Genomic DNA, 112,352 nt, shown 5'->3' with positions numbered 1-112,352 from the left:
CCAAGGGCAAGATGCCTGTCGGCGGGATCGGCGACCGGGTGCTCGCCAAGATCTTCCCCTCCAAGGAACCGACGGGACCAGCCTATACCGGTCGCATCGTCAAGGTTCTCGATCGCCGCCGCAGCGCGAACGCAGCGCTCGGCGTCTTCCGGGAAATGCCCGCCGGCACCGGCCGCATTCTGCCGATCGACAAGCGCGGCGAGGAGATGGATGTCGAGGCAAGCGGCGTCCACGATGCCAAGGACGGCGATCTGGTCGAGGTGGAAATTGTCCGCTCCGGCCGCTTCGGCCTCGCGAAGGCGGAGGTGAAATCGGTCATCGGCTCTGTCGCTTCGGAAAAGGCGATCTCGATGATCGCGATCCACGCGCACGGCATCCCCTATATCTTTCCCGACAGCGTGCTGCGCGAGGCCGATGCCGCGGGTCCGGCCACCATGTCGCATCGTGAGGACTGGCGATCCCTGCCGCTGATCACGATCGATCCTGCCGACGCCAAGGACCATGACGACGCCGTGCATGCGGAACCGGACACCGCGCCGGAGAACGAGGGCGGCGTGATCGTGACGGTCGCGATCGCCGATGTTTCCTGGTACGTGCGCCCGAAATCCGCGCTCGACAACGAAGCGCAGAAGCGCGGCAACTCCGTCTATTTCCCCGACCGTGTCGTGCCGATGCTGCCCGAGCGCATCTCCAACGAATTGTGTTCGCTGAAAGAAACGGTCGATCGGCCGGCGCTGGCCGTGCGCATGCGCTTCACCCGCGAGGGCCGCAAGATCGGGCACACGTTCCACCGCATCATGATGAAGAGCGCCGCCAAGCTCTCCTATCAGCAGGCACAGGCTGCGATCGACGGCGCGCCGGACGAGAGGACCGGCCCGCTGCTCGAGCCGATCCTGAGGCCGCTCTGGGATGCCTATCGCATCCTCACCGTCGGGCGGAATCGTCGCCAGCCGCTCGAACTCAACATGCCGGAGCGAAAGATCATTCTGAAGCCGGACGGGACGGTCGACCGCGTCTTCGTGCCGGACAGGCTCGACGCGCACAAGCTGGTCGAGGAGATGATGATCCAGGCGAACGTGGCCGCGGCCGAGACGCTGGAGATCAAGCGCCAGCCCCTGGTCTACCGCGTTCACGATGCGCCGTCGCTTGCCAAGCAGGAGACCCTGCGCGAGTTCCTGGCGACGCTCGACCTGACCCTGGTCAAGGGCGGCAACATGCGCGCCAACCATTTCAACGGCATCCTCGCGAAAGCCGAGGATCAGGCCTATGAGACGATCGTCAACCAGATGGTGCTCCGGTCGCAGAGCCAAGCGGTCTACAGCCCCGAGAACATCGGCCATTTCGGTCTGAACCTGATGAAGTACGCGCACTTCACCTCGCCGATCCGCCGTTATGCCGACCTCATCGTCCACCGGGCGCTGGTCGGTTCGCTCGGGCTTGGCGAGGGCGGCATCACGCCGGCGGAAGAGGGGGCGCTCGAAGACATCGCCGCAGAGATTTCGACATTCGAGCGCCGGGCGATGGCAGCGGAGCGCGATACGGTCGATCGCCTGATCGCGCACCATCTCAGCGGCCGTGTCAACGAAGAGTTCGATGGTCGCGTGTCCGGCGTCACCAAGTCCGGCCTGTTCATCTCGCTGCCCCAATATGGGGCCGACGGCTTCGTGCCGATCTCGACGCTCGGCCGTGACTATTTCATCTTCGACGAAGCCCACATGGCGCTGGTCGGCGACAAGACGGGTCTCGGCTATCGCCTCGGCGACGAGGTGCGGGTCAAGCTTGTCGACGCCGTGCCGCTCGCGGGCGCCCTGCGCTTCGAAATGCTGGACGAGGGCCGCAAGATGCCGACGGCAACGCGGTCGTTCCACAAGGCCGGACGCCGCGACAGGGCGGGCGCACGCAAGGCGCCCGGCACCCGACCGCCGCGCGGGCGGCGCTGACTCCCATGAAAGATGGTGACCGCATGAACGAGACATCCTCGGACGTTGCAACGCTGCATCTCGGCGATACGCCGATCCGCGATCGGCCGATCGGCCGATCCATTCGGCGGGGGCTCCTCAACCGTTGTCCGAACTGTGGTCAGGGACGCATGTTCGGGCGGTTCCTGAAGGTCAACGACACGTGCGCTACCTGTGGAGAGGCGCTTCATCATCACCGCGCGGACGACTTTCCGCCGTACATCGTCGTCACGATCGTCGGCCATCTGGTCCTCGGAGGCTTTATGATGACGGAAATGCTGGTGTCGCTGTCGAACTGGCAGCACCTGGCCATCTGGGTGCCGATCACGATCCTCGGTTCGCTTGCTCTCATGCAGCCGGTCAAGGGCGGCGTCGTGGGGCTGCAATGGGCGCTTCGCATGCATGGCTTCGGTGGCCACGAGGATCGACCGGAAGACGAACTGCCAGCGCAGGATCGCACCTGATGCGCAACGATGCCGCCGCAGCGGGCGGCGCGTTCAAGGCCGTCTCCAGGACGACAAGCGAGCCGACGAAGCCGACCGACGCCGCCGAGGCGCCAGCGCCGGCAAAGGCGTTGCGTCCCCGGCTGGCGGCCTCGATCCTGCTTCTGGATCGACGCGGCGGCGATGTCCGCGTGCTGGTCGGACGGCGCAGCCGGCAGCATGTGTTCATGCCGGACGTCCACGTGTTTCCCGGTGGCAGGCGCGATCCGGCCGATCACCGCATCGCCTATGCACGCGATCTTCCCGAAGCCCTGCTCGAGCGCCTGGTCGGCATCTATCGCGGGCGCCTTTCGGTTTCCGCAGTGCGTGCCCTGGCTCTGGCCGCGATGCGGGAACTGCACGAGGAGACCAACCTCGCCGTCGGGCCTGCCTGGCCGGGGTCCATCCGCCCTGAAGGAAGCCTGCCCTTCCAGCCGGATCTCGAGCGGCTGCGCTATGTCGCCCGAGCCGTGACGCCGACGGGACTCGTGCGACGATTCGATACGCATTTCTTCGCGCTGTTCACCGACGAGGTGGATCTCGATCTCGGCGCGCTGCAGGACAGCCGGGAGCTGGAGGACTTCCGCTGGATCTCCGTCGGCGATCCGTCCGGGGTTGCCATCCCCGATATCACCGCACGCATTCTTGCCGCGTTGCATGCAAGGCTTGACGCCGACCCGCTGCTCCGCTTTGACGGCACCGTGCCGTATTTCCATGTCCGGAATGGACGCCCCATCCGCGATCTTCTGTGAGGACACCGAATGTCTCTGACGACCCCTGGCTCGTCTCAGCCGGTTGAGGATATCCATTGGCTGTCGCTGATCGCGGCTCTTGCGGCCGTGACCACGGTCGGCATCGCCATTGGCCTCGGCGTCCCCCTGCTCAGCTTCATCATGGAACGCCGCGGCGTTTCCTCGACGCTGATCGGCCTCAATTCGACCGTGGCCGGGCTCGCCTCCATGGTCGCGGCGTCCTTCACGACGCGGCTGGCCCATCGATTCGGCGTCGCGCAGATCATGGTGGTCGCCGTCGTGCTCGCGGCGGCGCCTGCGCTGGGCTTCTATTTCGTGGAGAATTTCTGGCTGTGGTTCCCGCTGCGGATCGTCTTCCAGAGCGGCATCACCATCCTGTTCGTCCTGTCGGAGTTCTGGATCAACGCCACGGCGCCGCCCCATCGGCGCGGGCTCGTCTTCGGCATCTACGGGACGGTTCTCTCGCTTGGCTTTGCGGCGGGCCCCCTGCTCTTCTCGCTCCTCGGCAGCGAGGGTATTCTGCCCTTCGCGGTCGGCGCCGGCATTATCCTGCTGGGCGCCATCCCGATCATCATCGCCCGCAAGGAAAGCCCGGATATCGACGAGATGCCGGAGATGCACTTCCTGCGCTACGTGTTCATGGTGCCGATGGCGACGGCCGCCGTCTTCGTCTTCGGCGCGGTGGAATATGGCGGCCTGTCGCTGTTTCCGGTCTACGGCACACGCGTCGGCTTTTCCGAATCGCAGGCTGCGCTTCTCCTGACCATCATGGGCGTGGGCAATCTGATCTTCCAGATCCCGCTCGGTCTCCTGTCGGACCGCATGAAGGACCGCCGAAAGCTGCTGGTCGCGCTGACCGTGATCGGCCTTGTCGGTGCGCTCTGCCTGCCCGTCCTGTCGACCAACTGGTATGCGCTGGCGACCATTCTGCTTCTGTGGGGCGGCATCATCTCGGGCCTTTACACGATCGGCCTCAGCCATCTCGGGACGCGTCTCCACGGGCCCGAGCTTGCAGCCGCCAATGCGGCGTTCGTGTTCTGCTATGCCCTGGGAACGGTCGCCGGCCCGCAGGTCATCGGCGCCTCCATGGATGTGTTCGGCAATGACGGCTTTGCCTGGTCCATCGCCGCGTTCTTCGGGCTTTACATCGTGCTTTCCCTGGCTCGGCTGGTTTATAACCCGAAACGGGGTTGACTTTTCGGGCGCGATTTGTAGTTTCGCGCCAAGCTCGCCGGGACCTTTGAACGAAGTCCGGCTTTGTTATTTCAGAAGGCAGGACGACCATGGCGAAAGCTGCAAAAATCAAGATCAAGCTGCTGTCGACGGCCGACACAGGTTTCTTCTACGTGACCTCGAAGAACAGCCGTACGAAGACGGACAAGTTCAGCATGACGAAGTACGACCCGGTCGTGCGCAAGCATGTCGAATTCAAGGAAACCAAGATCAAGTAAGATCGGGTTCCCAGCACTGCCAGAAAGGCGCCGACGATATCGTCAGGCGCCTTTTTTGCGTCCGGGCTTGGGCGCAGGCGCGCCGGGCTGTGTTGATCTCTGCCTGTTTCTGGCACCCAAAATGAAAAAACGCCGCTCCTGAAACCAGAAGCGGCGTTTGATGGATGCCGGCCGGCACGCAAGCGGCACGAGGAACCACTGTTACGCACCGGCCGACGACCCCACGACCCAGGAGATGCGGCGGACCTGACATCATGGGGTAACTGATCGGCTTGGGAGCTTTACGTCTCCCTGCATAGAACATCGGCGAGATACCGAAGAAAATCAATGAAATCTTAAAGCTTGGCCCGCTTTGATACAGTCATGGTTAACGATAACCATGACCTGCAGGGCGATTCGGGAGAAATTGCGGCCAGATTTCGCCACAGATCATCGAACGTGTCTTCGCATTGCACAACTGCGTGATACGGCGCCATGGGAGGATGCCATGGTTCGATGTCAGGCGAAAGACAGCGTTCGACGCGCGGCCTCCCTGCGCGCACCTCTTCAGGCGGCCGCGCCCACGACCTGATTGCGACCGTTGCGCTTGGCCTGATACAGCGCCGTGTCGGCACGCTTCAGCAGGCTGTCGGGCGTTTCCCCCGCCGGGTCGAGGACGGCGATCCCTATGGACGCCGTGATGGTCAGCGCGATGCTGCGATCCTGCACGAAGAAGGGCGCCGTCTCGACGCTGACGCGCAGCCGCTCGGCAATCGCGCTTGCGGTCGCGGCATCCGTGTCCGGCATCACCAGCACGAATTCCTCCCCTCCGAATCGGCAGGCAAGGTCCGCGCCGCGGACGGTCGAGCGCAGGCGCCGGGCAAAGTCGCGCAGCACCTCGTCCCCCGCATCGTGCCCATAGGTGTCGTTGACGGCCTTGAAACGATCGATATCCGCGACGCAGATCGACAGGTTGCGGCCTCGCTTCGTGGCACGCTCGATCAGCAGCTTGAGATGGTTGTCCAGATAACGCCGATTGTGAAGCCCCGTCAGGCCGTCCGTGATGGCAAGCTCGATGGTCTGGTGGACGCTCAGCCGGAGGCGGTCGTTGCACTGCTTGCGCCGGATCTGCGTCAGTGACCGTGCGATCAGCTCGTTCGGATCAACCGGGCGCATGATGTAGTCGGTCACGCCGAGGTCGAGCGCGCGCACGACAAGGTCCTCGGCCCCCTGCTCTGCCACCAGGAGGATCGGGATATAGCGTGTGCGTTCCAGGGAGCGCAGCTGCGAGCAGAGCCTCAGCGGATCATAGTCGTCGAAGTTCGCGTTGACGATGACGAGATCGAAGGATTGCTCGGCCGCCTCGAAAAGGGCTGCCTGCGGATCGCTGATGACCGTCAGGCCCGCGACGGGCTTCAGCGCCCGGGCGATCCTGTCCTGCGAGCTGGCCCGCGCATCGACGAGCAGGATGTTTCCGGGCTCGTCGGGGCGTTCGGCCCGCGAGAGATCCTCGAAACCCACGCTCTTGGCTGTCTCGGCACGCAGGCGCAGCTCGTCGCTGACATTCTTCAGCCGCACGAGGCTCTTCACCCGCGACATCAGCTGCAGATCGTTCACCGGCTTGGTCAGGAAGTCGTCGGCACCGGCTTTCAGTCCGCGGACACGATCGGAGGGCTGGTCGAGCGCGGTGACCATGACCACGGGAATATGCGCGGTCTTCGGGTTGGCCTTCAACCGCTCGCAGACCTCGAATCCGTCGATGCCGGGCATCATGATGTCGAGAAGGATGATGTCGACGGGCCGGCTGTCGCAGATGGCCAGCGCCTGATAGCCGTCAGACGCCGTGAGGACGTCGAAATATTCCGCCACGAGCCTCGCTTCCAGCAATTTGACGTTTGCCGGTATGTCGTCGACGACAAGTATGCGTGCAGTCATGCGGTTCGTCCTGTCCTATCGCCCCCGGCCTTCAGAGCCCGTTCCGGCCGATGCGAGGAATACCATGATCACGTTGGCGCACCGTCATGGCCGCCTTGTTGCAGCCGTCACAGGCGTCGGTCAGCCGTCGCCGAGATAGGTCTTGATGGTTTCGATGAACTTCGGCACCGAGATCGGCTTGGAGACATAGGCCTCGCAGCCCCCCTGACGGATGCGCTCCTCGTCGCCCTTCATGGCAAAGGCCGTAACGGCGATGACAGGAATAACATGCAGTTCGTCGTCTTCCTTCAACCACTTGGTCACCTCCAGCCCCGACACCTCGGGAAGCTGGATGTCCATGAGAATGAGGTCCGGTCGGTGCTTGCGGGCCAGGTCCAGCGCCTCCAGGCCGTTGCGTGTCTGAATGGTCGTGTAGCCCGATGCTTCGATCAGGTCGCGGAAGAGCTTCATGTTCAGCTCGTTGTCCTCGACGATCATAACCTGTTTCGGCATATCAGAACCTTCCGCGTCTACGGCCATGGCCGGGGGTCATTCCATCGGCTGCAAGACCAGCAATCGCGCATGACGCATGAAGGATTAGGCCTATTTGGTTGAAAAAAAGGTAATCATGGGCCAGAAAAGCCGATGTGTTTGACGAGAGGGTGGAAAACCGTGACGACAGCCGATGAGACCGCCATTGCCGTGCTCGGCTGGCTCGCAGGCGAGCCGGAGCTTCTCGGCCGCTTCCTGGCCCTGACCGGCACCGATCCGACGAGCCTGCGCGGTGCTGTCGGCGACCCCGGGTTCATGGCCGGCCTGCTCGATTTCGTCATGGATCACGAACCGACGCTGCTGCAATTCTGTGAGGCGACGGAGACGAAGCCGGAAACCGTCGCACGTGCGCATGCCGCCCTTTCCGGCTTTCGCGGGGATACGGGCAGCGCATGACGATCGAGACCTTCGATCCACAGGCACCCCTGTCGTTCGACCATATCACGCTGACCGACCGGCCGCTGATCGTCTGCGATATCGACGAGGTCGTGCTGGAATTCGTGACACCCTTCCAGAACTTTCTGAGGGCGGGCGGGCGCGACCTCGTGCCGCGGTCGTTCCGGCTGCACGGCAATATCGTGCAGAAGGACAATGGCGAGCCCGTTGCCGACGCGACCGTGGCAACCCTTATCGAGGACTTCTTCCTCAAACAGGATGCGTGGCAGACGCCGGCGCATCAGGTGGCGGAGACGCTCGAGGATCTCTCGGGCGCGGCAGACATCGTCTTCTTGACCGCCATGCCGCCGCGGCACACCGAGATACGCCGCCGCCTGCTCGACCAGCACGGACTGTCGGCCTACCCGCTGCTGGCGACCGAAGCGCCGAAGGGACCGGTCGTGCGGCAGCTCCATGATGCACGCGACGTGCCGGTGGTGTTCATCGACGATATCCTGCGCAATCTGGAGTCCGTACGCGAGCACGCGCCCGACTGTCTGCTGATCCGCCTGATGGCCAATGCGACCTTCCTGGCGATGGCCCCTGCCCCGGACGACGGAATCGAGACGGCAGCGGACTGGCACGAGGCGGCCCGGATCATCCGCCAGCACCTCCTGCGGTGAAGGCTGATCCCGGCCACGGCTGGCCCCGTTCCGTCGCCATCCACGGCATCACGCCCGACGCCGGCGTTATCAACAGGCTTCACGTCTTCGTGCACGGAATACGACGATCTGCCCGCTCTCCAAACGCTTGCGCAAAGCTTCCTTAAACCTCTTCCCATAGGCTTCACCCTGTTCGAGTGATCCGGATGGTGTTGATGGTTTTGCGTTCTACTCTCGGTCTCGGGCTGCTGCTCCTTGCCGTCGCCAGCACGACGGTGCAGGCCGCCGATGGCAAGGCGCCGCTGCAGATCGTCGTTTCCAAGGACAAGCAATCGCTTGTGGTCTACGACGGCGACACCGTCGTCGCGACATCCAAGGTGTCGTCGGGGAAACGCGGCCACGAAACCCCGACCGGCATCTTCTCAATCCTTGAAAAGAGCCGCTATCACGAATCCAATATTTATTCGAACGCGCCCATGCCGTTCATGCAGCGCCTGACGTGGTCCGGCATTGCACTGCATGCCTCCAACAGCGTGCCCGCGCATCCGGCATCGCATGGCTGCGTGCGCCTGCCGAACGCGTTTGCCAAGACGCTCTTCAAACTGACCGAGCGGGGCCTGCATGTCGTGATCTCCGATCGGCAGATCGCGCCGCAGGCGGTGTCGCATCCTTTCCTGTTCCAGCCAGCCGCACCGGAGCAGCAGCTGCTGTCGGATGCCACGCTGCGCCCGGCCATGTCCCAGGTCGCGAGCGGCGCGGTGGAGGTCGCGATGAGCGAACCCGCTCCGCCCTCGCCGGCAGCGCCAGCGGTCCGCGCCGACGATACCCGCGCGCCGATCCGGATCCTCATCACCCGGCGCGGGCCCCGGGAGCTGGCGCTCGACGCGCAGGCGGCGCTCAACACCCTCGGCTATGACGCGGGCGTGCCGGATGGCGCGCTCGGCAGCCGGTCCATTGCCGCTATCCGTGCATTCGAACTGGCCGAGGGACGCGAGCCCAAGGGCCGGCTGACGCCTGATCTGGTGGACGTCCTGTTCAGGAAGGCGAACCTGCCGCCACCTGCCAACGGCCAGCTCCTGGTCCGCCGCGATTTCGCCCCTCTGTTCGAGGCGCCCGTGACGATCGCGGAGCCGGACGTGGCCTTGGGCGCACACTTCTACCAGTTTCAGGATATCGATGCCGCGACCGGCAAGGGCAGCTGGTTCTCGCTCTCGCTGGACAACACCATTCCCAAGGGCATGAAGGCGCGGCTCGGGATCACCGTGGACGACGATGCGCTCGCCTATAACGCGGCAACACGCGTTCTCGATCGCATCCAGATGACGGACGCGCTGCGCGAGAAGGTCGAGGATCTCCTTGCGCCCGGCTCCTCGCTCACGGTTTCCGACATGGGCCTCGGACCGGAGACCGGACGCGGTACGGATTTTGTGACCATAACGCACCCCGCCAAGGGCTGAACAGCGGCCGCTGTCGGGCAGCTTGTCATCTCGGACGCCAGACGGCCTGCTCGCGCACGCTGCCGCCTGCGGATGGCGCCCGTGAGCGCGGACGCGATCCGCCGCGGTCCGCCGCCTTTTACGACACCAGTTCCACGTCGATCACGCCCGGTGCCGTCTTCAGTGCGGCGGCGATTTCCGCGGAGATCCGGTACTTGTCGCCCAGTTCCACCTCGATCTCACGCTGCCCATTGTCCTTGACGATGATGAAGGACACCTGCCCGTCGCCCTTCGTGTTCAGATGCGTGGCGACGGAGCGCAAGGGCCCGCTGTCGCGGACATAGACGCGCAAGGCCTTCTGCATCTGGAACGAGCGCTCCTCCAGAGACTGCAGGGTCTGGATGCGCAGGCCGATTCCCTCCGGGCGCTCCTCTGCCTGCACGGTCAGCACCAGCGATTTTCCCGGCTCCAAGAGGTCGCGATACTGCTGCAGCATTTCGGAAAACAGGACGGCTTCGTACTGCCCGGACGAATCGGAGAAGGTGACGATGCCCATCTTGTTGCCCGTGCGCGTCTTCCGCTCCTGCTTGGAGGTCACGGTACCGGCCAGCCGACCGGCCGTGTTGCCCTTCTTCACCGACAGGGCAAAATCCGCAAATGTCTGGCACCGGATCTTCGCGAGAAGATCGTTATAGGTGTCGAGCGGATGGGCAGACAGATAGAAGCCGAGCACCTGGAACTCGCGCTGCAACTTTTCCGAGGCCAGCCAGGGCGTGAAATCCGGCAGGCTGATCTTTTCCGGCCCCGTGGCCGCACCGGCGCCGAACATGTCGCTCTGTCCGCTGACCTTGTCGGTCAGCGCCCGTTGCGCAAAGCCGAGGATCCGGTCCAGACCGCCGCTGAGCTGCGCCCGGTCATAGCCGAAGCCATCAAAGGCGCCGGCGAAGATCAGGCTTTCGAAGACGCGGCGGTTCAGCAGTTTCGGGTCGATCCGCAGGCAGAAGTCCTCGAGGCTCTTGAACGGGATCTCTCCCCGCACGGCCACGATATGATCCACGGCCGCCTCGCCCACGCCCTTGATGGCCGAGAGCGAATAGAAGATGCGGTTATCGCCCGTCTCGAACCGGCGGAACGAGGTCTGGACGGAGGGCGGAACGACGGTGATCCCCAGACGGCCGGCATCCTGGCGGAAATCGACGAGCTTTTCCGTGTTGCCCATGTCGAGCGTCATCGACGCTGCCAAAAACTCGACCGGATAATGCGCCTTCAAATAGGCCGTCTGGTAGGAGACGATCGCATAGGCCGCCGCATGGCTCTTGTTGAAGCCGTAGTTGGCGAACTTGGCGAGCAGGTCGAAGATCATGTCGGCCTGGGGTTTCGCCACGCCGTTCTTCACGGCGCCGTCGACGAAACGCGCGCGCTGCTTGTCCATCTCCTCCTTGATCTTCTTGCCCATGGCGCGGCGCAGAAGATCGGCCTCGCCGAGCGAGTAGCCGGAGAGAACCTGGGCGATCTGCATCACCTGTTCCTGATAGACGATGACGCCCTGCGTTTCCTTGAGCAGGTAATCGATGGTCGGGTGGATCGACTCGATCTCTTCCTCGCCATGCTTTCGCGCATTGTAGACCGGAATATTCTCCATCGGGCCCGGCCGATAGAGCGCGACGAGCGCGATGATGTCCTCGATGCAGTCCGGCCGCATGCCGATCAGCGCCTTGCGCATGCCGGCGCTTTCCACCTGGAACACGCCGACCGTGTCGCCCTTGGACAGCATCTCGTAGGTCTTGGCATCGTCGAGCGGCAAGGCTTCCAGCGCGACGTGGATGTCGCGCTTGGCGAGGAAATCCACGGCCGTCTTCAAAACCGTTAGCGTCTTCAGGCCGAGGAAGTCGAATTTCACGAGACCCGCCTGCTCGACCCACTTCATGTTGAACTGGGTTACCGGCATGTCGGAGCGCGGATCGCGGTACATCGGCACCAGCTTCGACAGCGGCCGGTCACCGATGACGATGCCGGCGGCGTGGGTCGATGCGTGGCGGTAGAGGCCCTCGATCTTCTGGGCGATATCGAGCAGACGGCCAATCACCGGCTCCTTGTCGACCTCTTCCTGGAAACGCGGCTCGTCCTCGATGGCCTTCGCCAGCGTGACCGGATTGGCCGGGTTGTTGGGCACCATCTTGCAGATCTTGTCGACCTGGCCATAGGGCATTTCCAGCACGCGGCCGACATCGCGCAGCGCGGCGCGGGCCTGGAGCGACCCGAAGGTGATGATCTGGGCCACCTGCTCGCGTCCATATTTCGCCTGGACGTAGCGGATGACCTCTTCCCGCCGGTCCTGGCAGAAGTCGATGTCGAAGTCGGGCATCGACACGCGTTCCGGATTGAGGAAGCGTTCGAACAGCAGCGAGAAGCGCAGGGGATCGACGTCGGTGATCGTCAGCGCATAGGCAACGAGGGAACCCGCACCCGAGCCGCGGCCGGGGCCGACCGGAATGTCCTGCTGCTTTGCCCATTTGATGAAGTCGGCAACGATCAGGAAATAGCCCGGAAACTTCATGCGTTCGATGACGCCGAGTTCGAAGTCCAGGCGCTCGCGATAGTCCGTCTCGCTGTAACCCGGCGACAGGCCGAGCTTCTGCATCCGCTCTTCGAGGCCCTCGATGGCCTGGCGGCGAAGCTCGCGCGTTTCCGCCCTTTCGGCTTCGGCCGGATCATCGGACGCGCCGGTAAAGCGGGGCAGAATCGGTGCCCGCGTCTTCAACACGAAGGTACAGCGACGCGCCACCTCGATCGTGTTGTCGAGCGCCTCCGGCAGATCGGCAAAGAGCTTCGCCATTTCCTGCCGGCTCTTCAGATAATGATCGGGCGTCAGCCGAAAACGCGTGTCGTCGGAGACCATGGCATTGTGCGCCACGGCCATCAGCGCATCATGCGCGTCGTAGTCGCCGGGGGTCGGGAAAAACGGCTCGTTGGTCGCCACCAGCGGCAGTTCCAGCCGGTAGGCAAGGTCGATCATCCGGTTCTCGTGCTGCCTGTCGTGGCGCCCATGCCGTTGCAGTTCGACATAGAGACGATCGCCGAAGAGGTCCATCAGGGCGTGCGCCCGGGCTTCCGCCAGCGCCGCGTGTCCGGACCGGATCGCCATGTCGATCGGCCCGCCGCTTGCGCCCGTCAGCGCGATCAGGCCATCGGTGCCGATCTCCCTCAGCCAGGAAACACAGACCCGAACACTCTGGTTGCCCTCCCCGCCGAGATAGGCGCGGCTGACGAGGTCGACGAGGTTGACATAGCCCTGATCGCTTGCCGCGATCAGCACGATGGCGGGAAGCTTGGCGAGATGCTGGGCATGCCCGCGCTTCTCCCCTTCGACCTCGTCTTCCATATCGATCGACAGCTGGCAGCCGATCAGCGGCTGGATCCCGTCGTCCATGCATTTCAATGAAAATTCGAGCGCCGCGAACAGGTTGTTCGTATCGGCAATACCGATCGCCGGCTGGGCATCGGCCACGGCCTTGCCGATGATCTTCTTGATCGGCAAGGCGCCTTCGAGCAGGGAGAACGCCGAATGGGTTCTCAAATGGACGAACTGGGGCACCGGCTTGTTGCCATTGCCTGTGTTGCCCGCCAAGCTCTCGCCTGCATCCGCCATAGGTCACTCCGACTCTTGCATGAGGTGGGAGCATACGCCCTTCGACGTCGCGAAGCGACAACGGTGTCGCCTTTCTCCCCCGGAACTTGCCCGGCGACGAAAGGACGAGAGGTCAGAGACCAAGCAGCAGGATGGAGAAGCTGGCAATGAACATGGCGACGGAGGTCAAGGCAGCGAGATCGCGAAGGAAGTCGGACATGGCGGGCTCCTTTTGGTTGTGTTCCCTTTATGTTCTAATTCCGTTCCCGTTTCAAGCTGCATCTGTGATGGACGGTTAACAAATTTCGATCGGAAACCGCGACCCTGATCCGCCGGATGGTGGCGGCCGACAGCGCAGACGCCCGCAGAGCGGCACGCACCAGGGGTGTGAGCCGCTCTGCGGCGCGGGGTTCGTGTTGTTGCGGGAGGGGTCCCCGAAGCGCTTCTGCGCGGGGAAGAGGCGTCAGGCGAGCTCGACGACCTTGCCGTCCTGCAGGGTGATGCGACGGTCCATCTTGGACGCGAGCTCGTAATTGTGAGTCGCGATCATCGCGGCAAGGCCGGATTGCTTGACCAGCGCCTTCAGAGCTTCAAAGACGTAGCCCGCGGTTTCCGGATCGAGATTGCCGGTCGGCTCGTCGGCCAGCAGGACGAAGGGGGCATTGGCCACGGCACGGGCGATCGCCACGCGCTGCTGCTCGCCGCCCGACAGTTCCGACGGGCGGTGGTCGGCGCGATGGCCGATGCGCATGTAGTCGAGCAAGGCCGACGCCCGTTCCCGCGCCTCCTTCTTGGAGAGCCCGGCGATCAGCTGCGGCATCATGATGTTCTCCACGGCCGTGAACTCCGGCAGCAGATGGTGGAACTGGTAGACGAAGCCGATCTCGTTGCGGCGGATGGCCGTGCGCTCGGGATCGCTGAGCGAGCCGCAGGCACGACCATTGATCGAGACTTCGCCGCCATCGGGCCGCTCCAGCAGGCCGGCAAGGTGCAAAAGCGTCGACTTGCCGGTGCCCGAGGGAGCGACCAGCGCGACGGTCTGCCCACCGAGCAGGCGGAAGTCCGCGCCCTTGAGGATCGAGAGCGCCTGTTCGCCCTGGCTGTAATGGCGCTCGACGCCGGATAGCTCTAGTGCCACGCGAGGGGCCATGATGTCGTTCCTGTCACTCGTAACGCAGCGCCTGGACCGGATCCAGTCGCGAGGCCCGCCAGGCGGGGAAGATGGTTGCCAGGAACGACAGTCCGATTGCCATGCCGACGACGGCGACGGTCTCGCCGAGATTCATGTCGGCCGGCAACTGGCTGAGGAAGTAGAGTTCCGGGTTGAAGATCGTCGTGCCCGAGATCCAGGAGAAGAACTGGCGGATCGATTCGATGTTGAGACAGACGACGACGCCGAGCGCGACGCCTGCCAGCGTTCCGACGATGCCGATCGCCGCGCCGGTCATGAAGAAAATGCGCATGACGGCGCCGGACGACGCCCCCATGGTGCGCAGGATGGCGATGTCGCTGCCCTTGTCCTTCACCAGCATGATGAGGCCCGAAACGATGTTGAGCGCCGCCACCAGCACGATGAGGGTCAGGATCATGAACATGACGTTGCGCTCGACCTGAAGTGCGGAGAAAAACGTCTTGTTGCGGTCGCGCCAGTCGCTGATCAGAACCTGTCTCTGGGCGGCATCCTCCACCGGTTGGCGCAGGCTGTCGACGAGGTCGGGGTTTTCGACGAAGAGTTCGATCGACTGCGCGATGCCCTCCGCATTGAAGTAGAGCTGCGCTTCTTCCAGCGGCATGAAGATGATCGAGGCATCATATTCCGACATGCCGATCTCGAAGATCGCGGAGACGGTGTAGGACTTCACGCGCGGGTTGACGCCCATCGGGGTCACGTCGCCTTCGGGGGCCACCAGCGTGATCGTGCTGCCGGCCTGAAGGCCCAACTGGTCGGCCATGCGCGAGCCGATCGCCACGCCGCCGCCGGCCGCATAGCCGGTCAGATCGCCCGATTTCAGATGCTCGGAGATCGACTTCATCTTCAAGAGATCGTCGGCACGCACGCCGCGCACCAGCGCACCGGTGCCGGCTCCGCCCGGACCGGAAGCCAGTGTCTGGCCCTCGATCATGGGAATCGCCATGGTGACGCCCTTGATGCCGGAAAAGCGCGTGGCGAGATCGGCATAATTGTCGAGCGGGCCGTCCAGCGGCTGCACGATCATGTGGCCGTTGATGCCGAGAATGCGGGAGATGAGTTCCGTGCGGAAGCCGTTCATCACCGCCATGACGATGATCAGGGTTGCCACGCCGAGCATGATGCCGATGAAGGAGAAGCCGGCGATGACCGAAATAAAGGCTTCCTTGCGCCGCGAGCGCAGGTAGCGCCAGGCCACCAGCCGCTCGAAGCTCGAGAAGGGACGGCTGGAGCCGCCCTTCGATGCCTGCCCGCCCGACGGCGTTTCCTTCGGCGCCGCGCCCTTCGAGGCTGTCTTCAGTCCGGTCTGGGACGGCGGTGCCGACGCCTTTGCCGGTTTCGGGTCCGTGGAAGCGGCGCTCATGCCTGGTCCTTATTTCGCAGCGGTCAGCTTGTTGATCGCAGCTTCGATGGTCATGGTCTCACGCGCACCGGTCTTGCGGTCCTTCAGCTCGACCTCGCCCGCGGCGACGGCGCGCGGCCCGGCGATGATCTGCGTGGGAACGCCGATCAGGTCGGCCGTCGCGAATTTCGTGCCCGCACGGTCGTCGGTGTCGTCGTAGAGCGTGTCGATGCCGGCCTTCGACAAGGCGGCATAGAGGGTTTCGCAGGCGGCATCGCACGCAGCGTCGCCGGCCTTCATATTGATGATGATGGCGTCGAAGGGCGCAACGGACGCCGGCCAGATGATGCCGTTCTCATCATGCGACGCCTCGATGATCGCCGGTACGAGCCGTGTCGGGCCGATGCCGTAGGACCCCATGTGGACCAGATGTTCCTTGCCGTCGGGACCCTGAACCTTGGCGCCCATCGGCTCGGAATACTTGGTGCCGAAATAGAAGATGTGACCGACCTCGATGCCGCGGGCCGACAGGCGCTCGCCCTCGGGGATCGCGTCGAACGCGGCTTCGTCGTGCATTTCCGAGGTCGCGGCGTAAACGGAGGTCCACTGGTCGAACACGCCCTGCAGGGCGGCGACGTCATCGAAATCCGTGTTCTCGGCCGGGATGTCGAAGTTCACGAAATCCCGATGGCTGAACACTTCGGACTCGCCGGTCTCCGCGAGAATGATGAACTCGTGGCTGAGATCGCCACCGATCGGGCCGGTGTCGGCCCGCATCGGAATGGCGCGCAGGCCGAGCCGCGAAAAGGTGCGCAGATAGGCCGTGAACATCTTGCGATAGGAGTGCTCGGCCCCTTCCTTGGTCAGGTCGAACGAATAGGCATCCTTCATCAGAAACTCGCGCGACCGCATCGTGCCGAAGCGCGGACGGATCTCGTCGCGGAATTTCAGCTGGATGTGATAGAGGTTCAGCGGCAGGTTCTTGTAGGACTTGACCGACGAGCGAAAGATGTCGGTGATCATTTCCTCGTTGGTCGGCCCATAGAGCATGGGGCGCTCCTGGCGATCCTTGATGCGCAGCATTTCCTTGCCGTAGTCGTCGTACCGACCGCTTTCCTGCCAGAGCTCGGCCGACTGCAACGTCGGCATGGAGAGCTCGATGGCGCCCGCGCGGTTCTGCTCCTGGCGGATGATGCCGTTGACCTTGTCGAGCACGCGCTTGCCGAGCGGAAGCCACGAATATATGCCCTGACTCTGCTGGCGGATCATGCCGGCACGCAGCATGAGGCGATGCGAGACGATCTCCGCTTCCTTGGGGTTTTCCTTCAGGATCGGCATGAAATAGCGGGACAGACGCATGAACGGGTTCCGGAGTGGCGCCTTCCGTCTAGTCACGGATTCGGGCGAAATGAGGTTTGCTTACGGCATCTGCCTTGTGCGGGGCCGTATCGACGGACGAAAGAGGATGGGATCCGGTCGTTCGAATCCGGCATCATCTTCGTGGCTCGTCTTAAACGCTTCGCGGCGGGAAGAAAACCCGTGCATGACCGATGGCGCGGAGAGCCTGCGCCATCGGGGGCGGAGACACTTTTCTCCTGCGGAAACAGCCGGAAAAAGGGGCGTCGAGTAACCTCAACAGACCTTTCAGTGTCAATGGATATTTTTTGCTGGACTATGGCATAAATGCAAAAAAACAGGATGACACCCCTTGGGAATTCGGCTATTTTCAGCCCACAAAACAGGCAGGAAGATTAAATTCTTGCCGACGTCGCGGAAAAAGTCTTGGGAGGATCAGATCTTAGGCGCGGTCATACGCAGCCACCGGCAACGGTTACGGGTCACGCGATTTCTTAGAAACAAGGCTTCTGGCCTTGTTTTTTTTTGGTTTTCTCACACCACATTCAGGTCGGTCGGAGGGGCGCATCAGGGATGCGACCCCTCCCTCTCAGCGAGCACAGAGCTGATCGAAGATATGCCCATCTGTTGGGCAATTGCCGAGACGCCAAGGGATCGCATCGTCCTAGGCACCGGCGTGCATGTCACCGCGTCTTGATGCCGCTCAGTAGAACTTCGGCGCGAACTGCGGGATGGAATCGATGCCGTAGCCGTATCGAACCGACAGCACGTACCATGCAACGTGGATCACGGCGGCGAGCACCGTGGTCAGGCCGAAAACGCGAAGCGCGCGAAATCGGGCCGGCGCGCTCTCGACACTTCCCGGCACCACATCCCTCTCGTCCGCCTGGGTCCGCAGGCCGATCGGCAGCACGATGAAAAGTGTCATCCACCAGATGACGAAATAGATGGCAAAGACGGAAAACAGCGGCATGGCGATATCCCGGTTGAACGGATGCCGCCCTTATACGCTGCACCCTGCCCGGCTGGAAGCAGGATCAGACGGAAAAGGCCCCCGACGCAAACGCATCGGAGGCCTTCTGAATGGCGATGTGGCCGTCTTTCGACCGGAAACGGCGCGCCGTCAGGACAGGCGGTTGATAAACACCGTCACGACCGGCTTCTTGCCCCAGACGTCATTGGCGGTGCCCCGAATGGCGCGGCGGACGGCCTCCTGCACCATGGCGAGATCCTTGCGGCGCGCGCGCGGAATGCTTTCCACCGCGCCGAGAACCGCGTCGTACAAGGTATCGTTCATGTCCTCGCCCTCGTCGTCGAACTCGGGAAGACCGATGGGCACGACGATCGGGTCGGACGCGAAATCATAGCGTGCATCCAGCACGACATTGACCGAGACATGACCCGCAAAGGACAGCTTGCGGCGGTCGCCGATGCCCATCTCCTGGAAATCGCCGATCAGGCCGCCATCCTTGAAGATGCGACCATGCGGCGCTTCGCCGATCACCTGCGCCATGCCGGGCGCAAGCCGGAGAATATCGCCGTTGCGGACCCGCGGGACGTTGGGAACACCGGACTGCAGCGCGAGCTCCATCTGTCCGACGAGATGCGCGGCTTCGCCATGAACGGGAACCAGAAGCTTCGGACGGATCCACTGATACATCTGCTTCAGCTCGTTGCGGCGGGGGTGGCCCGACACGTGCACCAGCGCATCGCTGTCGGTGACGATCAGGATGCCCTGCTCGATCAGGCCATTCTTGATGTCGTTGATCGCCTTCTCGTTCCCGGGGATGGCTCGGGAGGAGAACACGACCGTATCGCCGGCCGAAAAGGCCACGTTGCGCATCTCGTCGCGCGCAATCTTCGCCAGAGCGGCCCGGGGCTCGCCCTGGCTGCCGGTGAGGATCACGACGACGCGTTCGCGCGGGATGAAGCCGAACTCGTCTTCGCTGATGAACGGGGGAACGCCTTCCATGAGGCCGACGTCGCGCGCGACCTGCACGACACGCTTCATGGATGACCCCATCAGCAGAACCTCGCGGCCAGCGCCTGCGGCCGCCTTGGCGATCGAGCGGATGCGGCCGACATTCGACGAGAACGTCGTGATCGCGACGCGGCCCTCCGCCGCGCGGATGACCTTCTCGAGGCTCGCCGACACCTCCTCCTCGGACGGCGAGACGCCATCGCGCAGGGCATTGGTCGAATCGCACATCAGGGCGAGAACGCCCTCGTCGCCGACGGCGGTGAACCGGTCGCCATCGGTCAGCGGGCCGAGCGACGGCGCATGGTCGATCTTCCAGTCGCCAGTGTGTACGAGATTGCCGAGCGGCGTCCGGATGACAAGCGCCATCGGCTCGGGAATCGAGTGGTTGACGCCGACGGCCTCGACCTCGAACGGGCCGATCTGCACGCGGTCGCCCTGCTTGAAGATGGTGATCGGCACCTCGTTGCGGCTGCGCTCGTACTGGCGCTTTGCTTCCAGCATGCCGGCCGTGAAGGGCGAGGCATAGACAGGGACGTTCAGGCCCGGCCACAGATCGGACAGTGCGCCGTAGTGGTCCTCATGCGCATGCGTGATGACGATGCCCTTGAGGTTCTTGCGCTGGTCGGCAAGGAAACGGATATCGGGGAGCACCAGGTCCACCCCGGGCAGGTCCGGTCCGGGGAAGGTCACGCCGCAATCGACCATGATCCATTCGCGGTTCGCGGCCGGGCCGTAGCCATAGAGCGCGAGGTTCATGCCGATTTCGCCAACGCCGCCGAGGGGCAGGAAAACCAGTTCGTTTTTCTCAGTCATCAGAGAATATGCCTTGTTTCATCCGAAGAAGACATCGCCGGCCGCAATGTGCCGGCGCATGCCGTGTTCGTCCGTGAGAATAAGTTGGCCGGAGCCGTCGATGTCGTCAAAAATGCCTGTGATGGAGCGATCCGGAAGGTTGACCTTGATCGGGCGTCCGATGCCCACGGCGTAACGCCGCCAAAGGGCGATGATGTCACCGATCCCGCGTCCGGCGTCCCAGATGCCGAGCGTATCGGCCATGCTCATGAAAAGATGCGCGAACACGTCCTCCGCCGAGGCGGCCGAACCTTCGCTGCGCAGATCGGTCAGCGGGTAAAGCCCGTGATCGGGCGCCGTCGCCACATTGATACCGCAGCCGATGACCAGCGCATACCGTCCGTCCGGGAGACGCTCGCCTTCGAGCAGGATGCCGCAGGTCTTCTTGCCGCCGATGAGGATGTCGTTCGGCCACTTGATGTCAGCGGTCCGGGCGCCCGCCGGCAGCACCGCCTGCATCGCGTCGCGCACGGCAACGGCCACGGCAAGCGGCAGAGACGGGATCATCTCCAGGGGCGCCGGGTCGATCACCAGGAGCGAGGCATAGAGGTTGCCGCGCTCGGAACGCCAAGCACGACCGCGCCGGCCGCGACCATCGGTCTGCCGGCCGGCCGTGATCCAGAGATGCCCCGGATCGCCGGCGCGCGCGCGCGCCAGGCATTCGGTGTTGGTGGAGCCCACCTCGTCCAGAGCGACGTGGCGGAAGTCGTCTACGGACATGCGGGCGAGCGGGCTCGGGCCGCTCAAAAGAATGTCCGGGCTGCCGCTTCGGCCGCAGCACCGATCGGGCCGCCAACGAGGACATAGCCGACGATGAAGAGGCCGGAGAGACCATAGATCAGCTTCAGCGAGCCCGCCGGACGCGCGAATTCGCCGGCCGGCTCATCGAACCACATCAGCTTGATGACGCGCAGGTAGTAGTAGGCACCAACGACCGAGGCGAGCACGCCAATGACCGCGAGCGCGTACAGCTTCGCCTCGATGGCCGCCATGAACACGAAGTACTTGGCGAAGAAACCGGCGAGCGGCGGGATGCCGGCAAGCGAGAACATCAGGATCGTCAGGACGACGGCCATGAACGGATTGGTCTGCGACAGGCCGGCGAGGTCCTCGACCTGCTCGACATGATGCCCTTCCTTGCGGCGCATGGCGAGAATGCAGGCGAAGGTGCCGAGCGTCATGACCATGTAGATCAGCATGTAGAGCACGACGCCGCGGACGCCCGCCATTGAACCGGCCGAGAGGCCGACCAGCGCATAGCCCATGTGTCCGATGGACGAATAGGCCATCAGGCGCTTCAGGTTCTTCTGGCCGATGGCGGCGAAGGAGCCGAGCACCATGGAGGCAATCGAGATGAAGACGATGATCTGCTGCCAGTCGAGCTGGATCGGTTCGAAGGCGGTGATGACGACGCGCACCAGCATGGCGATCGCGGCAATCTTGGGCGCGCCGGCAAAGAAGGTCGTTACCGGGGTCGGCGCGCCTTCGTAGACATCCGGGGTCCACATGTGGAAGGGCACGGCCGAGATCTTGAACGCGACACCGGCAAGCACGAAGACGAGGCCGAAGACCAGTCCGAGCGAGCGCCCGTCAGCCGACAGGGCCGCCGCGATTTCCACGAAGCCCGTATGGCCGGTGAAACCGTAGACCAGCGACATGCCGTAAAGCAGCATGCCCGAGGACAGGGCGCCGAGAACGAAGTACTTCAGGCCGGCTTCGGTCGAACGCAGATCGTCGCGGTTCATGGCGGCGACGACATAGGCCGCGAGCGACTGCAGTTCCAGCGCCATGTAGAGCGACATCATGTCGTTGGCCGAGATCATCAGCAGCATGCCCAGCGTCGCGAGGACGACGAGAACCGGATATTCGAACCGGTCGAGCCCGAAAATCTTCGCCTGCCCTGCCGAGAGGAAGAGCGCGACGATGGACGCAAACAGCGTTAGCATCTTCATGAAGCGGGCGAAGGGGTCGGCAACGAAGGCCCCGTTATAGGCGAAGCCGTCGCCCGTGGTGGTCAGCAGAACGCCGGCAACCACCAGAACCGCAATCGCTAGCCAGGTGACGAGGCCGGACGAGCGCTCGCCCGAGAAGACGCCGATCATCAGGAGCGCGAGCGCGCCGATGGCAAGCGTCACTTCGGGAAGCGACAGATGAAGACTAGCGACCAGAATATCAGCGTTCATGTTTCTCTCGCCCCGTCGTCAGTTTGCCGAGAGCGCAAGGGACTGCGCTGCCTGAACGGCGGTCGTGTAGTTATTGACCAGCACATCGACGGAAGCCGCCGTGGCATCGAAGACCGGCGCCGGATAAACGCCGAAGAAGATGGTGAGCACTGCCAGCGGATAGAGGATCACCTTCTCCCGCGGCGACAGATCGAGCAACGCCTTGAGCTTCTCCTTCTCCAGCGCGCCGAACATGACGCGACGGTAGAGCCAGAGGGCATAGCAGGCCGAGAGGATGACGCCGGTTGTCGCGAAGAAGGCGACCCATGTGTTGGCGCGGAACGCTCCGAGCAGCGTCGTGACTTCGCCGACGAACCCCGACGTGCCGGGCAGCCCGACATTCGCCATGGTGAAGATCATGAACATCACGGCGTATTTCGGCATGTTGTTGACGAGACCACCATAGGCAGAGATCTCGCGGGTGTGCAGGCGATCATAGACCACGCCGACGCAGAGGAACAGCGCGGAGGACACGATGCCGTGCGACAGCATCTGGAAGAGTGCCCCCTGAACGCCCTGGACGTTGGCGGCGAAGATCCCCATCGTCACGTAGCCCATGTGGGCGACGGACGAATAGGCGATCAGCTTCTTGATGTCCTGCTGCATCATCGCAACCAGCGACGTGTAGATGATGGCAACGACGGACAGGGTAAAGACCAGCGGCGCGAACTGCTCGGATGCGAGCGGAAACATGCCGAGCGAAATGCGGACCATGCCGTAGCCACCGAGCTTCAGCATGACGCCGGCCAGGATGACGGAGCCGGCCGTTGGCGCCTGAACGTGGGCGTCCGGAAGCCAGGTGTGGACGGGCCACATCGGCATCTTCACGGCGAAGGCCGCAAAGCAGGCGAGCCAAAGCCAGGTCTGCATTCCCGCAGGGAAGCCGGCCTTGGTGAGCTCGATCATGTCCGTCGAGCCGGTCTGCCAGTACATCGCCATGATGGCGAGCATCATCAGCACCGAGCCGAACAGCGTGTAGAGAAAGAACTTGTAGCTCGCATAGACGCGCTCCTTGCCGCCCCAGACGCCGATGATGACGAACATCGGAATGAGGGTTGCTTCGAAGAACACGTAGAAGAGCACGATATCGAGCGAAACGAAGACGCCCGTCATCACCACCTGCAGCAGCAGGAAGGCGATCATGTAGGACTTGATGCGCTTCTCCACCGAGTGCCAGCTGGCCAGCACGCAGAACGGCATCAGGAAGGTGGTGAGGATGACGAACAGCATCGAAATGCCGTCGACGCCCAGATGGTATGAAATGCCGGTTCCAAGCCAGGCGTGGCGCTCGACCATCTGGAATCCCGGATTCGCATTGTCGAACCCGGTCCAGATGAACAGCGACAGCAGGAAGGTGACGACCGTCGTTGCCAGCGAAATGTTGAGCACGTTGCGGCGACCGGCGGCGCTGTCGTCGCGCATCAGAAGCAGGAGCACAACGCCGACCAGCGGCAGGAAGGTGACCGCCGAGAGAATGGGCCAATCGGTCATCAGAAGGAGCTCCCGAGCATCATCCAGGTAACGAGCGCGGCAATGCCGATCAGCATCACGAACGCATAGTGATAGAGGTAACCGGTCTGAAGGCGTACGACGCCGCGCGTGACGTCCATGACCCGGGCGGCAACGCCGTTCGGACCGAAGCCGTCGATGACGCGACCGTCACCCTCTTTCCAGAGGAAGGTGCCAAGGCGCTTGGCGGGCCGAACGAACAGGAAGTCGTAAAGCTCGTCGAAGTACCACTTATTCAGAAGGAACTGGTAGAGGCCGCGATGCTGGCGGGCCAGCGCCTTCGGCGTTTCCGGCGACTTGATGTAGAAGTACCAGGCCGTCACGAAGCCGAGCACCATCGCGATGAACGGGCTGAGGGCGACCAGAGCCGGGACATGGTGGAACTCTTCGAGCAGTTCGTTCTCCGCCGAGGTGAAGAGCGCGCCCTGCCAGAATTCGGCATATTCATGACCGTAGAAATAGCCTTCGCCGAGGAAGCCCGCCACGACGGCGCCGAAGCCGAGCACGAAGAGCGGCAGCAGCATGACCATCGGCGATTCATGCACGTGGTGCATGACCTCATGGCTCGCCCGCGGCTTGCCGAAGAAGGTGAGGAACATCAGGCGCCACGAGTAGAAGCTCGTGAAGAGCGCGGCGATGACCAGCAGCGTGAAGGCAAAGCCCGAGAGCGGCGAGTGCGAGGCATAGGCCGCCTCGATGATCACGTCCTTGGAGAAGAAGCCCGCAAAGCCGACCGGCGTGAACGGAATGCCGACGCCGGTGATGGCGAGCGTGCCGATCAGCATCATCGCGAAGGTGATCTTGATGTGCGGACGCAGGCCGCCCATGTGGCGCATGTCCTGCTCGCCGTCGACGGCATGGATGACCGAACCGGCGCAAAGGAACAGGAGCGCCTTGAAGAAGGCGTGCGTGAAGAGGTGGAAGACAGCCGCGCCATACGCACCGACGCCGAGCGCCACGAACATGTAGCCGAGCTGCGAACACGTCGAATAGGCGATGACGCGCTTGATGTCGTTCTGCACGAGACCGACGGTGGCCGCGAAGAAGGCGGTGATGGCACCGATGAGCGTCACCACCGTCAGGGCGGTCGGCGACAGCTCGAACACCGGCGACATGCGGGCGACGAGGAAGACGCCGGCAGTGACCATGGTCGCGGCATGGATCAGCGCGGAGACCGGGGTCGGGCCTTCCATCGCGTCCGGCAGCCAGGTGTGCAGCAGGAACTGGGCCGACTTGCCCATGGCGCCCATGAAGAGAAGCAGTGCGACGCCGGTCACGGCATCGGCGCGATCGAGATGCATGCCGAACAGCGTGATGACCGGATCGGCCGCGTTGGCGGCACCCTCGGCCGGGAGATAGGTCGCGGCGGCGGCGAAGATGGTTTCGAACGAGATCGAGCCGAACAGGACGAACACGCCGAAAATGCCGAGCGCGAAGCCGAAGTCGCCGACGCGGTTGACGATGAACGCCTTCATCGCCGCGGCGCTGGCCGACGGCTTCTTGTACCAGAAACCGATCAGCAGATAGGAGGCAAGACCGACGCCTTCCCAGCCGAAGAACATCTGCAGCAGGTTGTCGGAGGTCACCAACATCAGCATGGCGAAGGTGAACAGCGAGAGATAGGCGAAGAACCGCGGACGGTGCGGATCGTGGTGCATGTAGCCGATCGAGTACAGATGCACGAGGAACGACACCGTGTTGACGACCACGAACATGACGGCCGTCAGCGTATCGACACGGAAGGCCCATTCGGCATCGAAGTTGCCGGTCTGGATCCAGCGCATGACGGAGACGCGGATCATCTCCGTTTCGCCGAGGCCGACATGGACGAACACGACCCAGGACAGGACGGCAACGACGGCCATCAGGCCTGTCGTGACGTATTCCGAAGCCTTCGCGCCGATCTTGGTGCCAAACAGGCCCGCGATCAGGAAGCCGACGAGCGGCAGGAAGACGACCGCTTTGATGATGGTATCCATGGCCGATCAGCCCTTCATCATGTTGACGTCTTCGACCGCGATGGAGCCGCGGTTACGATAGAAGACGACGAGAATTGCAAGACCGATGGCAGCTTCCGCCGCGGCAACCGTCAGGATGAACAGGGCGAACACCTGGCCGGTGATGTCGTTGAGGAACGACGAGAACGCGACCATGTTGATGTTTACCGCGAGCAGGATGAGCTCCACCGACATCAGGATGACGATGATGTTCTTGCGGTTGAGGAAGATGCCGAAGACGCCCAGCGTGAACAGGATGGCGCTGACGGTCAGATAATGGGAAATGCCGATTTCCATGATGTCGTGTCCTTGACCTTCAGTACCGCCTCAGAGCCCCTGCCCCGGCTTCACCTTCACCACCTCGACGGCGGTGGCGGGAACACGGGCGACCTGCTCTGAAATATTCTGACGCTTGATGTTGGGGCGATGGCGCAGCGTCAGGACGATCGCGCCGATCATGGCGACGAACAGCACGAGGCCGGCAATCTGGAAGTAGTAGATGTAGTGGGTGTAGATGACGTCGCCGAGCGCGGCGGTGTTCGTCCGGTCCGCAACGGACGGGATCGGCATCGAGACGGTCTTGGCGAGTTCGGGAGAAAACGTGCTGCCGGCCACGACGATGATCAGTTCGGCGGCGAGGATCAGGCCGACCAGCGCACCGACGGGCGCATAGTCGAGCACACCCGCGCGGAGCTGGTTGAAGTCGATGTCGAGCATCATCACGACGAAGAGGAAGAGAACTGCGACGGCGCCGATATAGACCACCAGCAGGATCATCGCGAGGAACTCGGCTCCCGTCAGCAGGAAGAGACCCGCCGAGTTGAAGAAGCACAGGATGAGGAACAGGACCGAATAGACCGGGTTCCTGGCCGAAATCACCATGAACGCCGACGCCACGGCGATGAAGGCGAAGAGATAGAAGAATAGAGTCTGCAGACCCATGACCGGTGCCTTTTTCGTCTTCCCCGGAGCGGTGTGCCTTTGCGCAGACCGTTCCTGGCCGACCGGAGAGGTCCGGCCGACACCCAAATTTGCAGTGTATCGCCGCCCGGGCGGGCGGCGTTTGGCAGAGATGCCGCCGAAACCTTAGCGGTAGGGCGAGTCCATGCCGATGTTGCGGGCGATTTCACGCTCCCAACGGTCGCCGTTCGAGAGAAGGCGTTCCTTGTCGTAGTAGAGCTCTTCGCGCGTTTCCGTGGCGAACTCGAAGTTCGGCCCTTCGACGATGGCGTCGACCGGGCAGGCTTCCTGGCAGAAGCCGCAATAGATGCACTTCACCATGTCGATGTCATAGCGCACTGTCCGGCGGGTGCCGTCATTGCGGCGCGGACCGGCCTCGATGGTGATGGCCTGGGCGGGACAGATCGCTTCGCACAGCTTGCAGGCGATGCAGCGCTCTTCGCCGTTGGGATAGCGACGCAGCGCATGCTCGCCGCGAAAACGCGGGCTGATCGGGCCTTTTTCGAACGGATAGTTCAGCGTCGCCTTCGGCGCGAAGAAGTAGCGCATCGACAGGAAGAACGCGCCGACGAACTCCTTGAGGAACAGCGATCTGACGGCTTGCGAAATGGCGGCCATCATTTACCTCCGAATGAGCTGGCCTGGGAGATGCCAGCGACTGTCGCGAAACTGGGGACGGGCATCAGGCCCATCCGCCGAGCTTCAGCGTGATTGCAACGATAAAGACCATGACGAGCGAGAGCGGAAGGAAGACCTTCCAGCCGAGACGCATCAACTGGTCATAGCGGTAGCGCGGCACGAATGCCTTGACCATCGCGAACATGAAGAACACCAGCGACGCCTTGAGAACGAACCAGATGATCCCCGGAACCCAATTCAGGAACCAGATGTCCACCGGAGGCAGCCAGCCGCCGAGGAAGAGAATCGTGGTCAATGCGCACATCAGGCAGATCGCGGCATATTCGCCGAGCATGAACATCATGTACGGCGTCGAGCCGTATTCGACCATGAAGCCCGCGACGAGCTCCGACTCGGCCTCGACAAGGTCGAAGGGCGGGCGGTTCGTCTCGGCCAGCGCCGAGATGAAGAACACGATGAACATCGGGAACAGCGGCAGCCAGTACCAGTCGAGGAACGAGCCCGGCAGGCCCATCATCGTGCCGAGACCGTCACGCTGCGAGTTGACGATGTCCGTCAGGTTGAGCGAACCGACGCACAGCAGGACGGTGACGATGACGAAGCCGATCGAGACTTCGTAGGACACCATCTGAGCCGCCGAGCGCAGTGCCGACAGGAAAGGATACTTCGAGTTCGACGCCCAGCCGCCCATGATGACGCCGTAGACTTCAAGCGACGAGATTGCGAGAACGTAGAGAATGCCGACATTGATGTTCGCCATCACCCAGTTGTCGTTCAGCGGAACGACGGCCCAGGCGGCGAGCGCCAGCGTCACCGACACGAGCGGCGCCAGAAGGAAGAGAACCTTGTTCGCGCCGGCCGGGATGACCGGTTCCTTGACGACGAACTTCAAAAGATCGGCGAAGGACTGGAAAAGGCCGAAGGGGCCCACCACGTTTGGTCCACGGCGCAGCTGCACCGCTGCCCAGATCTTGCGGTCCGCCAGCAGAATGTAGGCGATGAAGATCAGGAGAGCGACCAGCAGCAGAAGCGACTGGCCGATCATGATGGCCGCCGGCCAGACGTAGGTCGAAAGAAAACCGTCCATGGTGCCTTATTCTCCCGCGCTCATTCCGCTGCCGCTTTGAAATTGTTGCGAGCCAGCGCCGAACATTCGGCCATGACCGCGGAAGCGCGCGCTATCGGGTTCGTCAAATAGAAGTCTTTCACCGGAGACGCAAACGCGGATTTGGTCATCTCACCCGCTTTTTGTCCCAGTGCGGCAATTTCGCCGTCGACCGCCGGGGCGATCATGTCGACATCGCCGAAATGCGGATATTCCGAGACCAGCTTGCGGCGCAGTTCGGCCAGCGAGTCGTAGGGCAGCTTCTTGCCGAGCACGTCGGACAGTGCCCGGAGAATCGCCCAGTCTTCGCGGGCCTCACCCGGTGCGAAGCCGGCGCGGTTGCCCATCTGGACGCGGCCCTCGGTATTGACCCATAGACCGGACTTTTCCGTGTAGGTCGCACCCGGCAGGATGACATCCGCGCCGTGGGCACCGTTGTCGCCGTGGGAACCGATATAGACCGTGAAGCCGCTCATGCGCGTCGCCAGGTCGATCTCATCGGCGCCGAGCAGGAAGAGCACGTCCGTGCCCGTCACCATCTCGTGCGCCGTCTTGCCGTTGGCGCCCGGCACGAAGCCGAGGTCGAGACCGCCGACGCGCGCCGCCGCCGTGTGAAGGACGGCAAAGCCGTTCCAGCCGTCGGACACCGCACCGATCGCCCCGGCAAGCTTGGCAGCTGACGCAAGGACCGATGCCCCACCTTCGCCGATCAGGGCGCCCTGCCCGATGATGATCATCGGACGCTCGGCCTTGTTCAGCACTTCGTAGAAACTGCCGCGGCCGGCGAGGAGTTCGCCCAGCGAGTCGGTCCCGGCGCCGAGGTAGTCATAGGCGTAGCGCAGCTCGGCTGCCTCGCCGATCACGCCGATCGGGAATGGGCCCATGCGGAAGCGCTTGCGGATGCGGGCGTTGAGCACCGAGGCCTCGAAGCGGGGATTGGCGCCGATGATCAGGAGAGCGTCAGCGTTTTCAATGCCCTGGATAGTGGGATTGAAGAGATAGCTCGAACGTCCGAACGACGGATCGAGCGCTGCGCCGTCCTGACGACAATCGATGTTCTCGGAGCCGAGCGCCATCATCAGGCCTTTCAGCGCATACATTTCCTCGACGGATGCAAGGTCCCCGGCGATTGCGCCGATGCGGTCGCCGCTGGTTGCCGACACGGCCGTCCGGATCGCGGCGAAAGCCTCGCCCCAGCTCGCGGGCTGCAACCGGCCGTCCTTCTTGACGTAAGGGCGATCCAGACGCTGCGTCTTCAGGCCGTCCCAGATGAACCGGGTCTTGTCGGAGATCCACTCTTCGTTGATCTCCTCGTTGATGCGCGGCATGACGCGCATGACTTCGCGGCCGCGCGTATCGACGCGGATGGCGGAGCCGACGGCGTCCATGACATCGACCGACTCGGTCTTGCCGAGTTCCCAGGGGCGCGCATTGAAGGCGTAGGGCTTGGAGGTGAGAGCACCGACCGGGCAGAGATCGACGACATTGCCCTGCAGCTCCGACGTCATCGCCTGCTCGAGATAGGTGGTGATCTCGGCGTCCTCGCCGCGACCGATCAGGCCGAGCTCGGCAATGCCGGCCACTTCGGTGGTGAAGCGGACGCAGCGTGTGCAGTGAATGCAGCGGTTCATCACCGTCTTCACCAGCGGACCGATATACTTGTCCTCGACCGCACGCTTGTTCTCGTTGTAGCGGGTCGAGTCGACGCCAAAGGCCATGGCCTGGTCCTGCAGATCGCACTCGCCGCCCTGGTCGCAGATCGGGCAATCCAGCGGATGGTTGATCAGCAGGAATTCCATCACGCCTTCACGGGCCTTCTTGACCATCGGCGTGGTCGTGAAGACTTCCGGCGTCTCGCCGTTCGGGCCGGGGCGAAGGTCGCGCACGCCCATGGCGCAGGAGGCCGCCGGCTTCGGCGGGCCACCCTTCACCTCGATCAGACACATGCGACAATTGCCGGCTACCGACAGCCGCTCGTGGAAACAGAAGCGCGGAACCTCGGCGCCGGCTTCCTCGCACGCCTGAAGCAGCGTGAAATGATCCGGGACCTCGATCTCTTTTCCGTCGACTTTCAGCTTTGCCATCTTCGCACTCAATCCTGTCCTCTTCCGCCGGTCTTCAAGCGACGGATCGATCGTCAAAGAGCCTCGTCGGCCCTGTCTGTCCCGAGGCCAGCGGCCTCGATCGTTTGTAGGGGCCCGCAGGCACCCGAAGCGTGGTCGGTCACCCAGGCGGCGCGCCGCCGTGACCGGCGGCCCCGCCAGGCGCTCAGCCTTTGGCGAGCACCTTTGCCTGTTCGACCCAGCGATCCCGCGCGATACGGCCGCTCACATTCAGTTCCCGGTCGAACCGGGCAATGTCGTCCTCGTTCCAGGCCGCAATCTGGCTGAACCGCGTGACCTCGAGATTTTTCAGCACCTGCTCCAGCTTCGGGCCGATGCCGGAGATCTTCTTCAGGTCATCCGCCGCCTTGCCGCGACGCGCACGGGCCGGCTTGTCGGCGACGCCTGTGACCTTGGCGTCTGCCGGTACCGGTGCGGCAGCCTTTGCAACCGCATCCGATGCGCGCGCCATTGCCGCCGCCGTCACCTCGGCTGCCTGTGCCGCCATGTCGGCGGAGGGTTCGGGCGCAAGCGCGTCGTCCGCCGTCGGCTCTGCGGGTTCAGCGGGCGCTGCCCCCTGCCCTGCCTGTCGTTCAGCCTCGGCGGTGGCTGCGGCCTTCTGTGCCGCCTCCATGAAGCCCTGCATCGCACCGAGCATGAAGCCGGCAATATGGCTTGCCATTCCAAAGCCCATCGCGGCGGCTGCCGCGACGGATGCCGTCGGGTTCTGCATCAGCGGCGGCAAGGGCGGCCCGCCCTCCTTCGTCCAGCCGGCAAAGCCCCTGGGGTCGCCGCTCGACGAGGAAGTATCATGCGCGTCTGCAAAACCTGCCTGCCCTTCCTCGATCGACGACTTTACCATCTTGTCACTCCGCGGCTTGCAGAACGGCCCCATGCGATGAGGCGTTGCGTGTGTATTCATCGATTCGCGCTTCCATCTCGGGACGGAAATTGCGGATCAGTCCCTGGATCGGCCATGCCGCTGCGTCGCCCAGCGCGCAGATCGTGTGGCCTTCGACCTGCTTCGTCACGTCGAACAGCATGTCGATCTCGCGTTTCTGCGCACGACCCTGAACCATGCGCTCCATGACGCGCATCATCCAGCCGGTGCCTTCGCGGCACGGCGTGCACTGGCCGCAGCTCTCATGCTTGTAGAAGGCGGCCAGACGCCAGATGGCCTTGATGATGTCGGTCGAGCGATCCATCACGATAATGGCGGCGGTGCCGAACGACGACTTCACGTCGCGCATGCCGTCGAAGTCCATCGGCGCATCGATGATGTGCTCGGCCTTGACCACCGGGCAGGATGAGCCGCCCGGAATGACGGCGAGAAGATTGTCCCATCCGCCGCGGATGCCGCCGCAATGGCGCTCGATCATCTCGCGGAACGGCGTTCCCATGGCGTCCTCGAACGTGCACGGCTTGTTGACGTGGCCGGAGACCATGTACAGCTTGGTGCCGACATTGTTCGGACGGCCGATCGAGGAGAACCAGCCGGCGCCGCGACGCAGGATGCTCGGCGCCACGGCAATCGACTCGACGTTGTTGACCGTCGTCGGGCAGCCATAGAGACCCATATTGGCCGGGAACGGCGGCTTCAGGCGCGGCTGGCCCTTCTTGCCTTCCAGGCTCTCGAGCAGGGCGGTTTCCTCGCCGCAGATATAAGCGCCGGCGCCGTGGTGGACGAAGATCTCCATGTCCCAGCCGAGCTTGTTGTTCGTGCCGAGCAGACCAGCGTCATAGCATTCGTCGATCGCCGCTTGCAGCGCCTCGCGTTCCCGCATGTATTCGCCGCGGACGTAGATGTAGGCGGCGTGGGCGCCCATGGCGAAGCTCGCGATGACGCAGCCTTCGATCAGCGTGTGCGGATCGTGCCGCATGATGTCGCGGTCCTTGCAGGTGCCGGGCTCCGATTCGTCGGCGTTGACGACGAGATAATGCGGACGTCCGTCGCTTTCTTTCGGCATGAAGGACCATTTCAGGCCCGTCGGGAAGCCCGCGCCACCGCGGCCGCGCAGACCGGAGGCCTTCATCTCGTTGATGATCCAGTCGCGACCTTTTTCCAGGATCTGCTTGGTGCCGTCCCAGTGGCCGCGCGACATCGCGCCTTTCAGCGACTTGTCGTGAAGGCCGTAGAGATTGGTGAAGATGCGATCTTTATCGTCAAGCATGGCTCAGTCCGCCGATTCTTCGAGAATATGGGTCCGCCATGTCGGCGGGTCAGTCTTGCGTCCATTCGTCGGGCTCGCGCCGTCAGCCTCGTGGCACCGATCGTCGGCGGTCGCCGATCTCTCCGGTGTACTCGGCTTCGCAGCCCATGGCCAGTGCAACCGTGCGCCGAACCGGCGCGACGGTGCCCGGCCGTCCTGTCACTTCGCTTCGGGCGCCGGCTTGCCGGCACCGGCCGTGAGGTCGGTTTTTTCGCCGCCCTCCGGCGTGTCGACGGTTGCGGCATCCTTGGTTTCGCCGCCTTCGCTCTTCGCGTTCGCCGCCGCCTCGCTCTTGGCCGTGGCCGGCGTCTTCATCGTCGGATTGGTCTCGGCGTCCGTGCTCTTCGGACGACCGGCCTCCGACGGAGGAACGGACGCGCCTTCGGCCGAGGCCGGCGACGCCGCAGGTTCCGTCACCTGGTTGCGCTGGGGCGTCGGCTCTTCGGTCAGCGTCGTCAGTCCGTCGATCGGCGCGGAGAAGATCCGGTCGATCTGGGGACCCGGGACGATCTCGGCGCCACGGCCGGCATCGAAGGCATCGATGATCTCTTCCAGCCGCTCGACCGTTAGGTCTTCGTAGCTGTCCTTGAAGATCATCACCATCGGCGCATTGACGCAGGCGCCCTGACACTCGACCTCTTCCCACGACAGCGTGCCGCTCTCGTTCTGTGTCAGCGGCTGGCCGTGGATCTTGCGCTTGCAGAGCGCGATCAGCTCTTCGGAGCCCCGCAGCATGCAGGGTGTCGTGCCGCAGACCTGGATATGGGCGCGGGTGCCGATCGGCTTCAGCTGGAACTGGGTGTAGAAGGTCGCGACTTCGAGAACGCGGATATAGGGCATGTCGAGCATGTCCGCGACGCTCTCGATTGCCGCCTTGGTTACCCAGCCATCCTGTTCCTGTGCCCGCATCAGCAGCGGGATGACAGCGGACTGCTGGCGGCCTTCCGGGTACTTCCGGATCGTGGTCTGCGCCCAGGCAGCATTGGCTTCGCTGAACGCGAACTGCTGCGGCTGGACGGCTTCATCGGCTAATCGACGAACGGACATGTTTACCGCACCCTATTTCAGTTTCTCGACCCGGCAAACAGGCTGCTCAGCAGCTGCTCGGATCCGGATGTATTTTGTTCGCGGCGATCGACCGCGGCGGAAGACGCGCCGGTCTTGGCCGACTGGGCCAGAAGACGATCGAGCGTCTGGATGACGAAGCGGCGGGCGGCGACGGAACGATCCAGCATCAGCGGTCGACCTCCCCGAACACGATGTCGAGCGAGCCGAGAATCGCCGAGACGTCGGCGAGCTGGTGGCCGCGACAGATGTAGTCCATCGCCTGCAGATGCGCGTAACCCGGTGCCCGGATCTTGCAGCGATACGGCTTGTTGGTGCCGTCGGAGACGAGATAGACCCCGAACTCGCCCTTGGGGGCCTCGACCGCGGCGTAAACCTCGCCGGCCGGAACGTGGTAGCCCTCGGTATAGAGCTTGAAATGGTGGATCAGCGCTTCCATCGACCGCTTCATCTCGCCGCGCTTCGGCGGAACGACCTTGCCGTCGAGCGAGGAGACCGGTCCGACCTTGGCGTCGCCCAGAAGGCGATCGACGCACTGGCGCATGATCTTCGCCGATTCGCGCATTTCGATCATGCGGATCAGGTAGCGGTCGTAGCAGTCGCCGTTCTTGCCGATCGGGATGTCGAAGTCCATGTCGGCATAGCACTCGTAGGGCTGCGACTTGCGCAGGTCCCACGCGGCGCCCGAGCCGCGGACCATGACGCCCGAAAAGCCCCAGGCCCAGCAATCCTCAAGGCTCACGACGCCGATATCGACGTTGCGCTGCTTGAAGATCCGGTTTCCCGTCAGGAGGTCGTCGATATCGTCAACGGTCTTCAGGAACGGATCGATCCATTTGCCGATGTCCTCGACCAGCTCGTGCGGCAGGTCCTGATGGACACCGCCCGGGCGGAAATAGGCGGCGTGCATGCGCGAACCCGAGGCGCGCTCATAGAACACCATCAGCTTTTCGCGCTCTTCGAAGCCCCAGAGCGGCGGGGTCAGCGCGCCGACGTCCATCGCCTGCGTTGTCACGTTCAGAAGGTGCGACAAGATGCGGCTGATTTCGGAATAGAGAACGCGGATCAACTGGCCGCGGATCGGCACTTCGGTACCCGTCAGCTTTTCCACCGCCAGCGAGAACCCATGTTCCTGGTTCATCGGCGCGACATAGTCGAGACGGTCGAAATACGGCAGGGCCTGCAGATAGGTCTTCGCCTCGATCAGCTTCTCGGTGCCGCGGTGCAAGAGACCGATATGGGGATCGACCCGCTCGACGATCTCGCCGTCCAGCTCCAGCACCAGACGCAACACGCCATGCGCCGCCGGGTGCTGTGGCCCGAAGTTGATGTTGAAGTTGCGGATGTTGTGTTCGTTCATTCGCTTCGCGCTCCGCGCTCTCTGCAATTAGCCAGGTGCCAGTCGGCAGTCGGGTCGTTCATATCACACGTCACGCTGATACCGTCCATCTCGCAAGACCCCTATCAGGACACGCGACATTTTTCCAATGTCCGTCGCATCCTCCAGAGACGTCGTCAGGCGGTCCGCGTCGATCATGCCCACCCGCACCGATCGGATACGGTGCGCTTTGCGTTCCCTTGAAGACCCTTGTGCGATCGTCAGATGATGCACGGAAGAGCCCCATTCTCTGCTGTACCGTCCGGAGATTTCGGCCGCAACGGACGCGGCCGATCTCCGGATCCGGGAGACGAAGCCGAAACCTGTTCCCGAGGAGGAGATCGCCGTCCGACCTCTCCTTCAAACGATTGCCGATGGGCAAAGCCCCGTTTTCCAGACCGTCACTTCGCCTTCTCGTCTCCGGGCAGGACGTAATCCGTCCCTTCCCAGGGCGACAGGAAATCGAAGTTGCGGAATTCCTGCTTCAGTTCGACCGGCTCGTAGACCACGCGCTTGGCTTCGTCGTTGTAGCGGACTTCGACATAGCCTGTCAGCGGGAAGTCCTTGCGCAGCGGATACCCCTCGAAACCGTAATCGGTGAGGATGCGGCGCAGGTCGGGATGCCCCGTGAAAAGGATGCCGTACATGTCGTAGGCCTCACGCTCGAACCAGTCGGCGCCCGGAAAAACGCCGCAGATCGAGGGAACCGGCTCTTCTTCCGATGTCGCGACCTTCACGCGGATCCGCTGGTTCTGCTTGGGCGACAGGAGATGATAGACCACATCGAACCGCTCGGGGCGCGAGGGATAATCCACGCCGCAGACATCGATGATGTTGACGAAACCGCAGCGGGCGTCGTCGCGCAGGAACGTGAGCAGCGCGACGATGTTCTCGCCGGTCGTCGTCAGCGTCAGATCGCCGAACGCGATCGTCGCCTCGGCGAACAGGGCGCCGTTCGTTTCCCGAAGATAGGTGGCGAGGCTGTTCAGAGCTTCACTCATGGCGTGTCCTTATCCGGATGACCACCCGGTCAGGGACAAGACATCCCTGAAGCCTGTGGCCGAAGACCCCCGGCGCCGAACGCGCGGGGGCTGCAGTTGGGCCTAACGTTCGATCGTACCCGTGCGGCGGATCTTCTTCTGCAGCAGCAGCACGCCATAAAGCAGCGCTTCTGCCGTGGGAGGACAGCCCGGCACGTAGATATCGACAGGCACGACGCGATCGCATCCGCGCACCACCGAGTAGGAATAGTGATAGTAGCCGCCGCCATTGGCGCAGGAGCCCATCGAGATGACGTAACGCGGCTCCGGCATCTGGTCATAGACCTTGCGAAGTGCGGGCGCCATCTTGTTGGTCAGCGTGCCGGCGACGATCATCACGTCGGACTGGCGCGGCGACGCACGCGGCGCAAAGCCGAAGCGTTCGGCATCGTAGCGCGGCATCGACATCTGCATCATTTCCACGGCGCAGCAGGCGAGACCGAAGGTCATCCACATCAGCGAGCCCGTGCGGGCCCAGTTGATCAGCTCGTCGGTGGAGGTGACGAGGAAACCCTTGTCGGCGAGTTCATTGTTGATTTCGCCGAAAAACGGATCATTGGCGCCGACCGGCTTGCCCGTCGAGGGATCGATGATGCCCTTGGGGGACTGTGCCACCATGGGGTTCGTGGTTGCTACTCCCATTCGAGCGCTCCCTTCTTCCATTCGTAGATGAATCCGATGGTCAGCACGCTGAGGAAGGCCATCATGGACCAGAAGCCGAACCAGCCCATGCCCTTGAACGCCACCGCCCAGGGGAAGAGGAACGCGACTTCCAGGTCGAAGATGATGAACAGGATCGACACGAGATAAAACCGGATGTCGAACTTCATGCGCGCATCGTCGAACGCATTGAAGCCGCACTCGTAGGCCGAAAGCTTTTCATCGTCCGGCGCCTTGAAGGCAACCGCAAACGGCGCCGCCAGGAGGGCGAGGCCGATGACGAGCGAGATGCCGATGAAGATGGCGATCGGGATATAAGAACCGAGAAGGTCTGTCATTATTTTGTCCCTGCCCGCGGCCGCACCGGTGAGGCGCGAATGGCGTCTGCCTGCAGGCCGAAAATGTTGCAACGCCAAAGTCGTTAGCGCAGCCCGCGCCATGGCGCAAGCCTCGCTTCCTGTTTTCATCCGCTCGTTGGAGCGAATGAAGAGTCCCGCTATTTCGTGGTTCTCCTCCAGCCGTCCGGACCATGTCCGAGGCATTGCAGAGCTACAACCTACATAGTCGTTTCCGGGAAGATTACCAGTGTGGGGAAGCCCTCAAAAGGGCGAAGGGGCAAAATGTCGCGGTCCTCTTTCGAGGACCGCTGATCGACATTTTCATTTTACTGTGAAAGTAAAATGGCGCGAGTGACGGGGCTCGAACCCGCGACCTCCGGCGTGACAGGCCGGCACTCTAACCAACTGAGCTACACCCGCGCATTGTTTGGAAAACCGTTCTTTTCAGTCCGTCTTCCGTGACCGTCCGGCGTTGCGCCGTTCGATGAGCGGCTGTTTACGGGGGGTTTCGGGGAGTGTCAAGCGCGTTCAAATACAAAATGATGACAATCTGGATTTTCTTCCCGAAGGCCCGCCTGTCGATCCCTCGCCGCTGGCCGGCAAACCCCGGCAACACAGGGCGTCGGGGCGAAAATCGTCTCGTTTTCCGTATCTTAGAAAATGAAGCGGCTTTTCCACACCCCCCTCGTCTTCGCCCGAAACGCTTGCGAAAAAGGCGGAAAACATCCTTCGCGGCGCGCGCGATGCCGGGAAATGCGGGAGAAAAGAGGGAGAGGTGCGGCCTCCATAAAAAAACACCGGAAAACCCGTCATCCGGTCTTGCGGTTTGCGGCGGTTCCGAATACATCACGGCCACCAACGCGGCGGGCGATTAGCTCAGTTGGTAGAGCGCCTCGTTTACACCGAGGATGTCGGCGGTTCGAGTCCGTCATCGCCCACCATTCTTCCCCGCCTTGCTATCCCACTCCGAACGTTATCCAGGTGCTCCCTCACGGGACGTAAGACGCGTGTTCCTACATGCTTGTCGGGCGTGGACCCGACGCGCGTCCGCGCGCCGGTATGGTTCGTGTGCGCGTCCGCGCGCAGATACGTTCAGGGTGCGCGTCCGCGTACCGGTATGTCTCGTGCGCGTGACGGCGCCGGCCTGCCGCAGCGGCGCTGCACCGTCAGGCGGTGTAGGCCGCGCTGAGCAGCGTCTGCGTATAGGCCTGCCGCGGAGCCGCAAACAGGGCCTCGGTGTCCCCCTCCTCCACGATCTCACCATCCTTCATGACGATGACGTAGTCGGCCATGGCCTTGATGACGGCAAGGTCGTGGCTGATGAAGACATAGGAGAGGCCATGGGCATCCTGCAGGCGGCGCAGAAGGTCGATCACCTGCCCCTGCACCGAGCGGTCGAGCGCCGATGTCGGCTCGTCGAGAACGACGAGACGCGGTTTGAGAATCATCGCCCGCGCGATCGCGATGCGCTGCCGCTGGCCGCCGGAGAATTCGTGCGGATAGCGGTTGCGCGCCTGCGGATCGAGCCCGACCTCTTTCAGCGCCTCGATGGCACGTTTGTCGCGGTCGGCGCGGCTCAGATCCGGCTCGTGGACATAGAGCCCCTCCGTGATGATCTCGCCGACGGTCTGTCGCGGAGATAGCGAACCGAACGGATCCTGGAAGACGAGCTGCATCTGCCGGCGGAGCGGGCGCATTGCCTTCCGGTCGAAGCCCGAAATGTCCTGCCCGTCGAAGCGGATGATGCCCGAGGCCGGCACGAGCTGCAAAAGCGCCCGTCCGAGCGTCGATTTTCCCGAGCCCGATTCGCCGACCACGCCGATCGTCTGCCCTTCGCAGAGCCGAAGGCTGACACTGTCGACCGCGCGGAAGGTGCCGGAACGCTTGGAAAAGAGGCCACCTCCGATCGCATAGTCCACCGAGACACGCCGCCCATCGAGAAGGACGGGCGCGGAGGCCGGCACCGGTTGCTTCTCGCCGCGCGGCTCGGCATCCAGCAGCATCTTCGTGTAGTCGGCCTGAGGCCGTTCGAAGATGTCCGTCGTCGCGCCCCGTTCCACCACCTCTCCCCGCCGCATCACGACGACGCGGTCGGCCACGTGCCGGACGACGCCGAGATCATGGGTGATGAGAACCACCGCCATCGCGAAGCGTGCCTGGAGCGACTTCAGGAGATCGAGGATCTGCGCCTGGATCGTCACGTCGAGGGCCGTCGTCGGCTCGTCGGCGATGAGGATGTCGGGATCGTTGGCAAGCGCCATGGCGATCATCACGCGCTGGCGCTGGCCGCCGGAAAGCTCGTGCGGATAGCTGTCGATTCGCCGCTGCGGATCGGGAATGCCGACGAGGTCGAGCAGCTCGAGCACGCGCGCCCGCGCCTGCCGGAAGCTGCCGCCGCGATGGTGGACGATCGGCTCGGAGATCTGTCGCCCGATGGTATAGAGCGGATCGAGCGAACTCATCGGCTCCTGGAAGATCATGGTGATCTTGGCGCCGCGCACGGTGTTCAGCGCCTTCACCGGCAGGCCGATCAGGTCCTGCCCGCGATAGGCGGCTTGGCCGCTGACGCGTCCGTTGACGGCGAGCAGGCCCATGATTCCCATCATGGTCTGGCTCTTGCCCGAACCGCTTTCGCCGACGACGGCCAGCGTTTCTCCGGCCCGGACGTCGAGGTCGATGCCCCTCACCGCCTCGACCGGTCCATCCGGCGTGTCGAAAGTCACCTTGAGATTGCGAACGTCGAGAATGATGTCATCTGGTTCCGACATGTCAGCGGTCCCTCGGATCGAGTGCGTCACGCAGCCCGTCGCCGACGAAGTTCAAAGAGAACAGGGTCAGGACGAAGAAGAAGGCGGGAAAGATCAGCAGCCATGGCGCCGACTGGATGTTGTTGGCCCCTTCGGAGATCAGCGCGCCCCAGCTCGTCAGCGGCGCCTGAACGCCGAGGCCGAGGAAGGAGAGGAAGCTCTCGAGGAGAATCACCTTGGGCACCACGACGGTGACGAAGACGACGACCGGTCCGATGGTGTTGGGCACGACGTGGCGGCGGATGATCTGCCAGTCGGTCAGCCCGAGCGCCTGCGCGGCGGCCACGAACTCCCGGCGCTTCAGCGCCAGCGTCTGCCCGCGCACGATTCGCGCCATGTCGAGCCATTCCACCGCGCCGATCACCAGGAAGATGAGAATGAAGGAGCGGCCGAAGAAGACCACGAGCACGACGACGAGGAAGACGAAGGGCAACGAGTAGAGAATCTCGACGAACCGCATCATGACATTGTCGACCCGACCGCCGAGATAGCCCGACGTTGCGCCGTAGAGAACGCCGATGCCGAGGGAGACGAGGCTGGCGAGCAGTCCGACCGCGAGCGAGATCTGCCCGCCGAGCATGACGCGCGCGATGAGATCCCGGCCGTTCGAATCGGTGCCGAACAGGAAATACTCGCGCGACACGCGCCCCTCGACCACGATCGTGCGTCCATCGTCGCGCGTTTCCGTGACCTTGGTGTCGTCGAACTCATTGGCGCGATCGATATAGCGCGTCGTTCGCGGATCGATCGCCGCGTCGGCCGTGAAGGTCGCCGTGAAGGTCTGTCCTTCGACGTCGAACGCCTGCAGCGTGACGCGGGCCCGGGCGGCTGCGGCCGAGATCGCGCCCTCCAGGCTGTCGGCACCGGGCCGCGGCTCGAGGCTCGGCGGCACGGAGACATAGGAGGGAAAGACCTGGTCGTAGGCGTGACTGATGAACAGCGGCCCGAGGAACGAGAACAGGGCGACGAGCACCAGCACGACGCTGCCGGCCATGGCGGCGCGGTTGCGCCGAAAGCGCGTGGCGGCGAGCTGGAACAGGCTGCGGCTTGCCGCTTCCGGCATTACCGCCGGCATCTGGGCGAGATCACTCATGGCGAACCCTCGGATCGAGCAGGCCGTAGAGAATGTCGACCACTAGGTTGAAGACGATGACGAAGACCGCGATCAGCACGACCGTGCCCATGACCAGCGTATAATCGCGATTGATGGCGCCGAGCACGAAGAAGCGGCCGACACCGGGAATGGTGAACAGCGTCTCGATGACGGCGGAGCCCGTCAGCAGCGCTGCGGCGCAAGGCGCGAGATAGGAGACGACCGGCAGCATGGCCGCGCGCATCGCGTGCGTCACCACCACCGTCCGGGCCGGCAGGCCGTAGGCGCGTGCCGTGCGGATATGGTCCGTGTGCAGCGCCTCGATCATCGCGCCGCGCGTCAGGCGGGCAAAGACGGCGAGCTGGGGAAGCGCCAGCGCGATCATCGGCAGGATCAGAAACCGCAGCGATCCGTCCCCCCAGCCGCCGGCCGGCAGCCAGGACAGGGTGACCGCGAAGATGAGGGTCAGGACAGGCCCGATGACGAAATTCGGCACCGTGACACCCACCGTCGACAGGGTCATCAGGCCGACGTCGAGCAGGCTGTTCTGCCTGAGGGCGGCAAACGTGCCCGCGGCGACACCGCCGACCAGCGCAAGCCCGAGCGCCCAGAGGCCCAGTTCGATCGAATACGGCAACCCCATGCCGATCAGCTGATCGACCGTGTTGTCGCGATAGATGTAGCTCGGCCCGAAATCACCGCGCACGACATTGCCGAGGTAGCGCAGATATTGCTGCCAGAGCGGCAGATCCAGACCATAGGCCTTGTTGATGTTGGCCATGGTCTGGGGCGAAAGCGGCCGCTCGAGATTGAACGGGCCACCGGGCGCAAAGCGCATGAGGAAGAACGAGATCGTGACGACGATGAACAGCGTCGGCACGGCACTCGCAAGGCGGCGAAGAACGAAGGATAGCATGGCCGTCTCCATGGGAGGGCGGAAGGAACAGCGACACGTGCCCCGATCGACCGGACCGACGACGCCGGCACGAGGCCGGATCGGTTGCGGTCGTTCGCAAGGCGGGCGGGAGCGAGGGGCCGTCCGGCGCGGAACGTTTGAAAAAGGCTCGCGCGACCGTGACGTTTTGAAAGCGTGAAAGGCGGCGGCGCGCAGGGCAGCGGCCGGGACCCGCCATGTCAGGCACACTCGGCCAGGGCTCACTCAGCCATGACCGAGCAAGCCCTGACTCACTTGGCTTACTCGCCGATGCTGAGGAAGCGGCTCAGATGCTGGTTGTTGGCATTGTCGACCCAGCCCTTGACCTTCTTGGACACGAGCCACAGCTCGTTCTGGTACAGAAGGGGGGCCACCGGCTGCTCCTTCATGAGCAGCGCCTCTGCCTCGTGCAGCAGTTTTGCACGGGCCGCGGGGTCCTTCTCGTCGTTCGACTTCGCCATCAATGCGTCGTAGTCCGCATTGCTCCACTTGGCGTAGTTGAAGGTCTTGTTGCTCGTCGTGTTCATGGCGAGGAAGTTTTCCGGATCGCCGTAATCGGCCGTCCAGCCGGCGCGCGCCACCGAGAACTTGCCGCCCTCCTGCAGGTAGGCGTAATGCGAGGACACGTCGAGATTGACCAGCGTCACCTTGGCGTTGAAGGCCGTCTTCCACATGTCGGCGACCGCCGTTGCGACGCGCTCGTGATTGGGGTTGGTGTTGTAGCGGATCTCGATCTCGAGCGGCTTGCCACCCTCGCCGAAGCCCGCCTCCTTCAGAAGCGCAAGAGCCTCGTCCTCACGGTCGAGCTGGCTCTTCGTCGCGAAATCGGCGAGCGACGGGGCGCCGTAGTCCGGCAGGCCCGGAGGCACAAAGCCGTAGGCCGGCTGCTGCGAGCCGCTGTAGATTTCCGTCGCGAGGAAGTCGCGGTCGATGCCCATCGACAGCGCGCGGCGGACACGCACGTCATCCATCGGCGCGGTCCGGGTGTCGAACACGTAGTAGTAGGTCGCAAGCGCCGGCGAGATATGGACCTCGTCGCCGAACTGCTTCTTCAGCCGCTCGATCTGGTCGGCCGAGAAATTGTAGTTCACCTGCAGCTCGCCCGCCTCGTAGCGACGGACCGCGGCGGCCTGATCCTCGAGCGGGTAGATGACGACCTTGTCGAGCTTGATGTTGGCCGCGTCCCAATGGTTCTCGTTTTTCGTCAGGGTCAGATGATCGTTGGCGACATGTTCCGTCAGCTTGAAACCACCGTTCGACACCATGATGCCGGGCTTGACGAAATCGGCACCGTTCTTCTCGAAGCTCGCCTTCGAGATCGGCAAAGCCGTCTGGTGCGCCAGCAATTCGAGGAAGTAGGGCGTCGCGCGCTCGAGCGTGATCTCCAGCGTCTTCGGATCGATCGCCTTCACGCCCAGCTGGTCGAGCGGTGCGCCGCTCTTGTTGACCTTTTCGGCATTCTTGATCGGATAGAGGATGTTGGCATAACCGGCCGCCGTCTTCGGGTCCTCGATCCGCATCAGCGAAAACACGAAATCCTCCGCCGTCACCGGGGATCCGTCCGACCACTTGCCATTGTCGCGCAGCTTGAAGGTGTAGACCGTCCCGTCGTCGGAGACGGTCCAGCTTTCCGCCGCACCGGGCACGATCTCGCCCTTGGCGTCATAGATCGTCAAACCTTCGTAGAGATCCTTGAGGATGAACTCCTCGATGTTGATCGAGGTATGCGCCTGGTCGAGCGTCTGGGGCTCACCGGCATTGCCGCGATTGAGCACGACCTCGGCCAATGCGGGGCTTGCGCCCAGCAACAGCGAGCCGATCAGGGCGGCCCGTCGCAGGGTCCGCGTCATGGTCGTCATCGGCAAAGGCCGGCGTCCAGTCAGGGGTGCGGTCATCGATACTCTCCTTGCCCGTTTGCGCCATCTCGGGGCGCCAAAGCGGCAGCAAAGGCGAAAAATTGGGGAAACGCAACCCTTGCCCGATCTCGTCCGCCAGCACCGGGCGGACCGGCGGCGGGCCGTCGATCATCCCGCCGGTTGCAAGAAAGGCTGTCCATCCGAACCCGGTGAACAGCAGAGGACCCGGGCAAACAGACGGCCGGGAAGCGGCGTCAAACTCCTCCCGCACCTTACGTCAAAGGCCATATCCGGGACGGACCTCGCCGCGGGCTCGACCGCGCCGTGCGCCCGCAAACACGCAAAACACGACAGCCGAAAGTTGTGATCAACCTTTCCCCGCGCGTGCCGCGCACGGATTATTTCGCACCAAAGAAGCTGTGCGCAATCCCCAAGGCCGACCGCTCAAACCGATGCCGACTGCTCATACCGACAAGGGCGGCGCGTCGGTCTCGTCAGGATTGGGATTCGGCGTCTCGTCCGGCAGCCGGTCTGGCTCCGGTTCTGTGATCGGCGGCATGGGCGTGGGGATCGGCGGATTGCCGGGGGCCGGCGGAAGAACGGGATCGGGTACGGTGGACATATCGGCTACGGTGGACATGGGGTCTCCTGTCAGACGGGAATTCCAGAAACGTCGGCGGCGGGGTGCAGGCCTAAAGGCCGGCCTCGGCTCGCCGCATGGGCATGCTGTCGATCTCGGCGAAAACAAGGGCGGGTTCGACGACGTCATCGTACCGAGCCTTCACATGGCCATCCTTTCCGACGAGCACGAGGGCGAAGGTTCCGGGCGTGCAGCCGAGTTCCTTGCGCAGCATATGCGCCTGCGGCACCACATCCGAGCCGAACTCCGGGCGGACATCATTGCCGTCGACGGAGAACACGGCGAGATCGCGATCGCGCAGGGCATCCTTGTCGGCCTTCAGCGCCAGCAACTGGGCCTGCGACTTGATGCCTGCGGGATCGGAGAAGATCACCAGAATGCGCTTTTCCCATTGCAGGTCATGAAGATGGCCGGACGTTTCCTCCGGATGGGGGCCGACGCCGAAGATTTCGGTCATCAGGGATTTGAGCATGATCGTCTCCTCAGCCGTATCGTCGTTCGGCATTTCCGTCGAAGTTCAGTCGAAGGCGGCACCGCGGGCGCCGAGAAGTTCACGCGCCAGCTGACGGATCGCCTCTTCCGCGACATCGCGGTGCCAGCCGGAGGCTTCCGCCTGCTTGACCAGCTCCTGCAGTTCGTCGGGCAGTTCGGCACCGGCCGCCGAGCCCATGCTGACCTCACCGCTGCGCGTGATCGACTGGAAGGCGTCGGCGAGGTTCGCCTTGCACGCCTCGACATCCTTTTTGCCTTCCATGTTTCCGTGCCCGAACGTTCTCGGTTCGACATTGCTGCTCATGACGGTCATCCTCCCGCGCCTCTTGCTCCGGCGTTGTCTTAGCAACACGTAAATCGGCGCGATTGTTCCGGAGGGCATCGCGACTTCTCGCCACGACACCTTGCCAGACGAGGCCGGATTGCTATGTCGTCAGAGAAATGAGGCGCGCCACTGGAGCCGTCGCCTCACGGACGGACGGACAGACGGTGGTGGGAATGACCGAGAACAACCGGACCGAAGACGCGTTCGCCTTTCTCGGGAAAGGGAATGGGATCAGGCAGCTGATCCGCGACTTTGAATGGGGTGCCACGCCGCTCGGACGCGTGGAGACGTGGCCGGGCAGCCTCAGGACGGCGACAGCGCTTCTGGTGCAGTCGTCCGTGCCGATCGTCATGCTGTGGGGCGAGCATGGCATCATGATCTACAACGACGCCTATTCCGTCTTTGCCGGCAAGCGCCACCCGCAGCTTCTGGGCTCCAAGGTCCGCGAGGGTTGGGCCGAAATTGCGGATTTCAACGATCACGTCATGAAGGTCGGCCTCGCCGGGGGTACGCTGGCCTATCGCGACCAGGAATTGACCCTGCACCGGCGCGGCGTCCCGGAACAGGTCTGGATGAATCTCGATTATTCGCCGGTGCTCGACGAAGCGGGAACGCCGGCCGGTGTCATCGCCATCGTGGTGGAAACGACCGGCGAGGTCGTGGCGCGCCAGCGCATTGCTCGCGAGCACGAGCGCCTGTTGCAGCTCTTTGCCCAAGCGCCGACTTTCATGGCGATGCTGCGCGGCGAAAATCACGTGTTCGAGATGCTCAATCCCAACTATCAGGCGCTGATCGGCGACCGCGACGTCATCGGCAAGCCCGCCCGCGACGCCTTGCCGGAGCTTGCCGACCAAGGCTTCTGGGCGCTTCTCGATCAGGCCTATCACACAGGCGAGCCTGTCAGCCGCTGGTCCGAGCGCCTTGTCATCATTCGCTCGCCCGATATCGGCCCCGAGGAGCGGTTCATCGATTTCGTCTATCAGCCCATCAAGTCCGACAGCGGCACCGTCACGCATATCTTCGTGCAGGGCTCGGACGTCACCGAACGGGTCATCGCCGAGCATCGCCAGCGCCTGCTCGTCAACGAGCTCAACCATCGCGTCAAGAACACGCTCGCCTCAGTTCAGGCCATCACCACGCAGACCTTGCGCGGTGCGATGTCGCTGCGGGAAGCATCCGATTCCATCAACGACCGGATCCTTGCCCTCTCGCGGGCGCACAACATGCTGACGGCGCAGAACTGGACGGGCGCCGATCTGTCCGACGTCCTCGACACGGCGCTCGTGCTCGACGGGGATCCGAACCCTCCCCGGTTCGACGTGACCTCCCCGGCACTTCGTCTGGAGCCGCATGCCGCCCTGTCCCTCGCGCTCGCGCTCCACGAACTCGCCATCAATGCCGCGAAGTTCGGCGCGCTGTCGCGCCCGGACGGCCGCGTGGACATCGTCTGCGAGACCGCCCGGCTGGAGGATGAGGAGGTCTTCCGGTTGACCTGGCGGGAGAAAGGCGGGCCGCCCGTGCAGACGCCGCAGCGGCGCGGTTTCGGCTTCCATCTCCTGGAACGCGCCCTTCCCGTCGAGCTGTCCGGAAAAGTGCGCATCCACCACAGGCCCGAGGGCCTTGTGTTCGAACTTTCGGCGCCGCTGTCCGCCATCCGCGAAAGCGCCGATCTTGGATAAGCTTGCCGGTAAACGTGTCCTGATCGTCGAGGACGAGATGCTGGTCGCGCTCCTCATCGAGGATTTCATCATCCAGCTGGGCTGCGAAATCGCCGGCATCGCCATGCGGCTCGAACCGGCCCTGGAGCTCGCCCGCACGATCGACGTCGATATCGCCATCCTCGATATCAACCTCGCCGGCAAACAGTCCTTTCCCATCGCCGAGCTGCTGCGCACGCGCGGGATTCCCTTCGTGTTCGCCAGCGGCTATGGCGCTGCCGGGCTCGAAGGCTCCGGACTGTCCGCGCCCGTCCTGCAGAAGCCGTTCAATGTCGGCGATGTCGGCCGCCTTCTGGCGTCTGCGCTCTGACGCGGAGGGCCTGCCTCCGCATTGTCACGGAACGGTCATGTCTGCGTCATCGCCGTTGCGTAGGATATTTCACGACGCTCGGAATAATTCATCGCGCCTGCGACGAATGACAGGTCAGATCTGGTAATCGCCAGTCCGGCTGGGTCCTGTACAATCGGACGTCTGTTTATGTGCGCGCGCGTATCTCGGCACGCCCGTCAAATCGGTGGAGATCACCATGCCCACACGGAATTTCGGCCATCTCGCCGAAGGACATCCGGACGCACAGCATGCCTCTCGCGGAGGTCATGCGCTGGAACGCGTCTTCGAGGATCATTGCACGGCCGGTGCGGAGACGGGGGACATCGCCGCCGCGCGCCGGATTCATGTCTTCCAGTGCGGCATGATCAGCGAAGCCGCGCTGCAGGACCTGCTGCAGGACAGCGCCCGCGGCAGGAGCGAGCGCTAAGCGCGCCGTTCCGTTGCGCGGAACCCCATCCAGCCAACAGCGGCCGCACCGGCTCAGGTGTCGACCTTTTCCTTTTCCCGCTTGGGCGCCGCGCGCTTCGGCTCTTCGGGTGCCGGAGGGGCGTAAGGCGTCTCGCCTTTGGGTGTCGGGGCCAGGAGGTTCTTCAGCGTCGACAGCCGGTCCTTCAGGAGCGGCCGGAACCGGGTCGCGCGATAGGGCATGTCGGCAGCGCCATAGCCTTCCGGCCCGTCGTCATTGCCCCGGTGGATCTCCTCGAGCTTCACGCCGATGAACTCGCCGTCGATATAGTGGCTGTAGGCGCCGACCCAGCGGATGGTGTAGATCTCGCCCTTGCGGATCAGCTGGTCGATCGAGACGTTCTTGAACTTGTCGTCGATGCAGACGACCTTCTGGCCGACATGGAAATTGTTCATCGCTGCCTCCGGCCGGACATGGCCCACCTCGGTTGATCGGTCACCTGCCCTGCAGGCGCCGCGGCGCTCCGTCGGCCTCTCGAGTTGTCTAAACGCAAGAGCCGCACGGCCCCGTCACGACCGCGCCCGGGACGCCGACTGGCTGCCTCCCTATAGAGCCAGTTGCCGCCCGCCCGCAAGTCCACCCCATCATCCCGTCCGGCAATCGCTCAGAGACGATGCAGAACCACGTCCGGACAGGCCTCGCGTGCGATCGCGCAGAGATGCTCGTGGTGCGTCAGGTAGATCACCTGTCCGACCCCCGCCATCTCCGCCATCAGCCGGAAGGCGTGGAAGGCGCGACCATCGTCGAAGGTCTCCATGATATCGTCCGCGATGAACGGCAGGGCCTCGCGCTGGGCGCTGATCTCGTGGAAGCCCGCCATGCGCAGCGCGAGATAGAGCTGGAACCGTGTTCCCTTCGACAGATCCCTTGCAAGCTTGGTCGCCCCCGTCACGGAGCGGACCAGCAGGAATTCCGTCCCCTTTTCCATCTCGGTCGAAAGGCCCTCATATTCCCCGCCGCTGATGGTGGCGAAGGCGGCGGAGGCCCGCTGCATCATCGCGCTGCGATGCCGTTCGCGGTAGAGCCGCAAGGCCATGTCGGCGGCCAGGAGCCCGGCGCGCAGCCGGAGATAGGCCAGCGCCTGCTCCTCGATATCGGCGAGAACCGTGCGGCGGCGTTCCTCGATAAAGGCGGCCGCATCGTCGCCGGCCGCCTTTTCCAGCCCCCGCTCCGCATCGCGCAACTCCGCATGCCGATCCTGGACCATCCGATCCGCCTCGTCATGGCGCGCGGAGAGCTCGGCCGCCTCGCGGCGCAGCCCCTCCGCGTCGAGCGCAACGAGGATCATCTCGGCCTCCTCCGCTGTCGCGACCCGCAGGCGGGCTGCGAGATCGGACTCGGTTTCGCCGATACGTTCGCGCAATCGGGTTCGGTTTTTCGCGGTTTCGAGGTGGCTCGCGACGTCGCCGAGTTCGGTGCAGCCGAAGAAGGCCAGCATATCGCGCTTGCTGGCGTCGTGCCGCTCCTGGCTCTCGGCCAGCGAATGCGCTTCACGCGCGCGTTCGTCCAGCTCCCGGGACAGACGGTCGAACAGCGCCTCGACCTGCTCGGCAGCCGCCACGCGCTGTAGCAGCCGTGTGTATACCGCCAGCGGATCGTCGCCGACCTCCAGATCGAGCTGCGTGCAGCAGGCGGAAACGGCCGCGACGAAGGCGGCCTGGTCGCGCCCCATCGCCTGGATCCGATGGTCGAAATCGTTGCGGCGCTGGACCAGCCGGTCGATCTCGGCCAGCACCGTCAGGGACGGCATGACCTCGGCCGGGCTCGGCACCACGCCGTCCGGCGCCAGCCAGAGCCCGGAAAGGACGTCCGCCCAGGATTGCGCCCATTCCGCCATCGCGGCCTCCGCCGCCTGTGCGTCGCTCCGCCGCGATGCGAGCGCGGCTTCCGTGCGCTTCAGAGCCTCCGAACGCGCACGCCCTTCGGCCGCCTCGGCCTGTGCCGCAGCCAGCACGCGCTCGCCGAAGGCCAGCGCCGTCTCGAAATCGTCGGGCAGCGCGGCATCCTCGCCGAAAGCGGCCGCCAATCGGGCCATGGCGCGCGCCTCGTCGGCGTCGGCCTGCGCCTGTTTCTGCCGCATGGCGCGCAGGGCCGTCCGCGTCTCCAGCGTCTTCAGGCGACGCTGCAACCAGTCCTCCAGCCGCGGGAGCGACAGGTCCGCCGGCAGGTTGCAGGCCTCCGCCGCCTGCGCGATCGCGTCACCGAGCGCGCTGCGCTCCGCCAGCTGCTCGGCACGTTGCTGATCGTAGGCTGTCTGACGCGCGACGAGGTCGGCGATCGTCACCGCCAGAGCGCGGCTCCGGGCGATCTGTTCGGTCTGCGTCAGCCGCAAGGCGCTCGCCCGGTCATCCCTGTCCAGCGCGCTCTCGAACCTGTCGGCCGTGTCGGCGGCCAGCGTCTCGCGGTGTGCCCGCCAGGCGGCATCGCGCGCCCGGCGCAGCTCGGCCACGCGCCCGTCATCGGCAAATTCCGCCTGGGCGAGCAGGGAATCGCGCTCGGCCTGCGCGGTGGCCAGCTGTAGGGCGATTTCTGCGCGGCGCTCGTCGATGAGCCGCAGGCGCTCGGCCACACGCTCGCTTCGGAACGACCAGTCCGCCAGATCGCCCTCGGCGGGAACGGGCACGCGGGCGAGGCTCTCGCCATCGTGCCGGCCCGGAAGCGACGCCAGCTGATCGGAAAGGAGATCCTCGAGCCGCGCCGTCTCTTCGCGCGCGGCCGTCTGGCGAAGCGGGAAATCTTCACGCCGCAACGCGCGCAGGAGATCAGACAGGGCTTGCAGGCCGCCGGCTTGCAGGTCGCCGGCTTGCAGGTCGCGGGCCTGCAGATCGCGAGCGGGGGTCGCGCCCGGCGCCCGCCCTGCCCGTGGTTGGCCGTTCGTGTCCACGTCGTCCAGCGCCGTGCGGTGCGCGGCCTCGCTCAAGGCAAGCTCCCTGCGGGATGCGTCCTGCCGCTCGGTCAGGCGTGCATGGGACTCGGCCAGGGCTCGCAGCCGGCCAATGGTCGCTGCGGGAATGAGAAGCGCTTCAGGGTTCTCGTCGGTGCGCCGGCCGAGCTGCAGCAGCCGCACCGCCAGATCCGCGGCAACGACGGCGCGTTCCTGAGTGCGCGACGGCATGTCCTGGGCCGCCGTGCGGTAGCGGGCTTCGAGCCCCGAGCTTTCGAGACGACGCAGGTCGTCGCGCAGGGCGAGAACGGCTTCGTCACGCGCGAGCAGATCCCGCTCCTGCGTGCGCCGCGCGATATCGGCAGCGACCTGCGCAAGACGGATGCCGATCTCCGTTTCGGCCCGCATCAGGTCCGGCAGCATCTGGTGCCAGACGGCGGGCGGATCCGGGAGGTCGCTCAGGGCGGCCAGATCACCGCGCAACGCGCGCAGCCGCAGGAGCAGCGGCAGGCCCTCGAGCTTGGCATTCGCCGCGTCCCACTGGACGCGGAGCGCAGCGCGCATGGCGAGGGCGGCCTCGTGCCGTTCCGTCGCGAGGTCACGGGTCTTGCGAAGCGCTGTGTACTCCCGCTGACTGACATCGATCGCCGCGCGCTCGTCCTTCAGCGCATCGAGTTCGGCCTTGAGTTCGGCCAGCCGATGCTTGCGCGCCTGCGGACGGTAGAAGGCATCCGTCCGGCCCTTGAGGTCGGCCATGACGCCGGTCAGGTCCGGCAGCCCGGAGCTGGCGGAAAAAAGCAGCGCTCCCAGCTCGCCCTCGCTGCGCAGGATGCTTTCCCCGCCTTTTTCGATGCTGTCGTCATCGAGCGAGAACATCAGCTGGTAGGTTGCCCGGTCCACCGTGCCCAAGGCATTGGCGAGAAGGCCCTCGGGCAGTGGCTGGTCATGGGCGTCGATCAGCGTGTTCTGTTGCCGCTTCACCCGAAACAAAGACTGGCTGCGCCCCCCGGTGTCCACCGTCGCGCCGATGCGCATGGCGGGATAGGGATGAAGGAAATTATAGGGGCTGCGGCCTTCGATGCCGAAGAACAGGTCGAGCACCGCCGAAAACAATGTCGACTTGCCGGCCTCGTTCGGTCCGTAGACCAGATGAAGGTCCGGCTTGCCGGGCCGGGCTGGGCCGAAATGGAGCTGCTTGCCGGTGAATTTTCCATAGCGGACGAGATCGAGGGCGGACAGACGCATCAGAGATCCCCTTCGCCGGCCCGCACATGCGCCAGCACCTCGTCGCTGCCGTCGCGCGCGATCTCGGCCAGCAGCGCCTCGACAGCGGCTTCATCCGTACCGAAGGTCTCCCGCAATTCGCGCGGCAGCTGGCCGAGAAGCTCGGCCATCAGGTCGGCCGCCTGCTGGCGAAACCCGTGTGCGCCGAGCACGTCGCGATGGATCAGCACCGAGAGTTCCGCAGCCGGGTCGAGACCCGTCGCGGCGTCATGGCCGGGGGTCGTCGCAAGATCAGGCGCCTGGCAGTCGATCTCGATCTTCTCCACCCAGCAGCCGGGCAAGGCATTGGCAAGCCCGGTCACCTCATCCGTCAGAAAGCCGGGATCGCGCTTGAGCCGGTAGGCAAGCGCGGTGGTGCCCGTCAGCTGCAGGCGCAGAATGAGATGCTGCGCACCCGCCGCCGCGACGCGGCGCGCGAGATCGTCGCCGATCCGGGCGAGCAGCGCCCGCCATTCCGAGATGCCTGTCAGGTCGACGATCGCCCGCTCGAACACGGCGCTGCCGATACGTCGTTCGTCGTGACGGATGTCGCCCCCTTCACCGACGGTGACGAGCGTCACGCTCTTCGGACCGGCTTCGTTGATGTCGCGGCCCTGCGGCATCCCCGGCATGACGATCAGCGGCCTTTCGCTGTGGACGAGGCGATGATGCACGTGGCCGAGCGCCCAGTAATCGAAGCCGTGCGCGACAAGCTCCGTCACGCTGCACGGGGCGTAGAGATCGTGGCCGGGCGCCCCGGCCAGACTCGTGTGCAGCATACCGATATTGACGGCCTCCGGCTGAGGCCCGGGAAAGGACGGCAGGAGGCTGTCGGGCGCATGCGGCTGGTCGAAGCCGATCCCGTGGATATAGACGGCGCGCCCGTCGGCCAGGGTCGCCGCCTTGACGGATTTCGCACGGTTGGAAAAGACATGAACGTTGTCGGGAAAGGTCAATTCGCGGCGAATGGCCGACTGGTTGTCGTGATTGCCGCGAATGACGAAGACCCGCACGCCGGCCGTCTCCAGCCGGCGCATCTCGCCCATCAGGAACAGGGCCGTGTTCATCGAGGTCTGCGACCCGTCGTAGAGGTCCCCCGCGATCAGGAGGGCATCGACGGCCTCTGCGATGCAGAGATCGACGATGGCCGTCAGCGCGGCGCGGGTGGCACCGCGGACATGCTCTGCGAGCTCCCCGTTGCGGAGCGCCAGACTGCGGAGAGGAGAATCAAGGTGAAGGTCTGCGGTATGAATGAAGCGGAAAGCCATGCCCGACCATGGCCCTGCCAGCGCACGGACGTCAATCGTTTCGGCGTTCTCGCCGTCGTCTTTCCACCGGGCGGTCACCTTCCGACCTGCACACGCCCTCACTGGCCGGATGCTGTGGCGCATGGGCTCCGGCGGCTTGTGTTGCTCTTCAGGAACCCCGATCCACTTTCACGCGACCCGGTTTCAGATCGCCGCGAAGGCATTTGACATGGGCCCTCATAACGTCCATCTCCACGTGATGAAAACGACATTCGACGTCTCCGACAAGCTGTTCGAGCTCTATCATCGCGTCCACCGGCTCATCAACCAGTCGATGACGGAGGAAGGCGTGTCGCTGGCCCGCAGCAAGTTCCTGTTCTTCCTGAACAAGCTCGGTCCCTGCCGCTCGACGGATATCGCCTGCGCGCTCAACTTCGCGCCCCGCACGGTGACTGAAGCCATCGACGGACTGGAGCGCGACAAGCTGGTGGTCCGCCAGCCGGACCCCGAGGATCGCCGCGCCAAGATCGTGTCCATTACCGATGTCGGCCGGATCGCGCTCGAGGCCGCGGAACATCCGCGCAAACAGCTGATCGAGGAAATCTTTTCGGCACTGGACGACGAGCAGCTCGACCAGCTGCACGACATCGTCAGCAAGCTGGTCCGTCGCACGGACGAAATCCGCGAGCGGCGCGAGCAGGACGAGGCCGCCATGGCGTCGGTGACGGCGCACGAGGCCTGAGCGCCGACAGCTGGCGCTGCGCCAACGCGATCGGGCCATCGGGTCATCGCACCGGCCGGAGGGCCAGGACGAACGCCGGACGGCCAAGAGGAACCGGGCACGAGGCCCGGTCCTGTCCTCCGACAGCGGTCACATCGCGTTGATCGTGCCGATGGTCCAGAACATCGTCTCGCCCGAGCTGTCATCGACGCCATCATTGTCGGTGACGACATAGCCGGTGCCCGTCCCGTCGATCGCAAAACCCTCGACCTTGTCGAGCACGTAGCCGTTCAGCGCCTTCAGATCGGGGAGCAGATCCCGGAATTCCTCCTTGGCGACGACCGGCAGCGGACCACCGAGCTTGGCCGGCTTCAGTTGGGCGAGTGACACCCGGAAGATCTTCTTCAGTTTCGCGGCCTGTCCGACGAGATTGTCGCGTTCGATGACATAGGCGTTGTCGCCGTAGATCGTGATTTCGGATAGGCCGACCCAGCCCTCGCCCGTCGTCTCGAGAGGATAGCGCACGGCGCCCCATTCCCCCGATTTCGGCGTGTAGGAGACGAGCTTGACGAAGCCTTTCTCGTCGTCCTTCCATTCGCGCTGCACCGCCATCCACAGGGTCGTATCATCGCCCTTTCCGGCAACGGCGATGCCTTCGAAACCGTAGCGGGTCTCTGCGGCGCGCAGCTCTTCGGGAAGCGGGATTTCCTTCTTGATCTGGCCCTTGGCGTTGACCTGGTAGAGCGCATGCGGCACCAGCTTGTCGGCATTGCCTTCGGATGCCAGCCAGAAGCCATCCTCCGTCGCGACGATGCCCTCGATGTCGAGCTTCTGCGCCGGTGCGCCGTCGCGGGTGATGGTCAGCGCATCCGTGATCTCAGCCGGGCTCTTCGTCGCATCGATGGTGAAGATGCGCGGTTCGGCGCCATAGACGCTGTCGCTGACGGCATAGAGCTTGCCGGGCGCACCCGGCACGGCCGCCAGACCCGAGAGAGCGCCAAAGCCGATCGGCACGCCGTCCTTCTCTGCGGAGCGGAGTTGCGGATAGGCCGGCTTGCCCTCCTTGCGCTCGTAGATCATAACGTGCGAGCGCGCCGCCCCGTCTTCGACGAGGTCGGCCTCGTTGGCGGTGACCAGCAGGTTTCGGCCTGGAATGGCCACGCCGCCTTCCGGCGAGATGCCCGACGGCAGAAGCTGGAGCAGGTGCGGCTCGGCGCCGGTATCCTTGTAGACACCGACGAGCGATGCCCGCTCGGCGAGCACGAAGAACAGCCGATCATCGCCGAAGGTCGCCGCTACCAGCCCCTCGGGCTCGATGCCCTTCGCCGCGGAACGCTTCTCGGGATAGTGACCCACGGCCGCCGCCGCATGCTCCAGGCTGGCGCCGGCCTCGAAGAGCACCGTGCCGCGGGTATCGAAGATGGTGAAACCGCGCGCACCGCCCTTCCAGTCTCCCTCGTTGGCGACAACCAGCCTGTCGTCGTCGAGCCACTTGACCGCATCCGGCTCCCGGGCCACGCCCTTCAGCGTGCCGGTGAAGGAAAGCTTGCCGTCCCGCTTCGTGTCGATGCCGTCAAGATCCACCGTGCCGGCCGAGAAATGCGAGACGACCTTACCGGAGCGCCCGTCGAGGATGACGATATGGTTGTTTTCCTGCAGCGTCAGTGCGATCTGGTCGCGACTGTTGAAGGCGACGAACTCCGGTTCCGGATCCTCGCCGCCGACGTCGGCCAGACCGGTCAAGGCGACATGGCGGATGGTGGCGCAGTCGGGCACGCCGTCGTTGAGCTTCACGATGACCAGATCGCCGGCCGGCATCTGCGGCAGCGCGCCGTCGTTCACCTCTTCGTCGCGCTCGTTCTCGATCGCAATGGCGGCGAGCGTCCGGTCCTTGTTCACCGCAACCGAGTCCGGCTGGCCACCCAGTTCGCAAGCCGCCGTCACGGCGCGGCTTGCAATGTCGACCGCCGCAAGCCTGCCTGACGGATTGGCGCGGTTCGGGCTCGTATTGACGGCAACGAGGGCCTTCGGGCCGGCAACCGTCACGGAGGTCGGCTCGCCGTCGAAGCGGACGACGCCGCCCGCCTTCGGTGACGCAGGGTTCGTGATGTCGATGAAGCCGATCGCCTTCTGGGGGCTGTCGGAATAGACCAGCGTCATTCCGTCGTCGGTGGCCGTGACAATTTCGGCAGAGGTCACCGTCTTGCGATCGACCCCGGCCGGCAGGTTGTCCGCCACGGCGAAGGACGCGATGCGGTTGAAGACGGGCTCCGCAGACGCGGGGCCGGCCACCGAGGCCGCAAGCAGGGCCGCGAGCGCGGCGGTGACGGATACGGTTTTCATGAGACATCCCCTCGACATGATCGCGGCGTCCAAGCCGCGGTGCCGGCAGACTGGTCGCGGCACCTGCCGGATTTCTGGCGTGCCCATATGACAGGGGAATGACAGGAACGAAAAAGGCCCGGGATGACCCGGGCCGGAAGACGAGGAGAGCGGCCTGAGCCCTCTCCTGTTGCTGGCGGATGGCAGGACCGGGAGAAGCCCCTGATCCCGCATCGCAGCGCCGCTTGAAGCGCGCGGTCTGCCGGGGTTCCCTTGGGAATGCCGGCGCCGAACGCTGATGTCACGACCCCTGAGGCGAAGCGTTGACGCCGCCCCGGGGATCGCAAGGCCTTAGGAGTTGACCGCGTCCTTGAGGCCCTTGCCGGCCGCAAACTTCGGAACGTTGCGCGCGGGAATATCGACTTCCGCACCGGTGGAGGGGTTGCGGCCCTTGGAGGCTTCGCGACGGCTGACGGTGAAGTTGCCGAAGCCGACGAGGCGTACGTCGCCGCCGTTCTTCAGTTCACCCTGGATCACGTCGAACAGTGCTTCGACAGAGGCGGCAGCCTCCTTGTTCGTGATGCCGGCCTTTTCGGCAACAGCCGATACGAGCTCATTCTTGTTCATGTTTCCACCCTTTCAACTTGGTCCGAAACGACTTGTTTTCGGGCGACCGTACCATCGTCGCAGCGGTCGCCTTGGCAACCCAATCGCGCCGAATGCCCGGAAATGCAAGGCTTTGCGGTGCATTTTACGAAAAAAGACCGGCACAAAGGCCGGTCTTCCACTGATAAAGCGATGGATAACGGTGCAGGCGCCCTCCAGGGAGAGCCGAACCCTCGCGCCCCTGCCCCTTGCGAGACCGGTCGGAGAGCACCGGGGGAGCGAAGCGTTTGCTCCCCCGGGCCTGTATCTTCAGTGGGCGAAACCCGCTGTGGTTTCGTCCGTATCGTCCGCAACCTTGACCGGCGCGGCGTTCTTCGCCGGATCCCACTCGATGGCTTCGGGCATGCGGACCAGAGCGTGCTTGAGAACCTCGCCAATCAGCGACACGGGAATGATTTCCATGTTGTTCTTCACATTATCCGGAATTTCCGCCAGATCCTTGGCGTTTTCTTCCGGGATCAGCACCTTCTTGATCCCGCCGCGCAGGGCCGCGAGAAGCTTTTCCTTCAGGCCGCCGATGGGCAGAACCCGGCCGCGCAGGGTGATTTCCCCTGTCATGGCCACGTTCTTGTCGACCGGAATGCCCGTCATGATCGAGACGATGGCGGTGGCCATCGCAACGCCGGCCGAGGGACCATCCTTCGGGGTCGCCCCTTCGGGAACGTGGACGTGGATGTCGCTCGTGTCGAAACGCGGCGGCTCGATGCCGAAGTCGATGGCGCGCGAGCGGACATAGGAGGCTGCCGCCGAAATCGATTCCTTCATCACGTCCTTCAGGTTGCCCGTCACCGTCATGCGGCCCTTGCCGGGCATCATCACGCCTTCGATCGTCAGCAGTTCGCCGCCGACCTCGGTCCAGGCCAGACCCGTGACCACGCCCACCTGGTCGGTGCGCTCGGCTTCGCCGTGGCGGAAGCGCGGAACGCCCAGATAGTCATGGATGTTCTCGGCCGTCACCTCGATGCTGGTGGCCTTGCCCTTGAGGATCTCGGTGACCGCCTTGCGGGCGAGCTTCATCAGCTCGCGCTCGAAGGAGCGGACGCCCGCCTCGCGGGTATAGGTCTGGATGACCGCCATCAACGCGCCGTCCGTCACCGAGAATTCGGCGGGCTTCAGGGCATGATCGGCGATCGCCTTGGGCAGGAGGTGCCGCTTTGCAATCTCCAGCTTTTCCTCTTCCGTGTAGCCGGCGATGCGGATCACTTCCATGCGGTCCATCAAGGGCGCCGGAATGTTCAGCGTGTTCGCCGTCGTGATGAACATCACGTTCGAAAGGTCGTATTCGACCTCCAGGTAGTGGTCCATGAACGTGGCGTTCTGTTCCGGATCGAGAACCTCGAGCAGGGCCGACGACGGATCGCCTCGGAAGTCCTGGCCCATCTTGTCGATTTCATCGAGCAGGAAGAGCGGGTTGGACTTCTTGGCCTTCTTCATCGACTGGATGACCTTGCCGGGCATCGAGCCGATATAGGTCCGGCGGTGGCCGCGGATCTCGGCCTCGTCACGAACGCCACCCAGTGCCATGCGGATGTATTCGCGGCCGGTCGCCTTGGCGATCGACCGGGCGAGCGACGTCTTGCCGACGCCCGGAGGACCGACGAGGCACAGGATGGGGCCCTTGATCTTGGCGGAGCGCGCCTGCACGGCGAGATACTCGACGATGCGTTCCTTGACCTTGTCGAGGCCGAAGTGATCGAGCTCCAGCACCTTTTCGGCCGCGTTGAGATCGGTCTTGACCTTCGACTTCTTGTTCCACGGAATGCCCGTCAGCCAGTCCAGATAGTTGCGCACGACGGTGGCTTCCGCCGACATCGGGCTCATCTGGCGCAGCTTCTTCATCTCGGCGTCGGCTTTTTCCCGCGCCTCCTTGGAGAGCTTGGCCTTGTTGATCTTGTCTTCCAGTTCGGCCATCTCGTCGCGGCCTTCCTCGCCGTCGCCGAGCTCCTTCTGGATCGCCTTCATCTGTTCGTTCAGGTAGTATTCGCGCTGGGTCTTCTCCATCTGGCGCTTGACGCGCGAGCGGATCCGCTTCTCGACCTGCAGCACGGAAATCTCGCCTTCCATGAAGCCGAGCGCCTTTTCCAGGCGCGCTTTCACGCTCGTCGTTTCCAGCATTTCCTGCTTTTCGACGATCTTGATGGAGAGATGCGAGGCGACCGTGTCGGCCAGCTTCGAGTAGTCCTCGATCTGGCTGGCGGCACCGACGACCTCGGGCGAAATCTTCTTGTTGAGCTTTACGTAGCTCTCGAACTCGGAGACGACCGAGCGCGAAAGGGCTTCGATCTCGACCGGATCTTCCGCGGGTTCGGCCAGCGGGTGCGCCATCGCCTCGTAGAATTCCTCGCGACGGGTATAGCCATCGATCTCCGCGCGCGACCGGCCCTCGACCAGCACCTTCACGGTGCCGTCAGGAAGCTTCAGGAGCTGCAGGACATTGGCGATTGTGCCGATCTGATAGATCGCGGAGGGCTCCGGATCGTCATCGCCGGCATTGATCTGGGTCGCAAGCATGATCTGCTTGTCGGTACCCATGACCTCTTCCAGGGCGCGGATCGACTTTTCGCGACCCACGAAGAGGGGCACGATCATATGAGGGAACACCACGATGTCACGCAGGGGAAGGACTGGGAAGGTCCCGCTCTCGGCTGCCGAAGACGTTTTGTTCGTCATGTCATTTCCTTTCCGTCCCGTTTCCGGGAGCGTTACCCGAAGCACTTCAAGGATGCTTCCGGTCATCACTTTTTCCACTGTCACAGGTGGAGGCTGCGAGACCCGTTTTCAACCCTTCGACGGTCCGGCCGGCAGCATTCCCGGCAGCTATCGAAGCGTATCGCCCAATAGAGGCTACGTGACTGTCGCGGACCTTGCCATGCGACCGACGCGTCATGATTCGGCCCTCCGGCCCGCGACACGAAACCGTCACATCATCGCGCGGTCGGAATGCTTTAGCAATGGCGGAATGAGCGGGGTCCCGATAGCGCTCGGCCCTTGCGGACCGACGGGCGATCTGCAACGCTGACGGGCCGGATTCATCCGTCCGGTCCCTACCCCACTTCATCTTCTAGCCCCGCGCCCGGGCCCTGCACCCCAGCCGTACGAAGACCCGCCCCGCGATTGGAACGCCTGTGAACCTTCATTCCCGTCCCCGGGTCGGCCCGGAGGTCCCGACGGCGGGCGATGTCACCCTGCTGTCGATCAGCCAGGCAACCACGGCCACCTTCTCCGATGTGTTCATCGGTCTCGCCTTCCTCTGCTTTATCCATGTCGGCTCCAAGCGCGTGTCCTGTCCGATCAATGGCGAGATCATCGGCCACGAAGGCGACCTGCTTGCCTTCCCGCCCGGCGCCGTCGTGACCTTGGAAAACCGCGCGCTCCGGAACGAGACCTATCGTGCGGACGGCGCCTATTTCACGCAGGATCTTGTCGACGCGGTCTTTCCGCATCAGCACCCCCGCTCCGCCTCGCCCGGCATCCAGATCATCCGGGCCGATCATCAGCCGGGCGCCCTGCTTCGTCTCATCCGGGACACGCTGTCGGCCACAGACCTGCCGGATGCGATCCGCCGACACCGCCTGCTGGAGCCGCTTCTCTGGCTGCAGCATCACGGCGTGCACTTCCCGGCGCAGGCTGATCGCCAGCCCATGATCCGGCTTCGCCGTCTTCTCGAGACGGATCTCAGCCATCCCTGGCGAGTGGCGGAGGTCGCCCGGCATTTTGCCATGAGCGAGGCGACCCTCCGTCGCTGGCTTGGCGGGTCGGAGCTGGGCTTCTCGAAGATCCTGCAGAACACCCGGTTGGAGAAGGGACTGGCCCTGCTGCAGACGACGGAACTTCCGGTCTCGCACGTCGCGCAGGATTGCGGATTCAAGACACAGTCCCACTTTTCCGATGCCTTCCGAAGGCGCTTCGGCATCCCGCCGCGCGCCATCCGCGTCGCGGTCGATTGAGCGTTTTTCGACAAAAGATGAAGGCCGGGCGAAAGCGGCGACGGTCACAGACGGATACGCTGCAGAGGTCTTCCATCCTCTCCAGAAAGGGACAGAAAATGTCGTCCGTTCAGCCCATATCCCGTTCCAACACTGCCATCAGTGCCAAGCAGACCGGCCTCGTGTTTTGCAGCCTCCTCGTCGGCGGCCTGATGCTCGGAGGCCTCGCCACACGCGCCGCGGCAGAAGACTTCAAGGTCACGAGCACGTCCATGCGCGAGGGCGGCAAGCTGGAGATCGCGCAGGTCTTCAAGGGGTTCGGCTGCGACGGCGGCGACGCCTCCCCGCACCTGTCCTGGTCCGGCGCACCGGTCGGGACCAAAAGCTTTGCCGTCACCGCCTACGATCCCGACGCGCCGACCGGGTCCGGCTGGTGGCACTGGGCCATCGTGAACATCCCGGCCGCCACCACCGCGCTTTCCGCCGGCATCAGCGGCACCGACGCCCTTCCCAAGGGCGCCGTCGAACTCAAGAACGACTATGGAACGCGAGGCTTCGGCGGCGTATGCCCGCCGCCCGGCGCCGTCCATCGCTATATCTTCACCGTGCACGCGCTCAGCGTCCCGGCGCTCGATCTGCCGGAGGATGCAAGCAACGCGCTTGCCGGTTTCATGATCGGCGGCGCGACCCTCGCCACGGCGCGCCTCACCGCCGTCTATAACCGGTAGGCGCCCTCCCTGCGAAGACCGCGATCCGCAACCAAAAGGGGCCTGCATCGCTGCGGGCCCCTTTTTCAACAGTCTCTGGCGCCATCAGGCGGAAACGTTGGCCTTTTCGTCCGTGCGCTCCGAGTAGATGTAGAGCGGACGGGCCGAACCCTTGACGACCTCGTCGGAGATGACGACTTCGCGCACGCCTTCGAGCGTCGGAAGTTCGAACATCGTGTCGAGCAGGATCTTCTCCATGATCGAGCGAAGGCCGCGAGCGCCGGTCTTGCGGATGATGGCGCGCTTGGCGATCTCGCGCAGCGCGTCTTCGTGGAACGTCAGTTCCACGTCTTCCATCTCGAACAGGCGCTGGTACTGCTTGATCAGCGCGTTCTTCGGCTCCGACAGAATCTGGATCAGCGCATATTCATCGAGATCCTCGAGCGTCGCCAGAACGGGCAGACGGCCGATAAATTCCGGAATAAGACCGAACTTGACCAGATCTTCCGGCTCCAGTTCGCGCAGGACCTCGCCGACGCGGCGATCTTCCGGTGCCCGGACGGCCGCGCCGAAGCCGATCGACGTCTTCTCGCCACGGGCAGAGATGATCTTGTCGAGACCGGCAAACGCGCCGCCGCAGATGAACAGAATGTTCGTCGTGTCGACCTGCAGGAATTCCTGCTGCGGATGCTTGCGTCCGCCCTGCGGGGGAACCGAAGCGACGGTGCCTTCCATGATCTTCAGCAGCGCCTGCTGCACGCCTTCGCCCGACACGTCCCGCGTGATCGAAGGATTGTCGGACTTGCGCGAGATCTTGTCGACTTCGTCGATGTAGACGATGCCGCGCTGGGCGCGTTCGACATTGTAGTCGGCCGCCTGGAGCAGCTTCAGGATGATGTTCTCCACATCCTCACCGACATAGCCGGCTTCGGTCAGCGTCGTCGCATCGGCCATGGTGAAGGGAACGTCGATGATGCGGGCGAGCGTCTGGGCGAGATAGGTCTTGCCGCAGCCGGTCGGGCCGACGAGCATGATGTTCGACTTGGCCAGTTCGATGTCGCTGCCCTTGGCCGAATGAGCCAGGCGCTTGTAATGGTTGTGGACGGCAACCGACAGGATGCGCTTGGCCTGCTGCTGGCCGATCACGTATTCGTCGAGAACCTTGATGATTTCCTGTGGCGTGGGAACGCCATCGCGGGACTTGACCATCGAGGTCTTGTTTTCCTCGCGGATGATGTCCATGCACAGCTCGACGCATTCATCGCAGATGAAAACGGTTGGGCCGGCAATCAGCTTGCGGACTTCGTGCTGGCTCTTGCCGCAGAAGGAACAATACAGGGTATTCTTAGAGTCACCGCCGTTGCTGCCGCTGACTTTGCTCATTTCACTTTCCTTCCAGCACGCCGCGCATCCCGTGCGGGACGCAACGAACCACTCAAACCGCTCCGCAGACTGGCGCGCCGTTCAGCGTCAATGTGCTTTGCTTCCGGGAGTACGAACCGGCCGCGTTTTCACGCGGGCCGGCGGCAACTTGTCTCCCACCGAAAACCGGATGCTAGGACGCGAGAACTCAACATAGCATTAACGGTTGATAGTAACGGCTTTGGTCTCGGGATAAAGACCCTTGAAAGTTACAATTGTGTCACAAATGCATCATCCGCGACACAAAAGCCATGATCAACTTTCGACGGCCGATTCCATGGCTTCGCGCGAGGTGATGACCTTGTCGATCACGCCCCAGGCAAGCGCCTCGTCCGAGGTCATGAAGTGGTCACGATCAAGCGTCTGTTCAACCTCTTCGTAGGTCCGACCGCAATGCTTGACGTAAACCTCATTGAGGCGACGCTTCATCTTGATGATATCGCGGGCATGACGCTCGATGTCGGAGGCCTGACCCTGGAACCCGCCGGAGGGCTGGTGCACCATGATGCGGGCGTTCGGCGTGGAGAAGCGCATGTCCTTGTGGCCGGCGGCCAGAAGCAGCGACCCCATGGATGCGGCCTGCCCGATGCACAGCGTCGAGACGGCCGGCTTGATGAACTGCATCGTGTCGTAGATGGCCATGCCGGCGGTGACGACGCCACCCGGCGAGTTGATGTAGATGGCGATTTCCTTCTTCGGATTTTCCGCCTCGAGAAACAGGAGCTGGGCGCAGACCAGCGTTGCCATATGATCTTCCACAGGGCCGGTGAGGAAGATGATGCGCTCCTTCAGGAGGCGCGAAAAGATGTCGTAGGAGCGTTCGCCACGGTTGGTCTGCTCGACGACCATCGGCACGAGCGCCATAGCGGTATCAACGGGATTTGTCATGTCAGCCCTTCGTCTCATGAATGCGCGAACACTTCGCGTATCGGAATCATTCGAATATCTCTGCCCCTTTACATAGAGTGTCAGAGGTAGGCACTTCAAGTCGGCTGCCGTCTATAACGTTAACGAGAGGCGCTTGCCCGAGGGTGGCGTCAGAGCTGCGATTCGATGGGCAGAAAGCCGATGATCGCGGCTGTCGCCCGTCGCCAGAAACCGGCATCCGGCTCGCGCTCGAGCATGCGCGAACAGTGCTGCGCCTCGTCGTTCCAGCAGAGCCGGCCGTTCTCCAGCGAGAGCCGGAAGCTCGTGCCCGGGTGGGTCTCGAGCGCGAAGACCGCATCGACGTCGGCGACCAGGGCCGGACAGGTGAAGAGCACCCCCATCTCGGTGTTGAGCGAGGCCGACCGGGGGTCGAAATTCATCGACCCGACGAAGCCCCCCTTGCCATCGATGGTGAAGGCCTTGGTGTGGAGGCTCGCGCCGCGCGATCCGAACAGCGAGAGCCGCTGCGTCTCGGTCGCCTCCGACACGGCCTTCAGCTCGTAGAGCGCGACGCCGCCCGCCACCAGCCTGCGGCGGTAGTTCGCATAGGCGCCGTGCACGGCCGCGACGTCGGTTGCCGCCAGCGAATTGGTGAGGACCGCCACATCCACGTCCCGCGCGACCAGCCCGCAGAGCGTCTTCACGCCGTCGGTGCCGGGGATGAAATAGGGGGAGATGATCTTCACGCTGCGTCCGGCCGCGGTGATATGCGGCAGCAATTCCTGCATGAGCCAGTTCTGCCGACGCTCCAGATGCGCCTTTTCGGGCGGATCGGCCTTGATCGTGATGTCGCCGGTGAACCGGAGGTCCCCGCTGCCGTGGAAGAGCCCCGGGGCAGCTTCGGCGGCTTCGACATGCCCGAGGTAATGCCGCCCGCCTTTGCCGCGCGCGAGTTTGCCGAGCTTGCGGCGCAGGCGCGGCAGGTAGTGCCGGTGCGGCGTGCGCAGCGAACCGATCGGCAGCACCATCGAGCTGTTCCAGTAGTCGTCGAAGACGGCGCTCGCCTCGCGCGCGATCGGGCCGAGCATCCACATGTCGAGGTCCCGGAAGTTCGCCTGCTCGGCGGCATCGAAATAGGCATCGCCGATATTGCGTCCGCCGGCGACAACGAGGCGGCCATCGGCGATCCAGGTCTTGTTGTGCATGCGGCGCGTGGCGCGCAGAGGCCGCAGCATCATCTCCAGCCCGCGGCGGAAGCGGTCGTTGCGCGCGCGGCTGGGATTGAACAGCCGCACCTGAATGTTGTCATGCGCGTCGAGCGCCAGGCAGAAGCGGTCGTGCAGCCCGGCATTGATGTCGTCCAGAAGCAGGCGCACCTTCACGCCCCGATCGGCCGCCGCGAGAACCTCGGCAGCCAAAAGCCGTCCCGTCAGGTCGCGCCGCCAGTAGTAATACTGCAGGTCGAGGCTGCGTCCCGCCTTGCGGGCGGACACGACGCGGACGGAGAAGGCGTCGAGGTTGTCCGCGACCAGCGTCGCTGCGCTCTGTCCATCCCGGCCCGCCAGCAGCGGCACGCTGTCCCGGTCGATCGCCGTCTGCCCCTCCACCGGCTCGATCGCCTTGGCCGGCTGACCGTAGAGATGCCGGCCGAAGCGGCCATAGACGTAGATGGTGCCGAGCGCTGCCAGCATCGCCAGGATCGCAAGGGAGATGGTCATCCAGTTCATGAAGCGGTCGAGAGCCTCCGGTGGGTCGGGGTGCGGCAGCGAAAAGAAAGCGCGCGCCTAGCCCAGCTGTGCCGTCGGCCCCTGCCGTCCCTTGCCATCCGTCTCGCCGGTGGGGGCCGTCTCGCTGCGGGGCGTGGCCCCGGCGACCAGGTCTTTGCGGGTGGCAAGCGCGGCTTTCAGATCGATATGGGCCTTCAGCGGCAGATGGTCGGAGGCCACACGCGACAGGGTGGAATGGTGCACCTCCACATGCGTTACCAGCGTATGCGGACTGCCCATCACCCGGTCAAGGGCAAGCAGAGGATAACGCGACGGAAAGCTCGGCACGGCCGAGATCGAGTGGTCGAAGACCGGCGACAGGAGCGACAGGGCCGAACGGCGGCCGATCCGCCATTCGTTGAGATCCCCGATCAGCAATGTCGGCCGTTCCTCGGCCTCTTCGATCGCCGCAAGAATCGCGCGGGCCTGCTGGCTGCGCGAATGCCGGAGCAGGCCGAAATGGGCGGCGATGATGCGCAGCGGTCCATGTTTCAGGTCGAGATCCACCACCAGCGCGCCGCGCGGCTCGACCCCTGGCAGTTTCAGCTGGTTGACCTTGGCGACGGCGCCCTCGCGCACCAGCAGGAGATTTCCGTGCCAGCCATGCCCCTTGGGCGAAAAGGCCGCGATCGGCACCGACAGAAGATGGCAATCCCGGTGAAGCCGCTCGAGATCGAGCAGGCCCGCGCGCTCGCCGAAGCGCTGGTCGGCCTCCTGCAGCGCAATGATATCGGCGTCGATCTCGCAGATCACATCCATGATGCGGCCGGGGTCGAAGCGCTTGTCGGTTCCGACGCATTTGTGGATGTTGTAGGAGGCAACCACCGTATCGCCCCGTGCGCCGGCGGACGCCTCCCGCCCCGGCAGAGGCACGCGGCGCGCCCGCAGTGCCGCCAACAGACCGCCCGCCGACTTGCCGGCTTTGAGGCCCGCGCTGAGGAACGGGACGGGCGTGGCTCGTTTTTGCGACATGGCGGCACTTACCTTGGCTTTTCGATACTCGGGTCGGTTTCGGTCGAAGGCGGTCTTCAGGATGTAGCGAGCAGAGCGCGGCTGACAAGGCAGCGCACCGCTGCAACACCGCTTCCCGAAAAAACGGACAGGAGAGCGATGATCCCGGCTGACGTCCCTCAGACTTCCGTTCGGCCGTCCGCGCGGGGGGGGTGGCGGCGCGCCCGGTAGAAACCGCCCTCTTGAAAGCGAAAACCCGATCTTGACATCCGTCCCGTCCGGCAGCCTTCTGTGGCATCCGCCGCATGCCGGAGGCGTCCGTTCGCGACAGCCCTGCATCTGACCATCCCCCTGCCCGAGATCCCTCTGTCCAAGGTCTCCCTCTCCCCGCCTTGCGACCGCGTCGTTCTCCCATCGTTGCTTATACTGGACATGCCATGCCGACTGCCAAACACGCTTCCTCGTCCGCCGCAATCATCGATGTCGCCACCCGCCGCGTCCGGCTCGACATCCGCGACCCCACCTTCTACCGCGACCCGCTGCCGACCTATGCCGCCTTGCACGCCACCTGCCCCGCTTTTTACTGGGAGGAGCCGGGTCAGTGGTTCTTCACCGGCTACGATCAGGTGAACGCGCTGCTGCGCGACCGCCGCTTCGGGCGCCAGATCCTGCATGTGGCGACCCGGGAAGAGCTGGCCATGCCTGAGCCGAAACCGCATCTCGCCGATTTCGACCGGTTGGAGCACCATTCCTTGCTGGAGCTGGAGCCGCCGGCGCACACCCGCCTGCGCACGCTCGTCAACCGCGCCTTCGTGTCGCGGCATGTCGAAACGCTGAGACCCGACATCGCCGCACTCTGCCACCGGCTGATCGACGGGTTTGCGGACGACGGACATGTCGAGCTGCTGAAGACCTATGCCGAGATCGTCCCGGTCACGGTGATCGCGCGCATGCTCGGCGTCCCGGTCGACATGGCGCCGAGCCTGCTCGACTGGTCCCATCGCATGGTGAAGATGTACGTGTTCAACCCCTCCGTCGAAACGGAGCACGATGCCAACCGTGCCTCGGCGGAGTTCGATGCCTATCTGCGCGAGATCATCGCCTTCAAGCGCGACCATCCGGGTGACGACCTTCTGTCCCACATGATCGCGTCGGAAAAGGACGGCGAACGGCTGAGCGAGGACGAACTGGTCTCGACCGCCGTCCTCCTGCTGAACGCCGGACACGAGGCAACCGTGCACCAGCTCGGCAACGCCGTGGCGGCCATTCTGGAGTCCGGCGCGGAACCGGCTGGCCTCTTTGCCGACGACGGCACCACGGAGCGCACCGTCGAGGAGTGCATGCGCTACGCCGCGCCGCTCCACATTTTCCAGCGCTACGCCCTGTCCGACATCGCGCTCGAGGACGGCATCTCGCTGCGCAAGGGGGACCGCATCGGCCTGCTGCTGGCGGGCGCCAATGTCGATCCGCGCCGGTTTACCGATCCGCTCGCCTTCCGCCCCGCGCGCAACGAAGGCCCGCACCTTTCCTTCGGCGCGGGCATCCACTTCTGCATCGGCGCCCCGCTTGCCCGACTGGAGCTCAAGCTCTCGCTGCCCATCCTGTTTGAACGGCTGCCCGGTCTGCGCCTGGCAGCCGAGCCGGCGTTCAAGGACAGCTATCACTTCCACGGCCTGGAGCGGCTGGACCTCGCCTGGGGCTAAGCGCGGTCGAGCCGGTCCGGCGCGATATGCTCACACCCGGATGACATAATCCTTGCGAGTCGTTTCAAGCACTTCCCACGTTCCCTTGAAGCCCGGCCTGAGGACGAGGCTGTCGCCTGTCTTCAGGTCGAAGATGTCGCCCTCGTCGCTGGTGACGACGGAATGGCCCGACAGGACGTGGAAATACTCCCACTCCTCGTAGACGATCCGCCACTTGCCGGGTGTCGCCTCCCAGATGCCGGCATAGAGGCCGCCGGGGGCCTCCTCGACGTTCCAGGTGCGAAACTCCGGGGCGCCGGCAAGCAGGCGATCCTCGGCGGGGGCGCCGATATCCGGCTGGATACCGGTGATGTCGAAGGCGAGCGCAAAGGTCATCGACATCAGACCTTCGCCAGCGACTGCTCGAGATCGGCGACGATGTCGGCCGCATCCTCGATGCCGATCGACAGGCGGACGACCTCCGGCCCGGCCCCGGCCGCCACCAGCTGCTCGTCGTCCAGCTGGCTGTGGGTGGTGGAGGCCGGGTGGATGACGAGCGAGCGCGTGTCGCCGATATTGGCGAGATGCGAGAGCATCGCGACGCCTTCCACGAAGGCCTTGCCCGCGGCATAGCCGCCCTTGAGCCCGAAGGTGAAGACGGCCCCGGCCCCGCGCGGCGAATAGCGCTGCTGCAGCGCATGGTTCGCGTCGCTCTCGAGGCCCGCATAGTTCACCCAGGCCACCTTGTCGTGCTGGCTGAGATAGCGGGCCACGACGAGCGCATTGTCGCAGTGGCGCTGCATCCGCAGCGGCAGCGTCTCGATGCCGGTGAGCAGCATGAAGGCATTGAACGGCGAGATGGCCGGGCCGAGATCGCGCAGGCCCAACACCCGGCAGGCGATGGCAAAGGCGATGTTGCCGAAGGTCGTGTGCAGCACCATGCCGTTGTAATCGGCGCGGGGTTCGGAAAGAGCGGGATACTTGCCCGATGCCGACCAGTCGAACGTGCCGCCATCGACGAGGATGCCGCCCATGGAATTGCCGTGACCGCCCATGAATTTGGTGAGCGAATGCACGACGATATCGGCGCCATGCTCGATCGGCCGCACGAGATAGGGCGTGGCCATCGTGTTGTCGACGATCAGCGGCAGGCCGTTGCGATGAGCGATCTCCGCGATGGCGGCAATGTCGACGAAGGTGCCGCCCGGATTGGCGAGACTCTCGATGAAGATCGCCTTGGTGCGTCCGTCGATCGCCGCCTCGAAGCTTTCGGGGCTGGCCGTGTCGGCCCAGCGCACCTGCCAGTCGAAGGCTTTGAACGCCTGCCCGAACTGGTTGATCGAGCCGCCGTAAAGCCTGCGCGCAGCAATGAAATTGTCGCCCGGCGACATCAGCGTATGGAACGCGATCAGCTGGGCGGCATGGCCGGAGGCCACCGCCAGCGCCGCCGTCCCGCCTTCCAGCGCTGCAACGCGCTCTTCCAGCACGGCCTGGGTCGGGTTCATGATGCGGGTGTAGATATTGCCGAAGGCCTGCAGGCCGAAGAGCGACGCGGCATGATCGGCATCGTCGAAGACGAAGCTCGTCGTCTGGTAGATCGGCGTCGCCCGTGCGCCCGTCGTCGGATCCGGCTGCGCCCCAGCGTGGACGGCCAGCGTATGAAACCCCGGTGCTTGCGTCATATCGTATCCTCCCTCTCGCGGACGCCTCTCCGGCGCCCGATCGTGCACGCTCCCGGCGCCCGCGCGATGATGGTCGCGTTTCAGCCTCGGGAACTTGTCCTGGGCACTATTCCAGAGCCGGAGGCCGATCGGAAGGGGGACGGAGCGGCTATACCGGGCGGATTCAGCGATCTTTCTCTCGGAAAAGACGCGGCTTTAGAATTTCATTCTCCTCAGCCGACGAGCCGCGGATACTCGATGGCCGGGCAGCGATCCATCACGACCTTGATGCCGCGTGCTTCGGCCTTGGCGGCGGCGGTGTCGTTGCGCACGGAGAGCTGGCCCCAGATCGCCTTCGGCAGCGGCTCGAGCGCGAGGATTTCGTCCACCAGGGCCGGCAGGGCATCGGCGGCGCGGAAGACGTCGATCATGTCGACCGGCTCGGGGATGTCCTTTAGACGCGCATAGACGAGACGGCCCAGAAGCTGGTGACCAGCCAGGCCCGGATTGACCGGATGGACGGCATAGCCCTTGCGCAGGAGGAAGCCCATGACACGGTGGCTCGGACGCTCCGGATTGGCAGACGCGCCGACAAGCGCGATCGTTCGCGTCGAGCGCAGAATATCGGTGAGATAGATATCCGGGTACTGATCGTGATTCATGCTGTCCTCCTGCCTCTCTTTCTGACGTGGGTCATCGGGCTTTCCAAAGGAAAAACGTCGGCCGACGGAAAAAACGTCGACCCGCGGGAAAAACGTCGGGCAACGGGAAAAACACGGGCGGCACCGTGTGTTCCCGGAAAACGTGGATTTCCGGGTCGAAACCCCCGCTCGGAGCTGTGCATAGCGGCCGAACCTGTCACAAAACCGTCACGCCGGAGGCGCGCGACGCTTGCGGTCGCCACCCCGGCTTGCGACAACGGACGGGCGCTTTCGCTTCGTCCCACCATCCGGTTTGCCCGTGCCGCTCGACGTTCTTCTCTTCGTTCTCTTCGGTGCCCTGCTGCATGCCGGGTGGAACGCGATGGTCAAGGCCGGAACGGACAAGTCGCTGGACGCCGCGATGATCGCGCTCGGCGCCGCCGTGATCGCCTGGCCGTTCCTGCCCTTCATGCCGCTGCCGGACGCGCGGGCGGTGCCGTTCCTGCTGGCCTCGGCCCTGTTGCAGTTCGGCTATTTCCATCTGGTCGCCGCCGCCTACACCGCCGGCGATATCGGCCTCGTCTATCCCTTGATGCGGGGCGGCGCCCCGCTGCTCGTCGCCGCGGCCAGCAGCATGATCGTCGGCGAGACGCTGACCCGGGGCGCAACGCTGGGTATCCTCGCCATCTCCGCCGGCATCTTCACGCTAGCCTTCGAAGGGCGGAGCAGCGGCAGGCGGGCCCTCACGCTCGCGCTCATCAATGCGGTCTTCATTGCCGCCTACACCTTCGTCGATGGTCTCGGCGCGCGGCTGTCCGGCAATGCCATCGCCTATACCCTATGGATGGCGCAGCTTCCGCCCGTGCTGCTGCTCGGCTGGGCGATGTTCAGGCGGGGAGCGCCGCCGGTGATCGGCCATATCCGGCGCAATGCCTGGCGCGGCCTTGTCGGCGGCGCCGGCTCGATCGGCTCCTACGGCATTGCGCTCTGGGCCATGACCCGGGCGCCGGTCGCAACCGTCGCGGCCCTCCGGGAGACCTCGATCCTCTTTGCGATCGTGATTTCGGTCACCGTGCTGAAGGAGCGGATCAGCCCGTTCCGCATCGCAGCCGGATGCCTCATCGCGCTCGGGGCGCTGATGCTGAAGCTCGTCGACGCCTAGCGCTTCGGCCAGACGGGCGTGCGGTTTGCAAGAAACGCCGCCATGCCCTCGACCGCATCCGGTGTCAGCGCGCTCGCGGCTTCCGCCTGTGCCGCCTGCGCGGCGGCGTCCTCCCGCGACATCACGGCCTGCCGTGCGAAGGCAGACTTCACGCCCTGCTGCGCGCCCTGCGATTTCGAGGCGATGACGGCGGCATATTTGTCGACGACCTGCCGCAGATACTGTTTCGGGACGATGCGGTTCACGAGGCCGAAATCCTTGGCGGTGGAGGCGTCGATCGTTTCCCCCGTCAGCAGCATCTCCATCGCCTGCTTGCGGCCGGCGGACCGCGCCAGCGCCACGACCGCCCCCATCGGCGCGACGCCGATATTCACCCCGGGCGTGCAGAAGGTCGCCGTGTCCGTGCAGATGGCCAGATCGCAGGCCGCCACCAGCTCGCAGCCGGCCGCCGTCGCCAGCCCGTCGATTTCCGCGATGACGGGCTGCGGCAAGGTCGAGATGGCCGTCATGAGCCGGGCCGAGCGCGCAAAAGCGGCCTCGAGCGCCGCGCGGCCGGCATCGTCATCCGATCGCCGCCGGTCCAGGTCCTCGAGATCGAGACCGGCCGAAAACACCGCTCCGGTTGCCGCGAGGATGACGACGCGCAGCGCCGCATCGCCCGCCGCAGCCTCGAGCTCGCTCAGGAGCGCGTCGACGACATCCGTCGAAAGCGTGTTGAGCGGCGGATGGTTCAGCGTCAGGCGAAGGACATCGCCGTCGCGCACGCGCAGAACGAGGTCGCGCGGCTCGGGGCGGCGCAGGGAAACGATATCGGCCATGTCGGCTCCTTTTCGGGGGCAAAGATGCGACCTCCAGCTACGCCGCCCGCCCCGCGCTTTCAAGCCGCAGCGCCGCAAATGGCCGCGCCACAGCGGAAAACGTCACTAAAACGCGTCACATTTATTGTGGTATCATCTTACCACATAGATAACCCATTGTTTTCGTTAACGGCGGCTGGAGCCCTGCCTGACCGCTCCTCTTGACGGGCCGACCGACCTCCCCTTATAAGCCGCACTGTTCACGGGCGTCCGCGTCCGTGTCCACTTTGCAGGGTCGTCCTCCGGGTCGCTTTCCGCAAACCAAGCAACAAAAAACGCCCGGCGGCAACGTATCGGGTTCCCAACGAAAGAGTTTCATCATGTCAACCTTCGTTCAGAAGCCTGCAGAGGTGGAGAAGAAGTGGATCCTCATCGACGCCGAAGGCCTCGTTGTGGGTCGCGTCGCGACCATCATCGCCAACATCCTGCGCGGCAAGAATAAGGCCACCTACACTCCGCATGTCGACGACGGCGACAACGTCATCGTCATCAATGCCGAGAAGGCCGTGCTTACCGGCAAGAAGTACACCGACAAGAAGTACTACTGGCACACCGGCTACCCCGGCGGCATCAAGGAGCGCACCGCGCGCCAGATCATCGAAGGCCGCTTTCCGGAGCGCGTTCTCGAGAAGGCTGTCGAGCGCATGGTTCCCCGCGGCCCCCTCGGCCGTCGCCAGATGAAGAACCTTCGCGTCTACGCAGGCACGAACCATCCGCATGAAGCCCAGCAGCCGACCGTTCTCGACGTCGCCAAGCTGAACACGAAGAACGTAAGGAGCGCCTGATCGTGGCCGACCTCTCCTCTCTGAAAGAACTTGGCACGGTCGCGGAAGCCAGCAACGCTGCTCCCGTTCATGTCAAGAAGATCGACGCCCAGGGCCGCTCCTATGCGACCGGCAAGCGCAAGAACGCCGTTGCCCGCGTCTGGGTCAAGCCGGGCTCCGGCAAGATCACCATCAACGGCAAGGCCTACCCCGAGTATTTCGCACGTCCGGTCCTGCAGATGATCCTGCGTCAGCCGATCTTCGCGGCGGCTCGTGACGGCCAGTTCGACATCGACGCCACGGTTGCCGGCGGCGGTCTCTCCGGTCAGGCCGGTGCCGTTCGTCACGGCATCTCCAAGGCCCTCACCTACTACGAGCCGGGCCTGCGCACCGTGCTCAAGAAGGGTGGCTTCCTGACCCGCGACAGCCGCGTCGTCGAGCGTAAGAAGTACGGCAAGGCGAAGGCCCGTCGTTCGTTCCAGTTCTCCAAGCGTTAATCGCTTCGGATCACGCACAGTGTCAAAGGCGGGGCTTCGGCTCCGCCTTTTTCCGTTTGGGGATGTGGGCCGGCACGGGAGCCGCCGTGACGTCCGAGGCTCCTGCCATGGCGCCTACCGCGCGGGATCGTCGGCGGCGTCGGGGACGGGTCCCATCGGCAGCACCGGCACGATCGGAAGCTTGCCCAAGATCGCGGCCACCGCAAGTCGGGCTCCGGACGCGGTGAAATGCAGGGTGTCGGCCAGATAGGGCAATCCGTCCGATGTCAGAGCACATGTGCCGCCCTGCGACCGCGCGCAGAACACCTCCTCGGGAAACACCTTGATCGTCCGAGGGCTGGCCACAGCATCGAGCACGGCGCGGCTCCGCGCGCTGTTCTGGACAAAGTCGGCATAGGCCATCGTCACCTCCGGTCGCGCCACGCCGGCCAACATCTGCTGCGTGACGGTGCCGATGACGTTCACAGCCGGTTTAGGATGGGGATAGACGAGCACCACACGACGGCCCGACGCTTCGATCGTCGCGATCGTGTCCCGGAGGCGCTGCCGGATTTCGGGCGGAACCTCATCGCCGGCGGACTGGGTCACCCCGTCGATCTGGTATTCGGGATAGGACAGGAACACGATCCATGACGCCGCCATCACCACGGTGGTGATCTCGGGAGACGCGAGGATCTGCGCGAGCGCGCTTTCGTTGAACGGGCCGCAATGCGCGCTTTTGGCAACGGACGGAACCGACACCCCGGGAAGCGGCGCGCAGTAACCATGGGTGAGCTGCTGCAGGCTCGTCCCGCGCCTGTCCAGTTCGGCGGCCAAAATCTCCGACACGGATGCGGAGATGGAATCGCCCCAGATGGCATAGGTGACGGGATGGCCCGGGTTGTGAAGACAGTCCTTCAGCGGGAAGACGGGAAGATCGGCTTCGGCCGTATACAGGCACGCCTTGTTCCACGCGCTGGCGCGGACCATCGCGGTGACGGCTGACGGCAAGCGCCAGGGCAGGCCCTTGGTCACATTTCCTGCAACGCCGGTGGACACGATCAGCGCGGCTGCGGCGCCGCCGAGAAGGCGCGGCGTTCTCGAGCCGATCCGCCAAGGGCCGATGTGTTGCCGAACCGGCTGCTCGACATACCGCCACGACAGAATGGATACGGCGAGGGCCGCAAGGGACAGGGCGATCATGACCGGAAGCGTCGGCTCCCCCATGCTGCGAATGCGTGCGAAGGCGAAGATCGGCTGATGCCAGAGATAGAGACTGTAGCTGACGCGCCCGAGCCCGACGAAGGGCGGCCATGACAGGAGGCGCCCCATGACGGTCCGCTCGACCCCGAAGACAAGCAGAAGGCCGGTCCCGAGGACGGGACCGAGCGTCAGAAACGACGGCCAGTCCTGCTGCGACGTCGGAACGAGGATCGAGAGGGCAATGAGCGCGAAACCCGCAAGAGACGCCGCCTCGTTGACGCGACGCGACCGGGAACATCCTGTGAAGGAGAACAGGCCGCCCGCCAGAAGCTCCCAGGCGCGACTGGTCAGACAATAGAAATTGACCGTCGGGAAAGCCCGGACTCCGATCAGACAGACGATGAAGCTGAGGAAACAAAGCCCGGCCATCGCGGGGACGAGGCGGCCTCTCCCCTTGCGGGCGACCAGGAGGACGAATACCGGAAACAGCAGATAGAACTGCTCCTCGACGGCCAGGCTCCAGGTGTGAAGCAGGGGCACACGATGCGCATCCGGCGCGAAGTAGCCTGCCTTTGTTGCGAAGTGAATGTTTGCATAGGAGAACAGGCTCGCCAGCAGGGATTGCGCATAGTCCTTGAAGTCGAGCGGCAGCAGCCAGATCCAGGCAAAGGGAATCGTGGCCAGCAACATGACGAGCAGCGCAGGCAGAATGCGCCTGGCGCGCCGCTCGTAAAACGCCCGCATCGAAAACCGGCCGGCCTCGATGTCCCGGACGATGATGCCGGTAATGAGATAGCCGCTGATGACGAAGAAGATATCCACCCCGAGGAAGCCTCCCGGCAAATACGGCAGGCCCGCATGGTCGAGAACCACGGCGGTGACAGCCATGGCGCGAAGGCCGTCGATCTCGCGTCTATGAAGCATGCCGTCTCATCCAAACCCCTGCGATAACACGGCATCTACTAATTTAGTCATTCATCTTTGACAAGCCGATCGGCCCGCCTCGGTGCCCAAGCCCGGCGTTTCGGTGCGCAGCCTCTCCAACGGGAGGAAAGTGTCTTGCGGGCGCTGCGGAATTCCAGCAGGTTCCGGCGCAAACGTCCTGCGGAGTTCTCATGGCATCCAAGACCATCGATCACGCGATCACGGCCCCGTCCCTGAAGAGTGCCGCGTCGGATCCGACACATGCCGGCATCCTGTCCTTCATGCGGCGCAGATATACCAAGCGCCTGACCGGAGCGGACGTCGCCGTCTGGGGCGTGCCCTTCGATGCGGCGACATCGAACCGGCCGGGCGCCCGCTTCGGGCCGCAGGCCATTCGGCGGGCATCGGCCATCTTCGACAACGATCCGCAACACCCGTTCCAGCGCGACCTCTTCGCCGAGATGGCGGTGATCGATACGGGCGACTGCCTGCTCGATTACGGCCACCACGCAAAGACGCCCGCCACGATCGCCCGGGAGGCGGCGCGGATCATCAAATCGGTGCCCTACCTGCTGACGCTTGGCGGCGACCATTTCATCACCCTGCCGCTGCTGCGGGCGCACGCCGCGCGGCACGGGCCGCTCGCCCTCGTCCAGTTCGATGCGCATCAGGACACCTGGCCCGACGCGGAAGGCAGGATCGACCATGGCTCCTTCGTCGGTCGGGCCGTGCGCGAAGGGCTGATCGATGTCGCACGCTCCATCCAGGTCGGCATCCGCACCCATGCGCCGGACGATTTCGGCATCCGTATCCTCCCGGGCGATGCGGTCGAGGACATGACCGCCTCGGCCATCGCCGCCGAGATCGTCGCGCAGGCCGGCGGGGCGCCCGTCTATCTCACCGTCGATATCGACTGCCTCGACCCGGCCTTTGCGCCGGGCACGGGCACGCCCGTTTCAGGCGGATTCTCCAGCGCCAAACTTTTGTCCGTGCTTCGCCGGCTGGCCCCGCTCGACATTCGCGGTTCCGACGTGGTCGAGGTCGCACCGGCCTATGATCACGCCGACATCACCGCCATTGCTGCATCCACCGTCGCCATGTATATGCTCGGCCTGCGTGCGGAGCGGCTGGCCGCCGGCCGCTGAACATTGCCGGCAAGGGCCGCCACACTGTTATCAAACAGAATCAACGGCGTGAGAGACTGAGTCCGGCACACGCCCCAACCTCTTGAACCGACGGGACAAAGACATGACGGCTAAGATCTTCATCGATGGCGAGCACGGCACCACGGGATTGCAGATCCGCGCCCGCATGGCCGACCGCACGGATGTCGAGCTCCTGTCGATCCCGGAGGCCGAGCGGCGCAATGCCGCCATGCGCGAGGACCTGCTGAACAGCGCCGACATCGCCATTCTCTGCCTGCCCGACGATGCCTCGCGTCAGGCCGTGGCCATGCTGTCCGGCAACGACGCCGTGCGCATCATCGACACCTCGACCGCCTATCGCGTCGCGCCGGACTGGGCCTATGGCTTCGCGGAGATGGATGCCGCCCAGGCCGAGAAAATCCGCGGATCGCGCTTCGTCGCCAATCCCGGCTGCTACCCCACGGGCGCCATCGGCCTCGTGCGGCCGCTGCGCCAGGCCGGCATCCTGCCGGAGGCCTATCCGGTGAGCGTCAACGCCATCTCCGGCTATACCGGCGGCGGCAAGCAGATGATCGCCCAGATCGAGGATCCTCAAAATCCGGATCCGATCACCTCGCCGGGCTTCCTCTACGGCCTGCCGCTCAAGCACAAGCATGTTGCCGAGATGAAGATTCACGGCATGCTCGGACGCACGCCGCTGTTTTCCCCGTCGGTCGGCAAGTTCCCGCAGGGAATGATCGTGCAGGTGCCGCTGTTCCTCGAGGAGGTCGGCAACGGCGCGACGCTCGAAAGCATCCACGGCGCGCTTTTCGCGCATTATGCCGGCCAGGACGTGGTCGAGGTCGTGCCGCTGGAGGTCAGCGCGGCGCTGGCGCGTGTGGATGCCGTGGAACTGGCGGGCACGGACCGTATGAAGCTCTTCGTCTTCGGAACGCCCGGCGGCGAGCATGTCAACCTCGTGGCCCTGCTCGACAATCTCGGCAAGGGCGCCTCCGGCGCCGCCGTCCAGAACATGGACCTGATGCTGTCGGCCTGAGCATCGCTCTCCGGCGACGTCTTGACGAGATGACGCATCGCCCCGCCTCCCTTGCGGCGCCGGGGCGATGATGATCGGCTGCCTCGGTGTCGGTCAGCCGTGCACGGTCTGCGCGTCCAGAGGATATTCCCCGAAGAAGCCGCGAAAATGCGCAATGGCAAAGCCAAGCACGACGAGCGCGCCGCCCTGATGCGCCACGCCCCAGCCGATCGGAACCTGCAGCAACAGCGTCATGATGCCGATCGAGGCCTGCAGGAGCACCAGGCCCGCGAGAACGACGGCCCGTCGGGCATGGCTCGAGCGTGGTGCAAGACGCAGGTTGGCGATCATGTGCCCGAGAACGAGCGTCAGCAGGACATAGGCGCCGCAGCGATGCACGAACTGGACGGTCTTCGGATTCTCGAACAGGTTTCGCCAGGCCGGGCTCTGGATGAAGAGATCGCTTGGGACCAGTGCACCGTCCATCAGCGGCCAGGTGTTGTAGCTGAGGCCGGCATCGAGCCCTGCGACCAGCGCGCCGAGATAGATCTGTACGAGCGCCATCAGCGCGATCGCGCCGGCGACCACATAGGAATAGCGCGTCGGCGGGGCGTCTCCCCGGTGTGGCGTCAGACCGCGCAGGATCCAGAGACAGGCCGAGAAGATCAGGCAGGCGATGATGAGATGGGTCGCCAGCCGGTACTGGCTGACATCCGTCCGGTTGACGAGACCCGAGGAGACCATCCACCAGCCGACGAAACCCTGGAAGCCGCCGAGCGCCAGAATGCCCAGAAGCGGCAGCTTCAGCCGCCGCTCGATCCGCCCCGTCAGCCAGAAGAAGGCGAGTGGCAGCGCGAAGATCACGCCGATCGACCGGGCCAGCGCCCTGTGTGCCCACTCCCACCAGAAGATGGTCTTGAACCCCTCCATCGTCATGTCGCTGTTCATCTGCTGATATTGCGGAATCTGCTTGTAGAGCGAGAACTCTTCCTCCCACTCCGCCTCCGACAAGGGCGGAACGACACCGTGGATCGGCTTCCATTCGGTGATGGAAAGTCCCGATTCGGTCAGGCGCGTGGCGCCGCCCACGAGCACCAGCGCAAACAGCGCGAAGACGACGAAGCCGAGCCAGAGACGGATCTGCCGGCGATGACGCCGGGCGCTGTCGATCTCGAGCCTCGGTTTCTCCGGCGTCGTCGTCTGCGTCATCATGGGGTTGGCACTGGTCATCGCGCTGCTCCGTTCGCCCTGCTGGCGGTCGCCGGGGACAAGGATCAGGAAATGTCCGCGGGTCCAGCGTTGATTTGCATCACTCGGGCAGGCATGACAAGGAGGGCCTTTGCGGCATGCCGTCGCGGCCGGTGGGCGCGACACGGTGCAGCGCCATGTGCATCGCCCTGTGCAGGGCCAGGTGCATCGCTGCACCCAGGCCTGAAATCGCAGCGAATGGAGACGTTTAAGACAATGCCGGTACGCCTTCGCAAACTGATCGGGACGATCCTCCTCCTCGTGCTCGTCATTTCCTACGCCATCATCGCCACCGTCGTCGCCGAAGTCCGGCTCGGCGCGTCCCCGTGGTGGGTCCATCTCCTCTACTTCTTCTTCAGCGGTCTTCTCTGGGTGCTTCCGGCGATGCTCATCATCAAGTGGATGGAAAAACCCGGCAAGCGGTGACACGATCCGGTCTGGCCGCGGCAGAGGGATCACGCCGATGAAGATCGCCGTCATCGCAGACATCCACGGCAATGCCGCCGCACTCGAGGCCGTGTTGGCCGACATCGACGCGCAGGGCATCCGCCGGATCGTCCATCTCGGCGACGCCCTCAGCGGCCCGATCGATCCGGCGCGCACGGCCGAGCTTCTGATGGCACGCGACCTTCTCTCGATCCGCGGCAACCATGATCGCGCCCTGCTGACGGCCGCGCCCGACGCCATGATCGCAACCGACCGCTTTACCCATGCGGCCCTCTCGGACCATCACTTCGCATGGCTTGAAAGCCTCGAACCGACACGATCGGTGTCCGAGCACGGCCTTTTCCTTTGCCACGGCACGCCGGACTCCGACCTCACCTACTGGCTGGAGGACGTCTCGCCCGACGGCATCGTCCACCGGGCCCATGCGGCGCGCATCGAAGGGTTTGCTGCCGGCATCGCGCTGCCCCTCCTCCTGTGTGGCCACACGCATATTCCGCGCCTCGTCACGCTGTCGGATGGACGCATGATTCTGAACCCCGGCAGCGTCGGTTGCCCCGCCTATGCCGACGAGCAACCGGTCGCGCACCGGGTGGAGACCGGAACGCCGCGTGCGTCCTATGCGGTCGTCGATCGGGCGGCGGACGGCACCTTCGCTGTTGCCTTCCGGCTCCTGGCCTACGACCATCTCGCCGCGGCCGCGCGTGCCGCAGCGAACGGTCGTCCGGATTGGGCGCGGGCGCTGGCCACGGGATGGATGTAACCGCGCGGGACGCGTTAACCGCATGGTAACCGCATCTTGGAATATCGCGCCGCCGCACGGCGGATTTACGCAGCCTTAAGTCAACATCAGCGGCTTTACAGGCTAGATGCCGGCAACGTGTTTCAGACGGAGGGCTCATTCGCGATGAATGCCCAGATCACCGCCCTTTCTCTCGACGCGCCGCGCGCCGGGCCACACGGACCGGCCAAGCGCGGCAGCGCTCCGGCCGACCTGATGCCGACCGTTGCCGGCCCGACGGATCTCGTCTTGTCCGTGCACGTGTCGATGTCGGCCCTGGAAAAGGACTGGCGTCTGCTGGAGGCGTCGAATGCCGCCTCGATGCACCAGAGCTTCGACTGGTGCGCCAGCTGGCTGTCGACCCATGTCGAGCGTCCGCTCCTCGTGCGGGGTCGGCTCGGCGACCGGACGATCGTCATCCTGCCGCTCGAACTCGTCCGCAACGGTCTGTTCCGCACGGCACGCTTCATCGCGTCGCCGCACAACAATATCAATACGGGCCTCTTTGCCGACGATCTCGGCGGCCTGTCGCGCGAGCAGCTGGCCGCCGGCGTCCTGGCCGGCCTGACCGTCAAGCTTGCCCACGTCGCCGATATCGTCACGCTGGACAAGATGCCGCGCGAATGGCGCGGCGCGGTTCATCCGCTCGCGTCGCTGCCCTTGATCCGGCACCAGAACGCCTCCTACCAGCTGCCGCTCTTTCCCGATTTTTCCACAACGCTCGCGCAGATCAACGCAAAACGGCGGCGCAAGAAGTTCCGCCTCTCCGAACGGCGGATGGAGACCTATGGCGGCTACGACTACATCGTCGGCGAGAGCCCGGAGGAGCAGCGCGCGATCCTCGACGTGTTCCTGATCCAGAAGGCGGTGCGTTTCGAGGCGCTGGGCCTGCCCAACGTCTTCCGGGATCCGGCCACGCAGGCTTTCCTGCGCGCTGTGGTCTCGTGTCCCGGCGCGGCCGAAAACCATCCGCTTACCCTGCATGCGCTGCGCCTGCGCGGCGAGGCCGACAGCCGGATCGTCGCGGTCGCGGGCGTGTCGCGCAAGGGCGACCACATGATCTGCCAGTTCGGATCGATCGACGAAACGCTGGCAGCGGATGCGAGCCCGGGCGAGCTTCTGTTCCACAGGATCATCGAGCGTGCCTGCGGCGACGGTGTCTCCCTGTTCGATTTCGGGATCGGCGACCAGCTCTACAAGCGGTCCTGGTGCACGATCGAGACGCCGCTCTACGACATCGTCGTGCCGCTGACGCTGCGCGGTCGGATCGCGGCGGGCGTCCACCGGGTTCTCGTCCGGATCAAGCGCGCCATCAAATCGAACCGCCAGGTCTATGGCCTCGTGCAGCGGCTGCGCCAGAAGCATCAGGGCAAGGCCGCGCCGGAGCCGACGGCAACCGACGCGGATTGATGCCGGGAGCCGGTCGGCTCAGGCCGCGCGGCGGTCCGGTTGCGGCACGGCTTCACCGGCAGGAGGAAGGCCCGAAAGGCTTGCATCCATGATCTGGATGCGGTCGTAGCCGGCCTCGGCAAATTCCGTGATGATCTCGACCAGATCCTCGGCCGAAACCGCAGGCACCGAGAAGATGATCTCGACGTCGCCGGCCGGCGCCAGGCGCGAGACCGCCGCGGCATCCGCATCCGCACATTCGACGAGAACGAGATCGTAGGCGTCGGTCAGCGCCGCGACGATCGCCTGCAAGCGGTCGATCGCCTGCATGGCAATCGCCGGATCTGCCGTACCACGCGGAACGACATGCGCATCCGAACCATGATCGGCATGAAGCGCATCGCCGAACGCGATATCCTCGACAAGGAGATCGGTGATGCCCGGCAGGTCGGCCGACGGTGCCATCAGGCCGGTCGGGCAGCCGGAAGCCGTGAGATCGATCAGCACCACGCGCCGCCCCTCCTCCGAGACCATCCGGGCGAGCGCAACCGTCTGCACGGAGCCGGCGTCGCCGGTCGGCGAGACGACGAAGGCGATCGGCACGCGGTCGACGATCAGCGCAGCCGCCACGTTCTCCACGAAGAAGCCGTCGAGCGGCACATCGGTCTCGTCGTCGTGTCCGGTCGTTTCCGTCACAGCGGAGGCGACGGCAATATTGGCGGCGGCAGCAGGGCGGGCCGTCTCGCGCACGCTCTCGCGCGGCTTGGCATCTGGCCGGAAGGACCAGCCGCGCCGGGGTGTCGGCGTCGAGGGTGCAGGCGTCGGGGGTGTCGGCGGCAGCTGCGGAGACGCCGCGCGAGGGAGAGCACCGGGCGCGCCGACGGGCCTGAGGGCGCGACCGCTGAAGAGCTCCTGCAACAGGATCACGATGCAGCTGAGCAGGAACGCGGCCATGGCGGCGACGATGGTGATCGGCAGGATCTTGGGGAAACTCGCCTCTGTCGGCTCAACGGCGCTGGAGATCACGCGCGCATCGGCCGGCGCGGCGCTCGCCCCGGTGCGCGAGCTCGCCTCGCGGTAGCGTGACAGATAGGTTTCCAGAAGCTGGCGTTGGGCGGCGGCTTCGCGCTCCAGGGCGCGCAGGCCGACCTCGTCCTCGCCGGCCTTGGCGGAGGACGCCTTCAGCGTGTTCATCTGCTGCGTCAGCTGGCGCTCGCGAAGTTCGCCGACCTTGGCCTCGTTCTCGAGGCTTGCCAGGATCTTCTGCGTCTCCTCGCGGATCTGCGCGCGGATGCCCGTCAGCTGCGAGCGCAGCGCCTTGATGCGCGGATGCCCGTCGAGCAGGGTCGTCGACAGGTCGGCGATCTGGTTCTGGATCTGCGATTCCGACTCCTTCAGCCGCTGGATCATCGCGGAGCCCACGACCTCGTTCAGCGTTTCGGCACCGCGTCCGCTGGACAGGGCGGACCGGACATTCTCCGCGCGCGCCTCCGCATTCGCCCGCTCGCCGCGAACTCGGGCGAGCTCGGTCGAGATGTCGGTCAGCTGGCGGGTGGCGAAGGTGCCGGTATCGCCGGAGGGCAGAAGGTCGGAGGTGGCGCGATACTCGGCGATCTTCGCCTCGGCCGCGCGCACCTTTTCGCGAAGGTTGGCGATCTCGGGCTCCAGCCAGCGGCTGGCCTCGGTGTTGCTGTCGAGCTTCGCCCCCGCCTTGAGCGAGAGGTAGATCTTGGCGATCTCGTTGGGAATTGCGGCGGCGAGCGCGCGATCCTTGGAGGTGAACTGGATGCCGATGACCCGCGACTTCTCGACCTGGTAGACCTGCAGCTTCTCCTGGAATTCCTTCAGCACGCGTTCCTCGGGCGGCATGTCGAGCGGATTGCGCTTGAGGCCGAGCATGACGAGGATGTCGGAAACGGCGGAGGGATCGGCCGTCGGATCGAACTCCTTGAACTCGTGCAGCCGCATGTTGCGCGCCACCTGCTTGATGAGGTCGACTGAGCGCAGCAGCTGCACTTCGCTCGAAATCCCCGGCTCGTCAAAGGATGTGGCGCTGGAAGCGGACGGCTGGAGCGTCGTCGAGCTGAATTCCGGCTCGCGCGGCTCGATCAGCAGCCGCGCTTCGCTGTCGTAGCGCGGCGAGATCATGTGCGCGCCAGTAAAGGCGAGCGCCGCCACGGCCACCGTGGTCAGGAGCACCCGCGTCCGGCGACGCCAGATCGCCCCGAACAGACCGCCGAGGTCGATATCCACGTCCTGTTGACTGCCGCTGAAGCCTGACATCCACGCACCTGTACCCGAGTCCTGTTGGCGGGCACGGTAAACAAAGATGGTAACCCGAGCGTTAACGATACAAGTCACAACCTGGCCGGACGATACTTTAGAGCATTCGGAAACGTCAGGTTGAGAGCGGGTCTTTACCGGCTGTTAACCCTAACAGATCGATAACAGCGTCACGTTCACCTGAAACACGAGAATCGCATGACCGTCGCACGATGCAAGTCAGGTCTGGCCTTGGGGATCGCCCTGCTGTCGGTGACGATCGCCGGCTGCAGCAGTTACGAACCTGCGCCCCGGGCGTTCAGCGAAGCCACGATCCAGCCCTATCGGCTGGACAGCGGCGACCGCCTGCGCATCAGCGTGTTCGAACAGGCCGGCCTCACCGGCTCCTACACCGTCGACCAGGCCGGCTACGTGGCCTTCCCCCTCATAGGCTCGGTGCCCTCGCGCGGCCATACGCTGAGCGAGATGGAGACCATGATCGCCCAGAAGCTGCGCGCCGGCTATCTGCGCGATCCCGACGTCACAATCGAGGTCGATCGCTATCGCTCGGTGTTCATCATGGGCGAGGTCGGGCAGTCGGGACAGTATTCCTATGTGCCGGGCATGACGGTGCAGAACGCCATCGCCGTGGCCGGCGGTTTCTCGCAGCGGGCCAACCAGAAGACGGTGGACGTGACGCGCAAGATCAACGGACGCATCGTCACCGGGCGCGTCTCGATTTCCGATCCGATCATGGCGGGTGACACCGTCTATGTCCGCGAACGGCTGTTCTGAGACCATGTCCCATCCCGTGCAGCCCGATCATACGCAGACAGAGCCCATGCAGCCGGATCGTGGCGGGAGCGACCCGCTCCAGGCGGACACCCACCGGACCGTATCCGTGCCGCAGGCGCCCCTCCCCGCGCAGCCCCGGACAGGCGAGCGGCCGCTGCGGATCATCCACTGTTTCCGTTCGCCGGTCGGCGGCATCTTCCGGCATGTGCGCGATCTCGCCGCGGCGCATGCGGCCGAAGGGCACCAGGTCGGCATCCTCTGCGACAGCACGACCGGCGGGCCCCACGAGGAACGGCTGTTCGCGGAGATCCTTCCCCATCTCGCGCTCGGTCTCGTGCGCCTGCCGATCCGCCGGTCCATCGGCCCGTCGGACGCCAAGGCGCTGTGGACAAGCTACAAGGAGCTGCGCCAGCTCCAGCCCGACATCCTCCATGGCCACGGCGCCAAGGGCGGAGCGCTCGCCCGCACCATCGGCACGATCCTGCGCGTCAACGGATCGCCTGTGGCCCGCCTCTATTCCCCGCACGGCGGCAGTCTCCATTTCGACCGGCGGACATGGAAGGGCAAGGGCATCCTGTCCCTTGAGCGCTTCCAGGAACATGCGACGGACGCGCTGGTCTTCGTCTGCAATTACGAGCGCGCCACCTACGAGGCAAAGGTCGGCCGCCCGCAGCCCCTGGCCGAAACGATCTACAACGGCGTCGAGGACGGCGAATTCGTGCCCGTCGAGCCGGCGCCGGATGCGGTGGACTTCCTCTATATCGGCATGCTGCGCGACATGAAGGGTCCGGACATCTTCATCGATGCGCTCGGCCGCACGGAGCGGCTGGCCGGCCGGCCGCTGAGCGCCATGATGATCGGCGACGGACCGCAGCAGGAAGACTATCTGCGCATGAAGCTTCAGCGCGGACTGGGGCAGCGGATCGGCATGCAGCCGGCCATGCCCGCACGCACGGCTTTTGCCAGCGCGCGGTTCGTTGTCGTGCCGTCGCGGGCCGAATCGATGCCTTATATCGTGCTCGAGGCGGTGGCTGCCCAGCGGCCGGTGATCGCCGCACGCGTCGGCGGCGTGCCGGAGATCCTCGGCCCTGACAGCGCGGCTCTGGCCGAGCCCAACGATGCACAGTCGCTTGCCAACATCATGCATCGCGCCCTGACCGAAGACGGCTGGGCCCGGCGCACCATGCCCGAGCCCGAGCGCTTCAAGGCCGCCTTCTCCTCGGCGACCATGGCCGCCGCGATGATGCGGCTCTACCGGCGGCTGGTTGCGGACGCGGAACGCTGAGACAGGCCCGCCGCCGCCCCGCTCCGCACTGGCGGAGTTGCCCATGGGCACGCGGACAGACCGTTGAATTTGCGGCTCGAATGCCCTTAACCCATTGTTGACCAGGTTGCCGGGCCGTCCCGGGTGTAAACGTTTCTTAGCGCCTCCCTGCTATGTCTTTGCGAGCCAATGGCAGGATGGGCAGCGTGATGAACCAGATCGAGAAGCCGGAAACGTTCGACCCCGAGGCCTTGCGCCGGCAGATCTCCGAAATCCGGACAATCGGGCGGGACGAGGTGCGCCCGGTCGAGCCGCAGAAGGAGCTCAATCCGCTGGCGCGCCGGATCGCGGCGCAGTTTCGCGCGGACACCTATTCGCCGGCCATGGTGCTCGGCTGCCTCCGCCTATTCGAGTTCGCCGCCCTCTTCATCATCGGCTACATCATCACGGGTCTCTATGTCGCGCCGAGCTTCGAACGCTGGCTCCAGTACGCCGCGATGCTCGCAGCCAGCTCCGCGCTGACGGTCATCTTCCTGCAGTTTGCCGATGGCTACCAGATCCCCACGCTGCGGTCGGTCTCCCGCGCCATGCCGCGCCTCCTCGGCGCCTGGACACTGGCGTTCGCCGCGATCACCATCGTGATGTTCTTCGCCAAGACCGGCGAGAGCTTCTCGCGCCTGTCCTTCGGCATCTGGTTTCTCGCGGGCGCGGCCTTCCTTCTGATCGAACGCGCCTTCATCGCCTTTTCCATCCGGCGCTGGGCGCGCAACGGCATGATGGAGCGCCGCGTCGTCATCGTCGGCGGCGGTCAGCCCGCCAAGGATCTCATCCGCGTCCTCGAGCAGCAGACCGACAATGATATCCGCATCTGTGGCATCTTCGACGATCGCGACGCGCGTCGTTCGCCCAACATCATCGCCGGCTATCCCAAGCTCGGCACGTTTTCCGAACTCGTCGACTTTGCCCGACTGGCCCGCATCGACATGCTGATCATCGCGCTGCCGCTGTCGGCCGAGCGGCGTATTCTCGATCTTCTGCGCAAACTGTGGATCCTGCCGGTGGATATCCGGCTGGCGGCGCATGCCGCCAATCTGCGCTTCCGCCCGCGCAGCTATTCCCATGTCGGCCAGGTGCCGATGCTCGACATCTTCGACAAGCCGATCGCTGACTGGGATTCGGTCGCCAAGCGCATCTTCGACGTGGTTTTCAGCGTCGTCGCGCTCGTGCTGCTCTGGCCTGTCTTCATCGGCGCTGCGCTCGCCGTCAAGCTGACCTCGCCGGGCCCGATCATCTTCAAGCAGATGCGCCACGGCTTCAACAACGAGCAGATCGAGGTCTACAAATTCCGCTCGATGTACACGAACATGAGCGACCCCAGCGCCCGCAATGCGGTGACCAAGGGCGATCCGCGCGTGACCCCCGTCGGGCGTTTCCTGCGAAAATCCTCCATCGACGAACTTCCGCAGATCTTCAACGTGTTGCGGGGGCAGCTGTCGCTCGTCGGTCCGCGCCCCCATGCCGTGGCTGCGCAGACGGCGGATCGCAACTACAGTGATGTCGTCGAGGGCTATTTCGCCCGGCACCGCGTCAAGCCGGGCGTTACCGGCTGGGCGCAGATCAACGGCTGGCGCGGCGAGATCGACAATGACGAGAAGATCCGCTTCCGCACGGCGTTCGACCTCCACTACATCGAGAACTGGTCGCTCTGGTTCGACCTGAAAATCCTGTTCCTCACGCCCATCCGCCTTCTCAACACGGAAAACGCCTATTGAGCACGATCGTCGCGCCTGCCGGCCTGCCCGGCGTGTTCCGGCCGCAACGGGCTGCGTTCGGGCTTCTCGGCTCGGCGGCGGTGGCGTTCGGCGTGTTCCTCCAGGGCTTCGTCATGGTGGAACCCTCCCCGCACGAGCTCTTCGTCGCGGCGCTCATCGCCATCTGGGCGTTCTGCGGCCTGCGCCTTTCGCGCTTCACCGCCCCCTTGTTCACGCTCCTCGTGCTCTTCATGATCGGCGGCATCCTGTCGCTCACCATGATGGACGATCTCGACGTCGCGCCGATGTACATGGCGGTGTCCGGCTTTCTCGCGATCACCGCGATCTTCTACGCCGCGATCATCGAGGCACGCCACGAACGGCTGAAGCTGATGTTCCAGGCCTGGGTCTGGGCCGGCGTCTGCACCTCCACCCTCGGCATTCTCGGGTATTTCGGGCTGATCCCCGGCGCGGAGGCCTTTACCCGCTACGATCGGGCCATGGGCGCCTTCCAGGATCCGAACGTCTTCGGCCCCTTTCTGGTCGCCCCCTCGCTCTTCCTCATTCACGGCGTGCTCAAAGGACGCCTGATCGACCTGCCGCTGCGCGCGCTCGGCATCCTCATCATGGCCTTCGGCCTGTTTCTGTCCTTTTCGCGGGCGGCCTGGGCGCTCTACCTGTTCTCGGCCTGCATGCTGGTCTTCATCATGCTGCTCAAGGAGCGCACCGGCGCGTTTCGTCTGAAGATCTTCGTGATTGCGCTGTCCGGCATGATCTTCATGGTGACATCGCTGGTGGTGGCGCTGCAGATCCCGCAGGTGGCCGATCTCTTCTCCAGCCGCACGCAGCTCGTCCAGGATTATGACGGCGGACATCTCGGCCGCTTCGAACGCCACCGCTTCGGCTTTCTCCTGTCCATGGAACGTCCGCTCGGCATCGGCCCGATGATGTTTTCCAAGATCTTTCCGGAAGACGAGCACAATGTCTGGCTCAAGACCCTGACCTCCTACGGCTGGCTCGGCTTTGTCTCCTACGTGACGCTGATCGTCTGGACGCTGTCGATCGGCTTCCGCTTCATGCTGCTGGATCGGCCCTGGCAGCCCTATCTGATGATCGGCTGGATCGTGCTCCTGGGGCATGCCGGTATCGGAAATGTGATCGATACGGACCATTGGCGCCATTTCTATCTCCTCCTCGGCATCATCTGGGGTTGCGGCGCGCTCGAATACCGCTACAGCAGACGGTCGCAGGCACCCGGCCTGCACACGACGACGTCAGAAGGCGCAGCGGCCTGACACGCCACCGCGATCGAAGATCATGACCAGCCCGACCTCAAGCGAACCGAATGCGACCGATGCGCCTTTGCGCGACGGCGAGACCGCGCGACCGGAAACCGATGCCGATCGCGCCTCCCTGTCGATCCTGCAGGTGCTGGAGCCATCCGGCGGCGGATCCGGCCGACACTTCCTCGATCTCTGCCACGGCCTGTCGCGGCGCGGACATCGGGTGGAGGCCGTCGTCTCGCCGCTCCGTGCCGAGGAAAGCTTCGTGCGCGAGCTGAAGTCGCTCGGGCTGCCGGCCATCCACAAGGTGGCGATGACCCGCTCGCCCGGCCGCGCCGATATCGCCTCGTGGAAGAAGCTGAACCGCATCATCGCCCGCGGCGGCTTCGACATCGTCCACGGCCACAGCTCCAAGGCCGGCGGGCTGGCCCGCCTGCGCCTGCCCGGCCGGCACGTGCCGCGCATCTATACGCCCCACGCCTTCCGCACGATGGACCCGACGCTCGGCTCCACCGGCCGCAAGCTGTTCGGGTCGGTCGAGAGCTTTCTCGGCCGGTTCCTCACCGATCACCTGATCTGCGTCTCGCAGGACGAGTACCAGCATGCCGTATCGCTCGGCATTCCCGAAAAGCGCATGTCGGTCATCGTCAATGGCGTCTCCCAGCCGGTGAAGGACATGGCACTGACGGTGCGGGCCAGCTTCGGCATCACGCCGGAGACCTTCGTGTTCGGCTTCGTCGGCCGGCTGTCGCACCAGAAAGCGCCCGAGCGTCTGATCGAGGCCTTTCGTCACGCGGCGACGACGCTGCCGGAGGCCCATCTCATCATGGTGGGATCGGGTGAGCAGGAAGCGCCGGTGCGGGCCGCGATCGCCGCAAGCGGCCTGCAGAATCGCATCCACCTGACATCCGCCTTCACCGGCCCGCAGGCCGTACCGGCCTTCGACTGCCTCGTGATGCCGAGCCGCTACGAAGCGATGTCCTACGTCATGCTGGAGGCGGCTGCCGCCGGCCGGCCGATCGTCACCACCGCGGTCGGCGGCGCGACGACGGCTGTGGAAGACGGCGTGACCGGCTTCATTGTGCCGAATGACGGCGACGCCACCCGGCTTGCGAGCGCCATGGTGACGCTTGCCGAGCCATCGACCTTTCACGCCTTCCGGGCCGCTGCCGAGCATCACCGCGCCCGCTTCGCGCTCGACGTGATGATCGACGAGACCGAGGCCGTCTACAAGATGGTCCGCGCGCGGCGCTGACAACGCATTCCCGACCATCCGGGAACCCGACAAAAAAAAGCGCCCGCGGGAGATCCCGGCGGGCGCTTTTTTCGTGTGCGGCGAACCGCGATCCTCGGACCCTGAAGCGCGTTGCGTGAAAAAGGATTCACCCAACGCGCTTTAAGTCTTGTTTTGATTCACGTCGTTCCCGAAACCGCTGCACACGTTCGGGCGACATGCCTTCATCAGTACGGCGAGTTGCACTGACGGCGCGGGCCGCCATAGGGCTGGTACGTGTTGTCATAGGCGCGATAGGACCGGTAGCGGGCCTGGCACCAGGCGACATGCGAATTGCCGCCATAGACCCGGCGGTAGCCCGGCGCCACGTAGCGCGGCTGGCTCAGCGCACCACCGATGATCGCGCCGGCGGCAAGGCCGCCCAGGGCGAGGCCGACGCCGCGATCGCCACGGTAGTAGCGATCCCGGTAACGGCGGTCGTAGCGATAGGCCCGATGACCGCGCCAGTCGCCGCGATGGCCGCGCCAATCACTGCGATGGCCGCGCCAGTCCCCGCGATCCCAACCCCCGCGCCCATGGCGACGGATGATGTAGCGGTCGCGCACCTGCTGGACGTCCGTGCTGGTCTCTACCGGTCCGGCTTTCGGCAGCGGCATGGCACTGACCGGACCGATGCCGGAAAAGGCCGTTACGAGCGAAACGAATGCGATGATAAGCTTTTTCATGGTGTTTCCTTTCGTAGGACAGAACCTAGGACGCCAACCGCCCGCGACAATATCCCCGCCTCACCTGCGGCATCACGTTCCCGCGACCAGCGCGCAACCGGCGCCCGATCGCCGCTCGGCCCCTGCCCCCCTTGCCCCTGCCCCTGCCCCGCTGCGGCCTTCCACCATTTTCTTGATCCCGCGCCATTTTCCCCTTGCACCTGCAAGCCTGAGAATATAGGCCTTCCCTCGGAACGGAATGTAGCGCAGCCCGGTAGCGCACTTGACTGGGGGTCAAGGGGTCGTCGGTTCGAATCCGGCCATTCCGACCATCTTTTTAAAGACTTAGCCCCCAGCTGAGCACCGAGCTACAAAAATTGTAGCCGCATTGTAGCCAGATCATCCTGAGCCACTTTTCCACACGCGGAACATTCGCCCTGCTATTTATCTTCTCGGTGTAGCGCGCTTTTGATGTGCGTGGTGCCGGGAGGGTGTCGTAGAATGCGGCTTCGCTCGGCGCCTTCCCGGTTTACTGTTCCTCGGTATGGGAGGAACACTTCGTAGGTTACGGAGTTAAATCAACACCGAGCGCCACTTCCTCCCCCTGCCCCATGGCCTCGGATCGAACTTTATAGAGCCAGTGGCGTCCTCCAGCGCCACTGGCTCTTTCCATTTCTGCCCGCCTGTCAGGCGAGCGGCCGGCAGCAGCTAACGCCGCGCCATGAGCAGTGCGCTTCATGGCAAGGGGCCTGGCGTAAGATTGACGCAAACACGTTTGACAAATTTGTAAATTAATACAATACCTTAGAGAACAATTCTTTTCGCGCCCTCGTTGCCCAGTCAACCTTGCTGACGATGCTCACCTCAGTAACCAAGGAGAGCCATATGTTTAACGAGCACGACGACGACATCGCGGTCTTGGTTTCGTTGAACCAGGCCGCTGTGTGGACAAGCATGTCTCGCACGATGCTAAACGCGTATCGAACCTCTAGCCGCTTCCCGGCTGCCGTCGACTTCGGTAATCGACGGCTCGCCTTTGTGAAGAGCGAAGTGCTCGACTGTATCCAGAAGAAGATCGCTAATCGGAAGCAGGCCTAATCGGTACCCCTCAACGACGACGTTTACACCCTCGGCGAAGCGGCCGAGCACCTGCGGCTTACAACGCGCGGCGTCGCGAAGAATTATATCAATTAAGAATAGATGACTTCACTGCCTCTGCGGTAATGCTCGGTAGATGGATGTTATCCATGTCATCGTCTTTGAAACGTCTAAACGCACCGACTAAGAGCATAATAGTGATAGCACTTATTGAGACCGTCGGCGCCACAAACATTGCGATAGCCACTGACGGAGGAACAAGCACGAACGGCCCCCAAAAGTAGTTATGTACTGCGTGTAACAGAACAAAGCCCATAAATGCCATGGTGATCATCGAAATAATGAACGCTGCGTACCTGACCCTGATCCGCTGCTTAACTTCTGCAATTAGAAGCGCTCGATGAGCATATTCGTGGCTTAGCTGCCCAGCTGCGCTGTTAAGCTCAAGATCGGCTATGCGCTGCTCCAGCTCGATAACTTTGGCGCGCTCATAGCTTGGGTCTGACGGCCCCGGGAGCGGGAGCTCAGGTGGTGACATTAGCCGCCGCCCGGAATGCTCTCTCACGTTTTTGTTCGTAGTGCGGCCTAATCAAGTCGTCAGGAATAGGTGCGAAATAACCCCACCGCTTAGTGGCTTGATCCCAAGGGCCATTTGGCTCATGAGTTAGGTCAGAAAGCTGTCGTGCGGACATAGAGCCGTAGATGTTGTAGATCTGCTCCAATAGCGCTGCATTGGAATCAGAAACCGCCGAACCCACGGCTGTTACCTCGCCAGTAGCATTGATCCCTTGCTTCCTGAACGAATTGTACACGTCAGGGATAACCGGACCATATTTCCAGGCTTCCACCTTGTTTGCGATCAATGGAGCTTTTGTTATTTCGAGATGCCAACCGTGCGAAATATACACAAGCTTAAGCAGTTGCATGATGGTCAATGTCTTACCATCCTGCTTTGCACGGCGTACGAACCAGTTGGCGATTTGCCGAGCGTCGTACATATTGCCTCCTATGTTCGAGAGTGAGAATCTATCCGCTATATAGGTGTGCATAGCACGAAAGAACAGCTTGTGTCTCGACCGTGGGCGTAGCCTGATTTGCGCACCGCTTTGAAGACAATTGAGAACTTACCTCACTCCACCAAACCCGCTACCCGCTCCGCATTTGCCGCACCAATCGCCGCCAGCGCCTCCGTCTCCTCCACAGACTGCATACGCGAACCCACCGCCGACAGCTCGCAGCGCCCGCCAATCGGGTACGTCTGGATCGTATCGGCGTAGACCTGTGTGCCAAGACCCCAGCCGCCGACAGCTTAGCGGGTTGATCTGAGCTCCCCCAGAGCTCACGGGTGCCGCCCGGTTTTGACCTGCGGCCCGAACGCCATCCCCCATATGATGAAAAGCCGCCCGATCCTGCGATCGAGCGGCGAACGGACGCTGTGCCGCGGTCCCGGATGTCCGGTCTGCGGTGTCGGGAGAGAGCCGAACAGACGCGGCTCTCTCGGCTTGCAGGGCTGTCGATCAGGCCGCTGCGATCGCCTTCTCGATGTCGTGGATCGAGTGACCGGTGAGATCCTTGTCGAGCTCTCCGACGATGACGTCCGACAGGGCCTTGTGATAGCCCTTGCGAAGCTCGCCCAGGGTGCGCGGTGCCGCGATGATCACCAGCTTCTTGATCTTGCCATCCAGAACCTGCTTGTTCAGCGCGCTGATCACGCCGGCGGTAAAGCCGTCTTCGTCCTGCTGTCCGTCGCCCGGATTGGCAGAGCTGCTGGAATGGCGGCCACCCGACGGGATTTTCGAATCATCGATGTCCGGTTCGGGCAAGGCCTTGAGCTGGATGCTGGAGGCCTGACCTTCATTCTTGAAGAGGGACAGCTTCTTGCCGTCGGCGACCGCGACGACTGCATTCTGGGGAAGATCCATGGAAAACTCCGTTGGTATCGCGCTTGTGACGACGGGGTGTCGTGCGCATGCTCGATAAAAGCCCTTTAAGCGGCTTTTCGTTCCGTCTTGTCGTCGTCAGGCGGTCATCGCGCCAGCGTGCCGATCATCAGCCTGTTGCCGTCCCGGTTGCCACACCGACAGACGAGCTTTTCCTGAAAATGAAGAAGGCTCATCTCGGCGCCGACCCTTCGGCGAACGATCGCCATGTCGAGCCACCCGACATGATCGCAGGTCGGGCAGGTGCCGCCGATGATCTCATATTGCGCCAGATCTCCGATCGGACGCCACAGGTCGTAGCTCCCCTCGCGCATCCGGGCCGGCGCGAACGGCGCGGCCATGTCGGTGCGCAGGTCGATTCCGCGCTTGTGCTTCATGACCTCACGCCTCCGGACGGGCCGGCAGGCGCTCCAGGCGCGGCTTCCATCCCCGCCCGATCCCCGTCGAGAGCAAGCGGGATGCGATCTGAAGCTGATCGCGCGTGAAGTCCAGCTCCATGACGAGCGTCTTGACCGCCTCCACCGCGTCTCCCGCGTGCTCGGTGATGATATGTTCGGCAAGGACGTCGATCGACATCTCCAGGGGTTCGTTGGCATGGTGCTGGACATGGGTCATGGGCCGACTCTCAGGTGGGAATGTTTTCGGAACTGGCGGACTATGTTCCTATTTTGTTCACGGTCGGGGGCATGTGTCAAGGAAAGGTTTCGTTCTTCACAGGGGGAGCGGGTTCGCCCTTGCGCGGACACGGTTTCCGTCCTTAGCCGGACGTTGGCGGGACACCTATTGCGGCCTCTCCGCTGGGCGTCGAGGCGCTGCAATCCTTGCGAGCGATCGCGCGCTTGTTAAGGACCGCTCTCTTTAAAGTCGCGAAATCATTGCATTTCTGCGGAACATTTCCTTTGGCAAAAGCTTACCCATCGAGACCTGCACACGGGTCTTGAACGGAGGAACCCAATGAAAAAGATCATTCTCGCTGCGGCGATCGTTGCTGCATCCGCCTTTGGCGCCAGCGCCCAGACGACGCCCGCGCCGTCCGCCGATGGCAACACGCCGGCAGTCGCGACGCCCGACACCGCCAACCCGACGGCACCTGTCGAAGGCGCAAATTCGTTCACCGAAGCGCAGGCCAAGGAACGGATCGAAGCTGCCGGTTACACAGGCCTCGACGGCCTGATGCTGGACGACAAGGGCATCTGGCAGGCGAAAGCCATGAAGGATGGGAAATCCGTTGCGGTTTCCATGGATTACCAGGGCAACGTCGTCGCCAAATAACAAGCGTCCGTGCGCTGAAAGGAAATCATTATGAAGACTGTAACAGGACTGTTCGACGATTATAGCGATGCAAGCGCTGCCGTGAGCGCCTTGGAGGCCCGTGGCATCCGATCCGACGATATCAGCATCGTGTCCAACAATGCGGATGGCCGTTACAAGGATGGCGACCATGACAGCAAGGCTGCCGAGGGCGCCGGAACGGGCGCCGGCATTGGCGCCGTTGTCGGCGGCGCAGGCGGTCTGCTCACGGGTCTTGGCATGATGGCCATTCCGGGCGTCGGTCCCGTCGTCGCGGCCGGCTGGCTCGCCGCAACAGCCCTCGGTGCCGTTGCCGGCGCTGCCGCTGGTGGCGCCACAGGTGGCCTCATCGGTGCGCTGACGTCGTCGGGTGTCGATGAAGACCATGCGCATGTCTACGCCGAGGGCGTCCGCCGCGGCGGCACGCTGGTCACCGCGAAGGTTGACGATGCCCTGCAGATGGACGCGGAAGCGATTCTGAAGAAGTCGAACTGGGTCGATCCGGTCGAGCGTCGCAATGCCTATGCAGAGCAGGGCTGGACGAAGTTCGACGACACGGCTGCCCCCTATGGCGCCGCAGAGGTCGAGCAGGAACGCGCGCGTTATCCGCGCCGCACGCTGTAATCGGGCGAGATCGCCAAGGAAGGGGCCGGAGTCATCCGGCCCTTTTTCTCGTTCCCCGATCGTCCGGACACCGCCCCCAAGCGCGGCTGCGGTGATCGCATTCGTCCCTGGCGGACGTCGCTGCCTCGCGCACGCGACAGGAAAAACGTACCCGCCTCTGGCCGGATCGTCGGTTCACCCTAGGTTCATCGCTTACCGAATAATAGTAAGACTTACTTAGCAAGGAAGACACCATGACCAGATTGACCCAGGTTCTCGGCGCCGCCGCTGTTGCGGCCGTCCTCGGCCTCACAAGCTTCTCGACCGCGTCTGCAGCGCCTGTCGTACCGGCGCCCGTGCAGATGACGACCGATGCGCAGGCGGTCCAGTATCGCCATCGCGACGATCGTCCGCGCTGGATCAAGCGCCACGACCGTCGTCACGAGCGCCGGATAGAACGTCGCGAGGAGCGTCGTGGCTACTGGCGCGGGCACCGCGGGTATCGCGAGGCGCGTCGTGGCTACCGCCGCCACAGCGACGGATACTACTACGCACCGGAAGTCTTCCGCCTCGTCATTCGCTAACACCGACATCGGCCGCCGCTCTCCCGGGAGCGGCGGTCTTTCTTTTTGTCAAGGACTCCAGCCCGAGGCCGTTGGCGGCCGTCGAGCGCGTGTCGTCCCAATGCAGATCGCACGAACGTGTGCAGCGGTTTCGGGAAGCGATACGCATCGCAACAAGACGTAACGCGCACAGGCCCGCGCGGCATGCCATTTCCAACAGACAGACAAGTTTACCTCAACCGCCGCCCTGCCCTCGTCCTACCCTGTCGCACGGCATTCCGCACGAGCGGTGACCCGACATGTCCGGCTGACTGCAAAATGCTCGTTGCCGGAGGTGAACAGCGCCAATGATCCTGTTGGTTCAAGGATGGCCTGAAGGCGGACCGTAGGCCAGGACTGCTACCCCCTCTCTCCCGTTGCCTGCACCGGCGAACCGAGCACGGATGTTCCGGCAGCAGAGACCATCCAACACGGGCATCGAGACGCAGGGCTGAAGCGGTCCCCACCGACGCACAGGTTCGGTGACACGAATGGAGGCGCGCTGCATGGAGACGTTACGCGCGACATCGAACTGCAATCCGCGTTCGGCGTCGAGGCGTTGTCTGAAATATAAAGACAGGGAGAGGGTGTGACGGCGGGAGCATGGCGCTCGGGCTCAGGGTTCGAGCAGGGCCGTTACCGGGTCGGGACATGCTATCGCAGACATGCCGGACCATTAGTAAGTCGCCTGTTGCAGCATGGCCGCAAGGCAACCTTCGAAGTCCGTGTCCATGCCGATCGGGATCGACAGGAGATCGTTGCCGCTCCGTCCAGTCGGGGCCTCGAAGGCTCCGGCTGGACAGGCGTTTTCCAGGACCAGCCGGAGCCTGGAAGTCATCAGCTGGATATGTATTACGGCGTGGGGCAAGCCATGCCGGATGCCGTCGTGGTCGCACCCGGTGCGCAGGGCTGGTCGCCCGTCATCGGTGCCGTTGCGGTCGGTGCCGCTGCGCTGCCGGCGCCGGACGTCGTCGCGCCCATGGAGCCGGATGCACCAGAGCTGTCGCTCGAGGCCGGCTGGTCGCCCGTCATCGGTGCGGTGCCGCCCGTGGCGCCGGTCGTCGTGCCCATGGCAGAGCCGGAGGTGCCGGCCGCGCCCGTTGCCATGCCGCCCGTCGACGAGGTGCCGGCTGCGGTCGTGTTCGGCTGGTCACCGGTCATCGGTGCTGCACCGTTGGCTGCGCCAGAAGCGCTTGTGCCGGTCTGTGCAAGGGCGGTGCCGGTCAGGCTCAGCGCGACAAGCGCTGCGGTCAAATAGGTCTTTACCATTGTTCTCATCTCCTCGTCTCGCCTGGCATTCTGCCGGCGTTGAGACCTGAAGAACCCTTAAAAAGGCAAGCTGTTCCCTCCGTCACCGGCATTAGGCCCGCCGCGCGGACAAGCGTCCGGTATCGGACGAAACAAGAACATCGGGAACGATCTGGCGTATGGCGCGCGGCTAAAATGCGGCCCGCCGCGCCTGTCGTCGACTGACGGCCACGCCGGGGACCGGCAGAGCGGGTCGGTCCCCAAAGCCTGTGATCAACGGACCTGGTCGAGCAGCCGCTTGCACTCCAGAAGGTCGTAGAGGGCCTCCTGCAGCAACGCCCGGTCTTCCTTGTTGACGGAGGTCTTGCCGACGGACACCTCGGGCATGTCGTCGGCGCCATTGTTGAAGGAGAAGAAACGGCGGCTGGTCGGCATTTTGGCGCGGCCGACGATTTGGTCCTCATCGGCCATGCCGATCTTCGGTTGCTGCTGGACCGGCGGCTCGTCGTTGCTGGCGGCAGCCAGAGCCTCGACGGTCGCAAGGTCGCCGCTGGCGATCGCCGCGACGAATTTGTTGCCGTTCATCTTCAGGAGCTTCTGGACGCCCTTGATCGTATAGCCGTGATCGTAGAGCAGGTGGCGGATGCCCTTCAGCAGGTCCACGTCCTCGGGCCGGTAGTAGCGTCGCCCGCCGCCGCGCTTCATCGGCTTGATCTGGACGAACCGCGTCTCCCAGAAGCGCAGCACGTGCTGCGGCAGGTCGAGATCGTCGGCGACTTCGCTGATCGTGCGAAACGCATCCGGGCTCTTGTCCATGTCGTCCTCAATCAGCCATAGGGGTCATGATCCCGAGAGGCCATGACCGGGGTGCCGCAACGTCCCGATTCGGGACAACCCTGCGCTCTGCGCTGCATGATCGCACAATCGGGCCGTCTTTCAACGGCTTACGCGAAGGTTTTCAACCGGAAAAAGCAAGGCGCCCGAACGGGCGCCGTCGACATGCGCCCGCAGGGCGTGGCTGTCAGGGTGCAGGCGCGGCCGGCTTCTGCTTGGCCTTGCGGGCCAGATGGGCCTTCAGCACGCGCTGCTTCAGCACGTTGGAGGCCTTGAAGGTCATCACGCGACGCGGCGAGATCGGCACTTCCTCACCCGTCTTGGGATTGCGGCCGATGCGCTCGTTCTTGTCGCGCACCTGGAAGGTGGCAAAGGAGGAGAGCTTGACGCTCTCCCCGCGCACGATGGCGTTGCAGATCTCGTCGATGACCGTTTCGACCAGTTCGGCGGATTCGGTACGCGACAGGCCGACCTTGCGAAAAACAGCCTCGGCGAGGTCTGCTCTCGTTACCGTTTTACCGCTCATGATCCCCCACAGATCTTCTGGAATCTCGATTTCCGTGGGAGACTATTGCCGTTGACCACGTGGGTCAAGCGCTTCATTCCCTTTCGCTTTTCATCGAGCGACGGGCGGGCCCGCCGGTTACCAGCGCAGCAGCACGGAGCCCCAGGTGAAGCCGCCGCCCATGGCCTCCAGCAGCACGAGATCGCCCGGCTTGATGCGTCCGTCGGCTGCCGCCTCGTTCAAGGCGAGCGGGATGGAGGCGGCCGACGTGTTGCCGTGGAGATCGACCGTGATGACGACCTTTTCCGGGGGGATGCCGAGCTTCTTGGCCGAGCCGTCGATGATCCGGCGATTGGCCTGGTGGGGCACCAGCCAGTCGATATCCTCGGCCGTCGTGCCCGTGGCCTCGAAGGCCTGCTCGATCACGTCGGTGATCATGCCGACCGCATGCTTGAAGACTTCGCGGCCCTCCATGCGCAGATGGCCGACCGTGCCCGTCGTCGACGGCCCGCCGTCGACGTAGAGCTTTTCGCGATGGGTGCCGTCGGAGCGCAAATGCGAGGTGAGGATGCCGCGATCCGCCGTCGTGCCGTTGCCCTCGCCCGCCTCCAGGATCACGGCGCCGGCGCCGTCGCCGAAGAGCACGCAGGTGGTGCGGTCGCTCCAGTCGATGATGCGGGAAAAGGTCTCCGCGCCGATGACGAGAACGCGCCGCGCAAGCCCGCCGCGGATATAGGCGTCCGCCGTCGCCATGGCATAGACGAAGCCCGAGCAGACGGCCTGCATGTCGAAGGCCGCACCATGCTGCATGCCGAGACGTGCCTGGATGTTGACGGCGCTGGCCGGAAAGGTGTTGTCGGGCGTCGATGTCGCGAGAATGATGACGTCGATATCGGCCGGCGTCAGGCCCGCGCGGTCGAGGGCGGCGCGTGCGGCGGCTTCGCCGAGCGACGCCGTCGTCTCGCCCTCGCCGGCGATGTAGCGCTGCCGGATGCCGGTTCGCTGCACGATCCACTCATCGGTGGTGTCGACCCTCGCCTCCAGGTCACGGTTGGTCACCACTTGTTTCGGGAGCGCTGCCCCGAAACCGCGAACCACAGAACGGATCATGTCTTTGTCAAACCTCGCCACCGGCACCCGTCGGCGCCCCTTCGGGGGCCCGGGTCGCGCGGTATTTGTCCAAGTCGGTCTCGATCTTGGCTTTCAATCCATTGCGGACCATGTCGTAGCCGACATCGATCGCCGCTGCAAAACCCTCGGAATCCGCACCGCCATGGCTCTTGATCACCACGCCGTTGAGGCCGAGAAAGACGCCGCCATTGACCTTGCGCGGATCCATCTTCTCGCGCAGCCGGTCAAAGGCGCCTTTCGCCAGTATATAGCCAATCTTGGCCAAAAGCGTACGGGACATGGCCGCACGCAGATATTCCGCGATCTGGCGAGCCGTGCCTTCGGCGGCCTTCAGCGCGATATTGCCGGAAAAACCCTCGGTGACCACGACGTCGACGGTCCCGCGGCCGATATCGTCGCCCTCCACGAAACCGAAATAGTCGATGCCGTCGAGATTGGCTTCGCGGATCAGCCGCCCGGCCTCCTTGACGTCTTCCTGGCCCTTCATCTCTTCCACGCCGACATTGAGGAGACCGATCGTCGGGCGATCCATCTCAAACAGCGCGCGCGCCATGGCGCCGCCCATCAGGGCAAAGTCCATGAGCTGCTGCGCATCGGCGCCGATCGTCGCGCCAACGTCCAGCACGATGCTCTCGCCTTTCAGCGTCGGCCAGATCGCCGCGATCGCCGGACGCTGGATGCCGGCCATGGTGCGCAGGCAGAAGACCGACATGGCCATCAGCGCGCCGGTGTTGCCGGCGGACACGATGACGTCGGCCTCGTTGCGGTTGATCGCATCGATCGCCTGCCACATGGACGCCTTGCCACGGCCGCGGCGCAGCGCCTGGCTCGGCTTCTCGTCCATGGCAATCGCAAGCTCGCAGGCGTGGAACGTGCTTGCAGCCTTGACCTTCGGGTACTTCTCGAGGATCGGCAGGCAGTCGGCCTCCAGACCGTAGAGCACGAATCGGATGTCCGGATGCCGCTCGAGCGCCTTGGCAGCGCCGGGGATGATGACCTGCGGACCATGATCGCCGCCCATCAGATCGAGGGATATTCTGACCACGTGTTTCCTATCCTGCTGTCCGTTTCGTGCCCGCCTGCCCCGTCCGCGACGCGAAGCGCCGGCGCTCCTGCATGGCAATCCGGACTGGTCCTTAACCGTTCACGCGGCCGAATGCGAGCCGATCCCGCAATTCCTCCGGCCGCTTTCCGTCAAAACGGCCGTTTTTCCAAGATTCATACCTGAACCGGCCCTGAACAAGAACCGATAGGATCGGCCGTTCAGTCCTTTTTCCAGTCTTTCAGAGCGGCAAACGGATTGGGGCGCTTGTCGTTCTTCTCCGTGCTTTCGATGTGGTCGGGAAAGGCCGCACCGGGCTTCTTCGGATAGGGGTCGATCGCCATCGCCGCGTGCTCCGCGACGGTCTGGCCGATATCGATCGTATCGCCGACGAAGACGTCGGGGGCATCCGGACCGTCGGGGTCGATCACCGTCTCCGCCGTCTCGGCGGTCAGCGCGCGCGCCAGCCGCGATCCGTCGGGCACGAAGGTCGCCTCCACGGGCTCGTCGATATGGCTTTCCACCGGCTCGAGCGTCACCACGCATTCCTGCACCAGATCGGCGGTGACCCGGCCCTTGACGCGCACGCCGTCCTTTTTCCAGCGCGCGATCTGCAGCTCGGCCGTCAGGCTGCGGACCTCTGTCACGCGCCATTGCCGGGCCAGCGCCTCGAGCGCCGCCGCGTCCGCGGCGAGCCGCAGCGTCGTCAGACTGGCCGAGAGCGCGCCGACCTTGACCAGATGCGAATAGGCAGGGGCGTCATCGGGCTTTTCGGGCGGCTGAGCGGGGGACTTCAAGGGGCGCTCCTTTGCGTCGTGTCTGTGTGTGGGATCGGGTTGGCAGCCGGAGACACCGTTGATGCGGACATCCCGGGAACCGCCCCATGGCCGGCGTCCGGGCCGGGCGCCGGGATGGCGAGCGTGCCGGTTTCGACCATGGCCTCGTCGGTCGCGCTCAGTCTCCGTTCGACCGCGATCATGTAGTCGGCCAACGCCGTCATCGCAGGCGCCTCCGCCGGCGCCTTCGGGTGAAAATTGCGGCGGAGCGCGGCTTCGAGCGCGGGGCCGTCGCCCTGGTCGAGCGCTGCGGAATAGCTTTCGAGACGGCCGTAGAACATCGACGCCAGCTTCTTCATGCGCTTGGGCACGCTGACGTCGCCGACACCGAGTTCGCGGATGGAGTGATCGACATCCTCGAAGAAGGCGTCCACGATTTCCTGGGCGATCTCCTGCCCGGGCCGCGCCGAGGCCCGCGTCCGGCGGAAGTAGAGAATCAGCATGGCCGAGACCATTTCGAACCGGCCCATGACCGTATCGGGCACATCCATGCTCTCGTAGAGCATCGGCTGCCGGGCGGCGGCCGTCAGAAGGTCATACTGACGGGCGACGATCGCGGCGTTCCCGTTTTTTTTGCCGAACAGCCCGAAAAACATCATTAAGCCCAACTTTCCCCGCTTCAAACACGCTGAAACACCGGGGGCACGCGCATCGTCTTGTTGCATGATCGCGGAAGCTGGTTTACCGAAGCAGGCACGAAAAGCAATGGCGCATCTGCCGGCGTATCTTCAAGGGAGATGTCGTTGACGAGACGTTTTTTCAAGTCCGACATGCATATTGTGAACCGGACGGGTCTCGCCGTCATCCTGTGCGCGGGCCTTCTGGCCGGCTGCCAGAGCTCGGGCGATCTGTTCACCGTGTCGCAGACCTATAACCAGGGTTATGTGGTGGACCAGGAGACGCTCGCCCTCGTGCCGGTCGGCTCCAGCCGCGAGCAGGTCCTGCTCTCGCTCGGCACGCCTTCCACCACGGCAACCTTCGACAACGAGGTGTTCTACTACATCTCGCAGAAGCGCCGCCGCCCGGTCGCCTTCATGAAGCCGAAGCTGATCGACCAGAGCATCCTCGCCGTCTATTTCGACAAGGACGGCACCGTGTCCCAGCTGGCGCACTACACGCAGCAGGATGGCAAGGTGTTCGACATGATCTCGCGCACCACGCCGACCGGCGGCAAGGAGCTCACCTTCCTCAGCCAGCTGCTGACCGGCAACGGCATCGGCAAGAGCATGGCCCGGTCCGTCCTCTCCTCCGACGTCGGCAACCGCTGATCCTTCCGCGCCGGGCGCAAGCCCGCGACGCCGCGACTTCGCAAGACAGAAAAACCCGCAGCGCCGGCCGGCCCTGCGGGTTTTCATTTGAGGCGACGCCCTTTAGGCGAGAACCGCCAGCAGCAGCAGGGCGACGATGTTGGTGATCTTGATCGCCGGGTTGACGGCCGGGCCCGCCGTGTCCTTGTAGGGATCACCCACCGTGTCGCCGGTGACGGACGCCTTGTGCGCTTCCGAGCCCTTGAGGTGACGCTGCCCGTCCTTGTCGACGAAACCGTCCTCGAAGCTCTTCTTCGCATTGTCCCAGGCGCCGCCGCCCGAGGTCATGGAGATCGCGACGAAGAGGCCGTTGACGATGACGCCGAGGAGCGACGCGCCGAGCGCCGCAAAGGCCGAGGCCTTGGAACCGGAAAGCGCGAGGACGCCGAAGTAGACGACGATCGGCGCGAGCACCGGCAGCAGCGACGGAACGATCATCTCGCGGATCGCCGCCTTGGTCAGCATGTCCACCGCCCGGCCGTAATCGGGGCGGTCCGTACCGGCCATGATGCCGGGCTTTTCGCGAAACTGCCGGCGCACCTCCTCCACGACGGAGCCCGCCGCACGGCCGACGGCCGTCATGGCGATGCCCCCGAACAGGTAGGGAATGAGGCCACCGAAGATCAGCCCGGCGACGACATAGGGATTGGAGAGATCAAAGGAGATCGTTCCGACGTCGGCATAATAGGGATACTTGTCGCCATTGGCGGCAAAATACTTCAGGTCGTTGGCGTAGGCGGCAAAGAGAACCAGCGCGCCGAGACCGGCCGAGCCGATCGCATAGCCCTTGGTGACGGCCTTGGTGGTGTTGCCGACCGCGTCGAGCGCGTCCGTCGACTTGCGCACCTCCGGCGGCAGATGCGCCATTTCCGCGATCCCGCCGGCATTGTCAGTGACCGGACCGAAGGCGTCGAGCGCCACGATCATCCCGGCGATGCCGAGCATGGCGGTGACGGCGATGCCGGTGCCGAACAGGCCGGCAAGCTGGTAGGTCGTGATGATGCCGCCAACGATGACGATGGCGGGCAAGGCGGTCGATTCCAGCGACACCGCAAGGCCCTGGATGACGTTGGTGCCGTGGCCGCTGACGGAGGCCTGGGCGATCGAGTTGACCGGCCGCTTGTTGGTGCCGGTATAATATTCGGTGATGACGACGATCAGCGCCGTGACGACGAGGCCGAGAATGCCGCAGGCAAAGAGGCTCGCACCGGTGATGTCCTTGCCGTCGACCGTGCCGATGACGCCCCAGCCGACGGTGGCTGTCGTCGCGAGGGCAAGGCCGACGATCGACAGGAGACCGGTGACGATCAGCCCGCGATAGAGCGCGCCCATGATCGAGCCGTTGGAGCCGAGCTTGACGAAGAAGGCCCCGATGATCGAGGTGATGATGCAGGTGCCGCAGATCGCGAGCGGGTAGACCATGGTCGAGGCGAGCGTCGCGCTCCCAGCAAAGAAGATCGCCGCCAGCACCATCGTCGCGACGATCGAGACAGCATAGGTCTCGAACAGGTCGGCCGCCATGCCGGCGCAGTCGCCGACATTGTCGCCCACATTGTCGGCGATGGTCGCGGGGTTGCGCGGATCGTCCTCGGGAATACCGGCCTCGACCTTGCCGACGAGATCGCCGCCGACATCCGCGCCCTTGGTGAAGATGCCGCCGCCGAGGCGGGCGAAGATCGAGATCAGCGACGCGCCGAAGCCAAGCGACACCAGCGCATCGATGACCTCGCGGTCACCCGGCGCATGGCCGAGGCCCGCGGTCAGGATGAGGTAATAGAGGGACACGCCGAGCAGCGCGAGGCCCGCCACCAGCATGCCGGTGATGGCACCGGACTTGAAGGCGATATCGAGACCTGCCGACAGGCTGACGGAGGCCGCCTGCGCCGTTCGCACGTTCGCCCGGACGGAAACATGCATGCCGATGAAGCCTGCCGCGCCCGAGAGGACGGCACCGATCAGGAAGCCGATGGCGGCCGTGCCCGAGAGGAGCAGCCAGGCCGCGACGAAGACGATGGCGCCGACGATGGCGATGGTGAGATATTGCCGTGCGAGATAGGCCTGCGCCCCTTCGCGGATATAGCCTGCAATTTCCTGCATGCGGGCATTGCCCTGATCGGCAGCCAGCACGGACCGCGTCGCCCAGATGGCATAGGCCACCGAAACCAGCCCGCATAGAATTACGCCCAGTAGAACAATCATGTCGGATGTTTCCTCCCTTGGAAGGCCGGCAGGCAACGCCTCGCCAAAGCCCCGTCTTCGTCCCGCCGCGCCTCCTCACGCATAACGGGAACGACGCCAGATTGCGGCGGCAGCATGGCAAGGTCAAGCGGACTTCGTGTCGAGAATCCCGCAACTTGGAAAAGGGCATCCCGCGGCGATGGCCATGCTCCTGCGCCCTTTCGGCACGCGCTTCGTCCTTGACCCGCCGACCGGAAGCCGCCTCCCGCACAGGGTGCCGGAGATGGGAAGCGCGCATCGACGTGCGCCGCGGCGGACGATCGCGCTCGCCGGCAAGGTCGCCGCACGAACAGCAAAAAGGGCGGACGCCCGAAGACATCCGCCCCAAAACCGATCAACGTGACATCGTGAAAAAACCTACTTCCGCACGTCCGTGCGGAACTGGCGGGCAATGCGGTCGAGAACGGCGTTGACGAGCTTCGGTTCGTCTTCCTCGAAGAAGGCCCGCGCGATCTCGACATATTCGGTGACGATGACCGCGACGGGGACGTCCTTGCGTTCGGTCAGTTCGAACGTGCCGGCGCGCAGGATGGCGCGGACGGTCGAATCAAGGCGCGACAGCGCCCAGTCGTCCTGCAGGGCCGTGCCGATCAACGGGTCGAGCTTGCGCTGGTCGCGCACGACGCCCGAAACGATGGAGCGGAACCAGGAGGCGTCCGCCTTCAGATAGGTGTCACCGTCGATCTCCTGCCCGAGGCGGTGCGTCTCGTATTCGGCGACGATCTCCAGCACGCCGGTGCCGCCGATATCCATCTGGTAAAGGGCCTGCACGGCGGCAAGGCGCGCTGCGCCGCGCTGGTTCGCCTGCTTCAGCGGGGGCGTCTGTTCGGTCGGCGTGTTCACTGTTCGCCCCCCAGCTTGGCTTTCAGGGCGATCATCGTCAGGGCGGCGCGCGCGGCGAAGCCACCCTTGTCGCCCTGCGACTTGCGCGCACGGGCCCAGCCCTGCTCGTCGTTCTCGACGGTCAGGATGCCGTTGCCGATGGCGAGGCTCTCGCTGACGGTCAGATCCATGATGGCGCGGCAGGACTCGTTGGCCACGATGTCGAAATGGTAGGTTTCGCCGCGAATGACCATGCCGAGCGCGACGAAGCCGTCATATTCGGTGGCGCCGTTGTCGATGCCGTCGAGCGCCATGGCGATCGCGCCGGGGATTTCGAGCGCGCCGGGCACGGTCACGACGTCGTAGGTAGCGCCGGCGTCCGTCAGCGCGGAGGTCGCACCGTCGAGCAGCGCATCGGCCATGTCGTCATAGAAGCGGGCTTCGACGATGAGGATATGGGGCTTGCCGCTTTCGGCCATCGGTTCACCTGTCTAAGAAATGGGGGCAATGGAAATGTGGATGTCGCCGGTCGCTTGGTCGGCAGAGGCACGGGTCAAACCACGGCGGGGCCGCAATGGCAAGCCTTTTCCCTATCGCGTGACGCAGGGCAGCTTTGCGATCGGCGCGATTCGCCTTTAAGACAGATATCATGCACGCCATACCGACCCTCGAAACAAACCGCCTGCTTCTTCGCCCCTACCGGCGCGACGACTTTACGGCCTATGCCAACCTCTTTGCCGATGCGCAGGTCGTGCGCTTCATCGGCGGCGTGCCGTTCTCGCGGGAACAGGCCTGGACGCGCTTTCTGCGCCAGGTGGGCATGTGGCATTATTTCGGCTTCGGCTTCTTCGCCCTGCAGGACAAGGAGAGCGGCGCCTTCATCGGCGAGGCCGGGTTCCACGATCTGCATCGCGTGATCCAGCCCTCGCTCGAAGGCACGATGGAGACCGGATGGGCCCTGTCCCCCGCGGCCCACGGCCGCGGCTACGCCACCGAGGCCGTATCGGCGGCGCTGCAATGGGGCGAGCGGACCTACCCCAAGGCCCGGCGCACCTGCATCATCTATCTTGCCAACACTGCATCGCTGCGCGTGGCCTCCAAACTCGGCTTCCGCGAGATGGCGCGCACGGTCTATCACGGCGCACCGGTCGTTCTCTGCGAACGCCTCTTCACCGCCCGGTCACAGGACCCCGAGGCCGCGCGACCCCACGACCGGGAGACGTCGAGAAGCTGACGCGACGTCAGACGTTCCCGGCCGGGAAATCCGCGAGCCGGGCCGCATAGCGGGCCATCGTGTCCACCTCGAAATTGACGCGGTCGCCGGCCTTGCGTTCGCCCCAGGTGGTGACCTCCAGCGAATGGCGGATCAGGAGAACGTCGAACACCGTGCCGTCGACGGCATTGACGGTCAGCGACGTGCCGTCGAGCGCGACGGAGCCCTTCGGGGCAACGAAGCGCGCCAGGTGTTCGGGCGCGTCCAGGCGAAACCGCGTCGCTTCGCCTTCCGCCTCCACCGACAGGATTTCGGCCGTGCCGTCGACATGGCCCGAGACGATGTGACCGCCGAGCTCGTCGCCGATCTTCAGGGCCCGTTCGAGGTTGATGCGCGCACCGGCAGACCAGCCGGCAATGGTCGTCAGGCGCAGCGCCTCCTCCCAGGCCTCCACCTCGAACCAGCGCTCGTTTGCGCCCTGCTCGGGCAGCGCGGTCACGGTCAGGCAGACGCCGGAATGCGAAATGGAGGCGCCGATGTCGATGGTGGCAGGATCGTAGGCTGTCGCCACGCGCAGGCGGATGCCCGCGTCGAGCGGCGTCACGCGCTCGACCTTGCCGATGTCAGTCACGATGCCGGTAAACATCAGGCAGTCCTTTCGTAGATATCCAGATGGTCGGGTCCGAAGGCCTCGCCAGACATATGCAGGAATTGCGCAGGCACAAGCCCGGGACGAACGGGAGAGGCCACGCCCTGCGGCCCGATGGTGGGCGTTCCCGTAAACAGGAGCAGGCGATCGACCAGCCCGGCCGCAAGGAACGAGGCCGCGGTGCGCGCGCCACCTTCGACCAGCAGCGAGGACAGGCCGCGGCTTGCCAGCGCCGGCAGAAGGAGGTCGAGCCTGCGCGGATCCCCTTCGAGCACCTCGACGCCCTGCGCCGACAGGGCATCGATCCGCAGCTGCCGCGCATGCGTCTCGGCGTTGTCTTCCTCCGACGCCAGCGGACGGGCCACCGCGATGACCGGAACCTGCCGTGCGGAGCGCGCCAGCTTGCTGTCCGGGGGCAGTCGCAGATCGGCGTCCAGCACGATGCGGACCGGCGAACGCTCTTCGAGCCCCGGCAGGCGGACGGTCAGGTCCGGATCGTCGGCGAGCGCCGTGCCGATCCCGACGAGGATGGCATCGGTGCGGGCGCGCAGGTGCTGCACATAGGTTCGGGCTTCCGGCCCGGTGATCGCCACCTGCCCCTGCCCCGCGCCACGGGCACGATCGCCGATCATGCCGTCGCGCGACAGCGCAAGTTTCAGCGTGACGTGCGGACGACCGAGGCGCATGCGCATCAGGTAGGCTTCCAGCGCGCGCGTACCCTGGGATGCCAGCACCCCGGTTTCCACGACGATGCCGGCCTCCTGCAGCATGGCGATACCACGCCCGGAAACACGCGGATCGGGATCGACGACGGAGATGACGACGCGCGAAACGCCGGAGCGGATCAGCGCCTCGGCGCAGGGCGGCGTGTGGCCATGATGCGAACAGGGTTCGAGCGTGACATAGGCCGTCGCCCCGCGCGCCGCCTCCCCGGCCTGCGCCAGAGCCTGCGTTTCCGCATGCGGCCGTCCGCCGGGCGCGGTGACGGCCGCGGCGATGATCCGCGGTCCGTGCGCCTCCTCCTGCACGATCAGGCAGCCGACGGAAGGATTGCTGCCGGTGAACCCAAGATGGCCGGCCCCGACCGCAATGGCGTCCGCCATCAGCTGTTCGTCCACCGGCACGCCGGCGGAGACGGCGATGCCGTCTGCAGCCATGCCGTCTGCAGCTTGGCCGTCCGCTGTCGCGGCGGCATCCTCGGCGTTTCGATCATGGGAAGGCGTCATGTCGGCAGTTCCGGTCAGGCGCCGGGGTCGCGGGCGATCTTTGCAGAGAGTTCCGCCATGACCTTTTCGAAATCCTCGGCATGGGAGAAATCGCGATAGACGGAGGCATAGCGCACGAAGGCGACATCATCGAGACCCTTGAGCGCCTCCAGCACCTGCAGTCCGATTTCCTCGGACGCGATCTCGCTCTCTCCCGAGCTTTCGAGCCGCCGGACGATACCGGACACGGCCCGTTCGATCCGCTCGCGCTCCACCGGCCGCTTGCGCAGCGCGATGTCGAACGATCGCATCAGCTTTTCCCGGTCGAAAGGTGCCTTCCGACCGGTCTTTTTCAACACCATGAGCTCGCGCAGCTGCACACGCTCGAACGTCGTGAAGCGCCCCCCGCAATCCGGGCAGATCCGGCGGCGGCGGATCGCCGCCCCGTCTTCGGCCGGTCGGGAATCCTTGACCTGGCTGTCTTCCGATCCGCAAAAGGGGCAGCGCATTCCGATATGGCCTTACAGGTAGGCGTACATGGGGAAGCGGTCCGTCAGGGCCACGACCTTCTCGCGCACGCCGGCTTCCACCGCCGCATTGCCCTCGTCGGAATTGGCGGCCTTGAGGCCGTCCAGCGTGTCGACGATCAGGTTGCCGATCTCGCGGAATTCGGTTTCCTTGAAGCCGCGCGTCGTGCCGGCCGGCGTGCCGAGGCGAATGCCGGAGGTGACGAAGGGCTTTTCCGGATCGAAGGGAATGCCGTTCTTGTTGCAGGTGATGTAGGCGCGGCCGAGGGCCGCTTCCGCCCGCTTGCCGGTTGCGTTCTTCTTGCGCAGGTCGACCAGCATCAGGTGGTTGTCGGTGCCGCCGGAGACAATGTCGAGGCCGCCATCGACCAGGGTCTGCGAGAGCGCCTTGGCGTTCTTGACGATCTGGGCCGCATACGCCTTGAATTCGGGCTTGAGCGCCTCTCCAAAGGCGACGGCCTTGGCGGCGATGACGTGCATCAGCGGGCCGCCCTGCAGGCCGGGGAAGACGGCCGAATTGAACTTCTTCGCCAGATTCTCGTCATTGGTCAGGATCATGCCGCCGCGCGGGCCGCGCAACGACTTGTGTGTCGTCGTGGTGGCAACATGGCAATGCGGGAACGGCGACGGGTGCTGGCCACCGGCAACGAGGCCGGCGATGTGCGCCATGTCGACCATCAGCCAGGCGCCGACCTCGTCGGCGATCTCGCGGAAGCGCTTCCAGTCCCAGATGCGGGAATAGGCGGTGCCGCCGGCGATGATGAGCTTCGGCTTGTGCGTGCGCGCGCTTTCGGCAACCGCCTCCATGTCCAGCATGTGATCTTCTTCGCGCACGCCGTAGGAGACCACGTTGAACCATTTGCCGGACATGTTGACCGGCGAGCCGTGCGTCAAATGTCCCCCGGAGTTCAGGTCGAGGCCCATGAAGGTATCACCCGGCTGCAGCAGCGCCAGGAACACCGCCTGGTTCATCTGCGAACCGGAATTCGGCTGCACATTGGCGAAGTTGACGCCGAAGAGCTGCTTGGCGCGGTCGATGGCCAGTTCCTCGGCGATATCGACGAACTGGCAGCCGCCATAGTAGCGCTTGCCCGGATAACCCTCGGCATATTTGTTCGTCATGATCGAGCCCTGGGCTTCGAGCACGGCGCGCGACACGATGTTCTCGGATGCAATCAGCTCGATCTCGTGGCGCTGACGGCCCAGCTCCTTCTCGATCGCACCGAAAATATCCGGATCGCTATCGGCGAGGGACCGGTTGAAGAAGACGTCGTTGGCGGCTGCATCGCTCATGATCAGGCTCCTATAGGGCGGTGGCACGGTGTTTATCTCCCTCGCATGCCAAGGGCAACCCGCGCCCCGCGTTTTGCGCCATTTGCCGCGGCGTCTGCGCTGTGGACGGGATGGGTGGGGTGGGAGGCGCCTGGCAAGGGCGTTCATGTCGATGACGCTGCGGCCAGCACAAACGTGAAGTCGATCGAACGCACCGGTTCTTTCAGTCGGCCGTCTGCGATCGCCACAATGGTTTCCAGGACGGACCGCATCTCGCGCGTCACGTGATGGCTCCAGAACCGGGCGATGTTCCAGCCACGGTCTGCCATGATCGCGTTTCTGACCTGGTCGTGATCGCTGCCTGCATGCTGATGACCATCGACCTCCACGACCAGACGGGCTTCGCGACACGCAAAATCGGCAAAGTAGCGATCGATGGGCAGCTGCCGTACGAATTTCAGATTGTTCAGTCGCCGCCCGCGCAGCTCGCCCCAGAGCAAGCGCTCCGCCTCGCTGTCCCCTTGTCTGAGCTGACGCGCTCGCGCCGTCGTCCGCAGGTTCGGCCCTCTCATGCCCCCTCCGCACTTGCGGGCGACCCCGCCCCTAACGCTGTCCCCGCCCGCGGGGAGAAAGCAGCGAGCGTGCCTTGCTCTCGCGGAAAAAGCAAACGGCGCACCAACGTCTCTTCTCCTCGCCCGCGGGGAGAAGATGCCGGCAGGCAGATGAGGGGCTACGCCGCCCAACAAACGGCCGTGCCCTCGGTCAGC

Annotated in this window: 104 protein-coding genes, 3 tRNA genes and 1 pseudogene (1 of these 108 running past the window's edge); 36 read left to right on the top strand and 72 right to left on the bottom strand. The window is 64.4% G+C overall.

Translation table 11 applies throughout. The features are described 5' to 3' along the window. The 5 genes from rnr to rpmG all read left to right on the top strand — a co-directional run. Positions 1-1,940 carry the 3' portion of a ribonuclease R gene (rnr, locus tag ASG03_RS11080; protein ID WP_082475701.1) on the top strand. It extends 409 nt beyond the left edge of the window, so only the last 1,940 of its 2,349 coding nucleotides appear in the window; the start codon falls outside the window, past its left edge; it ends in the stop codon at positions 1,938-1,940. A gap of 23 nt (positions 1,941-1,963) precedes the next feature. Further along, complete coding sequence (locus ASG03_RS11075; RefSeq protein ID WP_062693586.1) at positions 1,964-2,422, top strand: DUF983 domain-containing protein; 459 nt, start codon at positions 1,964-1,966, stop codon at positions 2,420-2,422. Further along, positions 2,422-3,192: an NUDIX hydrolase gene (locus tag ASG03_RS11070; RefSeq protein ID WP_062693585.1), complete on the top strand. Its 771-nt coding sequence runs from the start codon at positions 2,422-2,424 to the stop codon at positions 3,190-3,192. The genes ASG03_RS11075 and ASG03_RS11070 overlap by 1 nt, the downstream gene beginning before the upstream one ends. A 9-nt stretch (positions 3,193-3,201) precedes the next feature. Then, positions 3,202-4,386 carry an MFS transporter gene (locus tag ASG03_RS11065; RefSeq protein WP_062468363.1) on the top strand — a complete coding sequence of 395 codons (1,185 nt, stop codon included), beginning with the start codon at positions 3,202-3,204 and terminating at the stop codon, positions 4,384-4,386. An 89-nt stretch (positions 4,387-4,475) separates the two neighbouring features. Beyond that, positions 4,476-4,643: a 50S ribosomal protein L33 gene (rpmG, locus tag ASG03_RS11060; RefSeq protein WP_062468365.1), complete on the top strand. Its 168-nt coding sequence runs from the start codon at positions 4,476-4,478 to the stop codon at positions 4,641-4,643. 546 nt (positions 4,644-5,189) lie between these two features. Here the strand turns inward: rpmG and ASG03_RS11055 are convergent. Further along, positions 5,190-6,557 carry a PleD family two-component system response regulator gene (locus ASG03_RS11055; RefSeq protein ID WP_062468367.1) on the bottom strand — a complete coding sequence of 456 codons (1,368 nt, stop codon included), beginning with the start codon at positions 6,555-6,557 and terminating at the stop codon, positions 5,190-5,192. Positions 6,558-6,677: 120 nt separating this feature from the next. Beyond that, the gene (locus ASG03_RS11050) at positions 6,678-7,049 is read right to left on the bottom strand and encodes a response regulator (RefSeq protein WP_062468369.1); all 372 of its coding nucleotides are present in this window, start codon (positions 7,047-7,049) and stop codon (positions 6,678-6,680) included. Between the two features lie 159 nt (positions 7,050-7,208). On the opposite strand from ASG03_RS11050, the gene ASG03_RS11045 reads away from it, so the two are divergent. The 3 genes from ASG03_RS11045 (at position 7,209) to ASG03_RS11035 (ending at position 9,582) form a co-directional block, all read left to right on the top strand. Then, entirely contained in the window at positions 7,209-7,484 is a 276-nt protein-coding gene (locus ASG03_RS11045; RefSeq protein WP_156379917.1) for a DUF3572 domain-containing protein, read from the top strand. Continuing rightward, entirely contained in the window at positions 7,481-8,146 is a 666-nt protein-coding gene (locus tag ASG03_RS11040) for a hypothetical protein (RefSeq protein ID WP_062601312.1), read from the top strand. The genes ASG03_RS11045 and ASG03_RS11040 overlap by 4 nt, the downstream gene beginning before the upstream one ends. A 200-nt stretch (positions 8,147-8,346) precedes the next feature. Beyond that, positions 8,347-9,582 (top strand): L,D-transpeptidase family protein, encoded by a 1,236-nt coding sequence (locus tag ASG03_RS11035; RefSeq protein WP_062693633.1) that lies wholly within the window; start codon positions 8,347-8,349, stop codon positions 9,580-9,582. Positions 9,583-9,700: 118 nt separating this feature from the next. Here the strand turns inward: ASG03_RS11035 and dnaE are convergent, their stop codons facing one another. The 25 genes from dnaE to ASG03_RS10920 all read right to left on the bottom strand — a co-directional run bounded on the left by dnaE (position 9,701) and on the right by ASG03_RS10920 (position 37,554). Next, positions 9,701-13,210: a DNA polymerase III subunit alpha gene (gene dnaE / locus ASG03_RS11030; protein ID WP_062601313.1), complete on the bottom strand. Its 3,510-nt coding sequence runs from the start codon at positions 13,208-13,210 to the stop codon at positions 9,701-9,703. 442 nt (positions 13,211-13,652) lie between these two features. After that, a complete protein-coding gene (locus ASG03_RS11025; protein ID WP_062468377.1) occupies positions 13,653-14,339 on the bottom strand; it encodes an ABC transporter ATP-binding protein in 687 nt (228 codons plus the stop codon). 13 nt (positions 14,340-14,352) lie between these two features. Next, entirely contained in the window at positions 14,353-15,741 is a 1,389-nt protein-coding gene (locus ASG03_RS11020; protein ID WP_244475222.1) for a lipoprotein-releasing ABC transporter permease subunit, read from the bottom strand. Positions 15,742-15,750: 9 nt separating this feature from the next. Then, positions 15,751-17,079, bottom strand: coding sequence for a proline--tRNA ligase (gene proS / locus ASG03_RS11015; RefSeq protein ID WP_062693583.1), 1,329 nt, complete (start codon positions 17,077-17,079; stop codon positions 15,751-15,753). A 700-nt stretch (positions 17,080-17,779) separates the two neighbouring features. Continuing rightward, positions 17,780-18,049, bottom strand: a complete 270-nt coding sequence (locus ASG03_RS11010) for a DUF1467 family protein (protein ID WP_062693582.1) — start codon at positions 18,047-18,049, stop codon at positions 17,780-17,782. A 150-nt stretch (positions 18,050-18,199) separates the two neighbouring features. After that, positions 18,200-19,870 carry a ribonuclease J gene (locus ASG03_RS11005; RefSeq protein ID WP_062468383.1) on the bottom strand — a complete coding sequence of 557 codons (1,671 nt, stop codon included), beginning with the start codon at positions 19,868-19,870 and terminating at the stop codon, positions 18,200-18,202. Positions 19,871-19,888: 18 nt separating this feature from the next. Next, positions 19,889-20,629 carry a biotin--[acetyl-CoA-carboxylase] ligase gene (locus ASG03_RS11000; protein WP_062693632.1) on the bottom strand — a complete coding sequence of 247 codons (741 nt, stop codon included), beginning with the start codon at positions 20,627-20,629 and terminating at the stop codon, positions 19,889-19,891. A 23-nt stretch (positions 20,630-20,652) separates the two neighbouring features. Next, on the bottom strand, positions 20,653-22,092 hold the full coding sequence (nuoN, locus tag ASG03_RS10995) for an NADH-quinone oxidoreductase subunit NuoN (protein ID WP_062693581.1): 1,440 nt from the start codon (positions 22,090-22,092) through the stop codon (positions 20,653-20,655). Positions 22,093-22,110: 18 nt separating this feature from the next. Beyond that, positions 22,111-23,622, bottom strand: a complete 1,512-nt coding sequence (locus ASG03_RS10990) for an NADH-quinone oxidoreductase subunit M (protein WP_062468389.1) — start codon at positions 23,620-23,622, stop codon at positions 22,111-22,113. After that, positions 23,622-25,619 (bottom strand): NADH-quinone oxidoreductase subunit L, encoded by a 1,998-nt coding sequence (nuoL, locus tag ASG03_RS10985; RefSeq protein WP_062693580.1) that lies wholly within the window; start codon positions 25,617-25,619, stop codon positions 23,622-23,624. Before nuoL ends, ASG03_RS10990 begins: the two co-directional genes overlap by 1 nt. A gap of 6 nt (positions 25,620-25,625) precedes the next feature. Beyond that, on the bottom strand, positions 25,626-25,934 hold the full coding sequence (nuoK, locus tag ASG03_RS10980; RefSeq protein WP_062468393.1) for an NADH-quinone oxidoreductase subunit NuoK: 309 nt from the start codon (positions 25,932-25,934) through the stop codon (positions 25,626-25,628). A gap of 30 nt (positions 25,935-25,964) precedes the next feature. After that, complete coding sequence (locus tag ASG03_RS10975) at positions 25,965-26,579, bottom strand: NADH-quinone oxidoreductase subunit J (RefSeq protein ID WP_062468395.1); 615 nt, start codon at positions 26,577-26,579, stop codon at positions 25,965-25,967. Positions 26,580-26,723: 144 nt separating this feature from the next. Beyond that, a complete protein-coding gene (gene nuoI, locus ASG03_RS10970; protein ID WP_062468397.1) occupies positions 26,724-27,215 on the bottom strand; it encodes an NADH-quinone oxidoreductase subunit NuoI in 492 nt (163 codons plus the stop codon). Positions 27,216-27,279: 64 nt separating this feature from the next. After that, positions 27,280-28,323 (bottom strand): NADH-quinone oxidoreductase subunit NuoH, encoded by a 1,044-nt coding sequence (nuoH, locus tag ASG03_RS10965; protein WP_062468399.1) that lies wholly within the window; start codon positions 28,321-28,323, stop codon positions 27,280-27,282. A gap of 20 nt (positions 28,324-28,343) precedes the next feature. Beyond that, complete coding sequence (nuoG, locus tag ASG03_RS10960; protein WP_062693579.1) at positions 28,344-30,425, bottom strand: NADH-quinone oxidoreductase subunit NuoG; 2,082 nt, start codon at positions 30,423-30,425, stop codon at positions 28,344-28,346. A 184-nt stretch (positions 30,426-30,609) separates the two neighbouring features. Continuing rightward, complete coding sequence (locus ASG03_RS10955) at positions 30,610-31,305, bottom strand: hypothetical protein (RefSeq protein WP_082475700.1); 696 nt, start codon at positions 31,303-31,305, stop codon at positions 30,610-30,612. A gap of 4 nt (positions 31,306-31,309) precedes the next feature. Further along, positions 31,310-32,614: an NADH-quinone oxidoreductase subunit NuoF gene (gene nuoF / locus ASG03_RS10950; protein ID WP_062693577.1), complete on the bottom strand. Its 1,305-nt coding sequence runs from the start codon at positions 32,612-32,614 to the stop codon at positions 31,310-31,312. Positions 32,615-32,812: 198 nt separating this feature from the next. Beyond that, entirely contained in the window at positions 32,813-33,700 is an 888-nt protein-coding gene (gene nuoE / locus ASG03_RS10945) for an NADH-quinone oxidoreductase subunit NuoE (protein ID WP_082475687.1), read from the bottom strand. Between the two features lie 17 nt (positions 33,701-33,717). Continuing rightward, positions 33,718-33,888: a hypothetical protein gene (locus ASG03_RS21460; protein ID WP_156379918.1), complete on the bottom strand. Its 171-nt coding sequence runs from the start codon at positions 33,886-33,888 to the stop codon at positions 33,718-33,720. Continuing rightward, a complete protein-coding gene (locus ASG03_RS10940; protein ID WP_062468412.1) occupies positions 33,888-35,078 on the bottom strand; it encodes an NADH-quinone oxidoreductase subunit D in 1,191 nt (396 codons plus the stop codon). Before ASG03_RS10940 ends, ASG03_RS21460 begins: the two co-directional genes overlap by 1 nt. Positions 35,079-35,141: 63 nt before the next feature. Beyond that, a complete protein-coding gene (locus ASG03_RS22235) occupies positions 35,142-35,438 on the bottom strand; it encodes a four helix bundle protein (RefSeq protein WP_082475686.1) in 297 nt (98 codons plus the stop codon). A 59-nt stretch (positions 35,439-35,497) separates the two neighbouring features. Next, the gene (locus ASG03_RS10935) at positions 35,498-36,097 is read right to left on the bottom strand and encodes an NADH-quinone oxidoreductase subunit C (RefSeq protein WP_062468415.1); all 600 of its coding nucleotides are present in this window, start codon (positions 36,095-36,097) and stop codon (positions 35,498-35,500) included. A 102-nt stretch (positions 36,098-36,199) separates the two neighbouring features. After that, positions 36,200-36,778 carry a NuoB/complex I 20 kDa subunit family protein gene (locus ASG03_RS10930; RefSeq protein WP_062468416.1) on the bottom strand — a complete coding sequence of 193 codons (579 nt, stop codon included), beginning with the start codon at positions 36,776-36,778 and terminating at the stop codon, positions 36,200-36,202. Then, the gene (locus tag ASG03_RS10925; RefSeq protein WP_062693576.1) at positions 36,769-37,134 is read right to left on the bottom strand and encodes an NADH-quinone oxidoreductase subunit A; all 366 of its coding nucleotides are present in this window, start codon (positions 37,132-37,134) and stop codon (positions 36,769-36,771) included. The genes ASG03_RS10930 and ASG03_RS10925 overlap by 10 nt, the downstream gene beginning before the upstream one ends. A gap of 343 nt (positions 37,135-37,477) precedes the next feature. Further along, positions 37,478-37,554 (bottom strand) — tRNA-Asp (locus ASG03_RS10920). Positions 37,555-37,999: 445 nt separating this feature from the next. On the opposite strand from ASG03_RS10920, the gene ASG03_RS10915 reads away from it, so the two are divergent. Then, positions 38,000-38,075 (top strand) — tRNA-Val (locus tag ASG03_RS10915). 225 nt (positions 38,076-38,300) lie between these two features. Here ASG03_RS10915 and ASG03_RS10910 read toward each other — a convergent pair. From ASG03_RS10910 to ASG03_RS10885, 7 genes are all read right to left on the bottom strand, one after another. After that, positions 38,301-39,902 carry an ABC transporter ATP-binding protein gene (locus ASG03_RS10910; protein WP_062693575.1) on the bottom strand — a complete coding sequence of 534 codons (1,602 nt, stop codon included), beginning with the start codon at positions 39,900-39,902 and terminating at the stop codon, positions 38,301-38,303. Between the two features lies 1 nt (position 39,903). Continuing rightward, on the bottom strand, positions 39,904-41,034 hold the full coding sequence (locus tag ASG03_RS10905; RefSeq protein ID WP_062693574.1) for an ABC transporter permease: 1,131 nt from the start codon (positions 41,032-41,034) through the stop codon (positions 39,904-39,906). Next, positions 41,027-41,950 (bottom strand): oligopeptide ABC transporter permease OppB, encoded by a 924-nt coding sequence (gene oppB / locus ASG03_RS10900; protein ID WP_062693573.1) that lies wholly within the window; start codon positions 41,948-41,950, stop codon positions 41,027-41,029. Before oppB ends, ASG03_RS10905 begins: the two co-directional genes overlap by 8 nt. A 278-nt stretch (positions 41,951-42,228) precedes the next feature. Further along, a complete protein-coding gene (locus ASG03_RS10895) occupies positions 42,229-43,818 on the bottom strand; it encodes a peptide ABC transporter substrate-binding protein (protein ID WP_162241380.1) in 1,590 nt (529 codons plus the stop codon). Positions 43,819-44,287: 469 nt separating this feature from the next. Beyond that, the gene (locus tag ASG03_RS21455) at positions 44,288-44,464 is read right to left on the bottom strand and encodes a hypothetical protein (protein ID WP_156381805.1); all 177 of its coding nucleotides are present in this window, start codon (positions 44,462-44,464) and stop codon (positions 44,288-44,290) included. 52 nt (positions 44,465-44,516) lie between these two features. Then, on the bottom strand, positions 44,517-44,936 hold the full coding sequence (locus tag ASG03_RS10890) for a DUF4174 domain-containing protein (RefSeq protein WP_162241377.1): 420 nt from the start codon (positions 44,934-44,936) through the stop codon (positions 44,517-44,519). A 45-nt stretch (positions 44,937-44,981) separates the two neighbouring features. After that, positions 44,982-45,260 carry a hypothetical protein gene (locus ASG03_RS10885; protein ID WP_062693571.1) on the bottom strand — a complete coding sequence of 93 codons (279 nt, stop codon included), beginning with the start codon at positions 45,258-45,260 and terminating at the stop codon, positions 44,982-44,984. A 194-nt stretch (positions 45,261-45,454) separates the two neighbouring features. Between ASG03_RS10885 and ASG03_RS10880 the strand changes: the two genes are divergently transcribed. The 3 genes from ASG03_RS10880 (at position 45,455) to ASG03_RS10870 (ending at position 47,757) form a co-directional block, all read left to right on the top strand. After that, on the top strand, positions 45,455-46,960 hold the full coding sequence (locus tag ASG03_RS10880) for a sensor histidine kinase (RefSeq protein WP_062693570.1): 1,506 nt from the start codon (positions 45,455-45,457) through the stop codon (positions 46,958-46,960). Beyond that, positions 46,953-47,309, top strand: a complete 357-nt coding sequence (locus ASG03_RS10875; protein WP_156379921.1) for a response regulator — start codon at positions 46,953-46,955, stop codon at positions 47,307-47,309. Before ASG03_RS10880 ends, ASG03_RS10875 begins: the two co-directional genes overlap by 8 nt. A gap of 217 nt (positions 47,310-47,526) precedes the next feature. Continuing rightward, complete coding sequence (locus tag ASG03_RS10870; protein WP_062468429.1) at positions 47,527-47,757, top strand: hypothetical protein; 231 nt, start codon at positions 47,527-47,529, stop codon at positions 47,755-47,757. Between the two features lie 53 nt (positions 47,758-47,810). Here ASG03_RS10870 and ASG03_RS10865 read toward each other — a convergent pair whose 3' ends face one another. From ASG03_RS10865 to ASG03_RS10855, 3 genes are all read right to left on the bottom strand, one after another. Next, positions 47,811-48,191 (bottom strand): hypothetical protein, encoded by a 381-nt coding sequence (locus tag ASG03_RS10865; protein WP_062468431.1) that lies wholly within the window; start codon positions 48,189-48,191, stop codon positions 47,811-47,813. Between the two features lie 209 nt (positions 48,192-48,400). Further along, a complete protein-coding gene (locus ASG03_RS10860) occupies positions 48,401-51,925 on the bottom strand; it encodes an ATP-binding protein (RefSeq protein WP_062693569.1) in 3,525 nt (1,174 codons plus the stop codon). Next, on the bottom strand, positions 51,925-53,211 hold the full coding sequence (locus ASG03_RS10855; protein WP_062693630.1) for a metallophosphoesterase family protein: 1,287 nt from the start codon (positions 53,209-53,211) through the stop codon (positions 51,925-51,927). The genes ASG03_RS10860 and ASG03_RS10855 overlap by 1 nt, the downstream gene beginning before the upstream one ends. A gap of 238 nt (positions 53,212-53,449) precedes the next feature. Between ASG03_RS10855 and ASG03_RS10850 the strand changes: the two genes are divergently transcribed. After that, positions 53,450-53,932: a MarR family winged helix-turn-helix transcriptional regulator gene (locus ASG03_RS10850; protein WP_062693568.1), complete on the top strand. Its 483-nt coding sequence runs from the start codon at positions 53,450-53,452 to the stop codon at positions 53,930-53,932. A 129-nt stretch (positions 53,933-54,061) separates the two neighbouring features. Here the strand turns inward: ASG03_RS10850 and ASG03_RS10845 are convergent, their stop codons facing one another. From ASG03_RS10845 to lon, 3 genes are all read right to left on the bottom strand, one after another. Beyond that, positions 54,062-56,254, bottom strand: a complete 2,193-nt coding sequence (locus tag ASG03_RS10845) for an esterase-like activity of phytase family protein (protein ID WP_062693567.1) — start codon at positions 56,252-56,254, stop codon at positions 54,062-54,064. A gap of 330 nt (positions 56,255-56,584) precedes the next feature. Next, on the bottom strand, positions 56,585-56,860 hold the full coding sequence (gene hupB / locus ASG03_RS10840; protein ID WP_062468444.1) for a DNA-binding protein HupB: 276 nt from the start codon (positions 56,858-56,860) through the stop codon (positions 56,585-56,587). A 288-nt stretch (positions 56,861-57,148) separates the two neighbouring features. Further along, complete coding sequence (gene lon, locus ASG03_RS10835; protein ID WP_062693629.1) at positions 57,149-59,569, bottom strand: endopeptidase La; 2,421 nt, start codon at positions 59,567-59,569, stop codon at positions 57,149-57,151. Positions 59,570-60,024: 455 nt separating this feature from the next. On the opposite strand from lon, the gene ASG03_RS10830 reads away from it, so the two are divergent. Together ASG03_RS10830 and ASG03_RS10825 are read left to right on the top strand one after the other, a co-directional pair. After that, complete coding sequence (locus ASG03_RS10830) at positions 60,025-60,846, top strand: helix-turn-helix transcriptional regulator (protein WP_082475685.1); 822 nt, start codon at positions 60,025-60,027, stop codon at positions 60,844-60,846. Between the two features lie 191 nt (positions 60,847-61,037). Beyond that, on the top strand, positions 61,038-61,553 hold the full coding sequence (locus ASG03_RS10825) for a YbhB/YbcL family Raf kinase inhibitor-like protein (RefSeq protein ID WP_062693627.1): 516 nt from the start codon (positions 61,038-61,040) through the stop codon (positions 61,551-61,553). An 84-nt stretch (positions 61,554-61,637) separates the two neighbouring features. On the opposite strand, the gene clpX is transcribed toward ASG03_RS10825, so the two are convergent. The 4 genes from clpX to ASG03_RS10805 form a co-directional block, all read right to left on the bottom strand. Continuing rightward, positions 61,638-62,915: an ATP-dependent Clp protease ATP-binding subunit ClpX gene (clpX, locus tag ASG03_RS10820; protein WP_062468445.1), complete on the bottom strand. Its 1,278-nt coding sequence runs from the start codon at positions 62,913-62,915 to the stop codon at positions 61,638-61,640. Positions 62,916-63,209: 294 nt separating this feature from the next. Then, on the bottom strand, positions 63,210-63,842 hold the full coding sequence (locus tag ASG03_RS10815) for an ATP-dependent Clp protease proteolytic subunit (RefSeq protein ID WP_062468447.1): 633 nt from the start codon (positions 63,840-63,842) through the stop codon (positions 63,210-63,212). 149 nt (positions 63,843-63,991) lie between these two features. Continuing rightward, complete coding sequence (locus tag ASG03_RS10810; RefSeq protein ID WP_062693566.1) at positions 63,992-65,548, bottom strand: phospholipase D family protein; 1,557 nt, start codon at positions 65,546-65,548, stop codon at positions 63,992-63,994. A gap of 57 nt (positions 65,549-65,605) precedes the next feature. Further along, positions 65,606-66,559 (bottom strand): endonuclease/exonuclease/phosphatase family protein, encoded by a 954-nt coding sequence (locus tag ASG03_RS10805; protein WP_156381804.1) that lies wholly within the window; start codon positions 66,557-66,559, stop codon positions 65,606-65,608. Between the two features lie 416 nt (positions 66,560-66,975). On the opposite strand from ASG03_RS10805, the gene ASG03_RS10800 reads away from it, so the two are divergent. Continuing rightward, entirely contained in the window at positions 66,976-68,241 is a 1,266-nt protein-coding gene (locus ASG03_RS10800) for a cytochrome P450 (RefSeq protein ID WP_062693565.1), read from the top strand. A gap of 30 nt (positions 68,242-68,271) precedes the next feature. Here ASG03_RS10800 and ASG03_RS10795 read toward each other — a convergent pair whose 3' ends face one another. From ASG03_RS10795 to ASG03_RS10785, 3 genes are all read right to left on the bottom strand, one after another. Then, a complete protein-coding gene (locus tag ASG03_RS10795) occupies positions 68,272-68,616 on the bottom strand; it encodes a cupin domain-containing protein (RefSeq protein WP_062471888.1) in 345 nt (114 codons plus the stop codon). Positions 68,617-68,621: 5 nt separating this feature from the next. Next, positions 68,622-69,902 carry an O-acetylhomoserine aminocarboxypropyltransferase gene (locus tag ASG03_RS10790; protein WP_062693564.1) on the bottom strand — a complete coding sequence of 427 codons (1,281 nt, stop codon included), beginning with the start codon at positions 69,900-69,902 and terminating at the stop codon, positions 68,622-68,624. Positions 69,903-70,114: 212 nt separating this feature from the next. Further along, positions 70,115-70,543, bottom strand: a complete 429-nt coding sequence (locus ASG03_RS10785; RefSeq protein WP_062693563.1) for a CoA-binding protein — start codon at positions 70,541-70,543, stop codon at positions 70,115-70,117. Between the two features lie 298 nt (positions 70,544-70,841). Here ASG03_RS10785 and ASG03_RS10780 point away from each other — a divergent pair, with 298 nt between their 5' ends. After that, positions 70,842-71,684: an EamA family transporter gene (locus ASG03_RS10780; RefSeq protein WP_062471891.1), complete on the top strand. Its 843-nt coding sequence runs from the start codon at positions 70,842-70,844 to the stop codon at positions 71,682-71,684. Here ASG03_RS10780 and ASG03_RS10775 read toward each other — a convergent pair. After that, a complete protein-coding gene (locus ASG03_RS10775; protein ID WP_062693562.1) occupies positions 71,681-72,502 on the bottom strand; it encodes an enoyl-CoA hydratase-related protein in 822 nt (273 codons plus the stop codon). The genes ASG03_RS10780 and ASG03_RS10775 overlap by 4 nt on opposite strands. A gap of 359 nt (positions 72,503-72,861) precedes the next feature. Here ASG03_RS10775 and rplM point away from each other — a divergent pair, with 359 nt between their 5' ends. Together rplM and rpsI are read left to right on the top strand one after the other, a co-directional pair. After that, the gene (gene rplM / locus ASG03_RS10770; RefSeq protein WP_062468458.1) at positions 72,862-73,326 is read left to right on the top strand and encodes a 50S ribosomal protein L13; all 465 of its coding nucleotides are present in this window, start codon (positions 72,862-72,864) and stop codon (positions 73,324-73,326) included. A gap of 2 nt (positions 73,327-73,328) precedes the next feature. Further along, positions 73,329-73,802 (top strand): 30S ribosomal protein S9, encoded by a 474-nt coding sequence (rpsI, locus tag ASG03_RS10765; RefSeq protein WP_062468460.1) that lies wholly within the window; start codon positions 73,329-73,331, stop codon positions 73,800-73,802. 114 nt (positions 73,803-73,916) lie between these two features. Here the strand turns inward: rpsI and ASG03_RS10760 are convergent, their stop codons facing one another. Continuing rightward, a complete protein-coding gene (locus ASG03_RS10760; RefSeq protein WP_062693561.1) occupies positions 73,917-75,908 on the bottom strand; it encodes an acyltransferase family protein in 1,992 nt (663 codons plus the stop codon). A 191-nt stretch (positions 75,909-76,099) separates the two neighbouring features. Here ASG03_RS10760 and speB point away from each other — a divergent pair, with 191 nt between their 5' ends. Together speB and argC are read left to right on the top strand one after the other, a co-directional pair. Then, positions 76,100-77,053 (top strand): agmatinase, encoded by a 954-nt coding sequence (speB, locus tag ASG03_RS10755; RefSeq protein WP_062468464.1) that lies wholly within the window; start codon positions 76,100-76,102, stop codon positions 77,051-77,053. 103 nt (positions 77,054-77,156) lie between these two features. Beyond that, positions 77,157-78,089: an N-acetyl-gamma-glutamyl-phosphate reductase gene (gene argC / locus ASG03_RS10750; RefSeq protein WP_062468467.1), complete on the top strand. Its 933-nt coding sequence runs from the start codon at positions 77,157-77,159 to the stop codon at positions 78,087-78,089. A gap of 93 nt (positions 78,090-78,182) precedes the next feature. On the opposite strand, the gene ASG03_RS10745 is transcribed toward argC, so the two are convergent. Further along, complete coding sequence (locus ASG03_RS10745) at positions 78,183-79,280, bottom strand: COX15/CtaA family protein (RefSeq protein ID WP_156381811.1); 1,098 nt, start codon at positions 79,278-79,280, stop codon at positions 78,183-78,185. 252 nt (positions 79,281-79,532) lie between these two features. Between ASG03_RS10745 and ASG03_RS10740 the strand changes: the two genes are divergently transcribed. The 3 genes from ASG03_RS10740 (at position 79,533) to ASG03_RS10730 (ending at position 81,951) form a co-directional block, all read left to right on the top strand. Continuing rightward, positions 79,533-79,742, top strand: coding sequence for a DUF2842 domain-containing protein (locus tag ASG03_RS10740; protein ID WP_062471894.1), 210 nt, complete (start codon positions 79,533-79,535; stop codon positions 79,740-79,742). A 37-nt stretch (positions 79,743-79,779) separates the two neighbouring features. Continuing rightward, positions 79,780-80,523, top strand: a complete 744-nt coding sequence (locus ASG03_RS10735; RefSeq protein ID WP_062693559.1) for a metallophosphoesterase family protein — start codon at positions 79,780-79,782, stop codon at positions 80,521-80,523. 144 nt (positions 80,524-80,667) lie between these two features. Next, complete coding sequence (locus tag ASG03_RS10730; RefSeq protein WP_156381803.1) at positions 80,668-81,951, top strand: GNAT family N-acetyltransferase; 1,284 nt, start codon at positions 80,668-80,670, stop codon at positions 81,949-81,951. 18 nt (positions 81,952-81,969) lie between these two features. Here the strand turns inward: ASG03_RS10730 and ASG03_RS10725 are convergent, their stop codons facing one another. After that, positions 81,970-84,213: a GumC family protein gene (locus ASG03_RS10725; RefSeq protein WP_062693558.1), complete on the bottom strand. Its 2,244-nt coding sequence runs from the start codon at positions 84,211-84,213 to the stop codon at positions 81,970-81,972. A gap of 198 nt (positions 84,214-84,411) precedes the next feature. Here ASG03_RS10725 and ASG03_RS10720 point away from each other — a divergent pair, with 198 nt between their 5' ends. The 5 genes from ASG03_RS10720 to ASG03_RS10700 all read left to right on the top strand — a co-directional run bounded on the left by ASG03_RS10720 (position 84,412) and on the right by ASG03_RS10700 (position 90,540). Continuing rightward, positions 84,412-84,987, top strand: a complete 576-nt coding sequence (locus tag ASG03_RS10720; protein ID WP_062468476.1) for a polysaccharide biosynthesis/export family protein — start codon at positions 84,412-84,414, stop codon at positions 84,985-84,987. Between the two features lie 4 nt (positions 84,988-84,991). Further along, entirely contained in the window at positions 84,992-86,272 is a 1,281-nt protein-coding gene (locus ASG03_RS10715) for a glycosyltransferase family 4 protein (RefSeq protein ID WP_244475221.1), read from the top strand. 188 nt (positions 86,273-86,460) lie between these two features. Further along, positions 86,461-88,023 carry an undecaprenyl-phosphate glucose phosphotransferase gene (locus tag ASG03_RS10710; RefSeq protein WP_062693624.1) on the top strand — a complete coding sequence of 521 codons (1,563 nt, stop codon included), beginning with the start codon at positions 86,461-86,463 and terminating at the stop codon, positions 88,021-88,023. Continuing rightward, complete coding sequence (locus ASG03_RS10705) at positions 88,020-89,297, top strand: O-antigen ligase family protein (protein ID WP_062693557.1); 1,278 nt, start codon at positions 88,020-88,022, stop codon at positions 89,295-89,297. The genes ASG03_RS10710 and ASG03_RS10705 overlap by 4 nt, the downstream gene beginning before the upstream one ends. 22 nt (positions 89,298-89,319) lie before the next feature. Further along, positions 89,320-90,540, top strand: coding sequence for a glycosyltransferase (locus tag ASG03_RS10700; RefSeq protein ID WP_082475684.1), 1,221 nt, complete (start codon positions 89,320-89,322; stop codon positions 90,538-90,540). Between the two features lie 206 nt (positions 90,541-90,746). Here ASG03_RS10700 and ASG03_RS10695 read toward each other — a convergent pair whose 3' ends face one another. After that, positions 90,747-91,244, bottom strand: coding sequence for a BA14K family protein (locus tag ASG03_RS10695; protein ID WP_062693556.1), 498 nt, complete (start codon positions 91,242-91,244; stop codon positions 90,747-90,749). A gap of 234 nt (positions 91,245-91,478) precedes the next feature. Between ASG03_RS10695 and ASG03_RS10690 the strand changes: the two genes are divergently transcribed. Both ASG03_RS10690 and ASG03_RS10685 read left to right on the top strand, forming a co-directional pair. Continuing rightward, positions 91,479-91,555: transfer RNA gene (locus ASG03_RS10690), tRNA-Pro, on the top strand. Positions 91,556-92,108: 553 nt separating this feature from the next. Next, the gene (locus ASG03_RS10685; protein WP_062693555.1) at positions 92,109-92,321 is read left to right on the top strand and encodes a helix-turn-helix transcriptional regulator; all 213 of its coding nucleotides are present in this window, start codon (positions 92,109-92,111) and stop codon (positions 92,319-92,321) included. 524 nt (positions 92,322-92,845) lie between these two features. Here the strand turns inward: ASG03_RS10685 and ASG03_RS10675 are convergent. From ASG03_RS10675 to ASG03_RS10660, 4 genes are all read right to left on the bottom strand, one after another. Next, complete coding sequence (locus ASG03_RS10675) at positions 92,846-93,319, bottom strand: Panacea domain-containing protein (RefSeq protein ID WP_062693553.1); 474 nt, start codon at positions 93,317-93,319, stop codon at positions 92,846-92,848. A gap of 519 nt (positions 93,320-93,838) precedes the next feature. Then, positions 93,839-94,243: a host attachment family protein gene (locus ASG03_RS10670; protein ID WP_062468611.1), complete on the bottom strand. Its 405-nt coding sequence runs from the start codon at positions 94,241-94,243 to the stop codon at positions 93,839-93,841. Positions 94,244-94,347: 104 nt separating this feature from the next. Next, positions 94,348-94,638 carry a hypothetical protein gene (locus tag ASG03_RS10665; RefSeq protein ID WP_062468613.1) on the bottom strand — a complete coding sequence of 97 codons (291 nt, stop codon included), beginning with the start codon at positions 94,636-94,638 and terminating at the stop codon, positions 94,348-94,350. A 4-nt stretch (positions 94,639-94,642) separates the two neighbouring features. Then, positions 94,643-94,876, bottom strand: a complete 234-nt coding sequence (locus tag ASG03_RS10660) for a hypothetical protein (protein ID WP_062693552.1) — start codon at positions 94,874-94,876, stop codon at positions 94,643-94,645. A 339-nt stretch (positions 94,877-95,215) separates the two neighbouring features. Between ASG03_RS10660 and ASG03_RS10655 the strand changes: the two genes are divergently transcribed. From ASG03_RS10655 to ASG03_RS10645, 3 genes are all read left to right on the top strand, one after another. Next, positions 95,216-95,533 (top strand): hypothetical protein, encoded by a 318-nt coding sequence (locus ASG03_RS10655; RefSeq protein ID WP_062468617.1) that lies wholly within the window; start codon positions 95,216-95,218, stop codon positions 95,531-95,533. A 30-nt stretch (positions 95,534-95,563) separates the two neighbouring features. Continuing rightward, positions 95,564-96,175 (top strand): hypothetical protein, encoded by a 612-nt coding sequence (locus ASG03_RS10650; RefSeq protein WP_062693551.1) that lies wholly within the window; start codon positions 95,564-95,566, stop codon positions 96,173-96,175. Between the two features lie 233 nt (positions 96,176-96,408). Continuing rightward, complete coding sequence (locus tag ASG03_RS10645) at positions 96,409-96,738, top strand: hypothetical protein (protein ID WP_062468620.1); 330 nt, start codon at positions 96,409-96,411, stop codon at positions 96,736-96,738. Positions 96,739-97,432: 694 nt separating this feature from the next. On the opposite strand, the gene ASG03_RS21450 is transcribed toward ASG03_RS10645, so the two are convergent. The 8 genes and pseudogenes from ASG03_RS21450 to ASG03_RS10610 all read right to left on the bottom strand — a co-directional run. Next, positions 97,433-97,594: a hypothetical protein gene (locus ASG03_RS21450; protein ID WP_156381802.1), complete on the bottom strand. Its 162-nt coding sequence runs from the start codon at positions 97,592-97,594 to the stop codon at positions 97,433-97,435. Between the two features lie 14 nt (positions 97,595-97,608). Continuing rightward, positions 97,609-98,025, bottom strand: coding sequence for a hypothetical protein (locus ASG03_RS21445; RefSeq protein ID WP_156381801.1), 417 nt, complete (start codon positions 98,023-98,025; stop codon positions 97,609-97,611). A gap of 252 nt (positions 98,026-98,277) precedes the next feature. Then, positions 98,278-98,820, bottom strand: a complete 543-nt coding sequence (locus tag ASG03_RS10635) for a MerR family transcriptional regulator (RefSeq protein WP_062468626.1) — start codon at positions 98,818-98,820, stop codon at positions 98,278-98,280. A 205-nt stretch (positions 98,821-99,025) separates the two neighbouring features. Next, entirely contained in the window at positions 99,026-99,364 is a 339-nt protein-coding gene (locus ASG03_RS10630; RefSeq protein WP_062468629.1) for an integration host factor subunit alpha, read from the bottom strand. Between the two features lie 117 nt (positions 99,365-99,481). After that, positions 99,482-100,453, bottom strand: coding sequence for a beta-ketoacyl-ACP synthase III (locus tag ASG03_RS10625; protein ID WP_062468633.1), 972 nt, complete (start codon positions 100,451-100,453; stop codon positions 99,482-99,484). 7 nt (positions 100,454-100,460) lie between these two features. Further along, positions 100,461-101,519, bottom strand: coding sequence for a phosphate acyltransferase PlsX (gene plsX / locus ASG03_RS10620; protein ID WP_082475682.1), 1,059 nt, complete (start codon positions 101,517-101,519; stop codon positions 100,461-100,463). Positions 101,520-101,737: 218 nt separating this feature from the next. After that, positions 101,738-102,313 carry a YceD family protein gene (locus ASG03_RS10615; RefSeq protein ID WP_062693548.1) on the bottom strand — a complete coding sequence of 192 codons (576 nt, stop codon included), beginning with the start codon at positions 102,311-102,313 and terminating at the stop codon, positions 101,738-101,740. 101 nt (positions 102,314-102,414) lie between these two features. Further along, positions 102,415-102,948: pseudogene (locus ASG03_RS10610) on the bottom strand (ubiquinol-cytochrome C chaperone family protein); the annotation flags it as partial. Positions 102,949-103,089: 141 nt separating this feature from the next. Here ASG03_RS10610 and ASG03_RS10605 point away from each other — a divergent pair. Further along, positions 103,090-103,620, top strand: a complete 531-nt coding sequence (locus ASG03_RS10605) for an outer membrane protein assembly factor BamE (protein WP_062468647.1) — start codon at positions 103,090-103,092, stop codon at positions 103,618-103,620. Between the two features lie 102 nt (positions 103,621-103,722). Here the strand turns inward: ASG03_RS10605 and ASG03_RS10600 are convergent, their stop codons facing one another. From ASG03_RS10600 to ribH, 3 genes are all read right to left on the bottom strand, one after another. After that, positions 103,723-105,858, bottom strand: a complete 2,136-nt coding sequence (locus tag ASG03_RS10600) for a sodium-translocating pyrophosphatase (protein WP_062468649.1) — start codon at positions 105,856-105,858, stop codon at positions 103,723-103,725. 396 nt (positions 105,859-106,254) lie between these two features. Further along, positions 106,255-106,740: a transcription antitermination factor NusB gene (gene nusB, locus ASG03_RS10595; RefSeq protein WP_062468653.1), complete on the bottom strand. Its 486-nt coding sequence runs from the start codon at positions 106,738-106,740 to the stop codon at positions 106,255-106,257. Then, positions 106,737-107,198 carry a 6,7-dimethyl-8-ribityllumazine synthase gene (ribH, locus tag ASG03_RS10590; RefSeq protein ID WP_062471906.1) on the bottom strand — a complete coding sequence of 154 codons (462 nt, stop codon included), beginning with the start codon at positions 107,196-107,198 and terminating at the stop codon, positions 106,737-106,739. The genes nusB and ribH overlap by 4 nt, the downstream gene beginning before the upstream one ends. A gap of 170 nt (positions 107,199-107,368) precedes the next feature. Between ribH and ASG03_RS10585 the strand changes: the two genes are divergently transcribed. Further along, complete coding sequence (locus ASG03_RS10585; protein ID WP_062693547.1) at positions 107,369-107,953, top strand: GNAT family N-acetyltransferase; 585 nt, start codon at positions 107,369-107,371, stop codon at positions 107,951-107,953. Positions 107,954-107,960: 7 nt separating this feature from the next. Here ASG03_RS10585 and ASG03_RS10580 read toward each other — a convergent pair whose 3' ends face one another. The 5 genes from ASG03_RS10580 to ASG03_RS10560 form a co-directional block, all read right to left on the bottom strand. Then, positions 107,961-108,578 (bottom strand): riboflavin synthase, encoded by a 618-nt coding sequence (locus tag ASG03_RS10580; RefSeq protein WP_062693546.1) that lies wholly within the window; start codon positions 108,576-108,578, stop codon positions 107,961-107,963. Then, on the bottom strand, positions 108,578-109,738 hold the full coding sequence (ribD, locus tag ASG03_RS10575; protein WP_062471909.1) for a bifunctional diaminohydroxyphosphoribosylaminopyrimidine deaminase/5-amino-6-(5-phosphoribosylamino)uracil reductase RibD: 1,161 nt from the start codon (positions 109,736-109,738) through the stop codon (positions 108,578-108,580). Before ribD ends, ASG03_RS10580 begins: the two co-directional genes overlap by 1 nt. 83 nt (positions 109,739-109,821) lie before the next feature. Beyond that, positions 109,822-110,295 (bottom strand): transcriptional regulator NrdR, encoded by a 474-nt coding sequence (gene nrdR / locus ASG03_RS10570; RefSeq protein WP_062468663.1) that lies wholly within the window; start codon positions 110,293-110,295, stop codon positions 109,822-109,824. Between the two features lie 12 nt (positions 110,296-110,307). Next, entirely contained in the window at positions 110,308-111,606 is a 1,299-nt protein-coding gene (glyA, locus tag ASG03_RS10565; protein WP_062693545.1) for a serine hydroxymethyltransferase, read from the bottom strand. Positions 111,607-111,749: 143 nt separating this feature from the next. Further along, entirely contained in the window at positions 111,750-112,157 is a 408-nt protein-coding gene (locus tag ASG03_RS10560) for an endonuclease domain-containing protein (RefSeq protein WP_062468669.1), read from the bottom strand. Between the last annotated feature and the right edge of the window lie 195 nt (positions 112,158-112,352).

The organism is Rhizobium sp. Leaf341 (genome assembly GCF_001424325.1).
Lineage (GTDB): Bacteria > Pseudomonadota > Alphaproteobacteria > Rhizobiales > Rhizobiaceae > Ferranicluibacter.
Note: the sequence above shows the minus strand (reverse complement) of the source record. Positions and strands in the feature narration are given on the sequence as shown.

What these genes read in the sequence shown, in the direction of transcription:
- nuoG (WP_062693579.1), bottom strand. Translation starts at nt 30,425, where the DNA reads ATGGCAAAGCTGAAAGTCGACGGAAAAGAGATCGAGGTCCCGGATCAT.
- ASG03_RS10940 (WP_062468412.1), bottom strand. Translation starts at nt 35,078, where the DNA reads ATGAACGAACACAACATCCGCAACTTCAACATCAACTTCGGGCCACAG.
- rpmG (WP_062468365.1), top strand. Translation starts at nt 4,476, where the DNA reads ATGGCGAAAGCTGCAAAAATCAAGATCAAGCTGCTGTCGACGGCCGAC.
- ASG03_RS10735 (WP_062693559.1), top strand. Translation starts at nt 79,780, where the DNA reads ATGAAGATCGCCGTCATCGCAGACATCCACGGCAATGCCGCCGCACTC.
- ASG03_RS10880 (WP_062693570.1), top strand. Translation starts at nt 45,455, where the DNA reads ATGACCGAGAACAACCGGACCGAAGACGCGTTCGCCTTTCTCGGGAAA.
- ASG03_RS10725 (WP_062693558.1), bottom strand. Translation starts at nt 84,213, where the DNA reads ATGTCAGGCTTCAGCGGCAGTCAACAGGACGTGGATATCGACCTCGGC.
- ASG03_RS10905 (WP_062693574.1), bottom strand. Translation starts at nt 41,034, where the DNA reads ATGAGTGATCTCGCCCAGATGCCGGCGGTAATGCCGGAAGCGGCAAGC.
- ASG03_RS11070 (WP_062693585.1), top strand. Translation starts at nt 2,422, where the DNA reads ATGCGCAACGATGCCGCCGCAGCGGGCGGCGCGTTCAAGGCCGTCTCC.
- argC (WP_062468467.1), top strand. Translation starts at nt 77,157, where the DNA reads ATGACGGCTAAGATCTTCATCGATGGCGAGCACGGCACCACGGGATTG.
- ASG03_RS10645 (WP_062468620.1), top strand. Translation starts at nt 96,409, where the DNA reads ATGACCAGATTGACCCAGGTTCTCGGCGCCGCCGCTGTTGCGGCCGTC.
- ASG03_RS10935 (WP_062468415.1), bottom strand. Translation starts at nt 36,097, where the DNA reads ATGAGTGAAGCTCTGAACAGCCTCGCCACCTATCTTCGGGAAACGAAC.
- ASG03_RS10800 (WP_062693565.1), top strand. Translation starts at nt 66,976, where the DNA reads ATGCCGACTGCCAAACACGCTTCCTCGTCCGCCGCAATCATCGATGTC.
- ASG03_RS10855 (WP_062693630.1), bottom strand. Translation starts at nt 53,211, where the DNA reads ATGGCTTTCCGCTTCATTCATACCGCAGACCTTCACCTTGATTCTCCT.
- ASG03_RS10990 (WP_062468389.1), bottom strand. Translation starts at nt 23,622, where the DNA reads ATGACCGATTGGCCCATTCTCTCGGCGGTCACCTTCCTGCCGCTGGTC.
- ASG03_RS10775 (WP_062693562.1), bottom strand. Translation starts at nt 72,502, where the DNA reads ATGGCCGATATCGTTTCCCTGCGCCGCCCCGAGCCGCGCGACCTCGTT.
- ASG03_RS11050 (WP_062468369.1), bottom strand. Translation starts at nt 7,049, where the DNA reads ATGCCGAAACAGGTTATGATCGTCGAGGACAACGAGCTGAACATGAAG.
- ASG03_RS21455 (WP_156381805.1), bottom strand. Translation starts at nt 44,464, where the DNA reads ATGTCCACCGTAGCCGATATGTCCACCGTACCCGATCCCGTTCTTCCG.
- ASG03_RS10710 (WP_062693624.1), top strand. Translation starts at nt 86,461, where the DNA reads ATGAACCAGATCGAGAAGCCGGAAACGTTCGACCCCGAGGCCTTGCGC.
- rplM (WP_062468458.1), top strand. Translation starts at nt 72,862, where the DNA reads ATGTCAACCTTCGTTCAGAAGCCTGCAGAGGTGGAGAAGAAGTGGATC.
- oppB (WP_062693573.1), bottom strand. Translation starts at nt 41,950, where the DNA reads ATGCTATCCTTCGTTCTTCGCCGCCTTGCGAGTGCCGTGCCGACGCTG.
- ASG03_RS10930 (WP_062468416.1), bottom strand. Translation starts at nt 36,778, where the DNA reads ATGGGAGTAGCAACCACGAACCCCATGGTGGCACAGTCCCCCAAGGGC.
- ASG03_RS10845 (WP_062693567.1), bottom strand. Translation starts at nt 56,254, where the DNA reads ATGAAAACCGTATCCGTCACCGCCGCGCTCGCGGCCCTGCTTGCGGCC.
- proS (WP_062693583.1), bottom strand. Translation starts at nt 17,079, where the DNA reads ATGCGTCTGTCCCGCTATTTCATGCCGATCCTGAAGGAAAACCCCAAG.
- ASG03_RS10605 (WP_062468647.1), top strand. Translation starts at nt 103,090, where the DNA reads ATGTCGTTGACGAGACGTTTTTTCAAGTCCGACATGCATATTGTGAAC.
- ASG03_RS11025 (WP_062468377.1), bottom strand. Translation starts at nt 14,339, where the DNA reads ATGGCCCCTCGCGTGGCACTAGAGCTATCCGGCGTCGAGCGCCATTAC.
- ASG03_RS10955 (WP_082475700.1), bottom strand. Translation starts at nt 31,305, where the DNA reads ATGGTAAAGTCGTCGATCGAGGAAGGGCAGGCAGGTTTTGCAGACGCG.
- ASG03_RS10635 (WP_062468626.1), bottom strand. Translation starts at nt 98,820, where the DNA reads ATGGACAAGAGCCCGGATGCGTTTCGCACGATCAGCGAAGTCGCCGAC.
- ASG03_RS10650 (WP_062693551.1), top strand. Translation starts at nt 95,564, where the DNA reads ATGAAGACTGTAACAGGACTGTTCGACGATTATAGCGATGCAAGCGCT.
- ASG03_RS10625 (WP_062468633.1), bottom strand. Translation starts at nt 100,453, where the DNA reads ATGATCCGTTCTGTGGTTCGCGGTTTCGGGGCAGCGCTCCCGAAACAA.
- nuoL (WP_062693580.1), bottom strand. Translation starts at nt 25,619, where the DNA reads ATGGATACCATCATCAAAGCGGTCGTCTTCCTGCCGCTCGTCGGCTTC.
- ASG03_RS10740 (WP_062471894.1), top strand. Translation starts at nt 79,533, where the DNA reads ATGCCGGTACGCCTTCGCAAACTGATCGGGACGATCCTCCTCCTCGTG.
- ASG03_RS10850 (WP_062693568.1), top strand. Translation starts at nt 53,450, where the DNA reads ATGAAAACGACATTCGACGTCTCCGACAAGCTGTTCGAGCTCTATCAT.
- ASG03_RS10885 (WP_062693571.1), bottom strand. Translation starts at nt 45,260, where the DNA reads ATGAGCAGCAATGTCGAACCGAGAACGTTCGGGCACGGAAACATGGAA.
- ASG03_RS10675 (WP_062693553.1), bottom strand. Translation starts at nt 93,319, where the DNA reads ATGTACGACGCTCGGCAAATCGCCAACTGGTTCGTACGCCGTGCAAAG.
- ASG03_RS11075 (WP_062693586.1), top strand. Translation starts at nt 1,964, where the DNA reads ATGAACGAGACATCCTCGGACGTTGCAACGCTGCATCTCGGCGATACG.
- ASG03_RS10630 (WP_062468629.1), bottom strand. Translation starts at nt 99,364, where the DNA reads ATGAGCGGTAAAACGGTAACGAGAGCAGACCTCGCCGAGGCTGTTTTT.
- ASG03_RS10665 (WP_062468613.1), bottom strand. Translation starts at nt 94,638, where the DNA reads ATGAAGCACAAGCGCGGAATCGACCTGCGCACCGACATGGCCGCGCCG.
- nuoN (WP_062693581.1), bottom strand. Translation starts at nt 22,092, where the DNA reads ATGAACGCTGATATTCTGGTCGCTAGTCTTCATCTGTCGCTTCCCGAA.
- nuoH (WP_062468399.1), bottom strand. Translation starts at nt 28,323, where the DNA reads ATGGACGGTTTTCTTTCGACCTACGTCTGGCCGGCGGCCATCATGATC.
- ASG03_RS10860 (WP_062693569.1), bottom strand. Translation starts at nt 51,925, where the DNA reads ATGCGTCTGTCCGCCCTCGATCTCGTCCGCTATGGAAAATTCACCGGC.
- ASG03_RS10585 (WP_062693547.1), top strand. Translation starts at nt 107,369, where the DNA reads ATGCACGCCATACCGACCCTCGAAACAAACCGCCTGCTTCTTCGCCCC.
- ASG03_RS10660 (WP_062693552.1), bottom strand. Translation starts at nt 94,876, where the DNA reads ATGACCCATGTCCAGCACCATGCCAACGAACCCCTGGAGATGTCGATC.
- ASG03_RS10895 (WP_162241380.1), bottom strand. Translation starts at nt 43,818, where the DNA reads ATGACGCGGACCCTGCGACGGGCCGCCCTGATCGGCTCGCTGTTGCTG.
- ribH (WP_062471906.1), bottom strand. Translation starts at nt 107,198, where the DNA reads ATGGCCGAAAGCGGCAAGCCCCATATCCTCATCGTCGAAGCCCGCTTC.
- nuoI (WP_062468397.1), bottom strand. Translation starts at nt 27,215, where the DNA reads ATGGCCGCCATTTCGCAAGCCGTCAGATCGCTGTTCCTCAAGGAGTTC.
- ASG03_RS11040 (WP_062601312.1), top strand. Translation starts at nt 7,481, where the DNA reads ATGACGATCGAGACCTTCGATCCACAGGCACCCCTGTCGTTCGACCAT.
- ASG03_RS10870 (WP_062468429.1), top strand. Translation starts at nt 47,527, where the DNA reads ATGCCCACACGGAATTTCGGCCATCTCGCCGAAGGACATCCGGACGCA.
- ASG03_RS10685 (WP_062693555.1), top strand. Translation starts at nt 92,109, where the DNA reads ATGTTTAACGAGCACGACGACGACATCGCGGTCTTGGTTTCGTTGAAC.
- ASG03_RS21460 (WP_156379918.1), bottom strand. Translation starts at nt 33,888, where the DNA reads ATGCTGGATCGTTCCGTCGCCGCCCGCCGCTTCGTCATCCAGACGCTC.
- ASG03_RS10720 (WP_062468476.1), top strand. Translation starts at nt 84,412, where the DNA reads ATGACCGTCGCACGATGCAAGTCAGGTCTGGCCTTGGGGATCGCCCTG.
- ASG03_RS10670 (WP_062468611.1), bottom strand. Translation starts at nt 94,243, where the DNA reads ATGGATCTTCCCCAGAATGCAGTCGTCGCGGTCGCCGACGGCAAGAAG.
- ASG03_RS21450 (WP_156381802.1), bottom strand. Translation starts at nt 97,594, where the DNA reads ATGACTTCCAGGCTCCGGCTGGTCCTGGAAAACGCCTGTCCAGCCGGA.
- ASG03_RS10795 (WP_062471888.1), bottom strand. Translation starts at nt 68,616, where the DNA reads ATGACCTTTGCGCTCGCCTTCGACATCACCGGTATCCAGCCGGATATC.
- ASG03_RS10925 (WP_062693576.1), bottom strand. Translation starts at nt 37,134, where the DNA reads ATGACAGACCTTCTCGGTTCTTATATCCCGATCGCCATCTTCATCGGC.
- ASG03_RS10815 (WP_062468447.1), bottom strand. Translation starts at nt 63,842, where the DNA reads ATGACAAATCCCGTTGATACCGCTATGGCGCTCGTGCCGATGGTCGTC.
- ASG03_RS10655 (WP_062468617.1), top strand. Translation starts at nt 95,216, where the DNA reads ATGAAAAAGATCATTCTCGCTGCGGCGATCGTTGCTGCATCCGCCTTT.
- ASG03_RS10730 (WP_156381803.1), top strand. Translation starts at nt 80,668, where the DNA reads ATGAATGCCCAGATCACCGCCCTTTCTCTCGACGCGCCGCGCGCCGGG.
- ASG03_RS10910 (WP_062693575.1), bottom strand. Translation starts at nt 39,902, where the DNA reads ATGTCGGAACCAGATGACATCATTCTCGACGTTCGCAATCTCAAGGTG.
- ASG03_RS10975 (WP_062468395.1), bottom strand. Translation starts at nt 26,579, where the DNA reads ATGGGTCTGCAGACTCTATTCTTCTATCTCTTCGCCTTCATCGCCGTG.
- ASG03_RS11010 (WP_062693582.1), bottom strand. Translation starts at nt 18,049, where the DNA reads ATGCCGCTGTTTTCCGTCTTTGCCATCTATTTCGTCATCTGGTGGATG.
- ASG03_RS11055 (WP_062468367.1), bottom strand. Translation starts at nt 6,557, where the DNA reads ATGACTGCACGCATACTTGTCGTCGACGACATACCGGCAAACGTCAAA.
- ASG03_RS10580 (WP_062693546.1), bottom strand. Translation starts at nt 108,578, where the DNA reads ATGTTTACCGGCATCGTGACTGACATCGGCAAGGTCGAGCGCGTGACG.
- ASG03_RS10805 (WP_156381804.1), bottom strand. Translation starts at nt 66,559, where the DNA reads ATGTCGCAAAAACGAGCCACGCCCGTCCCGTTCCTCAGCGCGGGCCTC.
- nrdR (WP_062468663.1), bottom strand. Translation starts at nt 110,295, where the DNA reads ATGCGCTGCCCCTTTTGCGGATCGGAAGACAGCCAGGTCAAGGATTCC.
- ASG03_RS10700 (WP_082475684.1), top strand. Translation starts at nt 89,320, where the DNA reads ATGACCAGCCCGACCTCAAGCGAACCGAATGCGACCGATGCGCCTTTG.
- ASG03_RS10715 (WP_244475221.1), top strand. Translation starts at nt 84,992, where the DNA reads ATGTCCCATCCCGTGCAGCCCGATCATACGCAGACAGAGCCCATGCAG.
- ribD (WP_062471909.1), bottom strand. Translation starts at nt 109,738, where the DNA reads ATGGCTGCAGACGGCATCGCCGTCTCCGCCGGCGTGCCGGTGGACGAA.
- clpX (WP_062468445.1), bottom strand. Translation starts at nt 62,915, where the DNA reads ATGAGCAAAGTCAGCGGCAGCAACGGCGGTGACTCTAAGAATACCCTG.
- nuoF (WP_062693577.1), bottom strand. Translation starts at nt 32,614, where the DNA reads ATGCTTGACGATAAAGATCGCATCTTCACCAATCTCTACGGCCTTCAC.
- ASG03_RS10785 (WP_062693563.1), bottom strand. Translation starts at nt 70,543, where the DNA reads ATGAATCACGATCAGTACCCGGATATCTATCTCACCGATATTCTGCGC.
- ASG03_RS11000 (WP_062693632.1), bottom strand. Translation starts at nt 20,629, where the DNA reads ATGTCCGTAGACGACTTCCGCCACGTCGCTCTGGACGAGGTGGGCTCC.
- ASG03_RS10890 (WP_162241377.1), bottom strand. Translation starts at nt 44,936, where the DNA reads ATGCTCAAATCCCTGATGACCGAAATCTTCGGCGTCGGCCCCCATCCG.
- nuoE (WP_082475687.1), bottom strand. Translation starts at nt 33,700, where the DNA reads ATGTCCGTTCGTCGATTAGCCGATGAAGCCGTCCAGCCGCAGCAGTTC.
- hupB (WP_062468444.1), bottom strand. Translation starts at nt 56,860, where the DNA reads ATGAACAAGAATGAGCTCGTATCGGCTGTTGCCGAAAAGGCCGGCATC.
- ASG03_RS10790 (WP_062693564.1), bottom strand. Translation starts at nt 69,902, where the DNA reads ATGACGCAAGCACCGGGGTTTCATACGCTGGCCGTCCACGCTGGGGCG.
- ASG03_RS10560 (WP_062468669.1), bottom strand. Translation starts at nt 112,157, where the DNA reads ATGAGAGGGCCGAACCTGCGGACGACGGCGCGAGCGCGTCAGCTCAGA.
- ASG03_RS10810 (WP_062693566.1), bottom strand. Translation starts at nt 65,548, where the DNA reads ATGAACTGGATGACCATCTCCCTTGCGATCCTGGCGATGCTGGCAGCG.
- ASG03_RS11020 (WP_244475222.1), bottom strand. Translation starts at nt 15,741, where the DNA reads ATGAGCGCCGCTTCCACGGACCCGAAACCGGCAAAGGCGTCGGCACCG.
- ASG03_RS11005 (WP_062468383.1), bottom strand. Translation starts at nt 19,870, where the DNA reads ATGACTGAGAAAAACGAACTGGTTTTCCTGCCCCTCGGCGGCGTTGGC.
- ASG03_RS10695 (WP_062693556.1), bottom strand. Translation starts at nt 91,244, where the DNA reads ATGAAAAAGCTTATCATCGCATTCGTTTCGCTCGTAACGGCCTTTTCC.
- ASG03_RS11065 (WP_062468363.1), top strand. Translation starts at nt 3,202, where the DNA reads ATGTCTCTGACGACCCCTGGCTCGTCTCAGCCGGTTGAGGATATCCAT.
- nuoK (WP_062468393.1), bottom strand. Translation starts at nt 25,934, where the DNA reads ATGGAAATCGGCATTTCCCATTATCTGACCGTCAGCGCCATCCTGTTC.
- glyA (WP_062693545.1), bottom strand. Translation starts at nt 111,606, where the DNA reads ATGAGCGATGCAGCCGCCAACGACGTCTTCTTCAACCGGTCCCTCGCC.
- ASG03_RS10760 (WP_062693561.1), bottom strand. Translation starts at nt 75,908, where the DNA reads ATGCTTCATAGACGCGAGATCGACGGCCTTCGCGCCATGGCTGTCACC.
- ASG03_RS21445 (WP_156381801.1), bottom strand. Translation starts at nt 98,025, where the DNA reads ATGGTAAAGACCTATTTGACCGCAGCGCTTGTCGCGCTGAGCCTGACC.
- speB (WP_062468464.1), top strand. Translation starts at nt 76,100, where the DNA reads ATGGCATCCAAGACCATCGATCACGCGATCACGGCCCCGTCCCTGAAG.
- ASG03_RS10825 (WP_062693627.1), top strand. Translation starts at nt 61,038, where the DNA reads ATGCTCGGAGGCCTCGCCACACGCGCCGCGGCAGAAGACTTCAAGGTC.
- ASG03_RS10600 (WP_062468649.1), bottom strand. Translation starts at nt 105,858, where the DNA reads ATGATTGTTCTACTGGGCGTAATTCTATGCGGGCTGGTTTCGGTGGCC.
- lon (WP_062693629.1), bottom strand. Translation starts at nt 59,569, where the DNA reads ATGACGAACAAAACGTCTTCGGCAGCCGAGAGCGGGACCTTCCCAGTC.
- ASG03_RS10865 (WP_062468431.1), bottom strand. Translation starts at nt 48,191, where the DNA reads ATGAACAATTTCCATGTCGGCCAGAAGGTCGTCTGCATCGACGACAAG.
- dnaE (WP_062601313.1), bottom strand. Translation starts at nt 13,210, where the DNA reads ATGGCGGATGCAGGCGAGAGCTTGGCGGGCAACACAGGCAATGGCAAC.
- ASG03_RS10745 (WP_156381811.1), bottom strand. Translation starts at nt 79,280, where the DNA reads ATGATGACGCAGACGACGACGCCGGAGAAACCGAGGCTCGAGATCGAC.